A 108,542-nucleotide genomic window follows, 5' to 3' on the forward strand; every position below is an offset into this window, starting at 1 on the left:
CTGCATGTCCACGAGTTCGTCCAGCGGGGCGTCCACGCCGACGTTGTCACAGAGGCGCTTGGTCCGGCGCAGGACCATCCGGGCGAGGTAGCCCGTGGCGACGTTGCTCGGGACGATGCCGTCGCCGAGCATGTAGGCCAGCGTCCGGCAGTGGTCGGCGATGGCGTAGATGTCTTCGAGGGGTTCCAGCAGGTCTTCGAGGCGGGACTTGGAGACGTCGAGTTCGCGGGCGATGTTGTCGCGGGCGGCCTCCATGTCCTCGGCCTCGTCGATGTCCATGTGACCGGCGAGTTTCGAGGCGCGGTGGACGAGTTTCTCCTCCTCCTCGGAATGCTCGATACCGGCGTTGTCCTTGAGGAAGGCAATCATCTCGGGGTAGACCGCCTCGTAGACGGTCGGCGTGCCCTGAGAGACCCACGTCCAGCGTTCGAGGCCGTAGCCGGTGTCCACGATGTAGGTGTCCATCTTCGAATACCGGTTGCCGTCCTTCATCTCGTAGTCGCCGTCGGGGTCCGCCTCCATCGACATGAAGACCAGCGTGGCGAGTTCCGCGCCCTTGTAGATGACCTCGATTGCGGGTCCGGCGTTGCCGCCGCCGACCCACGGGTCCTCGATGTAGGTGATGTCTTCCAAGTCGGCCCCCATCGACTCGAAGAACCGGTCGCAGTACTCGACGGTCTCGTCCTTCCAGTAGACCTCGCCGGAGTAGGCGTACTCGTCGCCGACCTCCTCGCGGGCGTTGAAGGCGTGGTGGGCCATCATCTCGAAGGCCATCGTGTGCCGTCCGGTCTTGCCCACGTTGTCGATGTCCTGCATCCGGATGCAGGGCTGGCTGATGGTCAGCGGGTTGGCGGGCGGCGGGGTCTGGCCCGACGTGACCAGCGGCTGGAAGTCGTAGATGGACGCCTGCGTGAGCAGGACGTCGTCGCGCCAGCGGTTCGCCGCGACCGGGTAGGGTTCGATTCGCTCGTGGTCGTTCTCCTCGAAGAACGAGAGGAAGGCCTCCCGCATCTCTTCGAGGGTGTACTCGTCGGGGAATCCGGGGTCGTCGATGAACTGGTAGTTCTCGCAGGGCGGTTCGCCGCAGGTCTCTCGGCCGGTGTCGCGCGTCCAGAAGAAGTCCCCGCAGTCGGTACACTCCTTCCTGACGAATCCTTCCTCCTCGAAATAATCGAGGCGGTACTCCTCCTCGAGCTCGCTCATATTATGCGTAATTCGCCAACGAACGGGTAAAACAGTTCCGCAAGTCAGCCACGGCGTCGGTTACGGCAAGACCTCGGTGAGAGTGCTACTCAAAGCCGCTACTTATTTGTCTTGGGAACGTTAGCTTAGTATCATAACGGAGCAACCGCCAATCCCCAAATCGACTATCGTCCCTCTCACCCTGCTCTACACCCAACACCGGTCGAGTGTCGATGGGGCGACGCGGTTCCAAAAACTCGTTTTCCTCGCACAGCTGGAGACGGACCTTCCGGAGACGTACACCTACCATGCGGACCAGTTCGGTCCATTCTCACCGCAGTTACACTCGGACTTAGACGAACTCGCACAGCGGGGATTTCTCGAACGAAACGAACAGACGAACGAGGTCGGTAACACGAAATACGTCTATTCGATTACTCCTGATGGAATGGCAGTCGTTCGAGGATTGTTGGACCGGAGAGACGGAATATCGAAGGTTTTCGAGAAGCTACAGGATGTCAAGAAGCAATACAACGACGAGCCGTTGCAGGAGCTACTTCGATACGTGTATCGGAGGTATCCGTCGTACGCGACCGAGACAGAACTCGACACGGACCGTCTGTTCGACCCGGACACACACTCCCAGTTTCTCGACCCCGATTCTGACGACCAGTACGTCGGGACAGCACCGGGAGAGTGGAAAGAAGTGAACTCATCGGCAGAGGATATTTTCTCGATTTGAGGATGGGAGGCATAGGTAACGAACGGCGGCCGCCCGAAGATCGCCTTTGGGGGCCGACCGCGCCATCCTCTACCTCGAAGCTCCGGTCATGACGTTAGCTGACCTCGATGGGTCACGTGAGCAGGATTTCCGCAGCGAAGCCCGGAAGTTCCTCGATTCCCCGGCGGCGGCGTTCGACAAGCATCCTGACGACTACGTCGGTCACATCCGAGAACTAGGGTCGAAGACGCGAGGTTTCGCAACGTGGTGCCAGAGTCCAGAGATGAATCGAGAACTCTGCGTCGTCCACGAAATCTACCGAAAGGAGAACGAGAGTGATTTCTGGCCGGACCTCGAAGACTACAATGCAGAAGGTCAAACGTTCGCAACGAAGTTTGACGAGTTGGAGTCGGACAGCTATGGCGAGTGGATCGACTCCCTGCGGTCGCGTTCTGGTGTGGAAGTCGTCACCAACGAGTAACGACTCTTACGAACGAAATTGTCAGCGCAACGAATAGTCCGTCTCAGTTCAGCGCGTACCCCTCGAACAGCGTCCTCTTTCGACGGCTTCTGAGAATACGACACCGAACGCTCCTCTCTCCGTCTCCGCGACTACCACGAAGCTACAAGAGAGAAATAAAAATATGCCTTTCAGTACACTTTTTATTGTCTAAAAAACGAGTTACATGTCTTTCGTCACTCAGTCCACCGTGAACTCCTCGAACGCTCGCGTCGCGTACCGGAAGGCGACGACAGGCCCGACGACGCCGACCAGCACCCCGAGTCCGGCCCCGAGTACCGTCACGGCCACCTGTGAGAGTCCGACCAGCGCGGCGACGAATCCCGCAATCGGCGGAACCAAGCCGACCACCGCGCCGACCGCCCCGCCCAGCAGCGCGATGGAGTAGGCCGCGAACGCGCCCTTGCTCGGCATCGTAATCTCCCGGCTACGGAACACCTCGACCGTGCCGAACCGCGGGAAGAGGACGCCGATGCCGACCGCCAGCATCGCACCGACGACCACGAGGAGCGCGCTCACGAGAGTCAGCGTGACCCACCGCACGGGGTCGAGTGGACTCAGCACGCCCGCCAGCGCCACCGTCGCGGTCACGACCGGGACGCCCACCAGCGCGGCAGACAGGACGTGGCCGACGACGAACTGTCTGCCCGAGACGCCCGACAGCAGGGTCGCGGGCAGGACCGCGCCCTCGTCGCCGAGGGGGTTCAAAACCATCGCGCCGACCGCCCACGCGCCGTAGAGCGCGACCATCGCGGGCAGAGTGGTCGGCACGCCGCTCTCGAAGGCCGACCGGAGCGGCGCGTAGAGGAAAAACAGGGGGTAGGCCACGTAGAGGAGTCGAATCGGCGCGCGCTTGGCCCGCCGCCACGCCGCCAGCGTGACGGTTCGCGTGGGTCGGGAGAGCGCGCCGCCGAACGCCGAGAGCGCGCGCTCGCCGAGGCTCGCGCCCGCTCCGCCGGATTTGGGTGGGGTCGGGGTACTGTCGGCTGTCGAACCGGGCGCACCCCCACCGGTCATCCCACCGGGCGCGGCCCCCTCCGCGCTATCTGCGCGTGCTTGCGTCTCCGATTCGTCGTCCTCCTCGGCCTGCGCACGGTCGGCGTACCACAGCGTCGTCGCCGAGCGAATCCCGACCGCCGCGAACGCCGGGAGCAAAACTGCGGCCAGCGCCACCGCGCCGAGCGCGTGGAGTGGGACCGCCTCGACGCCCGGCAGGCCCAGCAGGGCGGCGTCGCCGAACCACGCCAGCGGCGTGCCCCGGAGCGCGCGCTGGAGGAAGGCGACCACGTCGTTGAACGCTTGGGACGTGACCGCGAGGAAGTAGAGGCCGAACGCGACCACCAGCAGGGCGGTCTTGTGGCGAGCCAGCCACGGCGACCGGAGCGTGACCCACTTGACGCCGACCCCGACCGGAAAGCCGATGGAGAGCGCCACGGCCAGCAAAATTCCGGCGGTCGCGGGAATGGCGACCAGCGGCGTAACTGCGCCCGAACCGACCGCGAGCGCGGTCCCAATCGTGAACGCCGGAATCGCAGTCACCATCGCCATCCGGGCGTACTCCGCCAGCAGGAGGCCGAGCGCGGCGTCTCTGGCGGGCACGGTGGTCAGAATCCCCGCCGGCGAGTCGAGTTCGCTCTTGCCGCCCGCCGAGCGCGCCGCCGCCAGCGCCGCGACGCCGACCCACCCGACCGCGGTCCCGCCCCGGACCAAATCGAGGAGCGGGAACTCGAAGGGAATCGTCGGGAGCGACCGACCGAGGCGGAAGGCCAGATAGCCGCCGCCGACCGTCGGCAGGGCGACCCAGAACAGAAGCACGATTCCGAACGCGAGGGTCTTGGAGCCGGTCGAGCGGACCGTCCGGACGCTCCGACGGACCTCGACGCGGGCGATTCGAGTCGCGTGCGAGAGGTCGGGGAGCCTCATCGCGGGCGCTCCGACTGCCCCCCGGCGTTCGCCCGCTCGCCGAACTCGGTCGTCTCGCCCGGACGCTCGCTGGTCACTTCGAGGAAGACCTCTTCGAGCGTGGACTCCTCGCCCGACTCGGCGCGGTGGGTCAGCGACTCGGGCGACCCCTCGGCGACGAGTCGCCCGTCGTGAAGCACCCCGACGCGGTCGGCCAGTTCCTCGACCACGGGGAGGATGTGCGTCGAGAGGAAGACGGTCATCCCCTCCTCGCGGAGTTCCGAAATCAGGTTCCGGACGGTCCGGGCCGCGCGGGGGTCCAGCCCCGAAGTCGGTTCGTCCAGAAACAGCACGTCGGGGTCGTGCAACACCGCTTGAATCAGCGCGGTCTTCTGCTTCATTCCCTTCGAGTACGTCGAGATGCGGTCGTCGGCGTCCCCCGCGAGGTCGAATCTCGCCAGCAGGTCCCGGATGCGCCCGTCGGCCTCGCTCTCGGGCAAGTCACGGAGTCCCGCGACGTACTCCAACTGCTCGCGCCCGGTGAGTTCGTCGTAAATCGGCGGCTCCTCTGGCAGGTAGCCCAGATGGCCGACCACCGCGTCCCGGTCGGTGATGGACTCTCCGGCGACCCACGCTTCCCCCGACGAAGGCCGGGTCAGCGTCGTCAGCATCTGCATCGTCGTGGTCTTGCCCGCGCCGTTCGGCCCGAGGAAGCCGAAGACCTCGCCCCGAGCGACCGAAAACGAGAGGTCCCGAACCGCCGCCTCGTCGCCGTACCGCTTGGTCAGCGACTCGGTTCGGATGGGCGACTCGGCTCGGGTGGGCGACTCGGCAGCATCGGGAGCGTTCGGCCCGTGGCTCATACGCTCTCCTTCGCCGACGAGCGACAAAAAACTGGTTCGCGCCAGCGTCGTCGGCCGCGGTTTCAGCCGACCGCAGTTTCGGTCGGCCGCAATCGTTCGTCAGTCGTCCGCGACGGACGCGGCGTCGTCCATCGCAGACGCTGGCGAGTCCGACCGAGCGCTGAGCGGTTCGGACCCGCAGTTCACGCAGGCGTAGCTGTCATCGACGGTTTTGACGACGGGCGCGTTGCACTCGATACACTTGAGCTTCGCGTCCCGTACCTGTCGCGGATAGCGTCCCATGATGTACTCTCAGACGGGTACGGCGGTCCGGAGTATAAGCCAGACGGCCGTTCGAAACAGTTTCTCGGGATAATGCGGCGTTTCCCGACGCGAGCGAACGTTTCGACTCGCCGGAAAACGCCGAGACCGACGAAACGGCCGATTGTTATCGGGTCAGCCTCGCGCTAACGGTCCCACGGGCGGTCAGCACGGGGCAGTCAGTGGTCTTCGAGCGAGAGCGACGCCAGCAGGGCCTCCAACTGGACGCGCTCGTTGGCACCCTCGCTGATTCGGTAATCGACCTCGCCGACGCGGTCCATCAGGCGGACGGTCGCCTCGTCGTCCAAGTCGAACTCCCAGACCGACCGGTGGAGTTGGTCGATGATGTCGCCACCGGCCATCCCCTTCTCGGTCAGCATCTCGTCCAACTTGTTGCGAGCCTTGCTGAACTCGCCGTCGATGGCGTGGCGGACCATCGTCTCGATTTCCTCGGGCCGGGCGGTGCTGGTGATGGAGAAGACGGCCTCCTCGTCCACGACCTCGCCCATCACGGCCGCGGCCTGCAGCGCGTTGATGGCCTTGCGCATGTCGCCGTCGGCGGCGTAGACCAGCGCGTCCACGCCCTCCTCGGTGGTCTCGATGCCCTCCTGCTCGGCGATCTTCCGGACCTGCGAGGCGACCCCCGAGTCCTCGATGGGACCGAACCGGAAGGTGGCGCACCGCGACTGGATGGGGTCGATGATCTTGCTGGAGTAGTTACACGAGAGGATGAACCGAGTGTTGTTCGAGAACTGCTCCATCGTCCGGCGCAGGGCCGACTGGGCGTCAGACGTGAGGCTGTCTGCCTCGTCAAGAAAGATGATGCGGTAGTTGTACCCGCCGAACGACGACCGCGCGAAGTTCTTGATGCGGTCCCGGACCACGTCGATGCCGCGCTGGTCGGAGGCGTTGAGTTCGAGGAAGTTGCTCTCCCAGTCGTCGCCGTAGAGTTCCTTGGCGATAGCGACCGCCGAGGTGGTATTATGCATCACCGTCGGAACAGTTCCTGCCACGTAGTTTCGGGTTTCTGGGACGGTAAGGTCGTAAACCCGACGTTCATCAGTAACCGACTTGACCGACTCGACGGTATCGTAGTAGAGGTTAGCAGTCGCTATCGTATTTAGGGCGTGAATATTTTCGAGGACAGATTCTGAGAGCATCTCCGATGCCACATCTTGAACTCGGTCGGTAATCGTCGAGAAGCGAGAGAGCGAGGTCAGGTCGTGGCCTTCGTTTTCGAGAAGGTTGATGACATCTGTACCGCGTAATTGAGTTCCGTCTGCGAGATGCTCGTACGGAACGTTTAGTTCCTCGACAGCAGTCGTTAATTCGTTCTGTAGCCGTTCGACTGGGGGTTCGGTTTCGAGTGACTCTACCTCCACCAGCAACTGGCCGGTCCGCTCTGCGGTCGGCGTCCGACGGCCGTCGGCGTATTCTAAGAGGTAATCAGAACGAATCCCCGTCTCGGATTCGACTTCTTTCCGCGTTTCAAGTGGTTCGAGTTGCTCTCTTTCGCCGACCCACGTTGCAGGCGTTTTAGCGACTGCATCGACCTGCGACGAAACCTCGTCGAGTCGCTGTAGTACCTCCTGTGCAGTTTCGAGCTTCGTCGCCGCCGCGTCCAGTACACGGTTGAGGTCCTCCAGATAGTTCTCGCGCCCCGGGCTCTCGGGATTCAGCGTTTCCGTGAGTAACGCTCCCTTCTCCAAGTAAAGTTGTTCTGAGAGCTCGTCCACGGTGTCTTGGACGACCATCGTGTCATGATTCGGGTTTCGGCTTTTCGCCACAGCGGAACGTAACCGAGACGCCTTCTCGTCCATCGTGAATCCGACGGCTTCCTCGAACCGAGCGAGGTTTCGCCCACCAGAGACGTAGAGGGTGTGGTACTCACTTCGGGAGTCACTGCCGTTCGTCGCTCGCTTCTCGTCGGTTTTCCGACGGCTGGGAATGCCAAAGCTAGCGAGTAGATACGATAGAAGCGTTATCAACTGCTCGTCTTTCTGTGTGAGTTCGATAATGCCGTTCTTCGTGACGTGTGCTTCCGAGTCGAAAACCGACTGGAGGAAGGCCGCTCGACTCTCTTCGTCGGCAGTAACGAGTGAAGACCCGATTCCCTCTGTGTCACTTTCGGACGAGAACACGTCGAAGCACGAGTCCAACAGATGTGTCACGGTGCGAGTGTTGACCTCTCTATACGGAACGCCTTTTTGAGTTCCCTCCGTTACGTCGGTGTCGAACACGTCGGTTGCTGAGCGTTCGAATTGCCGGAGCAGTTCTTCGTCGGAGTTGTAGAACTTTATTCGGCCGTTCTCTATCCTCGCCTCACTAACTGCGAGTCCGACAAATCGCGCCAACTCCGGAGTGGCGGACCAAGGCGGATTAGCTGGCGGAGAGCGTTGGTTGTATCGCGTGACGTACTGGACTTTCCGGACGTGTTTCTGTAGTTCGCCGAACGAACAATCGAGTTCACGGAGGAACGAAAGCGAGCAGATCGTCTCTGTGGCATCCAGATCGATATCCTCGGCTTCCCGTCGATACGCCTGAACGGTCTTTCGCGGTATATCTACGTTGTCCGCTATCGTTTCGACACTCTCTCCTCGCCGAAGCCTGCGGAATACACGCTTTTTCGTTCCGACCCAGTTCTCTTCGGCCGGGATTTCGTGTTCGGCGGCGAACTCCTCGGTGACATGAACGAGCGTTCGTTCGCCGTTCATCTCCTGTAGCCAATCGAGATTCTCTCCCGGCTCTGGGGTCGGGATACGAAGCGGCCGAGCAATACGGTCTCCTTCCTGCAAGTTCTCTGCCTGTTTCCATTCCAGACCGTTCTCGGTGAGAACTGACAGCCGATGCTCCGGCGTTACCGTCATCTCAGACCCATCGCGGGTGTCGATTTCCATCAATTCGGCTGTCTGCTTGCCGAAGACGTGAGATGGTTCCGTGTACTCGAAGCCGTTTTCTTCGTCGAATGTCAGTACCTCGAGTCCATCGTCGGGTTCGTCGAACCCTTCTGCATCACCGACTACGGATTCCATCTGCTCGACGCCATGACCCGTCAATACCGGCGTCTCTCCCGTTACACATTTCCCCACGCCAGCAGGCCCCGAGAACAGCAGATTCGGCAGGTCGTCGCGCTCGACGTAGCGACTCAGGCGTGCGGTGATATCGTCGTGGCCCGCCACCTCCTCCAGTCGTTGGGGCCGGTACTTCTCGATCCAGATTTCGTCCCGGCCGGCGTCGGGGGCCGCCTCGGGGTCGGCCTGTTCGTCGGCCGCGGCCGCCTCCGACTCGGCCGTCTCCTCGACTTCGGCCGCCTCGTCGGCCTCGTTCTCGACCTCGCTCATGTGAGACACGAGGAGCTAGCCGGTCTTAAACTCCCCGAGGTTCGGGCAGGGCGAAATCTCGATTACGCCGGGAGTGTCGGGGGTGAATCGGCAATCGGTTGGTCAGGGTCGGTCGGCGGTCGGGCAGCGGTAGGAGCGGCTTAACCCGCGAGCGAAGCGCAAATCGGGCAATTACTATCTGTCGGGGGACAGACAGAGATTGCATGGACAAGCGACTCGTAGCGGTGTTCGCGGCGCTCGTGGTCCTCGCCGCGGTCCCCGCGCCCGTCGCCGCCGAGGAGACGCGGTCGGGCGGCACCGTCGTGGTCGAGGAGGGCGAGACAGTTGACGACGACCTGACCGCGTTCGCCGGGACGGTCATCGTCAGGGGCACAGTCAACGGCGACCTGACAGCCTTCGCTGGCGACGTCCTCGTCGAGGGGCAGGTCAACGGCGACGTGACCGGATTCGCGGGCAACGTCAGAATCGAAGGCGACGTGACCGGCGGCGTGGATGCGGTCGCTGGCAACGTCATCGTCGGCGAGGAGGCCAGCGTCGGCGGACAACTGGAGGCCGCGGCGGGCAACGTTGTCGTCGACGGCGAGGTTCGGCAGGACGTTCGGGTCGGCGCGGGCACCATCAACGTCGGGCCGAGCGCGGTCGTCGGCGGCGACTTCGTCTACGACGGCGACCTGAATCGCGCCGAGGGTGCCCAGATTGCGGGCGAGGTCCGCCAAGAACCGAACGTCGGCCTCGACCTCGGGTTCACCGGGCCGCTGGTGCCCAACTGGGTCGGGTGGATATACGGCTTCCTCGTCAACCTCGCCCTCGGGGCGGTGGCCCTGCTGGTGTTCCCGCGGTTCTCCTCGGGCATCGCCGACCGGGCGACCGCCGACCCCCTGCGCTCGACCGGGGTCGGACTGCTGGTGTTCGTCGGCGTGCCGATACTCGTCGCGCTGCTGTTCATCTCGCTGGTCGGGATTCCCCTCGGCCTCCTCGGGATGTTGCTCTACGCGCTGTTGCTGTGGCTCGGGTACGTCTACGGCGCGCTCGCGGTCGGCGTGTGGATAATTCGCAAGGCCGACACGGGCGACCGCTGGCTGGCGCTGTTCGTCGGCCTCCTGCTGGCCGCACTCGTCGGCCTCGTGCCGATTCTCGGTGGTCTCGTCCAGTTTTTGGTCCTTCTGCTCGGACTGGGCGCGCTCGGCCTCGGCGGCCGGAGTCGGTACCAGCGACGGCGCGACCGCGAGTCGGACGAGGAGTTCGGCTCTGAGTCGATTTAGGCGGGTGTGAGAGACCGGATTTCGATTCGCAGTTGCGATTTCAAATTTCTGTTCTCGCGCTGACTCGACAAACCACTCTCGGCGCGCGCTGGCGCGGCGTCTCGTCGTCCTGCTGAGCGTAGCGAAGCAGGGCTCGGAAGACGCGAGTTGTCTTCCGGTGCCGCGCCATCGGCGTGCGAGGGAGTCGGCCGCTTCTGGCGGCCGACGAGGTTGGGGAGGCGTGAGGCCCGCGGTTGCGGTGTCTGCGCGAGCGAAGCGAGCGCAGGCTCGGAAGTCGCATGCCCGCGCAGGGAGTGAAGCGACCGAGCAGGACCGTCTTCCGGTGCGGGGCGGTGCTGTGCGGGGCGGTGCTGTGCGGTAACGCCTCGGCTTCGGCAATAGCTAGCTTCCTCTCGCTTTCGTCCTCCGCGCTCCGAGGACTCATTCTCACCTCGACTCCTCCTGAACGCCACTCCGCAACACCCGAACCCAAATCCTCACCGAGAAACCCCGACACGCTTACCACCTGCGCCGCGAAAACCCTATTCCATGAACGTGACAGTCGAGGTCGTCGGCGAGGAGAGCCACGACTTCGAAGTCGAGGACGCGACCTACGCCGACCTGCTGGCCGAGGTGGACCTCAGTCCGCACGAGGTCTCGGTGATGGTGGACGGTCGCCCGGTGCCAGAGGACCAACCCGTCGAGACCGACCACGTGAAGGTCCTGCGACTCATCAAGGGCGGGAGCGCGCCCGGGAACGACGACGGAAACCGAACCGAGGCCGAAGTCGGAACCATCTCGGACGAGGCCGAGGCCGGACCCGTCTCGGAACTCGACCGCGAACGCGATGATTTGGGCGTCTCGGACCTCGACTTCGAGTTGCCCAACGCCGGGGCGGGACCCGACCCGCTCGTCCTCTCGGACCTCGCCGAGAGCGGGGGCGACCGGACTGTCGCGCGGAGTCCGCGAAGCCCCGCGACGGGGTCGAACGACGTCGTGGTCCTCTACTTCCAGCGCGACTACCACTGCCGGAAGTGCCGCGAGCAAGTGCAGAGCGTCGCGGACCGCTACGACGAGTTCCGCGACCGGCGCGCGGTGGCCGTCTCGGTCCTCCCCGAGTCGAAGGAGAAAGCCGAGAAGTGGCAGAAGAAGCTCCACCTACCCTTCCCGTTGGTCGCCGACGAGGAGAAGACCGCGGGCGAGCAGTACGGCCAGCCCACTCGATTCGGCAAGTTGGGTAGTCTCTCGGACCTCGTGGGGCGGATGCCCGAGGTGGCGATACTCGACGCCCGCGGCGGACAACTGCGGCTTCACGCCGTCCACCGCGGCGACAACCCGACCGACCGGCCCTCGGTGGACGACGTGCTGGCGATGGTAGACCGGCTGCTCGCCGACGAGCGCGAGTGAAAATGTCCGTGAGCGTCCGCGAAGCGACCGCCGAGGACCAACTCGACGTGCGCCGAGTCCTCGACGCCGCGATGCTGGACGTTCGGGACGACCTCGGCGAGCGCATCGAGGCCGGGGACGTGCTGGTGGCGAGCGACGGCGACCGCGATTCGATGCTGGGCGCGCTCGTTCTCGTCCCCCGCGACTCCGGCGCGCACATCGACGCCGTGGCGGTCCGGCGAGCGCGCCGGGCGCAGGGCGTCGGGAGCGCGCTGGTCCGGGCCGCCGCCGAGCGCCGCACGCCGCTGACCGCCGCGTTCGACCCCGGCGTGCGCCCGTTCTACGAGTCGCTCGGCTTCGAGATTTCGCCGGTCGAGGGCGAGGACGAACGGTTTCGAGGGCGGTACGACGGAAATGGGGAGTGACGCGGGCGAATTTTCCTTTCTGACCGGCGCGTGCGAGCGAGACGCCGTAGTGCGTCTCGCCGCGCGCGAGGGACGAGCATCGCAGGGAGAAGCGACCGGAGGGAGCGACGACCGAGACGCGCAGGAGGGTGGGGAGGACGAGGTGCGGTCGCGGGAGACGGCTTGGCTCACGCCTGAAGCTAGCTCCTTCTGCTTTCCCGCTGGTGTTCGTCACTTGCTGGTCCGTCTCTCGTTCAGTCTCCTGCTGTCCCTGCCGAATGACGACGAGGAGGGTCCGAGAGAAATATAAACAATCACTAAAGAAATAATTAGAAGTTGTAGAAAGGCATATACAATGCTTTCGGCCGTCGCTCGTTCGGCTCGGACCTCCTCCAACACCGAGTCACGCCGACGCCGAATCCCGCCGATGTCGAACCTCCGAGAACCAAAATCCAACAGAGCCAACTGTCCGGACTCCCCTCTCGTCGGCATGGACGAGACGCGACGCCGACGACTGGCGCTCATCTGGACCGCGTTCGCCGTCGTGATGGCCTACGTCACGCTGGCGGACGGGGTCGAGATGGGGACGAGCGACCTCCTCGGCGCGGTCGCGGTGGCGATGGGCCTCGGGTTAGCGTACCTCTACTACGCGAACCCGCGTGGGATGTTGGACTTCGGGAACGGCGAGTAGAAACCGGTGTAGAGCAACGCCCCGGGACGGACGAACATTTATCCCCGATAACGGGCCTACGTACTGATAGAATGGCTAGCGCGACCAAAAACGGCCCCTCAGAGGGAGTCGAGTTCATCTACGAAGACGACGGGAGCGTTACCGCCAAGGATATCGAATCTGGTCTGGCGCGCGGGAAAGGTTCGGACGACGTTCTCCGGTCGAGAGATTCTCTCAGTCCTGACTGATTTCGGCTACGTTCCCCAATCCCACAGAGGGAGCCACGTCCGGGTCCGATACGAGCATCCGGAAACCGGAACCGTTCGGAACGTAGACCTGGCGCTCCACGACGAGGTCAAAATTGGCACGCTCGAATCGATTGCCGACCAATGCGGAGCAGACGACGTCCGCGAGTGGTGTCGGTGGGTGGACGAACACTGCTGAGACAGTATGGAGTGAAAGATAGACCAGTCAACGATTAGCTCTCACTAATCCGCGAGCGTCCCAAATTATTTGAGAGAAAAAGTCCAACTTTCTGCCGAGAGGTGAACGACGTGAACTCGTGGAAAGACGAACTCAGCGCCCGAGACCGGATTCGAGAGGTCGCTACGACGGTCTCGCGCCCGCGGTCGGTGAACTGGGTCCGACAGGAGGCCGACGTGTCGTGGCAGACGGCGAAAGACGAACTCGACAGACTGGTCGAACACGACCAACTTCGTCGCGTCTTCCCCGACGACCGAAAAGAGTCGGCCGAGGACCCCCGATACGTGCCGGATTACAAGACGCAGTATCTCTCGCGTATCCGAGAGCTAACCGACGACTACACGCGCGAGGAGTTACGCGAGGAAATCGCGGCGATTCAGGACGAGATTCACGGTTGGAAGGCCGAGTTCGACGTCGAGAGTCGCCGCGAACTCGAATCCACGCTCACCGACGAGGACCTGCTGGGCGACGAAGTCCGAGAGCGCAATCGCGTCCTCCGGCGGTGGGAGCGCAACGAGGAGACGAAGACGCTCCTCCAGCACGGTCTCGACCTGTACGACGACCTCGCCGACCTCGAAACCGACTCGTCGGCAACATCTCCCGCCTGAGTCGCATGCCGCCGTTTCCACTCTTGCTCGCCAATCGAGCGCGACTCACGCAAGAAACCGTCCACGAGTCCATCCACGAGTGGCTCACCGGCCACGCCGGTTTTCATGACGTTCGATATGCGCCCTCTCGCATCCGTCGGGAAGAGGTCCACGCCGAAGTCGACCCCGACGTGATGCTGGAAGCCGACTACGACACATTGAGCGCGCGACTCGAAGTCCAGTTCGAGTTCCCGCAAAGTGCTGGGTACGACTACTACCGGATTCAGTGGGTCGAACCGGACCGCGACTGGTCGGTCGGGTGGCATCAGGACGACCACCGGAACGACCTCGGCGAGTGTCACCTCCAACTCGACCACGAGACGGAAGTCGCGGACGTTCGCTCTGCGGACTTTCTGGATTCCCATCCCCTCAACGTCCTCGAAACTCGGTTGACGCAACTGCCGGACGTACTCGGCTGGATTTCGTGGGACGAGGGAAAGCCGCACTTCGATTCGTGACTACACCAGCGGTTCGACTAACTCACGACCTGCATCGAGCAACGCCGACACCCTGTCCTCGCTCGCGGCCTCGGCGTACACCCGCATCTTGGGTTCGGTCCCGCTCGGGCGGACCAGTAGCCACGACCCGTCTTCGAGCAGAATCTTGAACCCGTCGGTGTCGTTGACCTCCTCGACGCGTTCGCCAGCGACCTCGTCGGGGAGTTCGGCCCCTAACTCCGACAGCACGGCCTGCTTGCGGTCGTCGGGACAGTCCACGCTGACCTTGCTCTGGTGAATCTCGCCGAACTCGTCCAGCAGGGCGTCCACGCGGTCGTCGTAGGACCGCTCGTTCTCGACAGCGCCAGCGAGCAGGGCCATCAGCACGCCGTCCTTCTCGCGGACGTGGCCCCGAATCGAGAAGCCGCCGGACTCCTCGCCGCCGATGAGGGCGTCGGAGTCGTCCATCGCCTCGGCGACCCACTTGTAGCCGACCGCGGTCTCGACCACGTCTTCGCCGTGGGCCTCGGCCACCCGGTCCACGAGGAAGGTGGTCGAGACGGTCCGGACCGCCGGGCCGGAATCGGATTCGAGGAGGTAGTCGTACGTCGCCGCGAAAAAGAGGTTCTCGTCCAAGAAGCCCCGGTCGGGGGTCACGACGGCGATTCGGTCCGAATCGCCGTCGTTGGCGATGCCGAGGTCTGCGTCCTTCTCGCGGACCGCCTCGACCAAGCCCTGTAGGTTCTCGGCGCTCGGTTCGGGGTTCGTTCCGCCGAACTCGGCGTCCTGCTCGCAGCGCCGCCGGTGGACGGTCGCCCCGGCGCGTTCCAGCAGTTCGTCGGTGAACCCCCGGCCCGACCCGTGCATCGCGTCGTAGACGACTTCGAGGCCCTCCAAATCCGCGTCGGCGTCGGGACCGACGCCCACGAGGTCGAAGACGTGTTCGGCGTAGGGTTCCAGCAGGTCCTCCTCGCGGACGCTCCCCTGTTCGTCCTCGGGGAGCGCGCGGGGTTCCGCGATGCGGGCCATGATTTCGTCGGTGACCTCCGGCAGCGCGGGCGCGGCGTCGTGAGGGAAGTACTTCACGCCGTTGTAGTTGGGCGGGTTGTGCGAGGCCGAGACGACCAGCGCGCCCGCCAAGTCCCGGTCCGCGATGGTCCAGACCGCCAGCGGCGTCGGGCAGTCACGCGGCGGAATCAGCGCGTCGAAGCCGTTTGCGGCCAGCACGCGGCACAACTCCTCGGCGAATCCGCGCGACGTCTCGCGGGCGTCGTAGCCGACAGCGACGGTTCCCTCGTCGCGGTCCTCGACCTCGCGCAGGTAGTCGGCGACCGCCTGCCCGACCATCCTGACCCGAGGAGCGGTGAACTCGTCCAGCGTCGCTCGCCAGCCGTCGGTTCCGAACGAAATCGGCGTCTCCATACCCGGAAGGACTGGGGCCGCGCCGAAAAAACCACCGCGTGGCTCTGTCCCGCGAACCAATCGGCATTCGAACAGATTTCGAACCTCCCCACGACCGGCAAATCAGCCCCGCTGCGGATTGGTACGCGTTTTTACAAAAACGAGATTCTGGAAACTGTTTTCCCTCTCAGTCTCCTTCCTTCGAACAAGATGAACGAGAACCCTGTCGTCGTCGCGCTGGCCGGAAGCATGCGCGACGGGAGCTACACCCGGACCGCCCTGAAACACGCCCTCGCGGCCGCCGAGGAGCGCGGTGCCGAGACCGAACTGCTGGACGTCCGCGAGTACGACCTCCCCGTCTTCGACCCCGACGAGGACGAACCGCCGGAGGCGACCGAACTCAAGCGCAAGATTCGGGAGGCCGACACCGTCCTCTGGGGAAGCCCGGTCTACCACGGGTCGTACTCCTCGGCCTTCCGGAACGTCCACGACTACTGCGGGTTCGACGAGTACGAGGACACCACGGTCGGCCTGCTGACCTGCGCCGGAGGCGGGTCGTTCGCCAGCACCCTCGACCACATGCGGGTCACGGCCCGGGGAGTCCACGCGTGGGTTCTGCCCCATCAGGTCGGCATCCGGAGCGCCCGCGACAAAATCGAGGACGGCGAAATCGTAGACGAGTCCATCGAGGAGCGCGTCGAGAAACTCGGCGAGCAGGCCGTCGAGTACGCCTACATCCACCCCGACGTGACCGCGCCCGACGCTGGCGTGGACGCCGAGGGCCAGCAGACCGCCGAGGCCGACGATTAAATCCGACCGACTCGTAGCTGGGGTCGAACCATGAGCGAGGTCGTCCTCCTGACGGGCGGGACCAGCGGAATCGGCCGCGAGGCCGCCGAGATACTCGCAGCGCAGGGCGCAATCGTCCTCTTCACGGGGCGGGACCGCGAGGCCGGACGAGAAGTCCTCTTGGCGGTTCGGAGCGCCCATCCGGAGAGCGCGGGCGAGTTCTACCGCGTCGATTTCGCGGACTTCGAGGCGGTCCGCGAGTTGGCGCGCGAGATTCGGGCGGACTACGACCGCCTCGACGCGCTGGTCAACAACGCCGGGACCTCCCAGAGCCAGCGCCGGACGACCGAGGAGGGCGTCGAGTTCACCTTCGCGGTCAACCACCTCGCGCCCTTCCTGCTGACGAATCTCCTCGTGCCGCGCCTGCGCGAGAGCGCCCCCGCACGAATCATCAATACGACGAGCGCACTCCACGAGAACGGCTCGCTGTCGGACTTGGAGGCGGTCGTCCGCGGCGAGGAGGCGGACGGGAGCGGAGCGTTCGACGGACTCGACGCCTACGCCGACTCGAAACTGGCGAACGTCCTCTTCACGGTGGAGTTGGCCGAGCGACTCGCGGGGACCGGCGTGACTGCCAACTGCGTGCATCCGGGGTGGATTCCACAGACCGGCCTCGTCCGGAACTCGACCGGCTTCGCTCGGGCGTTCACCGGCGCGGCCGCGCTCGTCGCCAGCGTCGCCCCGGTCGGCCCCTTCGAGAGCGTCGAGGGGGCCGCCGACGCGCTGGTGTATCTGACCACGAGCGACGAGGTGGCCGACGTGTCTGGCGCGTACTTCGACCGAAGAGAGCGGGCTTCTCCCGCGAAAGTCGTCGGGGACGAGGAGCTACGGCGTCGGCTCTGGCGGCGGAGCGCGGAGTTGGTCGGGCTTCCGGCGTCGGTGCCCGAGGGCGATCCGCTGGCGTGAAGAGCTATCCGCCCTCACCTTCGACCAACCGTTCCTTCTCGGCGCGCGTGAGCTGTTTAATCTCGTACTCGCGGGACATCGCCGCCGACTGTGACTCGAACCGCTCTTTGTGGACGAGTTCGACCGGCGTTCGCCCGCGGGTGTACTTCGCGCCCTCTCCTCGGTCGTGTTCGCGGACGCGCCGCTTGACGTCGGTGGTATAGCCGGTGTAAAAACTGCCGTCGGCGCATTCGATAACGTAGACCCAGTGGACCGACACGCCTTACAGGCTTCGCGTGGTGGTTCTTAGCTTTTCGATTCCCGCCCGTTCGACGGGCTATACGTTCGCCTCTCTGGCGCGTTGGCGCGCAACTTCTGCAATCCCGGCGTTCGCCGAACACGAGACGCACGCTCGAACTGCGCCGTTCTCGTCGGCGAATACTCGAGCGAAACGTTCCGAGACGTGCGCGCCGCAGTGGTCACACTTTGGCATTGGGTGTCATCTGGCAGGGTCGCTGCCAGCAACCAAATCTTTGTCCCGAGACACCAAAAACCCTTCCCATACCCAAACCTCTTTTTCGGAAACGCAAACAACGTTTTCGTGAATTGTGTTCCACCGAGTCGGACGTAACAGAGATACGCCGATTGTAACAGCCCGTTGTATCGGGGTAAGACGACGTGTCGGTCCGGGCTACTCCGGCGCGGTGTTTTCACCCTCGTCGTCCGCATCCCCACCATCGACCGCTCTGGCGACGAGTCCGGCCTGTGCGCCCGCGACGAACCCGGCATCGATGTTCACGACGGAGATGACCGAGCAGGACTGGAGCATCCCGGCGAGTGCGGCCTCGCCCTCGCCGCCGTAGCCGTACCCCGTCGAGACCGGGAGACCGATGACGGGTGTATCGACGAGTCCGGCGACCACGGTCGGGAGCGCGCCCTCCCGGCCCGCGGCGACGACCAGCACGTCGGCCGCGCGCAGGCGGTCGAGTTGGTCCACGATGCGGGTGAGCGCGGCGACGCCCACGTCCTCGATGCGCTCGACGCTCGCGCCCATCTCCTCGGCGAGGACCGCGGCCTCGCCCGCGGGAATCGCGTCGCTCGTGCCCCCGGTGACGACTGTCACGGTCGCGTCGAGGTCCGGGCGTTCGAACTCCGGCGCGTGGGCGACGACGACGCCCGAGCGACTGTGGACCGTCACCTCGGCGTCGGGGTGGTCGTCGGCGAGGAGTTGCCGGATGGCCCGGCGCTGGTCGCCGTCGGTCCGCGTCACGATTGCGCGCCCGGTGGTCTCGACCGCCGTCTCGGCGAGCGAAGCGGTCTCCTCGGGCGTCTTGCCATCGCCCAGAATCGCCTCGGGGACTCCTCTGCGGGTCTCTCGCGCCGCGTCGAACCGCCCGGCCTCGTCGGTTGCGTAGCCCGAGAGCCGGGCCTCTGCCTCGGCGGGACTCACCTCACCGGCGGCGACCGCGTCGAGTAATTCGCGCATATCCGACTCTGGGCGCTCTAGGTACTCCTACCCTCCGACCTGCCGAAGCGAGGGCACACAACTCGCTAGTATTTATAGGTTTCGGCCCCTGTGACAGATGACCGGGAAATCAGCTACATGGGCCTGTTAGCCCGAAAATTTGAGAAGCTTTATTAGGGGTGGCAGGAAAGAAAAGGGCGTATGGCAGACCTCATCGTCAAAGCCGCTGTCAAGGACGCACTGGACGACAAGAACGTGGCGTCGGACTTCTACGACGCCCTCGACGAGCGCGTCGACGAACTCCTCGACGAGGCTGCCCGCCGCGCCGAGGCCAACGACCGAAAGACGGTCCAGCCCCGCGACCTGTAAATCGGGAGCCTAACCACGTTTCTTTTATCGGCGTTAACGGTATAGAGCTATGCTTGTCGTTGTTTGAGCAATAATTATGATTGTTAGAGTAGTGTATATGTGGGTCTGAAACCGTTATCTATTCGCTTCAATCCGGTCTGACTGCAACCTCTAACCGGAGAATCGTGGCTATGAACACTTTTTGAAGCCCCCGCCCGCTCGCGGTCGCTCTGCGGGATATTTCCGCGCTCTCCGCACCGCCCGCGCGGAAATAGTGGCCCGCAGAGACGACCACGGGCCTGACGGCCCGCGACCGGGCGGCCCCTTCATCCCGCCCGAATCGGTTGATTCGCCGAGTGCGCGCCCCGCCGGTTGGTCCACCGCGCGCTTTCCGGTGGTCTGTCTCACCGAGTGGACGCCGTGGCCCATCGCACCGAGCGCGTCCGCGGCGGCCGCCGCGGGCGCGTTCAGAACGTCTTGACGTTTACGCCGTCCTCGCGGCCGACGTGGATTTCGTCGGCCATCCCGACGAACAGGCCGTGTTCGACCGCGCCGGGGATTTCCGCGAGTTCGGCCGCGAGTTCGGCCGGGTTGGGGATGGTGCCGAAATCGCAGTCGAGCAGGAGATTCCCGTTGTCGGTCACGACCGGGCCGTCCTTGCGCTCGGCCGAGCGGAGCGAGGAGGACCCCCCGAGCGCGCGGATTCTACCCGCCGCGGTGGTTCTGGCGTCGGGCAGGACCTCGACCGGGACCGAGTGGTCGAGTTGCGCGGCGGCCTTGCTCGGGTCGGCGACCACCAGCAGGCGGTCGGCCGCGGCGTCCACGATTTTCTCGCGGGCGTGGGCACCGCCGCCGCCCTTCACGAGGTGCGGGCCGGAGAACTGGTCGGCCCCGTCGATGGCGAGGTGGACCTGCTGGACTTGGTCGAGGTCCGCGAGCGGCACGCTGACCTTCTTGGCGAGTTCCCGAGACTGGAAAGACGTCGGGACGCCTCGGATGTCGAGGCCGCTGTCTACCTTCCGGCCGAGCGCCCGAATCGCGTGGGCCGCGGTCGAACCCGTGCCGAGTCCGACGACCATGCCGTCTTCGACCGCCTCGGCTGCGCTCTCGCCCGCCGCGCGCTTCTCCTCGTCGCTTCCGCCGGTCGTCTTCATGCCCGGAGTTGCGGCGTCCCCGCTAAAAAGTGTGACCGAACGCCGAAGCGGACGACGAGGCGAATCCAGACGCCACGGGGCGACGAGGCGACCGAGCCGAGACGGGACGCCGACAACGGGACGTTTCCCGGCGGAACGGGCGCTAGTGTTTTAGCCGTTCCTCACGAAGTATGCGAGACGATGGCTGCCAGCGACTCGGACGCCGAGTCCGACGTGGAGACCGGGCAGGGGGACGCGAAGGGGGACCACGAAGGGGCAGCGGTATCGCTCCGCGACGTGCGCAAGACCTACTACCTCGGCGAACCCGTCCACGCGCTCGACGGCGTCGACGTCACGATTCCGCGGGGGTCCTACACCGCCGTGATGGGACCGAGCGGGTCGGGCAAGAGTACCCTACTCAATCTCATCGGGTGTCTCGACACGCCGACCGAGGGCGAGGTCTGGGTCAACGAGCGCGAGGTGTCGGCGATTTCCCAGCGCGAGCGCACCAAGGTTCGGGGCCAAGAGGTCGGCTTCGTCTTCCAGACGTTCAACCTCATGCCGAAACTCACCGCCGCCGAGAACGTCGCGCTCCCGCTCGTCTTCCAAGGAATCGACAAGAGCGAGCGCATCGACCGCGCGAACGAACTGCTGGAGGACGTGGGACTCGCCGACCGGGGCGACCACCGACCCAACGAACTCTCGGGCGGCCAGCGCCAGCGCGTCGCCATCGCCCGGGCGCTCTCGGCCAGTCCGGCGATTATCCTCGCCGACGAGCCGACCGGTAATCTGGACCAGGAGACCGGCAAGCAGATTATGGGTCTCTTCCAGCGACTCCACGACGAGGGCAACACGATTCTGATGGTGACCCACGAGCGACCCATCGCCGAACACGCCCAGCGCGTGATTCACGTCCTCGACGGGACCATCGAGAGAGTCGAAGAGATAGAATCGCCGCGCCGCGTCGAGACGGACCTGCCCTGATGGAGTTCGCAGAGAGCCTGCGGCTCAGTTGGCGAGCCATCCGGAGTCACAAGCTACGCTCGATACTGACCACGCTCGGCGTCGTCATCGGCGTCGCCGCGGTCATCACCTTCGTCACGCTCGGGACCAGCCTCCGGGCCGACGTGCTGGGGCAGGTCGGGGCCGACCGAACGCCGAACGTCTACGTCTGGGCCAGTCCCGCGGGACAGGAAGGCGGCGGGCCGGGTGCGGGCGCACAGCCAGTCTTCACGGCCAGTGACGTCGACGCGATTCGGAACCTCTCCGGCGTCGAGTCGGTCGTCGCGCGGGGGGTGGTACCCACCGCGGCGGTCTCGGCGGGCGGCCAGACCGTCGCCCAGCGACAGGTCATCGCCACCTCGCCGAGCTACTTCGATTCCGGCGGGTTCGCCGAGGGCCGGGCGTTCAGAGAGGGGTCACGCGAAGTCGTGCTGAACGAGCAGGCCGCCGGGCTGTTCAGCCCCAGCGTCGAGGTCGGCGACAACGTCACGCTCAGGTTAGCCACCGGGAACTCGGTCGAGGCCGAAGTCGTCGGCCTCCTCAACGGCTCCTCGGGCGGCGGCGCTTTCGAGGGACTGGGCCAATCTCAACCCCTCGTCTTCGTGCCGACCGACCCCTTCTACCGGACCACGCTCGAAGTGCCCGGAAGCGGCGAGAGCCAGCGCGTCTACCCCACGCTGACGGTCGTCGCCGAGGACTTCGCGGCGGTCCCCGAGACCAAGGCCAGCGTGCAGGCGTACCTCGAAAACGAGTCCGACGCGGCCAAGCTCGTGCCCGGCAACTACGAGTTCTCGGCCGAGACGGACCAGGACCTCGTGGACCAAATCAAGGAACTGCTCAACACCCTCACGAACTTCGTGACCGGCATCGCGGTCATCTCGCTGGTCGTCGGCTCCATCGGCATCGCCAACATCATGCTCGTGTCGGTCACCGAGCGCACCAAGGAAATCGGCATCATGAAAGCCGTCGGCGCGCAGAACCGCGACGTCCTCCAGTTGTTCCTGCTGGAGGCGGCCATGCTCGGACTGTTCGGCTCGGTGCTGGGCACGCCGGTCGGGGTGCTCGGGGCCTACGCCGCCGCACAGTACATCGGGCTGAGTCTGGTCCTGCCCTACGAGTGGTTCGCCATCGCGGTCGCAGTGGGTATCCTCGTGGGGATTCTCGCGGGGCTGTATCCGGCGTGGAACGCCGCGAAGACCGACCCCATCGACGCGCTGAGATACGAGTAATCCGATTCAGACACTCTCGACCACGGCGAGGAGGCCCGGCACGGAAGCCTCGCGCGTCTCGAACGCCACGTCTCGCATCTCGCGGACCGACCACTCCTCGCCCGCGAACGCCCCGGTCACGTCGGCTCGACTGAAGGGATTCGGTCCCCAGTCTTCGGGTGCGCCTTCGCGGAAGCCGACGAGCCAGACCTGTCCGCCCGAGGAGACCACGCCCGCGAGTTCGTCTGCGTACTCCTCGCGCTGGTCCGTCTCGAAGGCGTGGAAGAGGCCGCTGTCCAGCACCGTGTCGAACGGGCCGAAGTCGTCGGGCAAGTCGAGCGCGTCTGCGACCCGGAAGGTCGCGTCGAGACCTCGGTCGGCGGCCGTCTCTCTGGCGCGCTCGACGGCTCGCTCCGAGAGGTCCGAACCGACGGCCGGGTGCCCGCGTTCGGCGGCCCAGCAGGCGTGGGTGCCGGTGCCGCATCCGATGTCGAGGACGCGACCCGAGAGGTCCTCCTCGTCGGCGAGATTCACGAACGCTGGCTGCGGCTCGCCGGTATCCCACGGCACAGAGTCGTCGCTGTCGTACACTTCGTCCCACCACTCCGCGGGGTCGTCCTCGGCGTCGGTGTCTTCGGACATGGAATGCGGACTTGTCACGTTTCCGTATAAATAGTTTCGCGTCTCCGAGCAGTTCGGCGCGCTCCCGGCAGCTGGGCGCGTTCTCGGCGGCGACCGGACGGGCGGACGACTCACTCCACGCTCAGTTCGTCGCCGCCTCGCGGTTCGGTGAACTCGACTTCGACTTCCAGTTCGGCCTCGCGCCCGCCGGAGAACTCCACTTCGACCTCGACCGGTTCGCGGTACTCGAAGGGAATCTCCCACTCCTGCGAGGAGAGCGTGAGGGTCGTGTCGTTCTCGATTTGGTCCGCCAGTTCTCGCAGAAACGAGGCGGTCGCCTCCCGCGAGAGGTGGATTTCGCGCTCGAAGAAGCCGTCGGTCACGGTAGTTCGTTGCTGGTCGCTGTCGTCCGGCAGGTTGACCCGGTCCCCCATGCCCGGGATTTCGACTCGCGGACTCTAATAACGCCCGGCCTGCCCAGTCGCTTTTGGAGTGTGAAACCGTACCAGAGATACCGTGTCGCTCATCGACCTCCTCGGAAGCAAATCGCGGATCGAAATCGTTCGGGAACTCTCGCGCGAACCCCGGTACGTCTCCGAACTCGCCGAATCGGTCGGCGTGGACGGCAAGTCGGCGGTACACCACCTCTCGAAGATGGAGGACGCGGGGCTGGTCGGCCACTACGAGCGAGGCAATCGGAAGTACTACTACCTCGCCAAGACCGTCGAGTTGCGGGCCGCACCGCCGCCGGAGCGGACGTTCGTCCTCCGGACCGGCGAGCGGCGCGACGACCCGACCGAAATCGAATCCGCGCCCGAGGAGTGAAAAGCGGCGAGTGAACCATCGAGACATCCGTCGAGCGGCGTAGCTCTCGCCGACGTGACCACTCACGGCGTCCCTAACGACAGTCTCCCGACCGTAACAGCCACTTATCGACTGCACGCAACGGTCAGCCGAACAGCGCGCTCGTCGGCGTCTCGCTCCGTATTTTGGCCGTTATAGACAGAGAAAACAGGGCTTAATTCGATGAACGGTTCAAACGGTATCTCCTATTTATCGCAGTTACTGGATTAGCTCCCCGCGTGAGAGACATGAAACGGCGTCAGTTTGGCGCGATGCTCGCAACCGCAACGGTCTCGCTCGGCGGACTCGGGAGCGCTACGGCCGGAGCATCCGCGGAGTCGGCAGAACCGCTGGAGCTACAAGACGTGTCGGTGGAACTCGGCAGCGTGACCGCGTCGATTTCCCGAGCCGCCTTCGAGTACCAAGAGAGCGCGATGGAGTTGCAGTTGGAAGGCTGGTCGATGGAGGGCGACGGTCGCTCGCTGGCGATAGACGAGACGAGCGTGACCGTCGAAGACGTGGACGAGGAGACCTACGCGGCCGTGCGCTCGGCGCTGGTCGAGACCTACACCGAGCGCTCGGTCTCGTCCCTGCTGACCGTGATTTCGGACGGGACCGTCCCCGAAGGCTCGCCGGTCGAGGTGTCCGCCGGACCGATAGAGAAGGACGGCCAGACCGTGGCCGACCACGTGACCGCCACCGGAACCGCCGGTGAGGTCGTTCCCGAAGGCACGGAGTCGCTGGCCGAGGAGGGTCTGTCGCTCGGCGGCGTCACCGGTCTCGGCTCCTCGACGTGGAGCCAACTGACCGTCGAGCGAGGCGACTCGCAACTCGCGCTCGAAGACGTGGTGATGGAGCGCGACGGCACGTCGCTCGTCGTCTCCGCGTCTGAAGGGGAGGCAGCACTCCCGGACCGGACGCTCGACTTGTCGGAAGTCGAGATGAATACCATGCCGCCGGAGACGATTCCCGAGGAACACGTCGCGTTCGCCTCGGAACTCCGCCAGTTGGCGTCGGAGGGGTCGGTGAGTCTCTCCGACGTCGAGTCGGCCGCGGCCGAATCCGGCGTGACGGTCTCGAACACGGCGGACGCGGCCGAGAACGCCCAGTTCGTCCTCTCGGTCGGCGAGGCGTCGGAGGGCGGCGAGACGCTGGTCTCGGACTTCCAGACCAGCGGGACGCTCGCGGAACTCATGCAGGTTCTCCAGACGCGACTGTAAATCGGCACTCGAACTCGCGTTTTTTCTTCGTTCGACGTACTCCTCGGAGGATTACGGATTCCCCTGTAGCCAGTCGAGACAGTCCTGCGTGAAACCGAGAAAGTAGTTCTGATGAAACTCTGCGACGTACTGAAGCGGTCTGGCCATCCGCTCGGCACGCCCGTACTGGACGAAACTTCGTGGATGGTTGACTGCCCCGTTCTCGAACTTCATTTGGTCGAACGTCACTTCCCAGAACTCGAATCCCTTCGTCGCATCGACGGGTTGGAAGTCGAGAGAGCGATAATCGCCGTGTTGCATGCTGTGACGGAGTCCACGGAGGAATGCGAGTTTTTCCACGTACTCACAAGGCGGCGACTCGCCACGATGCGATTTGCTGTCGGTCCGCCAGTCTCCGTTCCGAGCAACGTCTCGACTTGGTTCACGGCAATTGTGATTGCCGGTGCTATCGAGATGAAATTTGTGGAAAGTAGTCACGATAGTCAATCGTCCGCTGAGTCAATATCTGCGAAGTACGCGGCAGCTTCGTCCCCAGATTCGACTATTTCTACGGCGACACCTGCGGCCTCGGCGAGTTCTTCGGCAGATCTAACTTCGGGCATCCTTGCTTCGAAAGGTATCGGTTGTGACACCTAAAACTTCGGGTCGCGCTCACGACCGAGGGAAGGCTAACTGTCTTCCAACCGATTCAGCACGGCCTCGGGGTCGTAGCGCAGGGAGAGTTGGCGCGAGCGGCCGCGGCCCTCCACGTTGGTGTAGGTCGCGTCGATGATGTCGAGTTGGTCGAGTTTGTTGATAATCTCCGAGTAGCGCGTGTAGCCCAGACCGGTCTGGTCGTGGAAGGCGTCGTAGACGTCGCCAGCGCGCTCGCCGTCGTTCTCGGCGATGACCTCCAACAACTCGATTTCGCTGTCCGAAAGGGCTTGGAGGCTGTGGCTGAGGTGGACGTACTTGGACTTCTCGTAGGCCTGTTCTACGTCTTCGAGATTGACCGTCCGGCTGGCGCGCATCTCGGCGTTGAGGCCCGCGCGCCGCAGTAAGTCGATGCCGACCCGCAGGTCGCCGCTCTCGGCGGTGAGTTCGGCCACCCTGTCGAGGACGTCCGTCGAGATGACGCCCTCGTGGAAGCCCCTATCGACGCGTTCCTGAAGGATGTCCGCGATTTCCTCGCGGTCGTACACCGGGAAGTAGACCTCCTCGGGGCGGAAGACGCTCTGGACGCGCCCGTCCAAGTCCTCGATGACGTCGAGGTTCAGGTCCGAGGAGACGACGATGACGCCGATTTTCGCGCCCGAGTGGGCCTCGTGCGCCCTGAGGAGCGAGTAGAGCGTGTCGGAGGCCTCGCCCTCGTAGAAGAGGTAGTTCACGTCGTCGAGCGCGACGACCAGCACCTCGTCCTCCTCGACCAGTTTCTCGGTAATCTGGCGGAAGAGCTTCTTGAACGAGATTCCCGACGAGGGAGGTTCGTACTCGAAGATGCCCTCGAAGACGCGCGAGAACACCGAGTAGCGGGTCGAATCGACCTGACAGTTGACCCGGACGGTCCGCACGTCGGTCTGAGCACCCAACTCGCCGAACACCTTCTGGACGGCGGTGGTCTTGCCGGTGCCGGGCGGACCGCGGGCGATGACGTTCAGGGGCCGGGAACCACGAGCGGCGGGGCGGAGCGCGTATTTGAGGCTCCGCATCTCGCTTTCGCGGTGGGCGAACGTCTCGGGGACGTAGTCGATTTCGAATACGTGTTCGTCCCGGAACACGGACTCGTCCCACGAGAGCATCCCCTCCTCGGGGTCGTCTGCCATCACTTTCACCTCGCTGTCCCAGCTACTTAACCTTTCGGCAGGCAAAAATATTAAAGCGAAGAGAGGTCCAGCGTGGCGTTTCAGCGACCGGGAGCGGGTTGGAAGCGACTTGCGGGGATTGGGGTCAATCGGCTGACATCTGCGGTTGACTGGTGGGTTCTGACTTGCTAGTTTGATTCCGATTGACCTTGTGACCGGCGCGCGGGGATGCGCGCAGAACTGCGCGCATCCCTCGTGCGAGGGACGAGTGAGCGACTGAAAGGAGCGAACGAGGAGGTTGGGGAGGGTGTGGCCTGTGGTTGCGGTACGGTGCTGTGCGGTAACGCCTAGGCTTCGGGAGTAGCTAGCTTCCTCGTTCTCCCGACAGCACCCCACCACGAGACGACTGCAACAATTCAAGCCAGAACTAACGTCTTTCAGTTCCGTCAATAGAGCAATAAATACCTATATTTAGAGATTGTTCTTATATACTAGGAACAACAAAATATTTCTCTAGAACTTCTCTAGCAGTCTGTCGTAGAACTGGCCGTTCGAATCCCCCGCCAGTTTCTCGACGATCAACTCCGGCGTCGAGCGCGCGAGGTGGTTCTTCACGGGCGAGCGATTGACGACCAACTCGCCGTCCTCCAGTCCCTTGGCCTCGATGCCGTCCACCGGCACGTCGTAGTCGGCCATCTCACGAATCTCCGCGGCGAGGTGCGAGACGAACACGCCGGTCACGTCCCGACCGCGCAACTCCTCTAAGATTCCGGCGATAATCTTGGCGCTCGCGCCGGGTTCGGTGATGCTCTCTAACTCGTCCACGAGGACCAACCTGTCCGCCCTCCCCTCGGTCAGCCCCGCGAACTCTCGGAGCGTGGACTCGAAGGCCCCGGCGTCCAGCGTCCCCTGCGTCTTGGCGTGGTAGTGGAGTTCGCCGAAGCGTTCGATGCGGACCTCCTCGGCGGGCACCGGCAGGCCCATGTGGGCCAGAATCGTGACCAGCGCGACCAAATCCAGCGTCGAGGTCTTCCCGCCGCTGTTGACCCCAGAGAGGAGCGCCACGCCCGAGACGTCGTAATCGACCGGTTCGACCGCCTCGAACTCCACGTCCAGCAGGGGCGAGCGTCCGCCCTCGATTTCGAATCCAGATTCCGACAGCTCCGCAGACTCCGCCCCGACGAACTCGGGCATCACGCAGTCGAAGTCCCGAGCGAAGCGCGAGACCGCCAGCTCCACGTCCAACTCCAGCGCGGTCCGGACCAGCTCCTCGGCGTCGCCGCGGCGGTCCGCGAGGTCCGCGGCGAGTTCGCGCTTCCGACTGGCGGCCCGGCGGTCCTTGGCGGCCTGCAAGTCCTCTCGCAACCGGGAGACGACCTCCTCGTCGCGCTCGACAGGGAAACTCGGCTCCTCGGGGAAGGCCCGCCGAGCCACCTCGGCCTCGCCGGGAGACAGGTCCAGCGAGTCGATTAGCTCCTCGCGGGCCTGTCCGACCGCGGCGGCGTACTCGTCGCTCAACTCCCGCGACAGAAGCGAATCGACGCCAGCGCCCTGTTCGACCAGCGAGAGGAGGTCCGACCCCTCGACGGTCACGTCCTGCTCCTCGATGGCGTCCCGAAGCGCGTCGTTGGCGACGCTCTCGGCGGTCGAGACCGCCGCGTCCAAGTCGTCGATGGCCCGCGAGAGCCGGTCCAACTCGTCGTCGCCGACGACAGTCCCATCCGAGTCAACCCGGTCGAGCGCCGCCTCCAGCGCGTCGATGTCCAGCGGCGGGTCGATGCCCGCGGCGCGGTGGACCCGCGCGGCGGCCTGCAAGCACTCGCGGTTCGCGGCGTAGAACGCCAGCACGCGCTCGGGGACGATTTCGGCGGGGCGCTCCAGCGCGTCCGGTTCGACCCGCACGTCGCCCTCGACGGTCACGCCAGCGAACTCCTCGTCCAGCGCGACCACCGTCGAGTAGCCCCGCGCGAGGTCCGCCAAGTCGCGGGCGTCCTCGACCACTTCGACGGTCAACTCGGGAATCGTCTGCTGGGCCTCGCTGTAGCGCTCGGCGTCGGCGGTCGCCAGACACCGGTCGCGGACCGTCACGTCCCGCGGCGCGGAGAGCGGTTCCACGTCTTCGAGCGCGTCCAGTACCTCCGTGTCGGGAGCGCGCTCCAGCGCCCCCGCGGCGAACTCCCGTACCTCCTCGATGCGGGACTGGACGCCGCTGGGATAGAGCGTTTCGAGTCGCTTCTCGCCGTAGCTCGTGACCGTCCGGTCTTTCAGCAGGCCGAGCGCGTCCCGGTAAATCTCCTTCGCGCGGTCGGTCGCCAGAAAGCCGCCGGGGTCGCCGTGGCGCTCCCGGATGGCTCCGCGCGCGATGGCCGCCGCCCGGCCCTCGGTGATGCCCGGCGCGCTGGCGATTTCCGCCACGTCGCCCGTCTTCAGCGCGCGCTCCGGGTCGTCCAGCTCCGAGAGCGCCGACGCCGTCTTCGACCCGACGCCCGGTATCGCCTCCAACTCCATTCGGGCAGGAGTACCGACCGCTGGCTTAAAAACGTTCGTGGGCTGGTACGTGCCAGCTCACGCCTTCTTGGTCAAGTTCCCGGGTTCCTTGTCGGGGTAGGGAAGCACGGCTTCCCGAATCGTGGGGTCTGTACCCATCTCTAGCAGGGAGCGCCGGGTCCATTCGGTTTCGTCCGCGCTGTCGTCTTCCACACGAAGTAGAGAAGACCGCACCCGTATAAAATTCCGCCAAGCCATCTCCGTATTTAAGCTGTGAGTCAGCGACGAGCTTTTCACAGGAATCGTGGTAACTGATTGCATGACTGACCGCGTGACGGCTCGCGAGTATCACGAGCGAACGAAGCACTCGCCCGAGAAGTTCCGGCGCTCGGACTTCTCGCTCGACTTCTCGAACAAGCCCACGCCGTACAAGACCTACCGCGACCTGCCTCGCGTCGAACTCGCGCGCCGAGTCCGGCCAGCACAAATCCCTGCGCTCGCCGCCATCGCCACCCGAAATAGCGCTTTCGACCGCACTTCCGACCTCGATTTCGACGCCCTGACGCAACTGTGCTACTACTCGGCGGGCGTCACGAAGGAACTCCAGCGAGGAGACCGCACCGTCCGCTTCCGGGCCGCCGCCTGCACCGGGGCACTCTACCACATCGACCTCTATCTCGTTACGGGGGATTGCGTTGCGCCGACGGCGCAACGAGACGGAGGCGGTGGAACCGCCGACGCCGAACTCGACGCTGGCGTCTACCACTTCGACCCCCGGACGCTCTCGCTCGACGTAATTCGAGAGGGCGACTTTCGGGGCGTCCTCGCGGACGCGACAGGGAAAAAATCGCGGGTCACCGACGCCCCCGTCACGTTCGTCGCCACCTCGACGTGGTGGCGCAACGCCTGGAAGTACCGCGAGCGAACGTATCGCCACGCCTTCTGGGATTCGGGCACGGTGCTGGCGAACCTGCTGGGAGTCGCCCACGCCCTCGACCTCCCGGCGAGCGTGGTCGCCGGATTCGCCGACCAGCAGGTCGCGGACCTCCTCGGCGTGGACCCCGAGCGCGAGGCACCCCTCGAACTCGTTCCGGTGGGGGCAGGAGACAGAGGAGTTGGCGGTGCTGGCGGTGACTCGGATGATTCGTCCCCTCCCGTGCCCGAGGTGGACCCCATCAATCCCGCGACCGAACCCCTCTCGCCCGACGAGAAGCGGTACGACCTGATTCCGGCGGCCTACCGCGGGTCGGCACTCGAAGACGGGCAGGCGGCCCGCGAGTGGCGCGAGCGTTCTGCCTCGGAATCGGGCGCAGGGCCAGAATCCGGCGTCGCCACCCGGCCTGCCGGAGAGGACGACCGCGTCCTCCTCGACCCGGTAGACGACGCCAGCGCCGCCAAGACGCCGCTCTACTGGGCGGTTCAGCGCCGCGGCTCCTGTCGGGAGTACGAGCGCGACGCGCTCAACTTCCGGAAGGTCTCGACCGTGCTGGACCGGGCCGTCAGGGGATTCCCGGCCGACTTCCGGAATCCGGACGGTCCGGCGCTCCAGTTCAACGACTGCTATCTCGCGGTCCACGACGTGTCGGGCGTTCCCTCCGGCGCGTACCACTTCCATCCCGAGGACGGCGAACTCGAACTGCTCCGCGAGGGCGAGTTCCGGAGCGAAGTCGGCCACCTCGCGCTCGACCAGCGACTCGCCGCCGACGCGGGCCTCTGCGCCTTCTTCCTGACCGATTTGGACGCCGTGACGAATCGCCTCGGCGACCGGGGGTACCGCGCGGCCCAACTGGAGGCATCGCTGACGGCGGGCCGGTTGTATCTGGGAGCCTACGCCCACCAAAATCTCGGCGCGACCGGACTGACCTTCTACGACGACCTGGTGACCGAGTTCTTCGAACCGCGCGCCGAGGAGCAGACGCCGACTTTCCTCTGGACGCTCGGTCGTCCCGCATAAAAAGAAGCGAGAGGTGTCACCCTCGGTCTACCGCAACCTGTCGCGGAGCGACCTGTGTCCTCACAGGCAACAGCCGTCCTGCTCCCACGAGCTACAGTCGGTCCCGTCGGTGTACTCACAGCAGTGGCGCTTGAGATAGACGGCCTCGTTGCTCTGGTCGGAACAGGCGTAGTTCGTGCAGTCGTACTCGTAGTAGCAGTGGTCTTCGGTACTCACATCGTCGTCGCCCGCCGCCGAGCGGAGCGTGAACGGCGACTCGTCGCCCGTCGGTTTGACGGACGCACCGCTTTCGGAGTGGTCGGGGAGAACTTCGACCGTGACCTCGTGGGCCGCCGTCTCCTTCGTCGCCACGATTTTCGCGCCGTCGTCGCTCACCGAGAGCGTGGCGTCCGAGAGGTCGAACGCGGCCGCCGACGCGCTCTGGATGACTCCTCGGTCGGCGAGTTCGGACAGGACGGGCGTCGCGTGAGCGTCGAAGGCCTCCTCGACGGCGTCGGCCGCCCCGAACTGGGCGCGCAGTTCGGCGGCGCGAGTGTCGGAGACGCTCGCGCTGGCGACGCCGGACGCGCCGAACGCGAGGCCGGTCGCGCCGATGCTCTTCAGCAGTCGTCGTCGGGTCGTATCGGTCTGGTCTGGTGCCATACCAGATATATGTTAACGATTTACAGTATTAAATCTAGTTAGCTAGCTGAAAGAAAAGATTTGCACCATTACCCGGTGAGACAATTATATCATTTGTAGATATTTAATTTTGTTCTTAGACATAGAATTAGTTGTTTCTGGCAGTGGGATATTCGATAGCAACTCAGGAGAACTTAATCGCGGAGACCCCACGGAAGTTCCCCGCCGTGGCCTTTGATATACTCCTTCGCATCCTCAATACTGGTTAGTCTCACGTTGTCCCGACTTCCCCCGTAGCCTTCGAGCGGTGCTTCAGGGTCACGAATCATATCTCGGATGAGGTCCTCCGCACGACCTTGGTCACTTGTAGCACACCAGTTCTTCACCGTCTCTACCTGTTTCTTATGTCCGCCGACAACTCGATTACGTGCGAGCTTCCGAACAAGTTTAATTCTCAACATCTAATCGCTACTCATTATTATCTATTGGCGACTTTGTAGAGCATTGGGTTATATCTGTTGGTTAATAGCAACAGCTACGCGGTAAATATGTGGTGGGTGTGATGTAAGTACCCCACAAGTATTAAGTAAGTACCGTGCATCCACCTAAGTAGAATGAGTACCCCGAAAAAGAAAGATAAGACTCAGCAAGCGGCCGGGGAAGATACGGTCCTGACTGATGTTCTTGGACCGCATGCTAAAGTCAAAATTATTACAGTATTAATCGGAGAGAGCGACCGCGACCTCAACCCCACCGATATCTCTCGACTCGCTGGCATCGACCGAAGCACCTTCTACGAACACATCGACGACCTCGTTGCCTACGGCGTGGTCGAGGAGACCCGGACCGTCGGCAACAGCCAGATGTACCAAATCAACCGCGACAACCCCGCCGCCGAGGACTTGGCTCAGTTGGAGTGGGACCTGCTGGACTACATTCCCGAGGAGTAACCCGACTTTTGTTCACGGTTCGTCGCCGCGTTCAACGCACTTTTCTCCCGCAGACGCAAAGTCCCGAGACATGGCTACCGTAGCGGAGAAAGCGCAGGCGGTTCGAGACGACCTCGCGGAGCGCGAGGGCGTGCTGGTCGCCTTCTCGGGCGGGGTGGATTCGAGCGTCGTGGCGGCGCTGGCACACGACGCGCTCGGCGACGACGCCGTGGCGTGTACCGCCAAGAGCGAGACCCTGCCGGAGGCCGAACTGGACGACGCCAAGCGAGTCGCCGAGGAAATCGGGATTCGCCACGAAATCGTCTCGTTCTCGGAGTTGGACGACCCCGACTTCGTGGCCAACGACGACGACCGGTGTTATCACTGCCGGACGATGCGCCTCGGCAAGATGTTCGAGGCCGCCGAGGAGTTGGGGATTCCGGTGGTCTGCGACGGCACGAACGCCAGCGACGCCGACAGCGGCCACCGGCCCGGCATGCAGGCAGTCGAGGAGTTAGACGCCTACTCCCCGCTGCTTTCCCACGGCATCGACAAGGACGAGGTCCGGGAAATCGCCGACGAGCGGGGCCTCTCGGTCGCCGACAAGCCCTCGATGGCGTGTCTCTCCTCGCGGATTCCCACCGGTCTCGAAGTCACCGAGCAGAAGCTCTCGCGCGTCGAGCAGGCCGAGACTTTGCTCCGCCAGTGGGGGTTCTCGCAGTTCCGCGTGCGTGACCACGACGGCCTCGCTCGCATCGAAGTCGCAGAGGAGGAACTGGAGACCGCGCTGAACTCCGACTTCGTCGAGGCCGCCCGCGACCACATGACCGACGCGGGCTTCGACCACGTGACGCTCGACCTCCACGGCTATCAGACCGGAAGCGTCAGTCCCGAGGGAAGCGACGACGAGAGCGAATCGGGGTCTGAAACGGAGGACTCGGCGGACGAACCGCTCGTGGAGGATGTCTTTTCTTCGGAGTATCCGACTGCGGAGTAGCGACTCGGAGGACTGGGATTTTCGCGTCGCTCGCCAGTCGGGTCTGAGAAATGGCATGGGCGTTCGCACCCAGGGTGGCAGTTTGCTGGCACGCGAACTGCGATTTGTAGCTGCTGGCACGCGAGCTATAGTTGGCAGGCGCGAACGCTACCAACTTGTTTGGAGTCCGGGCCCTTAGTTATACGCCGATTACGCGACGAGAAACGAGTCGTTGGCGCGGCCGAAACGGAAGCGCGGCGGTCAGTTACCGGTCCACTTCAGGAGCGCCAGCGTCCCCTCGAAGAGGGTAATCATCGTCAGCGTGACGAGGATGGGAGCCATCCCGGTCGGGTCCGGCGTGAACAGGAAGGAGATGCCGAGGAAGGCACCCCAGAACAGCAGGCGACGGTCGGCCAGCCAGCGCCGCGTGGTCAGCCCCATCATGATGGCGAGCATGATGAACAGCGGAATCTGGAACACGACCGCCAGATAGCCCATCAGCATCAGGATGAGGTTGAACGTCTTGGTGAGACCGAACGCGAGCGCGGCGGCGTCCTCGGTGTAGGTGATGAAGTAGGTGAACACCGCGGGGAGGACGAGGAAGTACGCGAAGCTCACGCCGACGAACGCCAGCACGAGGCTGGTCGGCACCGCCGAGAGGTAGTAGCGTCGCTCGTGGGGATACAGCCCGGGGCGCATGAACAGGTACGTCTCGTAGACGAAGACCGGAAGCGCGATGATGACGCCCGCGAGGCTGGCGACCTTGAGTCTGGTCAGCACCAGCGCGAGCGGGTGGTACAACCGCGGTCGGGCCTGCTCGCCCAACTGCTCGAAGGGCATGATGTTGTACCAGAGGAAGTTGATGACTTGCTCGGAGAACGGGAGCGCAATCGCGGTGACGACGCCCGCGATGGCGATGACGATTCCCAGCCGTTTTACCATCTCCTCGATGTGGTCGGCCAGCGGCATCTCCTCGTCTTCAATCGGCTCGTCCGGCGTCGCGGCCGGGTTGTTCAGCGTTTCCGTCTCTCGCGGACCGCCGGGCTCGTCGGCTGGCGAGAGATTGCTGGCCGTCGCCTCCGATTCGTCAGCCATTCAGTCGCTCTAAGCAGTCCTGTCATTATAGGCTTTCTTCTCTTGGAAGGACGAGAAGATTGATAACTAAGACACGGCTACCCTTCCCAAAGAATGTCCGGGACTGGAAGTAGTATCGTCGACGAGGACACCGCACAAGCCGTCAACAGCGGCCGTGAGACCATCGGAGCGATGCTCTCGACCGCTCAGACGCACTTGCAGAAGGTCTTCATCGTCTTCCTCGTCGGCTTCGTCGCTTCTTTCTACGCGCTGCGCTCGGCCGGGTGGCCGTTCCTCAAAGCGGTCACGAAGGCACAGATGCCGCCGTCGCTGGCCGAGGCCGTGACGGTCGTCGCGGTGACGCCGTTCGACGTGATTCTCTTGCAGGCGAAAATCGGGGCCATCGCGGGCGGTATCGTCGCGCTCCCCGTCTTGCTCTACTACTCGCGCGACTCGCTCCGCGAGCGGTCGTGGTACCCCGGTGCGCCCATCGCTCGCTGGAAAATCGCGCTGCTCGTCCTGCTGGCCATCGGCCTGTTCTTCGGCGGCATGGTCTACGGCTACGGCGTGTTCTTCCCGCTGATGTTCAAGTTCCTCGCCGAGAACGCCATCACCGCGGGCTTCGAAACGCGCTACTCAATCGTCAAGTGGACCGAGTTCATCGCCTTCCTCTCGCTGTCGTTCGGCCTCGCCGCGGAACTCCCGCTGGTGATGAGCGGTCTGGGTTACACCGGTATCGTCCCCTACGAGACCTTCCGCGACAAGTGGCGCTACGCCATCATGGGCATCTTCGTGTTCGGCGCGGTCGCGTCGCCCCCGGACCCCTTCACCCAAATCATGTGGGCGACCCCGCTCATCCTGCTCTACGCCTTCAGCCTCTATCTCACGAAAATCGTCGTGACCATCAAGCGCGGGAGCGAGCAGTTGAGCTTCGCTGGCGTCGTCCGCGACAACGCGATACGCATTCTTGGCGCGCCCGTGCTGGCCTTCCTGGTCGTTCGTATGTTCTTCACGCGCGCAGGAGTCGAGGCGGTCAACGCCGAACTCCCCGCGAAGTACGCGCTCCCGGCGGTCGATGCGGTCTTCGGCCTGCCGCGCCAGCAGTCGGTCCTGCTGGCCTCGGGTATCGTCGCGCTCGTCGCGTTCGTGATTGCGTTCCTCTACTACCTCACCCAGGAACTCAACGAGGTCCAGACCGCGGTGCAGGCCGCCGCGCCGACCGCGGGCGACCCGGCAGACATCGACCTCGAAAACCTCGACGCTGGCGCGGTCCGCGCGGCCCCGCCCGAGGTCTTCGTGGAGATGACCGAGGACGAGGCGGTCGGCTACGCCGGGCAGGCGATGGAGGAGGACGACCCCGAGAAGGCCCAAGCCATCCTCGACCGGTTCGACGAACTCCACCCGGACGACGAGGAGGAAGACGCCGCCGAGGCCGCCGCGGGTGCCGCCGCCGAAGAGGCCGCGGAGGGCGGAGAAACGGAGGAAGAGGACCTCAACGAGGCGACCTATCCCCGCGAGCCCGACAGGCCCGAGTCGGCGGGCGACCTGATGGAGAGTACGGCCGCGGGCATGGCCGACGCCTTCACCGAGGACGAGACCACCGAGGACGACATCGGCGGGTGGATTTACGACATCCGGTTCATCTTCGAGAGCCTCACGTCCAAGATGTTCCGCATCGTGGGCGTGTTCATGGCGGTCCTCGCTGGGGTGTTCATGTTCCTCTACCGGGGCGGCATCGGTCTCATCCGCGAGGACTTCCTCTCGCGGCTTCCCGCCGAGGTCCGGCCCGAGACGGGGACGGGCGAGGAGTTCCTGAACATCGTCACCCTCCACCCCGTCGAGGCGCTCGTCTTCGAGGTCAAGATTGCGACCCTGCTCGGAGCCGTCGCAGTCGTCCCGCTGGTGACCTACTACGCGTGGCCCGCGCTGAAGGAGCGCGGCCTCGCCTCCGGCGACCGCAACGTCTTCGGCCTCTGGGCCGGGACCATCGCGGTCGGCCTCCTCGCCGGGAGCGCGCTCGGCTACATGGTCGTCGCGCCGAGCGTCATCTCGTGGCTGGTCGCCGACGCGGTCCGCGCCGAGATGATAATCTCCTACCGGGTCAGCAACTTCTTCTGGCTGGTGTTCTTCACCACGGCCGGAATCGGACTGCTGGCCGACGTGCCCCTGACGATGTGGCTGTTCGAGCGCGGCGGCATCGCCTCGTTCGACGCGATGAAAGACCGCTGGCGCGAGGTCACCATCGCCGTCTTCGCGGCGGCGGGACTGCTCACGCCCGACAGCCTCTACACGATGTTCCTCATCGCCATCCCGATTTCCATCTCGTATCTCATCGGGTTGGGCGGACTGTGGGTCATCACCCTCGGCGGGCGGCGGTCGTAGACGTTCGGTCGCGGGTTCGGCTGTTTTTCGAGCTTTGAAATTTTTCGAGTGCTGAAGTGCATCACCGATTGTCTCTTCTCCCGACGGCGCGCGAGAAACGCGCGAGGTCTTCGGCTTCGCCGAAGGCTCGGAGGACGCGGTTTGTCCTCCGGTGGACGAGCATCGCAGGAAGGAGCGTAGCGACGACCGAGAAGCGCAGGAGGTTGGGGAGGTGTGAGGCTGTCGCGGGGCGGTTGCGGTTCTCATAGGCTTCGGCAGTAGCTAGCTTCTCGCCGGTTGCCACGCTTGTCTCGCGCGACCGAACGAATCCCGATTTGAGCGGCAGACGGATTCCACGTCGTCTTCGCCCGCGAAGCTAAGCACAACTACACAATTCTTTCAAAAATATATACAATTTCTAAACACATATATTGTTGTCCTAAATACAACCCAACCACTTTCCGTCGAAATCTCGAACACTTTAACACACCGAGCGATAATACTCCAGTATGACCAAGATAAGCGTCGAAGTGCCCGACGAACTCCTCGATGACCTCGATTCCCACGTCGGCGAGGAGGGCAAGTTCGTCAACCGGAGCGAGGCCATCCGGGCCTCGGTGCGGAAGATGCTGGACGTGCTGGACGAAATCGACGAGCGCCACGGCCGACTCGAAGACGACTGAGAGGACACGATGACCGACCACTACCGCGACACCCAACCCCTTCCCACCGGTCGCATCGCGCTGGTCGCGCTGTTCGTCACCGCGCTGGTGACCGCCCAGCTCACGGCGTCGAAGCTCCTCGGGTTCTCGATTCCGTTCTCGCTCCCGTTCACCGAGAGCCTGCTGGTGATGCCCGGCGCGGCGCTGGCCTACGCGCTAACGTTCTTCGCGTCGGACTGCTACTCGGAACTCTACGGTCCCGACGAGGCCCACAAAGTGGTCAACGTCGGCTTCGCCATGAACTTCGTCCTGCTGGCGCTGGTGTACTCGACCATCTTCGCGCCCGCCGCGCCGTTCAGCCCCGTCGACCCCGCGACGTTCGAGAGCGTCCTCGGCGCGAGCCTCAACATCGTGGTGGCGAGCCTGCTGGCGTACCTCGTGAGCCAGCACTGGGACGTTCGCGTCTTCCACGCCATCCGCGAGGCGACCGACGGCGACCACCTCTGGATTCGCAACGTGGGTTCGACCGCGACCAGCCAACTGCTCGACACGCTCGTCTTCGTCTCCGTCGGGTTCGCAATCGTGCCCGCGCTCCGCGGCGGCGACGTCCAGACCGTCCAACAGCTTCTGGGCCTCGCGCTCGGCCAGTACCTGCTCAAACTCGCCATCGCGCTGGCGGACACCCCCTTCGTCTACGCCGTGGTCGGCTACCTCCGGTCGAGAGGAGTCGCCGCGCCCGCGGCGCGGACCGCCGACTGACGAGATTCTGACGCTAATCGACACCGCCACTCCTTTCACTCTGCCCTCGAACCATCGACCGATGCGACGCAGAGCCCTCCAGTTGGTAGCAGTCTGTTGTCTCGTAGCGCTCGCGGGGTGTTCCGGCGCGCTCACGGGCGGCGGAAACACGACGAACCCGACCAGCGCCGCGAACGCGACGAACGCCACCGACGCCGGAAGCGGCCCGACCCTCGACGACGTGTCGAACCCGCCGGGCGTCTCCGCGAACGGAACCGACCTCGCCGAACTGTCGAGCGCCCACGCCGCGGCGCTGAACGGGAGCAGTTTCACGCTCGCGTTCGACGTGTCCCAGAACAGTTCGGCGTCGAACCGCTCGATGGGCGCGACCGCCGCGGTCGGTCCCGACCGCCGGAACGTCCACGTCACCGTCTCTGGCGCGAACCAGTCGATGGAGACCTACGCGACCGCCGAGAAGCGCTACCTCCGCGTCGCCACCGGCGACCGGGTGGACTACCGAGCGGCCAACCGCACGAACGACAAGCCGAAGCTCCTCTCCTCGACGTACACCGGGACGACGTATCTCGACCGGTTCGCCGGACAGGTCAGCGCGAACTTCACGCCGACTGGCGTTCGGCAGGTCGATGGCGAGACGCTGGTCGTCCTCCGCGCCAACGGAAGCGACGTGTCGGCACCCGGCGAGACCAACGTCACCGACTACAACGCGACCATCCTCGTGGACGAGCAGGGCGTCGTACACCGATTCGAGGCCTCGGCCCGGACCGAGCGCGGCGACAAGTGGGTCCGAAACGCGGCCACGATGACGATTTCGGACGTGAACGAGACCACGGTCGGCGAACCCGCGTGGCTCGACGAGGCCCGGAATCAGACGAATAGCTGACCAGTCCATACCCGAGCCGAAATTTAGCTTCTTTCGACATTTCCGTTCGGCCGAAAACGTTTCTTAGGTGCAGTAGAGTGAGCCACACGGATATGCGAAAATTACTCGGTGGGTTCACCGCCCTGTTCGGTCTCGCGGTAACGCTGTTCGGCGGGTGGATGCTGGTCCGGGGACCGTTCTTCGGCGGCCCGGCGCTCGAAGCGGTCCCGATGGTCGCGGCCCTGACCGCGTTTCTGGTCGGCGTCGTCATCTTCTTCCGCGGACTGGTTCGGTGGGCGGGCGTCGGAGCGCGGATTTAAACGGGCGTTCGAGCCCAGCTTAAAGCAGGGAGAGAACCGTTCGCACGCCGAATTTCTGACCGCCCACCCGGCTTTTCCGCCTCCGCCCCGATTGGCTCGACATGGGCAGCGACGGTCTCATCGAACTCGACGAGTCGTGCTGGTCGGCGCTGGCGAAGTACAACCTCGTGCTGGCGACGGTGTTCGCGGCGCTACTGCTGATGGTCCGGCAACTCGACCCGGCGCAGGCACAGTTGTTTCTGCTGATAGAGAACGGGATACTCGCGCTCGTGTTCGGCGGGATTCAGACCTACTGCTGGATTTCGAGGTAGAAGTACTGTTACCAACATCTCTTGAGAAGAAATCAAATATAGTATTAAGTATGAAGGGATAGTATTAATTAATGGCTGAGCTAAGAGAAGATAAAAAACGTAAAATACTGGATTTTTTGGAGGAAAATGCAGAGGCGAACGAAAGTCTAGTAGCGTTAGAAGTAGATCAAGTAATTGAGGAATTTGCAGACGAGACGTTTGACGAGGAAACTATTGAAGACCTAGTAGATGAACTAGAGGAAGATGATTTGATTAAACAAAAGACAGCAAAACTGGATATCGTCTACCCAAGTGGTTATAAAGAATCTATCGAAGAAGAGTTCGACCACCTCTTTGATTCTTCCCCGATTTTTGCTAGTTATTTTATCGGAACAGCCATTTCTCTGTTTATGTTTGACAGTTCTGGACCAGCATTCCAATATATCTTCGGTGATGCAGTTGGCAACCCAACAACTATCGCTATTCGAGGAATTCTCTTTGGAGTCCTTGGAGCCTACGGGATTGGAAGGGTCATCATCCGAGGCTACAACGTTGCTCAGGAAAATCTTAAAATCTTACAGGACCAGAAGCAGCTAATAGTCCCGATAGTTACAATTGGTTCGATTGCCGGTGCAATTGCAGTCGCATTTACAACATACACATCTCAACCATTAACAACAAGTCATCTAATCCAGATAATCTCAATTAGCGTTGCCGGGGGTGTTGCAATTAGTAAATTCCTAACTGACGACGGGTAACATTACTTTTCTACGACTTCACCGAACCCGAATCGCGGCTTGACCTCGGTAATCTCGACTTCGACCACGTCACCCTCGTCGCCGCCGGGGACGAAGACGGTGTAGTTGTCGACTTTCGCCACGCCGTCGCCCTCCGAGCCTTCGTCTACGATTTCGACCTCGACCACGTCGCCCTCCTCGACCGGCGCGGTCATCCGACCCTTGGCGATTAGATAGACCTCCGAGGAGGACTCCCGGGAGGCGTCGGGGCTGAGCGTTCGGACGTACTGGAACTCCTCGTCCATCTCCTCGCGCAGGTCGTCCAAGTCCCGGCCCTCGAAGACCTTCACCGCGAAGTCGCCGCCGGTGTCCAGCACGTCGAGGGCAGTCTCGAACGCCTGCCGGGCGAGGTGGACAGACCGGGCGTGGTCCACGCTGTACTCGCCGGTCATGTTCGGGGCCATGTCCGAGAGGACCACGTCCACCGCGTCGCCCGCAATCGCCCGGACCTCGTCCTTGGTGGACTCCTCGGTCATGTCGCCCCGGACGGTCTCGACGCCGTCGATGTCCTTGATTCGCTGGAGGTCCACGCCGACGACGGTACCCGTCTCGCCGACCTCCTCGGCGGCGACCTGTAGCCACCCGCCGGGCGCGGCCCCGAGGTCCACGACGGTCTTGCCCTCGTGGAGCAGGTTCTCGGCTCGGTCGAGTTGCTTGAGTTTGTAGGCGGCCCGAGAGCGGTAGCCCTCCTGCTTAGACTTGTTGTAGTAGTGGTCTTTGTGACTCATTTGATTGTGAGAAGGTAGTTCGGCGAGGGGTTTACGCGCTTCGTTCGAGTCGCTCAGAACGTCAGCCGTTCCAGCAGCCGCCGGAAGCGACTCGGCCGGTTTCGGTCGTGGAGGTGGACCGTGAGGACCGGCTCAGTTCGGTCGTCGTCGAGCGGGTCGTCGGCGCTCACGAGAGTGAGGTCGGGAGCGGTGACGCGCCCGCCGTCGGGACGCGCGACCAGCGTCTTCCCCGGACTCTCGACCACGTCGCGGATGTCGCCGTGGTAGGCGTCGATGGCGTCCGCGCGGCGGTCGGTCGTGTGACGGCCGACGCGGTACTCCAGATGCATGCGGGCGTCGTTGACGCTGGCGAGCGCGTCGCCCAGCGCCAGCTTGACGGGGTCGTACGGTCCGCTGTCGGTGACGACGCAGATGTCCGCCACGTCGCCGAGTTCACCGTCCGAGCGCGCTCCGCTATCGTCAGCGAGCGCCCTCCCATCGTCGGAGAGCGTCCCGACGTCGCACGGGGCGTGGTCGCGGACCCACTGAACGTCGTCTCGCAGCGGCCCGCCTTCGAGGCCCGAGCCGTCCTCGGACAGCAAGAGGAGGTCGGCGTCGTGTTCGTCGGCGACGTTGACGACCGCGTGGGCGGCGTCGTGAGTGACGACTTCCCCGAAACTCACCGGCACGTCTACCTCGTCGGCCAGTTGTGCGGTGAACTCCTCGAAGGCCTCGTCGCCGGGCGACTGGACCTCGGCGGCGTACGAGAGCGGCACTTGGTCGGGTTCGACGTCGAAGCGGACGACCGAGACCCCGCCGTCGTGTGCCCGCGCGGCGTCGGCGGCGACGCGAACCAGTTTGCGTTCTCGCTCCGGGGGCGTCTGTTCGCCGACGCCGACCAGCACCTCGTAGCCGGGTTGCGAGAGCGCCTCGCGGGTCTCCTCGAGGAGGTCTTGGCCGACTCGTCGGCGGACCTCCTCGATGGCGGCCCCCTCGCGCTCGACCTGCTGGCGGGCGTAGCCGAGGTACCACGCCAGTCCGACGGCGATGATAGCCGCCGCGCCGACCAGCGGGACTGTCCCCATCTGGGTCAGCAGGACCAGTCCCGTCACGACGCCGAACACCTGCGTCCACGGGTAGAGCGGCGCTCGGAAGCTCGGCTCGTACTCGGCGTGGCCCTCGCGGAACGCGACGACTGCGGCGTTGACGAGGACGAACACGAGAATCTGGAAGGCGCTGGCGAGCTTCGCTATCTCCATGATGGGCACGAACGCGATGAACACGAGCAGGACGCCGCCCGTGAGCGAGATGGCAGGCACGGGCGTGCCGAGGTTGGCGTGGACGGCCCCGAGACTCGCGGGCACGAGTCGGTCCCGCGCCATTGCGAAGGGGTAGCGCGAGGACGAGAGGATGCCCGCGTTGGCCGTCGAGACCAGCGCGAGGACGGCCGCGACGACGACCGCGCCGACGCCGAGCGGGCCGAGAGTGACGGCGGCGACGTCCGCCATCGGCGTGAGCGTCTGCCCGATGGTCGAGAGGTCGGCGACGCCGACCATCACGGCGACGATGAGGACGTACAGCAAGGTGGTGAATGCTAACGACCCGAGAATCCCCAGCGGGATGTTCCGGTCGGGGTTCTCGATCTCCTCGGCGACGCTGGCGACCTTCGTGACGCCAGCGTACGAGACGAACACGAGGCCCGTCGCGGCGACGAGACCGCCCGGACCCTCGGCGAAGAATCCGGCGAAGTTGGCGCTCTGCACGTCGATAGCGCCGCCGCCGACGAACCAGACCATCACCGCGAGCATGACGGCGACGATGGCCACCTGAAGCCGACCGGTGAGTTTGGCACCGACTAAGTTGACGACCACCAAGGCGGCGGCCAACCCGAGCGTCAGCGGGAGTATCCACGCGTCGGGCACCGAGACGAGCAACAGGAGGTAGGGCACGCCGCCGACGAGCGCGAGTGCGCCCTTGAACGACAGCGAGAACCACGTCCCGAGTCCGGCGATAGTGCCGAGTAGCGGACCCATCCCGCGCTCGATGTAGACGTACGAACCGCCGGACTCCGGCATGGCCGTCGCCATCTCCGCCTTCGAGAGCGCCGCGGGAAGGACGAGAATCCCGGCGACGAGATAGGCGAGGACGACCGCCGGACCGGCGATGCCGACCGCCAGCGCGGGCAGGATGAAGATACCGCTCCCGACCATCGCACCGATGCTGATGGCGACGACGCTGGCGAGTCCGAGGTCGCGCTCTAATCCTTTCGCCATTATTCTCTGAGCCTCACTCGGTCGTCGGCCTCGGCTGTTCGGTCTGCGGCGGTCGGCTCCTCGGGGGTGACGAAATCGGTCGTCGTCCGCGCGACGGCCCCCGAGACGCATATCGTCTCGATGCCAGCGTCGTCGAACGCCGCCCGTCTCTCCGGGTCGTTGACGAGGGCGATTACCCTGTCGGCGTCGAACGCGTGCGGGGCGGCCGTCGCTAGCAGCAGGTTCCGTGCGTCGGACGATGTCGCCACGACGACGGTCACTGCGGAACAGTCGATGGACGGCTTCGCGGTCTCCAGCGTCGATTCGTGAGTAGTCAGTCCGGCCTCGCGTGCGCGGTTCGCCGACGGTTCGGCGTCGGCGAACGCGACAGACCGGTTCTGTACAGCTAGTTCGGTCGCAATCTCGAGGCCGGTCGGTCCGCCCCCGAGTACGAGTGTTTCATGGGTCATACGATATGGCCCCGAGCCACCCCTCCGAGGGCGACGACCGGTGGCTACTCTCACGTAATCTCCCGAACGTGATAAAGACTCCGGTAAAATTAGACAACTTCAAATTATATTCGTGAAGAATCCTTAAGTTGGGAAAATCACGCCCATAATTAGATATTGTCCGCTATTGCTGAGTCGGAGAAGCGCCTCTCGTCGCTTCAGATGGGTGCGAACGGGCGATACGAGGAGGGTTCGACAAGTGGCCGAACTGGCAGAGAAGTGCCAAGGGTGGTCCGCACGACCCGGTCGAGTGTCCGGAAGATTTCTACGCTTCGGTCGGTGTCCGGCAGAGAGTCGGATTGTAGAACGGATATTATTTCTTTAGAGATTCTATTTCCACCCCTAATCAATACTTATAATTCCCACGGTCGGCGCGCGCTGGCGTCTCACCGAGCGTATTCGAAAATCTCCGATTTTCGGGCCTCGAATTCGATTTCCACCCGGTTCGTCTTCCGCGGCGATTCGGGACTCTCGGTGGGCGTCAGTAGTGTCGGTCCTCGACGCGGGCGTCGAACGCTTCGACCAACTCGTCGGTTATCGGTCCGACCTCGTACTCGGTCTCGCCGACCCGCGAGACCGGCCGGACCTCCCACGTCGAGTTCGTCAGGAAGACCTCGTCCCCTTGCCGGAGGTCCTCGGGCGCGTAGCTCCCGGTTTCGACCGGAATCCCCGACTCCTCGGCCAGTTCGAGGAGGACCGCTCGCGTGATGCCGGGCAGAATCGGACCCTCCAGCGAGGGCGTCTTGAGCGTGCCATCGACGCAGAAGAAGAGGTTGCTCGTCGCGCCCTCGGTCAGCAGTCCCTCGGAATCGACCATCAGGGCCTCGTCGGCGTCGGTCTCTCCTCGGGCCAAGATTCCCTGCAGGTAGTTGTGGGTCTTGGCGGCCGCAGGGAGCGACTCGTCGGGGATGCGAACGCGCTCGACCACCTCGGCGCTGGCCGGGGCGTCCCAGACCTCGGTCCCGCCGAGGCCGCCGCGGGGTAACTCCGAGACGATGACGACCACGGTCGGGTCTGGGTCTGCGGGCGGTGCCAACTTCCCGCCGTGGCTTCCCCGCGTGACCGAGAGTCTGACGTAGGCCTCCGAGAAGTCGTTGGCGGCGAGGGTGTCGTCCACGATGGCCCGGAGTTCGGAGCGCTCGAATCCGTGGTCGAACCCGAGGCACTCGCAAGTCCGGGTGAGTCGTTCGAAGTGGCGGTCCCACGCGAAGGGGTCGCCGCCGTAGGCCCGGAGCGTCTCGAACGCGGCGTCTCCGTACTTGAACCCGCGGTCGCGCACCGAGACGGTCGCCTCGCTGGCGGGGCGAAGGTCGCCGTCCACGTAGAAAACCGGGTCGTCCATGCAGTCGAGTTGGGGCCGGTCGCCCAAAACTGTGGTACCTCTCGGCCTGCGCGAGTCTGTGGTACCTCTCGACTTGCTGGAATTTCTTATCGCTCGACTTCCACCAACCGTTCGACCGGAGGCAGTTCGTGGTCGGTGTCGGTGATGGTCTCCATCCGGTGGTCGAACTTCTCGCTGGCGTAGTCCACGAGCGCGTCGGCCTCGAACAGGAGTTCGAAGCCCTCGAAGATGTCGTACACGTCGGGCAGGAGGTCGGTCATCGTCTCGTGGATGACGGCCTCGTCCACGCCGTCTTCGAGGAGTTGCTGGATTTTGAACATCCCGAACCCGACGTGGCGGCCCTCGTCGGACCGGACGTAGGCGGTGCCCTCGATGAGGCCTTCGAGGTCGGGGTACTCGCGGGCGGAGATGTCGTCGGCCCGAGGACTGAACGCCGACTCGAAGCCGTAGTAGGCGGTCTGGGCCACCACGCCCTCGACGGTCAGGTGGTAGTGACAGTAGGCCTCGGCCCGGTTTTCGGGCGTGTCTTCCTCGTGGAGTTTCTCCATCGCGGCCTCGTTCTTGTCGAACAGCGAGACGTAGCCGTCCATGAAGAACCGCTGGTCGGTGGGGTAGACCTTCTCGAAGCCGAGTTCCTCGGCGACCGGGAAGACGACCTCGCGCCAGTAGCGGTCGAAGAACTGGGTGTGCTTTGCCTCCTCGTAAATCTGCGAGGAGATGTACATCTGGTCGTTTACGTCTTCCAGCACCGCCATCAGCGGCGCGAGGTCCTCGGTGACGGCCTCCTCGCCAGCGCCGAACAGCGCCAGCGCGTTCATGAACTCCTCGAACTCGTCGCGGGTCAGGCCGTGGTCGACGAGTTTCTCGCGGTCGTCGACGAGCAGTTGTTGGGGGACGTCCTCGTAGGGGTCCCAGTGATTATAGACTGCGTGCTTGAAGAACTTCTGCGGTTGATACTCTTGGTCGAGTCGGAAGTCTCTGCTAGTATCGTTTATTTGAGTCATATTTACTATTAATTTATTTAAATATAGTCTATTTATAACCTTTGCTTGCCATGTGGTACTTGCGTACCGTTTCGACGCCGTCGATGAAGTCCTTTAAGTCCACGGAGTCGGCGTCGGGCACCTCCGACCGGAGGGTCGAGTACTTCAAATCCCACTGGTCTAAGAGTTCGCTCTCCAGTCCGTGTTGCTTGAATCGAGAGGCGAACAGTTCGGGGTCGAGACTGTCTTCGCCCTCCCGAAGCCCTTCGAGTTCTTCCATCGAGAGCAGACCGCGGGCGATAGCTTTGGTGAAGATGGCGGAGGTGAAGTCGCCTTCCGCGATTTCTCGCTCCCACGTGGAAGTCCAATTACTTATGCGAACGAGTTGCTGGCCCCGGTAGACCGACTCGCGGATCTGGGAGAGTTCGTCGCGGTCCACCGACGGGGAGTTCATCAGGTCGATGTCGGCCGCCGCCAGCATCACCATGTTGTGGGGCGTGTACTGCATCATCTCCGCGGTGTTCATCATCTCGGGGTTGTCGTTGGCCAGTCGCTCGTAGTCCATCGCGTTCAGCGACTGGCGGAGGTCGAACTCGAAGAAGGGCCTGAACTCGGACTCGCGCTCGGTCGCTTCGAGCAGCGATTCGGTGGTGTCCCAGACCTCTTGGAGAAACTTCAGGTAGTCGGTCCGCACGTCGTCGCGCTCGAAATCGGCGTACTCCTGCTCGAAAGGGATTTTGCTCGCCTCTCGAAACGATTCGGCGTCTCGAAAGTTGTCGGCGAGGTCGTCGACGAGCGTGACGTACATCGAGAGAATCGTCTTGTGAGTGCAGACGTGGTCGACTCGCTCGTCGGGCACGCTATCGAGCGTGACGAACGGAAAACTTCTCGCCAGCCACTTCCAGAGGTACTCGTCGCGTATGCCGATGCGGTCGTTGTACTCCTCGACGAGTCGGTCGAGCGGCGGGTCGAGCGTCTGGTTCTGAACTTCGGTAACAATCCGTTGAGAATCGAGGGCCATCTCCTGATTGTTGGCCATTATGCAATCTAATCATACTGAGAGAGCTTAATACTTTTCCAAGAATAAGCAGTTAAATAAACTATCAGAGAAATTATCTGTCGACTTCGCCCATAATCACGTCGAGGCTTCCGAGCGACGCGATGAGGTCGGGGACAGTCCCACCCTCGGCCATCTCGGGGAGCGCCTGCAGGTTCGAGAAGCACGGCGAGCGAATCTTGAACCGACCGGGCTTGTCGGTGCCGTCGGACCGGATGTAGATGCCGAGTTCGCCCTTCGCACCCTCGACGGCGCGGTAGATTTCGGCGTCTTCCTCGGGCTTGAGCGTCCGCGGGACGTTCGCCTGAATGTTGCGCTCGTCCTCGGGCCAGTCTTCGAGCAGGTCCACGCACTGGCTGATGATTTTCGCGGACTCCTCGACTTCCCGCATCCGAACGAGCAGACGCGAGAAGTTGTCGCACCCGTCCTCGGTGACGACTTCCCAATCGAGTTCGTCGTAGTAGCCGTAGGGGTCGTCGCGCCGGAGGTCGTAGTCGATACCGGAGCCACGAGCGACCGGCCCGGTCACGCCGTAGTTTTTGGCGGTTTCGGGGTCGAGGACGCCCGTGTCGATGGTCCGAACCTGAAGAATCTCGTTGCCCGTGACGAGGTCGTGGTACTCCTCGAGCGACTCCGGAATGTCGTTCAGCAGGTCCCGGGTCTTCTCGAAGAACTCCTCGCGGGGTTCGGGCAGGTCCCAGACCACGCCGCCCAGACGGAAGTAGTTGAACATCAGGCGCTGGCCCGTGAGGTCTTCGAGGATGTTGAGAATCTTCTCACGGTCGCGCATCGCGTACATGAAGATGGCGGTGAAGTCGCCGTAAACGTCGAGCGCGTAGGTTCCGAGCGCCAGCAGGTGCGACGCGATACGACAGAGTTCCGCGCCCATCGTCCGGATGATTTGGGCGTACTCGGGCACCTCGATGTCGTTCAGGTCCTCGGCGGCGCGGGCGTAGGACCACTCGTTGAGGAGACCCGACGAGGCGTAGTCCCACCGGTCGGGGTAGGGCATAATCTGGTGGCGGTACGTGCCCTGCTGGGCCATCTGCTCCTCGCAGCGGTGGAGATAGCCGATGTCGGGGTCCACGTCCGCGACCTGCTCGCCGTCCAGCACCGTCTTGAGGTGCAGGACGCCGTGGGTCGCCGGGTGGTTGGGACCGATGTTGAGGAGCATCGTGTCCGACTCCTCGTCGTGGAAGTCCTCGGCGACGGGGTTCTCGTGCGCGGCGAACGAGACGACTTGCGGCTGTTCCTGGTTGTAGTCCTTCGACATGGGGTGGCCCTGCCACGTCTCGGGAAGGAGGATGCGCCGCGGGTCCGGGTGGTCCTCGTACTCGATGCCGATGAGGTCGTAGGCCTCCCGCTCGTGCCAGTCCGCGGTTCGGTAGACCGCGTTCGCGGACTCGCTGGTCGGGTTGTCGGGCGTCGTCGGGACGACGACGCTGACCTCTTGGGTCGGGTCGTCGTACTTCTTGAGGTGGTAAATCGTCTCGTACCGGTCGTCGTACTCCTGGGCGGTGACGTTCGAGAGGTGGTCGAAGCCAGCCTCGTTCCGAAGTTTCTCGAGGGTGGCGACCACTTCGTCTGGTCGAACGACGAATCCCGGCGCGTTGAGGTGGTCGTCGCGTTCGATGACGTGTTCGCTCAACAGGTCCGCGATCTCCTCGGTGGTCTGTACTGGCGCGGAACCGCTGTCCGGTTGGAGTTTTTCGCTGCTCATTGGCTTTCAGTCCAGTCGTACCGCATGACGAGGTCGTCTTGGTCGATCTGGTCGGCGAGACTGTCGACGAGTTCGTCGCGTTCGAGGTCGCTGAACTGTTCGAGTTCGTAGGGCTTGACCGTGACGCGGGTACTCTCGCCGTTGGCGATGCGCTCCTGAAGCTTCACGATACCGTACAGGAGTGCCTCGGGGCGCGGCGGGCAACCGGGGACGTGGATGTCCACCGGGAGAATCTGCTCTGCGCCCTTGATGACGTTGTAGCCCTCTTGGAAGGGGCCGCCAGAAATCGTACACGAACCCATGCTGACGACGAACTTGGGCTCGGGCATCTGGTCGTAGAGGCGCTTGAGGCGCGGGCCGAGTTTAGAGACGATAGTGCCCGGGATGACCATCAGGTCCGCCTGTCGCGGGGAGGCACGAGGCACACCGGAACCGAACCGGTCGAGGTCGTGCTTGGTTGCGAACGTGTGCATCATCTCGATGCTGCAACACGCGATACCGAACTGGAAGAGGAACATCGACGACCCCCGTACCCAGTTCATGAACTTGTTGAACTTGGTGAGGATGAACGGCGTCGAGCCGAACATCTCGGTGAGTTTCGAGTTGAACCGGGCGTCCTGGCCCGTGCTCCGTCGGTCCTCCCACGTGTCGCTCCGTCCGGCCGTTGCTCGGGGTGAGTTCGGTGGTGTGTTTTTACTCATGTGGTGAACTCCTGCGTCGTGTGTCTGTCACGCTGTGCGTAAAGGCTTCGTGACCCGGTATGGTCGGGCGCTACGCGGTCGTCGGAATCGAGGTGTGACCCGGTAGCGACGATGCCCGATACCTCCGGTTCCATACTCTCGCTAGCACCATCTACGTAGCCAGCGAGGTATATACTTACTGTTCTCCGGGGGAGTTTTCCATAATTAAAAATATACAATCCGAATTGGCCGACGAGACGGCGCGTCCCCCGATTATTTTCCGCATTCATCCACTAATCGAAATATCGTTTCGGGAAGATATATTTCGTTCATAGGCATATTTTTGTATCTCGAATCGGGAGGGAGCGTATGGACTTCGCCTTATCTGAAGAGCAAAAGCAACTCAAGGGCGAGATTCGCCGGTTCGCCGAGGAGGAAATCGAGCCGGTCGCTACCGAGTACGACACCGAGGAGAAGTATCCGTGGGATGTCGTCGAGACGGCCGCCGATATGGGACTGCTGGCCCCGCAGGTCCCGATGGAGTACGGCGGGGCCGGGTACGGCGCGACCGAGATGGCGCTCATCATCGAGGAGTTGTTCGCGGCCGACGCCGGAATCGGGGGGAGCGTCATCTCGACTTCTTACGGGAGCGAGGCGCTGGTCCGGTTCGGCACCGAGGAGCAATGCGAGAAGTACCTCCCCGACATCGCCTCCGGCGACTCGATTTGCGGCATCGCTATCTCGGAACCCCACGCTGGCTCGGACGTCTCCGCTATCTCCACCCGCGCCGAGAAGGACGGCGACGAGTGGGTCATTAATGGAAACAAGATGTGGATTTCCAACGGGACGGTCGGGGACTTCTTCGTCATGCTCTGCAAGACCGACCCCGAGGCGGAGGGCCGATACAATGGCTTCTCCCAGATTATCGTGGAGTCCGACCGCGAGGGCTTCGAGGCCGAGAAGATTACCGGCAAGATGGGGGTCCGGGCGGGCGACACCGCCGAACTGATATTAGACGACGTGCGCGTCCCCGAGGAGAATTTGGTGGGCACGCGAGGCATGGGCTTCCTCCAACAGATGCAGTTCTTCGACGAGCTCAGGGTCGGCGGCGCGGCGCAGGGTCTCGGCATCGCCAAGGGCGCGGCAGACCGGGCGCTGGAGTACGCCCAAGAGCGCGAGCAGTTCGACCGACCCATCTCGGAGTTCCAAGCGATTCAGCACAAAATCGCGGAGATGTACACCCGAATCGAGGCCGCCCGGAGTCTGACCTACAAGGCCGCGTGGGCGGTGGACAACGAGAAATCGGAGAACACCAAACTCGTCTCGATGGCCAAGGAGTTCGCCTCCCGCGTGGCGGTGGACGTGACCCAAGAGGCGGTCCAAATCTTCGGGGGCGCTGGCTACGTCAACGACTTCGACGTGGAACGGTTCTACCGCGACGCCAAGATTACCCAGATTTACGAGGGCACCACCGAGATTCAGAAGAACATCATCGCCCGCGAGTTGCTCGACAAGGGCTTCTGATTACGTCCCCTCGTACATCGCCCCGATCTTCTCGGCGAATCGCTCCTCGATTTCGGACTGGCGCTTCTTCAGCGTCGGCGTGAGTTCGCCCTTCTCGACGCTGAACTCCCGTGAGATAAGTCGGAAGTCACCAACCGTCTCGGACTCGGCGAGAGACTCGTTGGCCTCCTCGATTTCCTCCTCGTAGAGATTCCGGACCGCTCCGTCCTGAAGGAGGTCCTCCGAGACCGCGACCGGGGTGCCCTCGTCGTCTCTCGTCGGGTCGGCGTCGAGACCCTGCTCGTCGGCGAAGTCCGCGAGCGCCTCGAAGTTCGGCTGGACCAGCGCGGTCACGAACTTCCGGCCGTCGGCGACCGCCATCGCGTCGCCGATGTATCTGCTCCGGGTCAGCACCGACTCGATGCGAGTCGGCGCAACCGTCTTGCCGGTGTCGAGGACCGCGATGCGCTTCTTGCGGTCCACGATTTGCAGGAACTCCTCGTCGTCGAACTCGCCGATGTCGCCGGTGTGGTACCACCCGTCGGTCAGCGATTCCGCGGTCGCTTGCTCGTCGCCCCAGTAGCGGTCCATCACGTTCGGGCCGCGGTAGAGGATTTCGCCGTCGTCGGCGAGTCGGACCTCGCCGTCGCCGATGGGTTGGCCGACCGTCCCGGCCCGGAAGTGGTCGGGGTAGTTCGAGGCGACCGGGCCAGTCGTTTCGGTCGCGCCGTAGACCTCGCAGAGCGGGACGCCCATCCCCCAGAAGAAGTGGAGTAGGTCGGCGTCGATGCTCGCCGCGCCGGTGATGGCGTGGCGGACGTTGGTCAGGCCGAGTTCGGACCGGAGCTTCGAGAAGACCAGTCTGTCCGCGAGGGCGTGCTTGACCCGGAGGAGAGGCCCGGGCGTGCCGCCACCACTTAGCTCCTCGCCGTACTCGTGGGCCACGCCGTCGGCCCAGTCCAGAAGGCGGCGCTTCGCGCCGGACATGCCAGCGATGCGGTTCTGGAGTCGGTCGTAGATGCGCCGGTAGACCCGCGGGACCGTGATGAGGACCGAGGGTTCGACCGCGCGGAGTTCCGACTTGATGTCGTCGGGGTGCATGTAGGCCGCGCTCGCCCCGGCGTCCCAGAAGAGGTAGGTGCCGACGCGCTGGAAGACGTGCGAGAGCGGCAGGAAGCAGGTGCCCACGTCCGAGGCCTCGACCGGCAGGCGAGTGGCTATCATCTCGGTTCCGGCGAGCAGGTTCCGGTGCGTGATGGCGCATCCTTTCGGGTCGCCCGTGGTTCCGCTGGTGTAGATGATGGTCGCCACGTCGTCGGGAGCGGCGTTCAGGTCCGGCAGGTCGTCGGGATTTCCTCGGGGGAGGTCGTCCAAGCGGTAGACCGCATCGACCGCATCGGCCACCTGCCGAGCGGGGTCGTCCTCTACGAACAGGGCGTCGATTCCGGCGTCCTCGACGACGTAAGTCGCTTGGTCGGGGCTGAAGTCGGGGAACACCGGGACCAGCACGACGCCAGCGAGGTAGGCGGCGACGTCCACGACCGACCACTCGTAGCACGTGTCGGCGCGAATCCCGACGCGGTCGCCCGGTTCGACGCCCGACGACGAGAGCGCCGACGCGACTTCGGCGGCGCGCTCGTAGTGGTCGCCGAAGGTGCGCTCCTCGAAGGCGACCTCGTCTCCGGCGTCGCGGCGGACCAGCGCCAGCGTGCGGTCGGCGTACTCGTCGGCGACGCCGGTGAACCACTCGTCCATCGTCTGCTTCTCGACCGCTGTCGTCTCGTCCGCTGTTCTCTTGTCCGCTGTCGTCCCGGCGTCGCTCTCCTCGGCCGTCGCTACGTCTTCGTCCCTCTCGTCGCCTGTCGTCGCGTCTCTCCGAGCAGATTCAGACATGTGACTCACCCGTGGAATCCGATTGCGGACGAGCGCGCCGTCTCGAACCCGCGAGGACGGACCCTCTGGCGTTCGCACCGCGTTCAAAATCCGAGAACGGGAAAGCCAAATCGCCGTCGAACGCTCGGTTTCCACCCATATTACGTCATAAACCCTCAGATAAGATATTTAAGTTTTTATCATTCCTATACCGGCAGTTAGTGGAACTGGCGAGGCGGCAGGGAAAGGTAGGGAGGGAAAAAGGAGGGAAAGATGGGGAGGGAAAAAAGCAGGGAAAAGGCAGGGCGGAAAAAGCGGGCCGGAAAAAGCGGGCGAGGAAAATCGAGCAGGGAAAAGCGGGCGGCGAGACGGACGACTACGCCTGCAGAATCAGCGTGTAGACGCTCAGGAGTTCGTCCTCGTCCACGGCGTCGGGGTCCGCTCGGAAGCGCTCGGTCCGTTCGCGCCACGCTTCGAGTTCCTCGGCGTAGTCGAAGAAGTCCATGAAGTAGGTGATCGCGGCGGGGTTGCAGGCCAGCGAATCGGTCTCGACGACTTCGAATCCGGCCTCGCGGCAGAAGCGCTCGACGGTGTCGGGTTCGAGGGTGTACTGGCTGAGGACGAGCGATTCGTCGCCCTCCTCGGGGGTCGCGTAGAGTCGCTGTTCGATGAGTTCGTCGCCGTAGTGGACCTCGCCGCGGACGGAGCCGAGGTCGTTGACCAGATGGTCGTCGTACTCGGTCACTTCCGCGTGGTCGTAGTTGTACGCGGGGTCTACAAACAGGTTCTCGGTCCCCGTGGTCGGAGCAGTGATGATAGCCTCGCCGCCCTCGCCGACGGTCTCGTGAATCTCCGCGATGACCTCGGCGGGGTCGGGCGTGTCCTGGACCATGTTGATGGCGTAGACGAGGTCCGCGTCGTGGACTTCGGGGTCGAGGTACGCCTCCTCGACCGTCGCGTTGTCGAGGTCGGCGATTTTCTCCTCGGCCACCTCGATGTCCTCGGCGATGGGGTCGACGCCGTGGACCTCGATGTCGGGGTAACGCTCGGCGAGGGCGGCCGTCAGCGTCCCGTCACCGCACCCCGCGTCGATAACTCTGTCCACGTCGTCTCTGCCGTCGGGATAGGAGAGGAGCCATTCGAGCGAGGAGTCGACGCCGAGCGGACTAATCCACGAGAAGTCGCCGTCGCGTTCTGCTTGGAAACCAGTGTCGAAGTCTGGCATTGACCCCCGTTTCACACCCGCCCATCATTAGTTCACAGGTTCCGCGAGATACCAAAATGATTTTGTTCCTTTCAGCGTATCCACACAGTGATTTTATTTGGGCGCGCCGTCTCCTCGAACTTCCGCCGTTCGCCGGTGGGCGTTTCCCCACGAGGGGGAAGCATTCCCGACCATTTGTCGTCAGTCCGTTAGAAATCAATAATAATATAAAGATTAATGGTATTTGAATATTGATTCGTTTCCGATGAGTTCACACAGCGGTTCCGGCGATTTTTGGCGGTTTCGCGGACCGAAACGCTCGCTGACGCCGACGAGCGCGACGAGTGGAAGCCGACCACCGCTGCAATCCTCTAGAAATTAAAAACAATGCTCTCGACAGTATTTGGAATGCCGACCGCGACGGCGGCCGCGTTCGGCGTGACGGCGCTGGCTGGCTGTGCCGCCGCCATCCACTATCTGGTCGTTCACATCCTGCTGGGCAAGCCGATTCGGGAGGAGCCCCGATGACGATGAACACGTTCTACACCGGCGCGTTCGCGGTCTATCTCCTCGGCGTGCTGGCGCTCGGCGCGTGGGGGAACAAACAGAGCGAGTCGCTGGAGGACTTCTGGCTCTACGGTCGGGACCTCGGGCCGACGCTGGCGACGTGGTCGCTGGTCGCCAACTTCGTCAGCACCGTCGCCATCATCGGTCTCGTCGGCGCGATTTACACCGACGGCTACTCCGTCATGCTCAACATCCAGTTCGGTCTGATGCTCGGCCTCAGCGGGATGTACTTCGTCGCCCACAAGGTCCGGAGCTTCGACTACACGACCCTGCCCGACATCATCGTGGACGTGACCGGCTACGAGGGCGCGAAGCCGATCTCCGCCGTCGTCCTGCTTCTGAACGGCTGGCTCTACGTCCTGATGCAGTTGGTCGGCGCGAGCCTGCTCGTGACGACGATCACCGGCATCGAGTACAAGTACATCGTCTGGGTCGTCGCCGTCGTCTTCATCGCCTACACCGTGATGGGCGGCCTCGTCAGCGTGGCGTGGACCGACCTCGTGCAGGGGACCATCATGGTCGCGTCCGTCTTCTTCGTCTCGGTCTACCTCGTCACCGACCTCGGCGGCCTCGCGTCGGTCAACACCCAACTGGCGAACATCGACCCCGAACTGATTACGCCGCTGAAGCCCGACCAGACGATTATCGGAGTCCTCGGCACCGCGACGGCGTTCTTCGGCACGCTGTTCACCAGCCAGAGCGCCATCATCCACCTGAACGCGACCCGCGACCTCAAGACCGCCAAGTCCCACATCGCGGTCAGCGGCGTCATCCTGACGGCGTTCTCCTTTGCGATGGTCTTCCTCGGCGGGGCCGCAGTCGTCGCGCTCGACAACGCCGGAATCCCGGTGGACAACCCCGACGCCGCCTTCCCGCTGCTGCTCACCGAGTACCTGCCGACCGAAATCGGCGCGCTCCTGATTCTGGCGGCGATGGGCGCGATTCTCTCGACCACCGACACGATGCTCCACGGAACCGGCGTCACCGCCGCCCACGACATCTTCTCGTACTTCCGGCCCGACGCCGCCGACGAGACGAAACTCCGCGTGTTCCGGTTCTCGGCCATCGCCGCGGGACTCGCGGCCGCCGGGGTCGCCATCGACCCGCCGGGGACCATCATCGTCATCTACTACCTGCGAGCGGTCCTGCTGACCTGCGCCTTCCTCGTGCCGGTGTACGCCGCGCTCCGGTGGAACTGGCTGTCGGGCCGCCCGGTGCTGGCGGGCATCGTCGTCGGCGTCGTCTCGGGGGTCGGCTGGACCATCGCCGGACCGCGAGCCGTCGTCCCCGGCACCTTCGTCGGCATCGGAGCCTCGGGCGCGACGATGCTCCTCACGACGCTGGCCGCGAAGTGGACGCCCGACTCGCTGGCGAGCGAAGTCAACGACTAAATACCGCCGCTCGGATTGTTTTCCCACGATAACCCATGACAGAAAGTGCAGGTTCGGGAGCCGACGCCGTCCGGAGCGTGATGGATTTGACCTACGGTCTCTGGCGAAGCCAGACCCTCTACGCCGGGGTCGAGTTGGGCGTCTTCGACGCGGTGGGCGAGGAGCCGACCCCCGCCAGCGACATCGCCGAGGACCTCGATTTGGACCCCGACCAGTCGTACAGGCTCCTCCGGGCGCTGGACTCGCTCGACTTGCTGGACGAGCGCGAAGGGAGAGAATTTACGCTGACTCCGGAAGGAACCCTCCTGCGCTCGGACCACCCGGCCTCGCTGAGCGGCGTGGTCGAAATCGTCAACTCGCCGGACTTCGTCACGCCGTGGAACCAGATTCCCGACTTCGTTCGGGAAGGAGGCCCGACTCCCTTCGAGCGCGAACACGGCGAGGGTCTGTTCGAGCGCACCAGCGAGGACCCCGAGTTCGCCGAGTTGTTCAACAGCGGGATGAGCAGTCTCACGCAGGTCCAGTCCGAGGCCATCCTGCAGGTCCTCGCGGACTACGACTTCGAGTCGGTCTCGCACGTCTGCGACGTGGCTGGCGGCCGGGGCTACATGCTCTGTAAACTCCTCGCTGAGTTCCCGCACCTCGAAGGCACCGTCCTCGACCTGCCGAGTACCGAGGGCCTCGTGGCCCCGAAACTGGGCGTCGAGGACCGATGCACCCTCGTCGGCGGCGACATGTTCGAGTCGGTGCCCGAGGCCGACCGCTACACCCTCAAGCACGTCCTGCACGACTGGGGCGACGACGAGTACGTCCAGATTCTCTCGACCGTCCGCGAGAGCGCCCCGGACGACGCCCGCGTCCTCATCATCGAGCCGGTCGTGGGACCCAACGGCGGCGACTTCCCGAAGCTCTACGACATGTACATGATGAGCAGCGTCGAGGGCCGCGTCCGGACCGACGACGAACACGCCGACCTGCTGGCGGAAGCCGGATGGGAGCGCGTCTCGACCCGCGCCGACGACAGCGGGATGGTGACGGTCATCGAAGTCGAGAAGGCCCGAGAAGAATAACAACTGGGTACTAACGACTGGCGTGCGAATCCATCGCATGTTTTTCTCACGCGTGCGCGCCCGAACGGGTGTTTTTTTATGCCGGGGGTTCGTACCACTTGCCAAGATGTTTAAGGCTATCGTGAGCGCCGACACGCTCAAGGATACTATCGACTCTGTGAGCGTGCTGGTGGACGAGTGTAAAATCCACCTCGAAGAGGACGGTCTGGCTATTCGCGCGGTAGACCCCGCCAACGTGGGGATGGTGGACCTCGAACTCGACGCCTCTGCCTTCGAGTCCTACGAGGCCGACGGCGGCATCATCGGCGTCAACCTCGACCGACTCGAAGACATCGCGGGCATGGCCAGCGGCGACCAGCCGGTTCACCTCGAACTCGACGAGGAGACCCGCAAGCTCCACATCCAAATCGACGGCCTCGAATACACCCTCGCGCTCATCGACCCCGACTCGATTCGGCAGGAACCCGACATTCCGGACCTCGACCTCCCCGCCGAAATCGTCGTCGAGGGCAAGGACATCGACCGCTCGGTCACGGCCGCCGACATGGTCAGCGACCACATCGCGCTGGCGGTTGACGCCGACGAGGAGACCTTCATCGTGGAGGCCGAGGGCGACACCGACGACGTGCGCCTCGAACTCGACCGCGAGGACCTCGTGGACCTGCAGGCCGGTCCCGCCCGGTCGCTGTTCAGCCTCGACTACCTCAAGGACATGAACAAGGCCATTCCGAGCGACGCCGAGGTCCGCGTGGAGCTGGGCGAGGAGTTCCCGGTCAAGATGCACTTCGACATCGCCGAGGGCAAGGGCAACGTGACGTTTATGCTTGCTCCTCGGATTCAGAGCGACTGAATCCGGATTCCCGACAGCTCCGTTTTCTCCCTCAAATCCATACCTGAAGAAGCACTACGTCCTCGTATGTCGCTAGATTCACGCGGCGGGTCCGACGACGCGGAACTCGCCACAATCGTCGGACGCTACGCGCTCGGAGAGTTGACGCTCGGGGAGGCCGCCGAGCGCGCCGACGTGTCCAAAATTCGGATGCAAGAGATTCTGAACGAGGCAGGTGTGGAGTTGCGACTCGGGCCGGAGACGAGTGAGGACGCGCGGAGCGAGGTAGATGTTGCCCGACGAGCAAACGAGTGAGGGACCGACGCCAATCGTCTTCGACACGACTGTCCTCTCGAACTTCGCTCGAAGTCGTTCGGTTAGCTGGTTAGTCAGCGCGACTGCGATTCCGGTTACCGTTCCCGCCGTCGAGCGAGAACTCCGACGACGACGAGACGAGGGGGTACGATTATCTTCAACCGGCACTCGATTGGCTACGGCACGGTGAATCAGCACCGGATGACTCCGTGGACGAGATGACTGTAGAAGCGGCCGACAAGTGGCTCGAAGCGTGGGAGCGAGCAGGCTATCGCTCGCCGGTCGAGAGCGTCGCGGAACTGACCGATTAGAGACTCCGGTCGATGACCGACTTGGCGGCCTCGGCCTTCTCCTTCCACCCGTATCCCGACTCGTAGACGTGGCGCTTCTTGTTCACGAGTTCCTCAGGCGAAGCCTCCTCGAAGCCCCCGCGAGTCCACGTCCCCGTGTTGCGGAGCCAATCCACCACGCGCTCGCGGGTCTCCTCCCACGAGAGGCCGACCATCTCGTACCACGCTATCATGGCGAAGACGGCGTTGTCGTGGGCACCCGGCACCGACCCCTTCCGGGCGACGGTCTTGATGGGTTCGATGGTCGGCTCGGTGACGTGTTCCTTGTACTCCTCGGCGGTGAGGAGTTCGAGGTGCCCCTGCTCGTCCTCCACGACGCGCTGTTCGCGCTGGAGGCGGTCCAACGCGGCCTGATGGAGGTTGCTCCACCGGCCGTGGACCGCGTTCCGGAGCGCGTCGTCGGGGAGCGGGTCGCCCGACAGCACCGCCACGATGTCGGTGTAGGCCTTCTCGATGTCGGACCACGTCGCGCCCTCGAACTCGCAGTCCGGGCCGTGGAGGTTGCTCGTCGTCCGGCAGTCTGGGCAGGGGTAGTCGAACCGCGGCACGACTCGGACTGTTGCTTTGGGGGTACAAAATTGGTCTGATTCCGTTCTGCTCGGTGTCGATGGTGCTTGGACGCGTCCAGACCGTTTCTCAACGGAAACTGATGGCTCGACGGAAGGCTGACGATTCTGGACCAGAGCGAGACGAAGTGGCCGAGTCGAAGAAGCTAGCTACTGCCGACTCACAGGAGTCACCGCGGCCGCACCGCAACCGCAAGCCTCACGCCTCCCCAACCTCGTCGGCCGCCAACGGCGGCCGACTCCCTCGCACGCGAGGCGCGACGCCGAGGCGTCGTGCCCACGTGCGCCGAGGTTCGAACCTCACAGAACGCAACCAACCAGCTTCAGACACATGTACCAATGTTAAGACAGCATATAGGATTTTCAGGACGATAATATATTTCTTGGTGCCGAGCCACGTTCCCGTCACCGAAGTTTAAGCCCCGTCGTTCCGAGACCCGACTATGGACGGAACCGGAGCAGTCGAAGCAATCCACCTCGCGCCCGAGTCGGGCGCGGACACCGAGGAGGCCGAATCGGTCGAGGCAGTCGCTGGCGAGGGCCTGCGCGAGGACCGTCACTTCGGGACCGACGGGGCCGACCTGACGCTCATCGAGGCCGAGGCGCTCGACGCCGCCGCGGGCGAGGACGGAGACGACGGAGACGGTATCGACCTCCGAGACGGGAAACACCGCCGGAACCTCACGACCAGCGACGCCGCGCTCAACCACCTCGTCGGCGAGCGATTCCGGGTCGGCGAGGTCGTCTGCGAGGGCACCGCGCTCTGCGAACCCTGCGGTCACCTCGAATCGCTGACCGACGAGGGTGCGATTTCGGCGCTGGTCCACCGCGGCGGCCTCGAAGCCGACATCGTGGAGTCGGGTGAAATTTCGGTCGGCGACGAAATCGAACCGCGCTGAAACGGACCGACCGCGGCCCCGTCAGTTCCACGCCGCGTCGTCGGGGTCCACGAGACGCTCGCGCTCCTCGATGGCGTCGATGCGGGCGACCTCCTCGTCGGAGAGCGTCGGAGCCTCGAAGTTGGCCCGGAGGTGGTCCTCGCCGGTTGCCTTCGGAATCGGGACCACGCCGTCGCGCTGGTCGAGCCACGCGAGACTGACGGCCTCCGGGGTCGTGTCGTGGGACCCGGCGATTTCGACCAGTTCGTCCACGTCGCCCGCCTCGCCCTGCATCAGCGGCGAGTAGGCGACCACCGTGATGTCGCGCTCCCGGCAGTAGGAGAGCAAGTCGTCTTGGGGGAGCAGGGGGTGCATCTCGACCTGATTCGCCAGAATCGGACTGTCGAGAATCTCGCGGGCCTCGTCGAGCAACTCGGTCGTGAAGTTGCTGACCGCGACGTTCTCGGTCTTCCCGGCCGCTCGCAACTCGTCGAAGACGGGGAGGGTCTCCTCGGCGTCGTAGGCCCGCATGGGCCAGTGGACGTACAGCAGGTCCACGTAGTCCACGCCGAGTCGGTCGAGGCTCTCGTCGGTGGTCTCGCGCACGTCCTCCGGCGCGAGGTTCGCGGGCAGGACCTTCGTTGCGATGAAGACCTCCTCGCGCGGGACCTCGCTGGCCGCGATGCCGTCTCCGACCGCGGCCTCGTTCTCGTACATCTGGGCCGTGTCCACGTGCCGATAGCCGATTTCGAGAGCCTTTCGGACGGTCTCGGCGCAGGTCTCGGGGTCGTCGTTGCCGGACGTGCCGAGGCCCGGACTGGGAATGGTCGTCATAGTCGGTGGGTGTTCGGCCGGAGGGAAAAAGCTACGCGCGGCGGCAACACCGAACGAACAAAAGAGCGAAGGGATAGCACCGGGAAGAGTGGGTATGGCCGAACGTACTCCGTGGGGACTCCTCGGCATCGGCGGACTGGCGAGTCTCTGCTGTATCGGAACCTCGGCGGTCGGCGGGGCCGCGCTGGCGACCGGCGCAATCGCTGGCGGACTCGGCGCTGACCTGGTGCAGGTGCTGGTGACGGTGCTGACCGTCGGCGTGCTGGGGCTGGCGTGGACCCGCTTCGGGCCGGACCCCAAGTGCGAGCGCGAATGAGACCTACCGAATTCGCAACAGCGGATTAATACGAGCCAACAGCCAGATTCTCTATTTCGTCAATTTCTGTGACTTCCAGAATCATTTCCTCTGTTCCGCCATTGATAAAATCTCGTGGGTTCACAGTAGCGAACTCGGTATGAATATCGTTACAGCAAGCTAAGTCGTGAGCCTCGATACAGATTCGACGGTCATCGATTGGAACCATACTAAGTGAGGCCTCAATTCCGTCGTGGCTATTTTCACATTCCCACAGCGTGAGCCTCGAATCTAGCTTTTGCTTTTGTTCAAGTGGGAAGGATTCAATTTCGCGGGCCAGTGTTCGGAGTCGGTCGCATAGCTCGTCTTTCTGTATGAAATTCCCTACTCCTTCACCGTAAAAATCGTACAGAAACTGGTGTGCGTCGTTGGTCCGACTCAGAACCCGGTTCTGTAGTCGGTCCAACTCCATCGGGCCGAGATTATCGTCACAGTCTGCCCGCTTTATGTCTCGGACGTGTTCTCGTACAGCATTCGCAAGTCGCCGACTCACTTTCTGTTTCGCGTTTTGGTACTCGCTTTCGACGGTATCGCTGATGAACAACTTGGCCTCTGTATTCTCCTCAAGATACTCTCGACAGTTACGATGATGGTCGTCAAGTAAGATGCAGTAGCCGATTACGACCCCGGTATCGAGAAATGAAGCCCAGCACATGAGTTAAAACATATCTCGGACGGTTTCGGAGTAGGATTCTGCGACATCGTTTAGTACATCGCTTTGGCATCGGTTGGTGAGCCTCTCGTTTCGTATTTCGGCGAGTCTTTCTCTAAACTCGCGTTTCGCGTTCTCACGTTGCTCAACCCATCGCATCTTCTGCTCTTGAGGAGTATTTTGTTCGTGTTGGAGTCGGAGTTCGACTTTGCTGAACGTTTCCCAGAAGTCACGTAGAAGTCCTTCCGCTTCGTCAAAGGCAGTTTCTTGCTCGATGAGGAGTCGCATCGTGTCTTCCCATTCGAGGAAAACATCGTACATCTCCTCGTATTGATCTTCGGGGTACGAAATCAAAGCATCGTCTAGTAGCTCTAAGGCCTCGGATTCAGGGGAATAAGACGACTTACCCGAGACGAAACTATCCAGTGTCGTGCTTTGTCGGTCGGTTTCGGTAATGAAACTCCGGAAATCATCGAAGGCGATGATGAATTTCGTTGGCGCATGCTCCCGGTACTGGTATTCTTTCAGCTCGTCCGTTCGCTCGTTAGCAAAGTTGCTCGCTAGCCTGCGAGCGACTTCGTGGATGTCGCGTCGTACATTCTCCTCGACTGAGAAGGTATCAGAAGATATTCCGGGCGAGAGTTCAATCGCCTTGCCGTCCCACGGAGCGTCTGTAGTCGTATAGAAGCCATCGTTCAAGGGCGTCTCGTTCAAGACCTCCCCATACATGTACCAGTATCGGGGGAGTCCGATATCTCGGTCGTACTCTTCGGAGAGGATTCGGTCGGCGATTGGGGAAATTTTGAGAAATTGAGTACGAGTAATACTTCGCCCGTCGTGCTGAGCTTCGTCAAGTTCCACGAGGAGCTGATAGCACAGGAAATCGCGCGCACCGTACTCTGTTTGCTCCTCGCTACTCATCAGTTCTATCGTAAATAGACTATCAAACGCTAAAATACTTATTGATAGCTGATTCTCGTAGCAATCGCAGATACGTGGAATTTATCGCTTCTTCTGCCGATGACACGGTATACTAACTCACTCGAACCGGCCCGTCTCCGCACCGCACTCCTCGCAAATCGTCACGAGACCCGCGCCCTCGTCGGCGCGCTGGACGGTGTTGGAGGTTCGGTCGCCGCAGTCCGAGCACTCTCGGCGCAAGTCGAGGTCACCACTCTCCTGCGGGGCACCGAGTGCCAGCGCGACGGCGCGCGAGTCGTTTTCTGCTTCGTTGACGCCGCGCTGGTACTCGCCGGGCGCGAACCGCACGAGTTCGCCGGAGGAGACTTCGACCTGACCCTCCTCGGTCTCGAACGTGACCGTTCCCGACTGGACGTAGAAGACCTCCTCTTGGTCGGAGTGGGCGTGATAGCCGAACGCGAAGCTATCGCCGGGCGCGAGTTCGAAGTAGTTGACCGCGAGGTCTGTCGCGCCGAGTGCGGTCGTGAGCGGTCGCTTCACGTCGGCGGGACCGGCGCGGGACTCGACCTCCTCGACTCGGACCTTCTCCATGGCGAGGAGTCGCGCTTCATAGTATATAAATCATTGCGGCGAGTCGTCAGAAGGTGGTCGGGGAACCCGCCACGTATAGCGGTTTTAGCCCAGCCTAAACCGGAATCGACTCGATACATTTAACCAGAGGGAGTTGATTTAAGTACCTTCCCGCTGTGGCTAGGGGTAGGTGAACGGTAATGGCCATTGACCCGCAATTCCACGAAAACCGCGAGAAGGTAGACGACCACGAGGGCCACGACGTGTGGGGTCCCGTAGACGAACCGGAGAAACTGGGCATCCACGGCACCCACGTCGCCGTGGACTTCGACCTCTGCATCGCCGACGGCGCGTGTCTGGAGGACTGCCCGGTGGACGTCTTCGAGTGGGTCGACACGCCGGACCACCCCGAGAGCGAGCGCAAGGCCGACCCCGCCAACGAGGCCCAGTGCATCGACTGCATGCTCTGCGTGGACGTCTGTCCGGTAGACGCCATCGACGTGGACGCGGGCCGGGCCTAATCGGGCATTTTTCTTTCGGAGAACGAGCGTTTCGGAGTCGCTACTCTGGCCTGTCCACGTCCAACTCTTGGCGGAGATACGCCAGCGCGTCGGTGTCCGCGAGGTACTCGAACTGCTCGCGGAAGTGCGTGTCGCAGAGGCCGACCTGCACGCCGTTCAGTTCGGGGGCGAACGACGCTTCCCGGTCGCAGTAGTGACACCGCATATCATGGACTACTTCCTCACGGAATTTAACCCCTGTGTTTAGTCTGCCGAGGGTGTCCGATTTCGGAGAGAAACCGGCCGGTACCTCGCGTCAGCCGGTTTGATTTGCCGTTTCGTGAATTGTCTCAGTCCACGGGACGCGCTCGAGATTCCAGTCCACGGGACGCGCTGGAGGACAAACCGCGTCCTCCAAGCCCTGCCTCACTTCGTTCGGCAGGACGCCGCCCTCGCGCAGAACTGTGCGAGGGCGGCGGGGGGTCCGTGGCGCGGAGCGGTAGCGGTGCGGTTCCGCTCGCTCCCTCAACCCAGCATATAATATACAATGTTAAAGCAATAAAAACGAGTTCTAAAGCAATCTATAGATTGACCGAGGAGCGGAAGTGGCGATACTCCGGTTTCGACAATCCGGCCTTACCGAGTTCGTGGTCGTGGGCGTCGCTCCCGCCGGTCGGAATCAAGTCGTGTTCGGCGATGGCGCGCTCGACGGGCCGAGCGTCCACGTCCTCGCCGTAGGGGTAGTATCGCTCCACGGCGTCCAACTCGCGGGTCAACTCCAGCGCGGCCTCGGGGTCGTCGTAGCGATACGGGTGGGCCAGTCCGACCAGTCCGCAGGCGTCTTTCAGGAGTTCCGCGCCGCGCTCGAAGGAGGTCACGTCGCGGGCGACGAAGCAGGGGCCGTCGTTGCCGATGAGGTCGTCGAACACCGCGCTCGGTTCGTCGTAGCCGGTCTCGGGGTGGTCCACGACGGCGCGGGCGACGTGAGGCCGACCCAATCCCTCGCGCGCTTCGAGGCCGAGGTCCACGCCGAGGTGCTCCTCGACGTTGGCGATTATCTTCCGGCCGCGCTCCTTGCGGTCGGTCTGGATGCGTTCGAGTTCGTCCACGAGGTCCGGCGTGGGCGTGACGCCGTAGCCCAGCAGGTCCACGCGCTCGCCGCCGTCGGGTTCGACGCGCAGTTCGATACCGTGGACCACCGTCACGCCCTCGAACGCCGTGACGGGCGTCGGCAGTTCCGGGTGGAGTCGGTCGTGGTCGGTTATCGCCACGACCGAGACGCCCGCGTCACGGGCGGCCTCGGGCACCTCCGACAGTCGCATCTCGCCGTCGGAGTTGGTCGTGTGGACGTGAAGGTCCGCGAAGACGCTCATACCCCCAGATTGATTCCGGCCTCCGAAAACGCTTCGCTATCCCGAGGAGGACCTTAGTTTCCTTAAATTCCTCATTACTCATACGCAGCAAGGTTTATCATTAACTTTGATGTAGATGTTGTCGATGACGTTGCAACAGGCGTCCGAACTGCTCCGCCAACACGAATATCCCGCGACGACCGACCAACTCACCGAGACCTACGGCGACTACGAACTCGAACTGGCGAACGGGACCGAGACCATCGGCGAGGTATTCGCCCGCGTCGAGTCCGAGACCTGCGGCACCTCGACTGAAGCCGAAGAACTCCTCTACTCGGCAGTCAGCGGCAAGGCCATCGGTCGCAAGGGGTACAGCGACCGCGACCCGACGACGCTCGGGACGATGGGTCCGGGGCAGGTCTCCTTCTAAACGACCTTTTTATTGCGAGAGCAGTCGCCTGTGGCGACTGCTCTCGATAAAAAGCTCGACCAAAAACACCGGAAGACAAACCGCGTCTTCCGAGCAGTCGGTCGCTTCGCTCCCGACGACACGGCGTCACCCCCTCACGAGCGCCGAAGGCGCTCGTTCGAGGGATTCCTTGGTCCGCTCGCTCACGTTCGTTCGCTCGCGGTAGAATCGCTGGCGGGCGACAGCACCGCTACCGCACCGCCACTGCACCGCGCCGCAACCGCTACCGCGCCGCAACCGCTACCGCGTCGCAACCGCTACCGCGCCGCAACCGCTAGCGACCAGTTCTATCTCTCACACCCAGTCGATAGCGCCGCCGAGGTCCAGCGGGAGCGCCCCCTCGCGGTAGCCCTCGATTCGGCCCGAGGGGCGAGCGCGGAAGACGACCGCGGGCCGATGGCGGACGCTCGGTTGCTCGCCCCGGACCGCGGCCCACTCGTCGTCGCGGAAGCCCGAGCAGTCCACGAACAGGACCGCGCCGCCGCCGTGCTTCTGGAGCTGACCCGAGGTCTTGGTCTCGGCCGTCTCGCGCACCGCCGCAGTCGGCGTGTCGGCGTGGCGTCGGGTCGGCGGTCTGGGGCGCGTAATCTCGACCAGCGGGGCTTCGCTGCCATTTCCCTCCTCGGGAGTAGCCTGAAAGTCGAGCGAGTGGCCGGTCGTGACCTCGATTTCGGGCGTGACCTCGTATCCGGCGTCGGTGAGGACCTTCGCCCCGGTGAACTCGCTCATCGCCGAGGCCATCCGCACGGGGTCCACCTGCGGACTCGTCCCGAGTTTCGACGCCATCTCGTACCGGTGGTCGTCCAAGACCCCGGTGGAGAGGAACCGGTCGTAGAACGACAGCGCCTCGTCGCGGGCCGCGTCGGGGAACCCCATCGCGTGTTCCCGGAAGAACTTCCGGGAGGAGTCGCTCCCGTCCTTCGAGAACAGAACCGGGAGGAAGAACCACGAGAGGTGGTCGTACTCGGCCAGCCACGGGTCCTCGACTTGGAGGTCGGCCAGCAGTTCGCGCTGTGCCCACCGGGCCACTTGGTAGGGTATCTCGTCGAAGGTGTACTTCTCGGTGCGCCAGAGCGCGGAGGGCGTCTCGGTGTTGCCGAGCCAAAATGCTTCGTCGTCCGACCACGCGAACAGCGCGAGGTCGCCGTTGCCCATCTCGATACGGCGCGTCCGGTAGCCCGACGGCCCGACGTAGTGGGGCGTCAGCAGTTGCGCGCCGAACTTCCCGTCCAGCGGTTCGTAGATGTCGCGTTCGATTCTATCGTCAGTCCACCGCTCCGTGGAGCGGCGAAAGCGGAGCGGACTCGCCACGTTCGACAGTAGTCACGCGAGGAATTTACCTCTTGTGTCGACGAGAGTCGGTCGTCCCGCGACCGGCCGCGACCAGCCACGACGTGACTCACCCAGCCGTCGCTATCTTGACCTGTTTTCGAGGAGCGAAAAGAACGTAATTGTCCGTTACATTCATTACTAACCCACGCCAACCTATGAGTGTGGTTACCATGTCAATGGGTGCCTATGACGAAGACGAACACGAACGCCGTGAGCGCAAGAACAACACCGTCGATGTCAGCGAGGACGACGACCGGACGACCTATCACGGCTCCGTAGAGTACGATTCGGGCGACTCCGCCGAAGCGCTCATCGACCAGTTCGAGGAGATCAAGTCGGGTAAATAGCGCATTACTGATTCTACTGCGTGCTAACGCGGTGTATCGACCGTCGTAATTTCCAGCTTGTCGATAGATTTACTCGCCCCAACCGGGAGTCCCGGGAGCGCCGCGCTCGTTCTCGACTCGCTCGGCTAGTGTAGGGTCCGGAGCCGCCGAACCAACCTCGCCAGCGCGCTCCTCCCAGTCGGCGATGGCGCGTCCGACCCACGAATCGGCCTCGCGGGCCTCGGCGAGCGCCGAGTCGAATTTCTCCTCGGCAATCGTCGTCGTGCCGGGCGCGGACGACACCGCCGCCGCGGTGAACAGCGCGCGGTCCTCGGCGGTGAGTTCGCCGGACTCGGCGCGTGCGACGACGCCCTCCAGTCGCTCGGGGTCGGGGAAGACGAACACCTTCTGTCCGACGACCTGCGGGCCGAACAGGAACCCCGAGAGGTCCTCGGGCGGTTCGCCGTCGAGCAGACGGTCGCCCCCGAAGGAGTTCTCGACGCGCTCGCACTCGGTCTCGTGTTCCAGTTCGAGGTTGTGACCGGGGTACTCGGCGCACTCCGTGGGATAGGTCTCGTCGCCGTGAATCCGACACTGGAGCGTCGTCGGGTCGAGGAGGGCGCAGGTCGGGAGCCACGTCGGGTCGGTTTCGAAGGGACCGACCGGCTTGCGAGGCTTCCGGAGACCGAGGAAGAACGCGGGCTTGCCGTCGATGGCCGACAGCGACACGCCGTCGATTTCGACGCCCTCCTCGTCGCGCCAGAGCCGCGGCGTCAGCGCGTCGGCCAGTCCCGCGTCGAGGAGCGCCCGAGCGTCGTCCCGCGTCAGCGGCACGAGGTTGTACGTGTCGTCGAGCGGCTCTCGCGGCCCCCTGCGCTCGTGGTCGCTCGGTTCGGGCGCGATGGCTCGCCAGTCGATGCAACAGCCAGCGCACTCCTCGCAGTTCACGTCCATGACTGTCAGAAGTATGGTTCGTGTTGGCATAAGTCGTCGGGCGCACCGTTATCTTCCGCGAGCGAGTACGGTAGCGTATGGAAACCGAAACCACCGCGGACGGGCGGACCGACGAGACGACCCGGGTCTGGCTGGTCGAGCGCACCTACTCGGACGACGAGCAGAACATCGTCATCCTCGTCTACGCGACTCCGGACGGCGAGCAGTACCTCCGGAAGGAGCGCGCGCTGACCAGTTTCGGCGACAGTCGCCCGACGACCGCCGCGGTCGAGGCCGCGCCCGGCAGTCTCGGCACCGTGGACGACCCCGAGACGCGGCGGCGCTACGCCGAAGAGGCGACTCGCGTGGCCGAGGAACACGAACCCGACGACCGGCTGTAGGCGGACCGGGTTCTAAGAAATCAAATTATCTCCTTTAGAAACGCAGATATCGCTTAAAAGATGGCGCGGTTAGGTCATCGGTCGCACGAAGACGTGGCCGTTGGCGTGGACGTCCACGGCGAACTTGTCGATGGAGAACGAGACGCGGCCGTCGTCCCGCATCGAGCCGCTGCGCGTCGGTTCGAAGAGGTCGTTGAGCGCGTCCGGGTCGATGGCGTCGTAGAGGCGAACGCTCATCTCGGTGGCTGGACAGTCCGACGCCGACTCCAGCGTCTCCAAGATAGTCTGGGCCAGCGTGCCGCCGTCCGCCGGGTCGCAGTAACCGTGGAATACGTTCGGCGAGCTGTTCCCGAGGTCCACCGCAGTCGCAACTAGTGATTCTGGGTCGTACATCCTCTCGTCCCCTCGTCGGCCCCGCGCCGACTCTGATACTCGCTCTCACGACGAACTCCAATATATACGATTCGGAATCCGTCGGCAAGGTTTTGTCGCTCGGGCGACGAGTTCGGGCATGGCCAAAGACACCTGTGACGGGTGCGGCGAGCAGGTCAAAATCGCGGGCGGCATCGCCAATCTCTGGACGCTCGACAGCGACTCGACCGGCGGGATGACCCTGAAGTTCGACGCCGACGGGACCGAACACTTCCTCTGTTTCGAGTGCATCGAGCGACTGCCCGACGACCCGAGTGAGGAGGACGTGGCGGCGCTTCGGAACGAGTGACAAAAGCGGGGAAACGCTATTTCTGCGGCAGTTTCGTATGCCAAACGTTTTTAATACTCGCGTCCGTTAGTTTTAGACGAGGATGCGGCGTTGGCGGTTAGCGTAACGCGCCGCTGCGCCGACGAGGGTAGTGAGGTAGTAGCTCACGACCTGATGACATCCGGTTTTCAGAACTCGTCAAGCAAGTAGCGGCCCACGTTCGAATCAGATATTTGTTCGACCTGCTCTACAAATGGATCGTAACCCGTCGGTTCCGGTTCGGGTGGTGTTCCTCGTCCCAGTAACCAACACAGAACGCGAGTCCGAAGTTTCTGCTCACGAATAGGGCGGAGAGATTCGAGTTCGTAAAGTGGTGTCGGCGTTCCTGCGCTCCGGACCCACGAAGGGTCAAGTCTGTAAACGCTTTCGTGTTGCACCTCTTCGACGGGTACATCATCGACGAGGAGAGAGCGAAGATATCCAGCGATATAATCTGCCGCGTTCGATTGAGGGTACGTTCGGTCCGCGTCTTGAAGGAACACGGGATACACCGGACAGATATTCTGTTGAAAGCTGGGGTCGAAATCCATTGCAAGCTGTTTTCGCAGAGATTCGTCGTACGAACTGTAGCTATCTCGCTTTCCGTCGTGTAGAAGGACGGCAGGGTCGTTTTCACCCGAGAATATTCCGTGGTCGATAGCCGTAGTAATCGCCTTCTTGACAGAAACACTTACCGAGGCCGCTCTCTTGGAGTGGTCGAGTCCGTCTGTGCAGACGATTGCGGCCCACGTAATCGAGGTCGTCGCAAGGTCTTCGAGAAACGAACAGACTCGTTGCCTGCGTTCGACTGGACTGACTGGCCCGTGCCGGACAATAGTAGAAGACTTATATCGGAACGGTTCGAGACCGTTTTCGACCATTTTCCGAACCAACGTCGTGTCGGTCCGTCGGTGAGTTCGGACGGCTACGGTGACGCAAACACCATCGTTCGAGGCTTCGTTTCCGGATTCGTCTACTCCGACGAGATGCCTCGCACGAACACAGTGATCAGACCCATCAGTAACCGAGACTGGGCGGAGAGGTGACGACATCCAACTATCAGATGCTAAATCAGTAAGTCTTCTTTAGTAGCTCGAAATCGCCTCGATAATCGAACCGCCGAGACCGACAGGCTTTATCCGGAATCCCGCCGTGAATTAGAACAGTGAACCCCGACCGGATATTCGAGGAGTTCCCCGCGCCCTCCTATCGGGGCAACCAGCGCGACGCCCTCGAAGACATCAAATCCGCCTTCGCCGAGGGCAACGACGTGGTCCTCGTCCGCGCGCCGACCGGGAGCGGCAAGTCCCTGCTGGCGCGTTCCATCGCCGGGTGCGCCCGGCAACCAGACGAGGCAGCCCCGAGCGACGCGACCGGCGCGTACTACACCACGCCGCAGGTCTCCCAACTGGACGACGTGGCCGAGGACGATTTGTTGGACGACCTGAAGATTATCCGCGGCAAGCGCAACTACAACTGCATCTTACCGGGCGAGACCGACACCCCGGTTGACAGGGCACCCTGCGCCCGGGAGAAGGGCTACGACTGCTCGGTCAAGCACCGGTGTCCGTACTTCTCGGACCGAGCGATTGCGAGCAACCGCGAAATCGCAGCCATGACCCTCGCGTACTTCATGCGGACCGCGGGGTCGGAGGTGTTCCGCAAGCGAGACGCGGTGGTCATCGACGAGGCTCACGGACTCGCAGAGTGGGCCGAGATGTACGCCGCCATCGACCTCGACCCCCGGACGGTGCCCATCTGGGACGACCTCAAGATTCCCGACTTGGAGAGCGCCGGGGTGGACCGGGCGGTCGAGTACGCCGACAGAGTCCAGAACGCCTGCGAGCGCCGAAAGGACGAGCTAATTGCGAAGCAGGAGCTGACGCCCGAGGAGGCCGCCGAGCGCGACCGATTGCAGGAACTCATCGGCGAGTTGGACTGGTTCGTGGAGGACTACCGGGACACCCAGAGCGCGACGACGTGGGTCGTGGACCAACCCGACGGGGCGGGCGGAGCCATCACCATCAAGCCGATGAACCCCGAGCGGTACCTGAGCCACACCGTCTGGGAGCGGGGCAACAAGTTCGCGCTGCTGTCGGCGACGATTCTGAACAAGCAGGCGTTCTGTCGGCAGGTCGGCCTCGACCCCGAGAACGTCGCGCTGGTGGACGTGGGCCACACCTTCCCGGTCGAAAACCGGCCGCTCTACGACGTGACGCAGGGGAAGATGACCTACGAACACCGCGACGAGACTCTGCCAGCCATCGCCCGGACCGTGGTGCAGGTGATGCAGGAACACCGCGGCGAAAAAGGAATAATTCACGCCCACTCTTACGCGATTCAGGAGCGACTCGCCGAGCGACTCGACCAGATGGGCGTCGGCGACCGCATCCGAACTCACGACAAGGAGAACCGGGACGCGGAACTCGAATCGTGGAAGGCCACCGACGGCGAGGAGGTCTTCCTCTCGGTCAAGATGGAGGAGGCCCTCGACCTGAAGGGCGACCTCGCGCGCTGGCAGGTCATCTGCAAGGCCCCGTTTCTCAACACCAACGATTCGAGAGTCGCCCACCGCCTCGAAGAGGGCCAGTGGGCGTGGTACTACCGGGCCGCGCTCCGGACCGTGATTCAGGCCTGCGGTCGGGTGGTCCGGTCGCCAGACGACTACGGCGCGACCTACCTCGCGGATTCGAGCCTCCTGCAAGTGTTCGACCGCGCCGAGGGAGACACCCCCGACTGGTTCCGCGAGCAAGTCGAGCGCACGAGTCGCCCCGACCTGCCGGAGTTCGACCCCCAGAGCGCGAGCGAGTCGGCGGCGGGGGCCAGCGCGAACGCCGGAGCGAGGAGTCGAGGCCGAGGTCAGTCCCGAGGGTCCGGCACTCGAAATCGGTCACGGTCCTCCGGCGGACAGTCCTCGGGCGGCCAGTCGGCGAGCGAGCAGTCGGGTGGGTCCTCCTCGGGCGGGGCCTCCTCGGGCGGAACCCGCGAGCGCAAGAGTCCGATGGCGGATGTCTGGGACGACAGCGTGTAGCAGATTCCGAGCGACAGACCGGCTGAATCGCTCTCTCGCCCGCGCAGAACTGCGCGGGCGAGAGAGCGCCTTCGAAGGCGGACGACCGTCGGCCTCCCGTAGGGGTGTGGCGTAGCTTTAACCCGCCCGACGCCGAATATCGGTCGGCTATGGGGGATTCCGGACGCGAGACGACCGAGAGAGACGAATCGACCGTCGACGGAGGGCAATTCTCGCCGACCGCGAGACGCCGGAGCGTCCTGCGGGCGCTCGGCGGAGCAGGCGCGCTCGCCGCACTTGGAACTGCGAGTTCGGCGGGCGCGACCGACGCGACAGACGACGCGCCGACGCCCGAGGAGGTCCGCGACCGCTCGCGCCAGCAGGAGACGGTGGACCCGGTCTGGGGCTTCCCGGCGCTGTCCGAGGAGGCCAGCGCGCCGACGAGTCCGCAGGTCGAAGTCGAGTTGCAGATTCGGCCCCGAGACGCGCCGATTCCGGAGTTCGTCTTCGAGCCGACCGGCGTCTACATCGAATCGGGCGACACGGTGCGGTTCAGCTACGAGTCGCCCCACCACACGGTGACGGCCTACCACCCTGCGTTCGGCTATCAACAGCGGGTGCCCGACGAGGTGCCGCCGTTCTCCTCGCCAGCGCTCCCGCAGGGCGGCTACTGGCTCTACACCTTCGACCGGCCGGGGGTGTACGACATCCACTGCGCGCCCCACGAGATATTCGGCCACGCGATGCGAATCGTCGTGGGGTCGCCGAGCGGACCGGGCAGTGACCCCCTGCCGGACCTCTGCGCCGGGCAGGAGGAAGGGGCAACTGCGACCGAGACCGCGGTGACGACGGTGCCGGAGGGCGGCGGAGAAGAAGGCGGTGACGGCGGCGGACAGGAAGGAGGAGAGGGCGGCGAACAGGAAGGCGGCGAGGAGGAACTCAGCTTCCCGCGGGTCGGGGCCTACAGCGTCCTCTCGGACCCGGCGCTCGACCCGGACAACATCGTGGACGAGCGCCGGGTGTCGTGGGACGACCTCGCGCCCGAAAGCAAGCAGTTGTTCGTCCGGATTCGGGGCTTCCCGCCGTGCTGACCCGCCGTGAGGTCTGACGGCTACGGCTCCGAAAGCGGCGCTACGACGCGCTCACAACGGCGGACCTCGGTCGAGCGAATCGACCGACTCCTTCAGATGAGCGAAATCGTGTAGACGATGCCCGAACTGAGCATCAGCAACACCAAGAATATCGAAATCAGCTTCTGGCGCGTGTCGTCGTCCATACGAGACGGAAGTGATTCGAGCGAAATAATTTTTTGGTTCGATAGATTCTGTACGGAGAAGTGACTCTACAACCAGTATAGAAATCAAAACAATTCTTTAGAACACTATTACCAACTCTTAACCATTGTATAGTTGTCCGAACCCCGAGCGGGGCGAGCTATCCCCGACCATCCACAGTTCCCAGCACCGCGTCGCACGCGGGGCACAGCACCATCCAGTACTGCTGGCCGGTCGTGGCGGTGACGGTCACGCCGTCGCGGTCGGCTTTGGGTTCGACGCGCTGTTTCCGGTAGTTCGGGTCGGCGGCGTCACCGCCGCAGGACGGGCACTTGGGCATACGCCGACGTGAGAGCGAGGACGCATAAATATGCTGTCGAGACGAGATTCGGGGACGTTCGACTCCTCGAACGAAGCCGTTTCACTGCGACCGCAACCGCCCCGCACAGCACCGCCACCACTCCGCACAGCATCGCAACCGCCCCGCACAGCACCGCCACCACTCCGCACAGCATCGCAACCGCCCCGCACAGCACCGCCACCGCTCCGCACAGCACCGCGCCCCGTGCCTCCCCCGCCGTCCGTGCGCAGAACTGCGCACGGACGGCGGCCTGCCGAACGAAGTGAAGCAGGGCTTGGAGGACGCGGTTTGTCCTCCAGCGCGTCCCGCCGAATCACTCCACTCGCGCGTCGACGACCACGTGCCAGACGCCTTCGCTGTGGCTCTTGACTTTCCGGCGGTCGAGAATCTCGACCTCGCGGCCGACCGCCTCGGCGGCGTCCCGAAGGCGCGAAACCGGGCGGTCCCAGAGCAACTCCTCGGGCGTCGCCTCGTGCATGTGGACCACGCCGCCCGGTTTCAGCGCCGCCAGCGCCGAGTCGAGGTAGTCGGCGGCCTCGTAGTACCCCATCACCACGCGGTCTGCTCGGGGGTCTATCTCCACGTCCCGGCAGTCCGCGCGGAAGGCCGAGACGCGGTCGGACACGTCGTTGAGCATCGCGTTCTCCACGAGGAACCGAAACGACGCCGGGTTCTTCTCGACCGCAGTCACCTCGGCCCCGGCGCGGGCCATCGGCAGGGTGAAGTAGCCGATTCCCGCGAACATGTCGAAGACGCGCTCGTCCGGTTCGACCGCCTCGCCCATCCGAGCGCGCTCGGCCTTGTTGCCCGGCGAGAACATGACTTCCGAGAGGTCCAGCGCGTATCGCGTCCCGTGTTCGGTGTGGACCGTCTCGGTGTCGCCCGCGCCCGCCACGACCGAGACCGACGGTTCGCGGTGTTCGCCCGAGACGCCCTCGTGGGCCAGCACCGTGTCGGCCTCGCCGTGGAGCGAGAGGAGGGCCTCGCCGACCTCCTCGCGGTCGATTCCGCCCTCCTCGTCAGTCTCGGCTTCCTCGTCGCGGTCGTCTCCGTCGCCGAAGGTGACGAGGACGATGCTCCCGACGACTGCCCACGACCCCGGTGCGCGAGCGATTTCCGCCTCGGACCACCCCATCTCTCGGAGGTGCGAGTCGAGGTCCGGCAGTCTGCGCTCGGGATTCACTTGCTCCACCACGTCCAGCACGTCGGTCTCGCTCGGCGGGTCGGTGACGGGCAGTTCCACGAACTCCTCGTCGTGTTCGCGGACCTTCCGGGTCACGTCGTAGACGCCCTCGTCCTGCAACGCCGCGATGGTGGCTTCGCTCTCGGGCTTGCGGACCAGCGCGGCGAGAGTGGTTTCGTCGTCGCGCTCGGTCATCCGTCCTCGCCGTCTCCGCGCTCGTCCGGCACGACGTGGAGGCCCGCGCGGCTCTTCAGCACCGGGACCTCGTCGGCGTCCGGGTCCATGTAGTCGGGGCGCGCGATGGTCTCGGTCCGGTAGGTCTCGGGGTCCAGCACCTGCACCGCGCGCTCGTCTTCGACCGCCACGAGCGTCGTCGTCTCGGCGTCGTCGAGGTCGCCGAGTCGCCGGGCCTCGGGGGCGTCGCCCTCCTCGAAGGTGGCCTCGTAGTCCTCGCCGGTCGTGAGTCGCGTCCCCTTCAGATTGCCGCGGACGCTCCGGACGAGGACCGGACCGTCGTCGTCCTTCGGGTCGATTATCTCGCCGGGCGAGTACGGCGGGAGGCGCACCGCGTAGGTGACGCGATAGACCTCTTCGCCGTCCTCGTCCTCGGTGACGAGGGTCTCAGCGTCCGAGAAACTCCCGCCGAACTCCTCGACCACCTTGGCGGAAATCTTCTTGCCGATGTTGGTGGTCGAGACCTTGATGTTCACGCCGTCGTCGGTCTCGCCGACCTCGGTGACGAAGGCGTTGCGGTCGCCGGTCTCCTCCATCTCGGCGACGATTTCGTGGGCGATCTCCTCAGCGCGCTCGATTTCCTCGCTGGTCGGCGTGCGCTCCTCGGCGCGAATCTGGACCGTGCTGGCGTAGTAGTCCCCGGCGATGCGACCGCACCGCGTGCAGGTCTGGCGCGATATCTTGACCGGGACGACGACTTCCTCCTCGACGAACGTCTCGCGCACGATGCCCGAGAAGTGACAGTGCATCCGGATGGTGTTCTGGTCCACCTGCTCGGGGTCGACCTGCCACGACACGTCGTAGGCGTCGAGGTGGACGCCCAGCGCCTCGCTGACCTCCTCGATTGCCACGTCGGTGTAGTCGCGGGCGTCGACGTCCACCCAGCGCTTGCCGCGGTGGACCGCCCCGCACTGCGAGCAGACCAGCACCTCGATGCGGTCGGGCGCGTCCACGAGGTCGAACCGGTCGAAGTAACACGAATCGCAGAGCTTCTGCTCCTTGCCGCGCTTTCCGGCGGCCTCGGGGAGGGGCGTCCGCTCCGCGGGGTCTACTTCGATGGGGTCCCCGCAGTTCGGACAGAACTCGCGGGCTTCGGTAGTCATGGAAGAGCGTAGGGGATTGGAGGGTTTAAGTCTGAAGAACCCGCGAGGAAGGGCATTACTTGTCTGTTGATTCAGTAGTCGGTACTTCCGAGAGACCGACGAACTTCCGAACCCGATTCGGTGCCAGAAGTGAAGTGATAGCTACCAGCAGCGAAAGCAATGCGACCATCCAGTTCCAATTATTGCCGAACCAGCTGCGTATGTCGTCCACGATACGTTGCACTCGACAGGAGAACTGACAGGGAGTCGGTTCAATATCGACCGACGCGACCGCGGACTCCCGGGTCAAATTCCACCCTTGGAAATAGACCGTCGTCGCGTTCAGTTCGTGACTACCTGCTCCAGACCCCCTGTGTACGTGGATAGGGAAGACGCGCTTTCCGCCCGGCGATAGATTAAATTCGAGATGTCGACCGACAACGTCTCGATACCGAACGTTTGGCGATTGCGCCGCAATGGTAACGTTGGGTGGATCACTTCGATCCTCGTATCCTGCGTACAAAAATCCGGAAAGCGACTCGTTGCTCGTGGAGGGGTTCAGAAGCATCAAATGGAAGACCCTCGATTCGTTCTGATAGAGCGTTTCTTTGCTAGGCGTAATGTTTACCCGAAGTGGGTTCTCTCGCGGCGATAATTGCTCCGACTGGCCTCGATGGATATCTGTCCCGCTAGTTTGTCCGGGCAGGAGAATAAACAACGAAGATGCAATAAGCATTGCTACGACGATAGCTACCCATTTCGTGTCCGTCCTTGGCATTTGTTATCAACCGAATGGCGTATACTTCATTAAAGATAATTAACTTTTCGGGCGGTGAAGCAGTTATATCGCTATGCGGAAGGTTTAGCACGACCGACGCGAAACGAACTCGGCAGTTAGGATGCAGCAAGACGATTTCGGGGCAATAAATAAAAAGCGGCGGCTACTGTTCGTAAGGTCACTTCCTATTTTTTTGATGGCCGGTTGTCTTGGGCAGTTAGACCGAGACGACACGGTGGAGGTGTCGAACGAGAGCGACCAGACGCACACGCTGACGGTTCGGTTCACGGACGAGAACACGGGGAGTGTCGTGTCCGAGCGAACGCTGACCCTGAAATCGGGCGCGGAGAGACGCTACGAGGTCACCCTTCCCGACGCGGGAGACGAATCGAGTCACTACGCGCTGACGGTCACCACCGAGTCGGGACTTCGGAAGATTCACGACTTGGGCGAGGGCGTGTTCTACGTCCTCTACGTGACGGTCGACTCCGACGGACTGCGGGTCCTGCAAACGACGCGGTGACCATCCAAACAGACTTCGGCTATCGTTCGAGAACCAGAATCCCCGCCCCGAGAATCAGCAGACTCGCGCCGACCCAGTGTGGATTGAACGCCTGCGTGCCGTGGACCGCGTCGTGGATGTTCAGCAGGTAGTGGTCCACTACGCCGTCGAAGACGTTGAACAGTCCGGCACCCACGAAGAGACCCCCGACCACTCGCACCGCGGAGTGGGCTTCCGACGAGCGATTCAGCGCCCGCCAGATCAGGCCCGCGCCGACCAGCGTGATGCCGATCATCGACAGCGAGAACAGGCCGTCCCAGTAGACGTTCGCCTGCAAGCCGTCGAGTGTCGAGGTCGTAATCCAGTCCGAGACGAGGTGGTGCCACTAGAGAATCATGTGAAAGACCACCACATCGAGGAGCGCGCCGAATCCGAAGCCGAGCGTGCCGCTACCGAGCAGGAGTCGGCGCTGGCGGTCGGGTCGAGAACTCACGTGCGAAGTTGGGAATCCACGGCGAAAACCTCCGTGGCCGATGCTCAGACGAAGTAGTCACATCTCCGTTCAGGAAACAGTTGTCGAAAGGATGCGTTCTGATTCGGACTCCCCACTACGGTTTGTAGTGAGTCGCCCCTGCCAGCCCCGGCAGTTCATTATCCCTCGTCAAAATACAAATTAGTGTCGATATAGACGATACGTAATCGGGAGTTGCTATCTCTTCACTTCCTGACCAACTCCGGTCTCTCGACATCCTCGTCCACAGCATCGCGCCACGAGTGGTCGGGTTCCCAGTCCAGCACCTCGTCGGCCTTCGCCACCGAGAGCGCCGAGTCGTCGCCCGAGACGTTGCAGTCGTCGGGCACCTCGCCGAAGAACTCTTCGAGCGCGTCCTCGATTGGCGTCTCCAGATAGTTGTCCGCCGCCGCGACGTGGAAGGGTTCGTGGCCCGAGAAGTCGGCGTCGAGCGCGGCCGCGACGAGGCCCGCCACGTCGCGGACGTCCACGTAGGACCAGAAGTTGCCCGCGCCGTTGGCGAGGTCCTCGCGCGCCTCGACGCAGTTGTACTCGCCGGGGTACTGAATCCACGATGGGCGAATCGAGGCCACGGGCACGTCGAAGCGCCGGGTCACCATCTTGGCGACCTCCTCGCCGACGACCTTCGAGGTCCCGTAGGGGTCCTCGGGCCGGAGCGCATTGGCCTCCCGAATCGGCAGGCGCTCGGGGAGGCGTCTCTCCTCGGCGAAGGCGAACCCGTAGGCGCTCTCGCTGGAGGCCCACGCGACCTGCGCTCCGGCCCGGCCCGCGCCGACGAGGACGTTGTAGGTCGCCAGCACGTTCGTCTCGAAGACTCGACCCCCGGCGTGGCGCGTCGGCGACGGGAGCGCGGCCCAGTGGACCACGGCGTCGGGGTCGAGGTCGGCCAGCAAATCGAGCGCCTCGCCCCGGTCCGTGAGGTCCGCGGCGCGGAAATCGATGTTCTCGCGGGCGTCGATTTCCCACCCCGGATGGGTGGTATCGACGCAGACGACCCGCCACTCCTCGGCGGCGAGGAGGTCGGCTATCCAGCGCCCGGAGCGTCCGAGACCGCCCGTGACGACGACTGTTCTGGTCTGTGGCATGGACCGGGATACGACGATGTCGGGGTAAATGGTTGGGGCGGTCGGCGAAGCGGAGCGCGTCGGCGATTAGCTGACTCCAGCAACTAATACCTATTTTAGAAACAACCTTCTATTACTTTATGAATTGTTTTTATTTCTTTGCTGGTAGATAAGCGAAAACGTGGGCCGCAAATCGAGATGCTATCCCTCGGGTCGCTGGCCGTCGCTGACGGCGTCAGCCTCCGGCGGTTCGCTATCGGCGGTTCCGGCGTCCGGTCGCTCGCCAGTTTCGACTTCGACCTCCTCTTCATGCTCTCGCGGTAGCCCGAGCGCGTCCCAGATTTGTTTCCGGCCGAAGAAAGCGATGAGGAGGCCGAGGAGCGTGAGGAGAGACCCGATATTCTCGCCGACCCACTGGACCATCAATTCGGCGTGGCACTCGGCAGGACATCTGATTCCAAAGGTGAACTCGGCCGTGGGCATCACCGGAACGTCCCGCGAAATGTACGTAGCTTCGACAGTCGAACTGCTCTGCGGGAGCTTCTTCTCTGGTGAGATTGTCACAGGAATGTACTCCTCTCTATCGGCGCTTCTTTCAGGGATATACGCAACAGCATCAAAGTTCGGATACAGCCACGAAATAGAGATTACCTCCACATCCGGATTGTGAAATTCGAAGGTCGTCGGTGTCTCAGAGTGAACCCGAAGACCAAGTAGAATATCGCCGCCGTCGGAAACGACCCGAACGGCGAAATTCATCGGTTGATTTCTCAAGATACGATTCTTCTCGGGCATAATCTCTACACTCACCGACCCGGTCTCACCGGTCTGGGCCGCGATTTGCGCCGACGACTCCGCCGCGTCCCGAGACACGTCCCCGAGCGCGAACGAGGCCGAACTACCGACGAGTACGACAAGCACGCAAACCGCGGCGAACGCCCTGATGCGGTTCATAACTCTCTGCCGGGACCGTCCCCGACTAGTTAACAAACTGCAACCTCAGAGAGCATTAAGACTCTGTAGCCCGGTAGACAGGTTTCGATCCCGAGGCGATTCGGAGGTCCACCTTCGGACCGATTCCAACTGCGAATCGGCTTCGAATCAGCTCAGTCGAACACCTCACCGATTACCTCGTTCAGCACTCTCACGCCCTCCCGAATGTCGTCCTCGGTGGCACAGAGCGGCGGCGCGACGATGGTCTGGAAGTTGGGACGCCCGCCACCGACCAGCACGCCCTTCTCCGCGGCGGCCTCGACCACCTCCACGACCGGGTTCTCGCCCTCGTCGCCCGCCCACGGGTCCACGAAGGTCTCGCCCGAGTCGGGGTCGGCGAACTCGACGGCCCAGAGGAATCCGCGACCGCGCACGTCGGTCACGGCGTCGCGGGCGTCGGCCATCTCGCGGAGTTCGGATTCCAGCGTCGGCGCGAGATTGCGGACGTTGTCGAGGAGGTCCTCGTCGTAAGCGTCCATCGCGGCGACCCCCGCGGCGCAGGCGACCGGGTGCCCGGCGAAGGTCTGGCCCACGTCGATGCCCTCCTCGCGGAGGCTTTCGCCCAACTCCGCGTTGACCAGCACGCCCGCCAGCGGTGCGTAGGCGCTCGTCACCCCCTTGGCGAAGGTGACGATGTCCGGTTCGACGTCCTCGCGTTGAATCCCGAACCAGTCGCCGCACCGCCCGAATCCGGCGATGACCTCGTCGGAAATCAGCAGGATGTCGTACTCGTCGCAGAGGTCCCGGACGCGCTCGAAGTACCCCGGCGGCGCGGGGAAGGCACCGCTGGTCCCGCCGACCGGTTCGGTCAGAATCGCCGCGATGGAGTCCGGTCCCTCGTTGCGGATGACGAATTCGAGGTGGTCCGCGGCCTGCTCGGCCAACTCCTCGCCGGTCGCGCCGTCGAACGCCCGCGGAATCGGCGGCAGGAACTTCGTGGACCCCGAGGTCGCGGCGTACCGCTCGACGGTGGCGCGAGTCGAGGGGTCGCCCGTCAGCGCGGCCGCGCCGTAGGTCCCGCCGTGGTACGACCGCCAGCGCGTCAGCACCTTCGGGGCGTCCTGCTGAGCGCGAGCGAACTGGACCGCCGCCTCGTTGGCCTCGCTTCCCGAGACCGCGAAGTACACGTCCGACAGGCCGTCTGGCGCGACCTCGGCGAGTCGCCCGGCAAGTTCCGAGCGCGCGTCGTTGTGCTTCGACGAGGAGACGTAGGGAATCGCGCTCGCCTGTTCGGTCATCGCCTCGACGATGCGCTCGTCGCTGTGGCCCGCGTTGACGCAGTAGAGTTGCGAGGCGAAGTCGAGGTACTCGGTGTCCTCGTCGTCGTAGACCCGCACGCCCTCGCCGCGGACGAGCGTCGGCACGTCGTCGTCAGGGTCCGACCAGTGAGGTAGCGGTCCGCTCCGCGGAGTCGCGTCGGGAGAAGCGGGTGGGTGACCGTCTGCCATGGTCGAACCACGACTCGCCGCGTGATAAGGGTACACGCCCGAACAGTCGCGTCTGGCAGATACCTCGATTCGGCTGACAGCACTCAGAACGCCATCGCCCCGCTCTCGTTCATCGCGCCCGACGACAGCGTCACGTACGCGATTCCGAACAACAGCGCGTCGTACAGGCCGTGGACCAGAATCGGCACGACCAGATTGTCGGTCCAGACGAAGAGATAGCCCAGCAGAATCGAGAGACCGAACAGAATCGCCAGCGTCACCGTCACCGCGAGCGCGTCGGGCGTGGCGACCCACGTCGTCGGCAGGTGGACCAGCGCGAACAGGACGCTAGTGAGAACCACCGCAGGCGCGCGCGAGAAGGCCCCGTCGAGGTACGACTGGATGACCCCCCGGAAGAGCAACTCCTCGGCCGGACCGATGACCAGAATCGAGAGCGGGACGAGCAACAGGAGCGAGGTCAGCACGCCCTCCTCGGCGAGTTGCGTCACCGAGTTGCCCGCCAGCGGGAGTCCGGCCTGCTGGGCCGCGACGATGGCGGCGAGCCGGTAGGCGAACAGCACGAACGTCCCGGCGAGGACGATGCCGAGCGCGCGACTGTCCGGCATTCGAAGCCGGAGGTAGTCCAGACCGTTGCCGGTCGCCCGGAGGAAGACGAGCGCCGCCGCGACGAACCCCAGCTCCGAGAGGATGAGCGCGACCACGAACTGTGCAGTGACACCCAGCGAGACGACGAGTACCGGAATCGACAGCAGGACGCTGAGGACGACTCCGAGGACGGTGAGGCCGGTGGCGACGCCGACGCGGACGACCGGGTTCGACGACTGGTCGGGGTTGGCCGACTGGTGAGACATTGCGAGTAGCTGACAACGGGAAGCACCAAGTAGGTTTGCCGGAACCGAAATCGCTCGCGGGTGTCGGCGCGAGTCGGCGGACCGGCGTCCGACCAACGTTTAAAAACGGTGAAACCCTAGGGGCCCACATGAAGTGGAAAGCAGACTGGGGACTTCGCGGGCGAATGGCCCTGACGATGTTCCTACTGTTCGCGCTGTACATCGTCTTCATCGGCGTCCTCTCCCGATATGCGAGCCTATTCGGAATCGTGTTGGTAATGGGTAGTTTCTCACTCGCCCAGTTCTTCTTCAGCGACAAGCTGACGCTGTGGAGCATGGGGGCGAAGGAGGTCAGCGAAGACGAGTATCCGGAACTCCATCGGATGCTCGGCAGACTCTCTCAGCAGGCCGACCTGCCGAAACCGAAGGTCGCGGTCGTGGACAGTCGCGTCCCGAACGCCTTCGCCACCGGGCGCTCGCAGAACAGCGCCGCGGTCGCGGTCACGACCGGGCTGCTGAAGACCCTCGACAAAGACGAGTTGGAGGGGGTGCTGGCCCACGAACTCGCCCACGTCAAGAACCGCGACATGATGGTGATGACCGTCGCGTCGTTCCTCTCGACCATCGCCTTCCTCGTGGTGCGGTGGGGCTGGTGGTTCGGCGGCGGCGACGAAGACAGCCCGCAGGTCTGGGTCGCCATCCTCGCCTCGCTGGTGGTCTGGATAGTGAGCTTCCTGCTGATTCGCGCCCTCTCGCGGTACCGCGAGTTCGCGGCCGACCGGGGCGGCGCGACCATCACGGGCAAGCCCTCGGCGCTGGCCTCGGCGCTGATGACCATCGACAGCGGGATGAGCAAGGTTCCGAAGAAGGACGTCCGCGAGCAGTCCGAGATGAACGCCTTCTTCATCATCCCCCTCAAGGGAGACTTCATCGGGAAGGTGTTCAGCACCCACCCGAGTACCGAGGCCCGCGTCGAGCGACTTCGGCAACTCGAAAAGGAAATGTAGTCGGTCGCAGGACCATACTCGAATTTTCGTCTGCGCTCACGGCACCTTGATGTAGGCGTACCCCTCGTCCTGCCGTTTCACGAGTTCGCCGACGCCAGCGGGGACCGTCTCGACGCCCGCCAGCAGGTCGTCTTCGGTCAGCCCCTTGGCTTGGAGGCTGTTCTCGCACGCGAGGAGCGAGACGCCCTCCTCGGCGAGCGCCGCCACGCCCTTCTGTCGATTCGAGTCGGCCGTCAGCAGTAGGACGCCGTCGCCGTTGGCGACCAGCGCGACAGATTCTATCGGCGTCGTCTCGTCGGCGAGGAGGTTCTTGGCGTTCGCTACCGCGTGGCTCTGCTGGTTCTCGTTGCCGCTGAAATGGAGGATTGCGTTCATGGCTGAGGATTTCGTCGTAGTTTCGGTCGTTTCCGTCGTCTCGGGGGTCGAATCGGTCGTGGTCTGGTCCGTCGTCTGGGTCGTGCCGCCGTCGCCGGTGCATCCCGCGAGCGCGACGACAGTCCCCGTCCCGGCGGCGCGGAGGAACCGCCGTCTGGTTCCGGTTCGGTTCGTCATCGACAGGGCGTTCGGCCTCTCGGCGTTTTCTTACGCGGGCGCTAAGGTCAGCGGCCGGACACGAGCGAGGAAACTACCACCGACGGGTTCGACCGGGGAGACGCCCTCAGTCCTGGCGGACTGAAAGGGCGACCGCGAACCGCGTGAGGGCTTTCGAGGCCCACGTTACTGCTTCGCTGGCGTATCCAAACACTACCCGAGGTAGGAGACACGGCTTTTTGTCGGGGAGTCCGTAGACGGGGGCATGGGACTGTTCGACGGACTGCGCGAAGTGCTGGGCATCCGGGCAGAGGCCGACGCCACCCGGAAGGCCGACCCCGAGGACCTGTTCGGGATGAGTACGGCCTACATCACGATGGAGGCCGAACTGGGCTACGAGGTGGTCGGCGAGGCGGCGCTGTGCTTCTCGGAGGTCGACAGCGCCGACTTCTCCGACGCGGTCGAGGAGGTCCACGAGATTCTGGAGGTCGGCGCGGAGGAGACCGGCACCGAGACGGAGGCCCGCACCGACGACTACGGCTACTCGTGGGTAATCCTGCGGGACTCGGACTTCGAGGACCTCGTGACCAGCCTCAACTTCGCGGCGGACACGCTGATGGAGCGGGGATACGGGTCGAGACTCCTCGCCGCACTCTTCGCCTTCGAGAATGACGGACAGTACGCTTACTGGGTCTACTCCTTCCGGCGGGGTGCGTACTACCCACTCGTGCCGAAGGGGACCAACGACCGGGATTCGAGCGCCGAGTTCAAACTGGAGAGCAACCTCGACGGCGAGTTAGACGTAGAGGAGAACAAAGAGTACTGGTACGCGCTCCTGCCGAGTAGCCCCGGCAAGCACCCGTGGGAGTAGACCGCCTCTAAGTTTCTCACTTTAAACTCCGTCAGACGTGCGTCATCCCCCCGACGCATGCTTGCATTTTCACTTCCAGTATGGTGTTAACGGGGGTTTATATGAAGTGGGGCACAAGGCAGGGATACGATGGCAGCAGACGTAGACCTCGAAGAACTTCCGGGCGTCGGCCCGGCGACGGCAGAAAAGCTCCGAGACGCAGGCTTCGACTCTTACGAGGGCCTCGCAGTAGCCAGCCCCAGCGAACTCTCGAACACCGCCGACGTGGGCGACTCGACCGCCTCCGACATCGTTCAGGCGGCCCGCGAGGCCGCCGACGTGGGCGGGTTCGAGACCGGCGCGGCCGTGCTGGAGCGCCGCGAGAAGATCGGCAAGCTCAAGTGGAAAATCGACGAGGTCGACGACTTGCTGGGCGGCGGCGTCGAAACCCAGTCGATTACGGAAGTCTACGGCGAGTTCGGTGCGGGTAAGTCGCAGGTCACCCACCAGCTCGCGGTCAACGTCCAGCTCCCCCGCGAACACGGCGGCCTCGGCGGCAGCGCCATGTTCGTGGACAGCGAGGACACCTTCCGCCCCGAGCGTATCGACGACATGGTCCGGGGCCTGCCGGACGAGGCCATTCAGGCCGCGATGGACGAGCGCGAAATCGAGGGCACGCCCGACGACGACGAGGCGATGGAGAGTCTGGTCGAGGACTTCCTCGACAAGATTCACGTCGCCAAGGCGTTCAACTCCAACCACCAGATGCTGCTGGCGGAGAAGGCCCAAGAACTCGCCAACGAGACCCAAGACGACGAGTATCCCGTGCGCCTCCTCTGCGTGGACTCGCTGACGGCCCACTTCCGCGCCGAATACGTCGGCCGCGGCGAACTCGCCGAGCGCCAGCAGAAGCTCAACAAGCACCTCCACGACCTCGACAAGGTCGGCAACCTCCACAACACCGCGGTCGTCGTGACGAACCAGGTCGCTTCGAACCCCGACTCGTTCTTCGGCGACCCGACCCAGCCCATCGGTGGCAACATCCTCGGCCACAAGTCCACCTTCCGCATCTACCTCCGCAAGTCCAAGGGCGACAAGCGCATCGTCCGCCTCGTTGACGCGCCGAACCTCGCCGACGGCGAGGCCGTCATGCGCGTCGAGGACGCCGGTCTGAAACCCGAGTAAGTCGGCTATTTTCGTTCTCCGCTTCGTTTTTGCCGTGCGATAGCGGCGATACTCCCAGCACGCAAGGGAGACTCAGAGCAATAACCACCATTATTTAGAAAATAAATAGCTATTTTTAGGAATCGTATAAATATGTCTATCGGCTTGGAGTGACGGCTCGGAGATAGAACGACGCGAGCAGCGAGGTAACGGCAGGAGCGTCGAGGCGGGACGCGGCCGCCACCGACCGAATCGGCCGCGTGGATTTTAGGCCGGGATACCCTCTAGTTCGACACATGAAAGCGCGGACCGCGTTCGCGGCCATTCTGGTCGGTGTTCTCGCAATCCTGTCGTTCCTCGTCGTCAGGCCCTTCCTCAACTACCTCCTCGCGGCGATTCTCCTCGCGTTCGTCCTCACGCCCTTCCAGCGGCGACTCGCGCCCGAGGTCGGCCCCCGCGTCGCCGCGTTCGCGCTCGTGACGCTGACTGTCCTGCTGTTCGTCGGCCCGATCGGTCTCTTTCTACAGGTCGCACTCGGCGACGTCGGCGATTTGCCGACCGAGGTGAGCGAACTACCGACGTATCAATCGGTCGAGCGAGTGGTCGAGCGGGTCATCGGCGTCCAAATCGGCGCGCGATTCGACCAGATTCTGAGCAACTTCACCACCGCGCTCGCCGAGCGGAGTTCCGGACTGGCGAGCGCGGGCGTCCACTTCACTCTCGGTATCCTTCTGCTCCTGTTCCTGCTCTACTATCTGCTCAAGGACGGCGACACGCTGGTCCGGTGGGCCAAGCGCGTCACCCCGCTCCCGAGACCGGTGCAGGACAACCTCTACGCCGAGGCCGAGGAGGCCACGTGGGCGGTCCTGAAAGGTCACGTCTTCGTCGCCACCGTGCAGGGGTTCGTCTCGGGCCTCGGCCTGTTCGCGCTCGGGATTCCGAACGCGGCGTTCTGGACCGTCGTGATGATGTTTCTGGCGATGGTACCCATCGTCGGCGTCTCGCCGGTCCTCGGCGGCGCGACCATCTTCCTCGTCGTGAACGGCCGCGTCTTCGAGGCCGCCCTCCTCGTCGTCCACGGGATGACGGTCGTGGCGGTCACCGACGACTACCTCCGCGCGCTGGTCATCGACAAGGAGTCGTCGCTCCACTCGGGGGTCATCCTGCTGGGGGTCTTCGGCGCGGCCTACTTCCTCGGAGCCATCGGCATCTTCGTCGGCCCCATCATCCTCGCGCTGTTCAAGGAGACGGTCGAGGTGTTCAGCGACTACTACGATTTGGTCTGAGTCGGCGGATTTCGGTCGATGGGGCAGACCGCCAGAATGCGCTCGGTGGAACAATCCACCAGCAAACGCCCGGCGAATCAGCCGATAGGGCGGGATGAAGGGGCCGCCCGGTCGCGTCCGAAGGACATGGTCGTCTGAACAGGCAACTATTCGGGGCGCGGGCGGTGTCTCGCCGAAGTGAGGCGAGGCTCGGAAGACGCGGTTTGTCTTCCGGCGCGGAGAGCGCCCCGAATATCCTGTTCAGCGACCGCGACCGGGCGGGGGCTTCAAGAAAACAATACTACCGCCCTCTTGCGACTCATGCTCGCGGTCACGTCAAATTAGGAACGACTACCGACTTCCGGGCAAAGAAAACCAGAAAAACTCGATACCGACGAACCTAGTCGTCTTCTTCGGTCGTCGTCTTCTCCAACTCCTTCTCGCCCTCGTAAATCTCCGCGCCGTCCTGCACGACTTTCTCGGCGAGGACGGCGCACTTGACCCGCATCGGGCTGATGTCCACGCCGAGGAGGTCGATGACGTCGTCGCGGTCCAACTCCTGCATCTCCTCGACGGTCATGCCCGTCAGTTCCTTGCTCAGCATGCTCGCGCTGGCCTGGCTGATGGCACAACCGTCGCCGCGGAAGGCGACGCGCTCGATGACCTCCTCGTCTTCGTCTAGCTGTACGTCTATCGTGATTTCGTCGCCGCACATCGGGTTCTCGCCAGCGTGGGAGAAGGTGGCCTCCTCCAGTTCCCCGTAGTTGCGGGGGTTCTTGTAGTGGTCGAGAATCTGCTGGCGGTACATGTCCGAGCCCATGCCCATTGTTGGAAACAGGTAGGGTAGTGTCGCGTAAAAGCGTTGCGCAGACGCAATTTGCCGGTTTCAGACCACGTAGCCGATGAGCGCGGCGTCGATGACCAGCAGCGTGGCGACCAGCGAGTTCGTCCGGAAGGACATCTTGAGACGCGTCGGGAGTTCGCGGGCACCCTCCTCGCGGGCGGTCTTGGTCTCGTACCACGACCAGATGCTCGTCAGCGCGAAGACGCCGTAGAGGGTCATCATGGCGATGAGCGCGGTGCCACGAACCCCCTCGGGCAGTTCGTTGTTGTAGAGGAACCACAGCGCCGCCCCGCCGGAGGCACCCATCACCACGATGCCGCCGAACGCGAACCACTTCAGCGAGTCCAGCACGTCCAGCGCGAACTCGGGCGAGCCGTTTCGCTTCGCCGCCGGGAGGACCAGCATCCCCGTCACGAGGTAGCCGCCGGTCCAGAGGACGGCCATCAGTACGTGAATCGCCATCACGGCCGCAATCGTCCAGTCTACCATGTCCGGAGGGTGTGACGGAACCGCCAAAAAGCGGCCGGTTCGAATCTAACGAGGAGTTCACACCTCGCCGCGGGCCTCGCGCTCGAATCGCTCGGCGAACGCGGCGACGTAATCGCCTCGCTCGGCCGCGATTTCCCGCCCGGCATCGGTGTACATCCGGTCGGGGAGCGCGAGGAGCTTCTTGTGGAGGTGGTTGAACTGCGTCCGGCCCGCCGTCGAGTCGTCCTCCTCGGGCGGCAGGTCGGGGTCGTGCATCGGACTGCCCAGCTCCCCGCCGTAGCAGAAACACCGGGCGACGCCGACCGCGCCGAGCGCGTCGAGGTTGTCGGCGTCGCAGAGGAGTTCGGCCTCGCGGCTCTCGGGTTCCACGTCGTTCGAGTAGCGGTGCGCTCGGATGCAGTGCTGGACCGCCGCGACGGTGTCGGAGTCGGCGTCGAGGTCTCGGAGAATCTCGCCAGCCTCGACCGCGCCCCACTCGGCGTGGTCCTCGATTTCACCGCGGTCCTCCCTCGCTCGGCCGATGTCGTGGAGCCAGACCCCCGCGAACAGCACTCGCTCGTCTACGTCGTACTCTGCGGCGAGCGTCTCGGCGAGTCTGGCGACTCGCCGGACGTGGTGCCAGTCGTGAGCGGGCGACACGCCCTCGAAGTAGGTTCTGGCGCGCTCGCGGACCTCGTCAATCATGGCCGAATCGACAGAGCAACGAGTCAAAAGAGTAACGGAAGCTACGGAAAAGCGGAGACGGGCTTACGCGAACAACTGCCGGGCGTCGTCCACGGCTTCGATTAGCTTGTCGATTTCCTCGGGCGTGTTGTAGACGTAGAACGACGCTCGCGCCGACGCCGCCACGCCGAGTTTGTCGTGGAGGGGTTGCGTGCAGTGGTCGCCCGCCCGGATGGCGACCGCAGAGTCGTTCAGGATAGAGGTCAGGTCGTGAGCGTGGACGTTGTCGAGGTTGAACGAGACCAGTCCGCTCCGGTCGGTCGGGTCGGTCGGGCCGTAGACCTCGATGTCGTCGAACTCGGCCATCCGGTCTAAGGCGTACTCAGCGAGGGCCTCCTCGTGGCGACGAATCTTGTCCATCCCGAGGTCTTCGAGGTACTCGACCGCCTCGGCGAAGCCGACGCCCTGCGCGATGAGCGGCGTCCCGGCTTCGAACTTCCAGGGCACGTCGTGCCAGGTGGTCTCGTCGAACGAGACCTTCCGAATCATGCCGCCGCCGTACTGGAAGGGTTCCAACTCCGCCAGCAGGTCGGCCTTGCCGTAGAGGCCGCCGATGCCGGTCGGGCCGAGCATCTTGTGGGCCGAGAAGGCGTAGAAGTCGGCGTCGATGTCCTTGACGTCCACCGGGCGGTTGGGCACGGCCTGCGCGCCGTCCACGAAGATGTACGAGTCGTGGTCGTGGGCGATGTCGGCCAGTTCCGCGACGGGGTTGACGGTCCCGAGCGTGTTCGAGACGTGGAGGACGCTGACCATCTCGGTGTCGTCGGTGATCAGCTCGGCGGCGGCGTCCATGTCGAGGTAGCCCTCGTCGGTCACGGGGATGTACTTCACGTCGGCACCGGTCCGCTCGCCGATTTGCTGCCACGTGACCAGCGAGGCGTGGTGTTCCATCTCAGTCAGGACGATTTCGTCGCCCGGCCCGAGTTCGTTCAGGCCCCACGCGTAGGCCACGAGGTTCTCGGCCTCGGTTGTGTTCTTGGTGAAGACCATCTCCTCGCGGCCCTCGGCACCGACGAACTCGGCCACCGTGTCGTGGGCCTCCTCGTAGGCCTCGGAGGCCTCTTGGCTCAACTGGTGGATGCCCCGGTGGACGTTGGCGTTGTAGTTGCGGTAGTAGTCAGCGATGGCGTCGATGACCTGATTCGGCGTCTGACTCGTCGCGCCGTTGTCGAGGTAGACGACCTGCTCCCCGTCGAACTCCCGCTGTAGGATGGGGAAGTCCTCCCGTATGCGCTCCGGACTGAGCGCGTCCGATTTTTGCAGTCCCATTGGTCACAGGTAGGGTTTCGAGAAAGAACATTCCTTCGGTCCCGCGGGCGTCCTGTAACCGAAATCGGTTTCGCACGGCCCCAGACGTTCCTCGAGAAGCCCGACACCGAAACCGGACGAGACCGACACCGGAGACCGACAGGGACGGGATTAAGACCCTGCGACCCTATGCCATCGTATGGTCTCGAAACGACGGCTCGGTGCCAGCCTGCTCCTGCTGGGTCTGGCGTTCGTCGGCGCATTTCACGCTGTCGCGGCCATCGCGTTCGACACCGGACTGGCCTCGGTGGGCGCGGGACTGGCCGGAATCTCCGTCCTGTCGCTGATGGTGGTCAACCTCCCGGCGCTCGGCGAAGGGAGTGGAGATGAAGGAGCAGACACCGATGCCGACGCCAACGCCGCGGACGACTGACTCTCGATACCGGTGGCACTCGGGATTCCGCTCTTGTTCTGGACTGCCGACGACGAGGATAGCGACGACGAAGACAGCGGCGACGAATACGACGAGGATGATGAGGACGACGCCGACCGAGACAGCGACGAGGAGGCAGGGAGAATTAAATATATAGCTTTTAGCAATATTTAGAAGATTTTAGGAAACATGAATACAACTCCAGCAAGTAGGGATACGTCTCGAACCGAGACAGCGACGACGCTTGCGGCGAATGCGGCGCAGACCACCCAATCCGGCGCGGACAAGCGAGACGGAGAGGTCTACCGGTCGTGGAAGCGCGAAAAGTGGCCGGAGAGCGAGAACGACAGGAGCGTACCTACGTCCGCAGGAACGGGGCGTGGCAAGTCGTCTCGGAGATACATCTCTGAATCTGTCGACCGAACGTCGAAAGAACGGGGCGAAGGAACGGACCCTTTCGAGTCCGTGGGGAGTAGTTCAACGACGAGGGGTGGTAGCGTAGTACCTGGTCCTACGGACTCGGAATAAAATGCCCTATCCGTAGTATCATCCCAGCTCGCCAGAGGAGCAGTGCGACGATAATCAAGCCAGCGAGAACGATGAGCGACCGGATTAGCTCCCGGATTTCGTTCCCGCGTTCGTCGAGAAGCCGGTTGGCCTTTGTAAACAAGCCGTCCGACCCGGAGCTGAACTCGACTTGGTCTGCGTCCAGACGCTCGATTATCACCACACTACGCTCGCTCTTTCGATTCTCTCGTTCCGAGAGAGATACGGTGCCCTCCTCGTCGCGGTGCACATCGTCTCGTGTGCCGTCAGGGGAGTTTCCCGAATTCACGTTGGGGCACCTGAATATCCATACCTTAGCTACCAACTAAAATGTTCCGACCAATTCGGTTGGGACCAACCGATTCGTTCTTGACCAAATCTTTATTTTGCTAGAGCATGTAAGTCTAGATGGCCATGCCACTAGACCAGCAGAAGAAGGCCTCGCCCAAACAATCAACTACACTTGGCCGAGACTTGATTTTTCGAATACTCGTGAACCAACGGAGGCGATTTGCCCTACAGTATCTTCGCCTTTGCTCGGGTTCGAGAGCGCTCTTGGATTGTTTGAGGGGTATCGTGAATTGGGGTTCCGATTTCGGAGATTGTTTTGTTGATTCTGATTCTGACGGTGACAGACTTGACACGGGCAGAGCTGTCGTGACTGATGGTGGTAAGCACAGTCCCGAATCGTTGAACGAGCGTTTCAGCGACGAAGACGAAGAGAAAATACGTCTAATAGTTCAGGAGACGAGACTGAACCTCATACAGGATATTTTGGCACATCCGTGGATGTCCCCCTCGTTGCAGGAGTTCGACGATTACAACCCCAGTCGGAGCAAAGGAACGCTTTCTGGCCATTTGAAAAAGCTCGTCGAGGGGGGAATACTGCTACGGGTGACACTTCCGCAGGGGGAACAAAAGCGCGACCGACCGAGTACGTTCTACACGCTTTCTGACGCTGGCTACGAACTACTCGACCGTCACGAACTGCTTCTTCCGCGGCAGGAGGAGCTTCGAGCGGAACTCGCTCGAACGGAGAAGACCCAAGAGCTTGTCGAACTGGAAAACGCCCCTCGGCCGACCATCGACGTCGAATACGACCACCCGCTGCAAGGAGATGAAGGGGCGGTCGTGAACCCTGCTGAAATTACTGAAGGGCAGGACGGAACCACCTACGACACCGACGATGGTGACAGCAATGACAACGGAAAAACCAACCGAGATGGGTCAAATCCGGTTTGAAGTACTCGTAGCTCTTTCTTTGACTACTTTTTCCTAATCGGCGTCTCGGAAGACGGTCGAGAGCGGTAGCGACACACTCTGTGAAACCTGTGAGAGACGTGAATGCTCGCCGCGTCGCTACATCCGCAAGAACTGGGCGTGACGAGTCGTCTCGACGTCCAGAACGTTGGCCTCGTCCACGAACCCCTCCCGAATCGCCAACTCGACCGCCTCGGTCCCGACGATGTTGGCGACCGAGGCGCGAGCGAGGCTGTCCACGACGGCCTGCTCGTCGGCCTCGTCGCCGCCGTAGAACTCCTCGGTAACGGTCAGCGAGACGCCGTCGTCCTCGAAGGTCTCGCCCAGCACGTCGTCGTCGCAGACCGCCACGAGGAGTCCCTCGTCAGTCTCGCGCTCCTTGAGAATCATCGTTGTTCTTGCTGTTCCTGCCGTTCCTCGATGAGTTCCTGCTCGGCCTGCTCGCGCATCTCTTCCGCTTCCTCGGCGATTTCCTCGGCCTCGTCGTACTGGCCGAGTTCTTCGAGCGCCCGGGCCTTCTCGTCCAGCACCTGCGAGTTCCGGAGGCCGAGGCGGATGGCGTTCTCGATGCTGTTGAGCGCGTCCTCGGCGAGGCCGCGTTCCAGCAGGAAGAACCCGCGGTTGAACCACGCTTCGGCGAAGCGCTCGTCGATTTCGACCGCCTTCTCGGCGTGTTCGAGCGCCTGCTCGCTCCGGCCCGACTCCCAGAGCGCGTAGGCCAGATTCGTCTCGGCGGTGGCGGCGTGTTCGCTGTCCTCGTCGATGCGGAGGGCCTCTCGGTAGTCACCGATGGCGGCGTCCCACTCTTCGAGTTCGGCGTGGGCCGCGCCCTTGTTGGTCCACGCCTCCTGTTCGAGTTTGCTGTCGTCGGGCGCGAACTGGGCGGCGCGCTCGAAGGTGTCGGCAGCCTGCTCGAACCGATTGATGTTCATGTAGTTCAGGCCGACGTCGATGAGTTCCTCGACGTCCACCTCGTCGGTCGGCACGTTCTGGTCGTCCAGCAGGTCCGCGACGACGCGCGAGTCCACCGGGTCCACCTTGTCGGGGTCGACGTCGAGTTCGGGCGGGTCGAGGTCGAACTCCTCGTAAGGGTCGTCGAATCCGTCGCCCTCGGAGAAGTCGTGGTCCTCTGGGTCGGTCATGTCTCGGGGGTTGGCGTTCGGCGGGGTTAAGAACTACGCTATCGAAATTTACCACCCACCTTCAAGCCCGCGTCCGACGAAAACCCAGAGCGATGAGACTCTTCGTCAGTATCGACCTGCCCGACGAGTTCGCCGACGCGGTCGAGGCGGTCCAAGACGAGTTCGCCGACGCCTCGGGGCTGAGCTTCACCGACCCCGGGCAGGCCCACGTCACGCTCAAGTTCCTCGGCGACGTGAGCCGGGGAGAACTCCCGCGGGTGAAAAACGCAGTCCGGCGCGCGGTCGATTCGGCCGAGGTCGAACCCTTCGAGGCGACTTACGAGGGACTCGGCGTCTTCCCCGACATCGGCTACATTCAGGTTCTCTGGCTCGGCGTCGGGAACGGCGGCGAGGAGATGACGACCCTCCACGAGGCCATCGAGAGCGAGGTGACGAAACTCGGGTTCGACCCGGAGGACCACGACTTCACGCCCCACGTCACCCTCGCCCGGATGGAACACGCTGGCGGCAAGGAGTTGGTCCAAGAGAACGTCGAGGAGCTATCGCCGACCGTCGGCACGACCGAGGTCACGGAGATTCGCCTGACAGAGAGCGAACTAACCGACGAGGGGCCGGAGTACTCGACGGTCGAGTCGTTCGCGCTGGAGTGAGTCGAAGCGACTGTCCCGCGGGCCGCACGCAAAGCAACACGATTTTAAGCCACGGTAGGGAAGTACGTGGTAGCATGAGTAAGAAGTCGAAGGCGAAGAAAAAGCGCCTGTCCAAGCTCGACCGCCAGAACAGCCGCGTTCCGGCGTGGGTCATCATGAAGACGAACCGCGAGACGATGCAGAACCCCAAGCGCCGTAACTGGCGGCGACAGGACACCGACGAATAATGAGCGCGAGTGACTTCGAGGAGCGCGTCATCACCGTACCGCTCCGCGACGCCAAGGCAGAAGCGAAGCACAAGCGCGCCGACAAGGCGATGACCATCGTCCGCGAACACCTCGCCCAGCACCTCAAGGTCGAGGAGGACGAGGTCCGTCTGGACCCCTCCATCAACGAGGCCGTCTGGTCGCGCGGTCGCAAGAAGCCCCCGAGCAAGCTTCGCGTTCGCGCCGCCCGATTCGAGGAAGAGGGCGAGACCATCGTCGAAGCGGAACACGCAGAGTAGAGCTTTGCTCCGCGCCGCCTTTTTCGGGTCGTCGTACGTCGGTGTCTTCGCTCGCGCGACTGACGAGTATCTGCTGGCCCGCCCGGACCTCGAAGACGACGTCGTCGCCGACGTGAGCGACGAACTCGGCGTCGAGGTAGTCCGGACCAACATCGGTGGCTCCTCGACCGTCGGCGCGCTCGCCGTCGGCAACGAGAACGGCCTGCTGGTCAGCAGTCGGGTCACCGACCGCGAGCGCGACCGCATCGAGGACGCCGTGGACGCCGAGGTCACGGAACTCCCCGGCAAAATCAACGCCGCGGGGAACGTCGTCCTCGCCAACGACAGCGGGGCCTACGTCCACCCGGACCTCCCGCGCGAGGCGGTTCAGGCGGTCAGCGACGGGCTCGGGGTAGACGTCGAGCGCGGCGAACTCGCCGACGTGCGGACCGTCGGCACCGCCGCCGTCGCCACCAACGAGGGCGTCCTCTGTCACCCCAAGACCACCGACGCGCAACTCGACCGACTCGAAGACGTACTCGACGTGCCCGCCGACATCGGCACCATCAACTACGGTGCGCCGCTGGTCGGGTCGGGACTGCTCGCCAACGAGAACGGCTACGTCGTCGGACAGGAGACGACCGGCCCCGAGTTGGGACGTATCGACCAGGCGCTCGGCTACATCGAGTAGCGTTCTCGGTCGGTGTGTCTACGGAGGTCACTCCCACCGGTCCAGACTTTCCGTAGCGTAACCCGTGAGAGAATTGCCGGTCACGAGAACGGTCTTGCTTTTCTGGCAGTTGGATTGCCACAACAAGAATTATGGCAACGGACACGATAGTCTCGTGTAGATGAAACAGTCGAAAGACATCCCGACTGCCGAGGATGTTGCAACAGCGGCTGGCGGGGACGTCGATACTGCCAAGGAAGCACTGCGTGCAGTGAAGTTCAACGACGAGTAGAGATATTTGACGCTGATTCTGAGTTGGCCCAGATAGAATGAGTTCGTACGAGTACGAAATACAAACACTCTACGGAGCAGACGTCGTCCCATCGAGTTCGCTTTCTCGGTCGGCAACGACGCGACTTACTGCCGCGAAGCGCGTACTCGACCAGAATTACTACGAAATCGAGCAGTACATCGACGGTGAACTCGAAACCAACCCCGTGTATATCTGTCCGGAGGACTCACGGGAAGACGCAGGGTTCGAGGTGCTACGTCTGCTCCATAACTATCTCTCGTCGCTCTACTCGTTCAACGAGACGATTCGGGTGATTTTCAATCAGAACACAGAGCAGGGCGTAGAGCTTACGAGCGGTTCGTTCACTCCCGCCAGTGGTGGAACCCGAAGTTCGTTCTACGGTCGGAAGTTGAGTTTCCTGAGAGGGCTCCGAACTGATTTTCAGCACGGCGGTTTTTCCTGTCTCTCGTTCGAAAAAGTGGGTGAACTGGGCACCTTCGCAGGATACCACGTCGAGTTCGACAGTGAGACGTTCGTTCAGAACAGTGGTCTCCACGATCCCGAGCGATTTCTAAGATACACAAACGATAACGAGCAGAAGTATCCATTGTGCTTTATTGAGCAATTTCATACTGGTCCGTTGCAAGGATTCTACGGCGAGGTCGAAGAGTGGTTCGAGTAGCTGTTTCTACGGAAGACAATCACTGCGTGTTCTCCGTGTCTTTTTTGGCGTTTGATTAGCTCCTCGTCGGAAATCGTCGTGTCGGGATAGATTCTGCGACGATGAATTGAGACCGAATGTTTATCTGAACACCTGTGCAAACGTTCTTCTGATGGCTCAAGCCGACGACCACCTCCGGCGACTCCTCGCCGACGAACTCGGGGAGTGCTGCGAGGACGACGTGGAAGCCCGACTCGACGACCTGCACGAACTCGACGCCGCGACGGCGGAGAGCAAAGTCGCCGAGCGCGTCCGAGTGCTGTCCGCGCTCGCCAACGACACCCGGTATCGCATCGTCCAACTGCTCGCGGCGGCCGAGGAGGACCGCTGCGTCTGCGAGCTCTCGCCGCTCGTGGACGTGAGCGACAGCGCGATTAGCCACGCGCTCTCGGAGCTGACCGACGCGGGACTGGTCGCCCGCCGAAAGGAGGGCAAGTGGCGCTACTACCGGACGACCGACCGGGCCGAGCGACTCCTCGGGGCGCTGGCGGCGGAAGATAGTCAGGAGGAAGGACGATGAGTGACGGCGCACGAGTCGGTTTCGTCTGCGTCCAGAACGCAGGCCGAAGTCAGATGGCGACCGCCTTCGCGGAGCGCGAGGCCCGCGAGCGAGGTCTGGAGTGGCTCGAAGTCCTCACCGGCGGCACCGACCCCGCCGACCACGTCCACGAGGAGGTGGTCGAGGTCATGGCCGAGCGCGACTTCGACCTCTCCGGGCGGACGCCCCGCGAGGTCACGCCCCAAGAACTGCAGGACTGCGACTACGTCATCACGATGGGGTGTTCGGCCAAAGACGTCTGTCCGGCGACGTGGTCGGGCGAGAACCGCGACTGGGGACTGGACGACCCCGACGGGCGGGACCTCGACGCGGTGCGCGAGATTCGAGACGAAATCGAGACGCGCGTGGGCGAGTTGTTCGAGGAACTGGAGCGCGAGCGCCAGAGCTAACAAATCAATTCTTTAAAAATTAATTTTCAATGTTTAGAAACGATAATTGTTTCTTTGCGGCGAGAGCCACGCCCGACGGTCGCCGCAGAATTGCCACCACCGTCTTCCGGAACCACCGCTCAACCAGCCCCACCACCGCCCGACCAGACTCCATCACCGCCGGGGACCGACCCCGCGACTGGGTTGGATTTCTCCGTCCCCGAGTAGGAAGATTCTTCCCTTCGCGCGTCCCAGATTCCCCCATGAGTGAGTTTACTGTTCGCGGCAAGTTCCAAGCCCGAGACGGCTGGCAGGAGTTCGAGACGAGCATCGACGCAGACAACGAGACGGTAGCCGAGGAGCGGACCTACACCAACTTCGGCAGTTACCACGGCGTCAAGCGCACGCAGATCGAAGTCGAAGAGGTCGAAGGACAATGATGGGCGGCGGAAATCCTGAGCTTCAGGAACTGTCCCAGCAGCTGCAGGAACTCGAAGAACAGCAGGAAGCCCTCGAAGACGAAATCGAGGAGCTCCGCGACGAGAAGAGCGACATCGACGAGGCCATCGAGACCATCGGCGCGCTCGAAACCGGTTCGACCGTGCAGGTTCCCCTCGGCGGCGGCGCACACGTCCGCGCAGAGGTCCAGGACCTCGACGAAATCGTCGTGGAACTCGGCGGCGGCTACGCCGCGGAGCGCGACGAGGAGAACGCGGTCGAGACCCTCGAAAACAAGCAGGACACCCTCGACGAGCGCATCTCGGAACTCGAAGACGAGGTCAGCGACGTCGAAGAAGAGAGCCAGCAGTTGGAGCAGAAGGCCCAGCAACTCCAGCAGCAGCAGATGCAACAGCAGATGCAGCAGATGCAGGGCCAGCAGGAAGAAGACGAGGACGAGTAATCGGCGATGTTCGATAGCCTGAAGGACAAACTCGGGAGTTTCCGCAAGGACGTCGAGGAGACGACCGAGGAGAAGGCCGAAGAGGCCGAGGCAGAGGCGGAAGCCGAAGCCGAGGCCGACGCCGGGGCGCAACCGGCGGAGACCGCCGAGCAGTCGGACGCGAGCGCGGACGACGAATCCGAGGAGGAAGACTCCTCGTCCAGCCGCGGGTTCGCGCAGAAGGCCAAGTCGTTCGCCAAGGGCGAAATCGTCATCGAGGAACAGGACGTCGAGGACCCGCTCTGGGAGTTGGAGATGGCGCTGTTGGAGAGCGACGTGGAGATGAACGTCGCCAACGAGATTCTGGAGAACATCCGCGAGGACCTCGTGGGTGCGACCCGGTCGTTCAACAGCGAGACCGCCGACGTGGTCGAGGAGGCACTCGCCGACTCGCTGCTGAAGGTCATCTCGGTCGGCCAGTTCGACTTCGACCAGCGAATCGCCGAGGCCGACAAGCCCGTCACCATCATCTTCACGGGCGTCAACGGCGTCGGCAAGACGACCACCATCGCCAAGTTGGCCAAGTACTTCGAGGACCGCGGCCTCTCGACGGTGCTGGCCAACGGCGACACCTACCGCGCGGGAGCCAACGAGCAGATTCGAGAACACGCCGACAACCTCGACAAGAAGCTCATCGCCCACGAGCAGGGCGGCGACCCCGCGGCAGTCATCTACGACGCCGTGGAGTACGCCGACTCCCACGACATCGACGTGGTACTGGGCGACACCGCCGGTCGGCTACACACCGACGAGGGCCTGATGGACCAGTTGGAGAAGATCAACCGCGTCGTCGGCCCCGACATGACCCTCTTCGTGGACGAGGCCGTGGCCGGACAGGACGCGGTCCAGCGCGCCAAGCAGTTCAACGAGGCCGCAGAAATCGACGGTGCCATCCTGACGAAGGCAGACGCCGACTCGCAGGGCGGCGCGGCCATCTCCATCGCCCACGTCACCGGCAAGCCGATTCTCTTCCTCGGCGTCGGACAGGGCTACGACCACATCGAGAAGTTCGACCCCGAAAACCTGGTCGAGCGCCTCCTCGGCGACGAGGAGTAGCCCGACAACCGTTTTTTATTAGAACGCGCGGTCTCAGAGCGCGTCGTCTCAGAACGCGCTATCTCGGAGCGCGCCGTCTCAGAACGCGCTATCTCGGAGCGCGCCGTCTCAGAACGCGCCGTCTTCCAGCGTCACGTCCGCGCGCAGCGACGGTTCCAGCGAGTTGTTGACGTGGCAGTAGTCCTCGGCCGCGTCGAGGACCTCCTGCGGGTCGTCCAGCTCCGCCTCGACCGAGAGCGTGAACGAGATGCCTTCGAGGCCGTCGTCGCTCTGCTCGGCGACGGCGTCCACGTCGATGCGCCCAACCTCGCGGACGCCGTTGCGCTTGGCCGCCATCCGGAAGGCGGCGAGGAAACACGACGTGTAGGACGTGACGAGCATCTCGACGGGCGAGGGAGCGTCCGCACCGCCCGCGTCGACCGTGACCTCGTGGTCGCCCACGGTGGATTCGGCTTTGTACCCCTCCTCGGCAGTCGTCTCGACTTCGATGTCGGACATAGTTGTTCGTACTTCGCACTATACTACCCATAACTCTGTTCATCGTGTCGCGTCGTGCGCCGACGTGTCACGGGAGGAGTCGGCAGGAAAAGCCGGAATATGACTCGTTGTGATCGTTTGGGCCACGCGACCGGACAGGGACAGTATTGTAGTACTTTGCGCGCGTGCCCGCGCAAGCGTCAGCAACCGTCGTCCAGACTGCAACCGTCGTCCAGACTGTCGATACAACCGTCGGCTCGATTATCGGTACCGGCGTTCGAGCTGGTCCAGACTGGCCCAAACTGGTCCGGCCAGTCTGGCCTGACCGTCCCGAACCCCGTCTGGACTCATCCGGCCCAACCCCGGACCGCGACCACGACGTTGACTGCGATGAGCGCCGTGGCCACGAGTCCGAGCGTGAACAGTTCGACCGGGAGATTTCGGAACAACACCCAGTACGCGACCGAGAGAAAGCCGAGCGCGGCGACGATATTGTAGGCGTCGGCCGCGAGTTCGCCTGCCAATCCGGTCGTCCCGCCGGTCGAGTCGCCGGCCACCTCCGCGCGTTCGCCGTTCGTTCCGACCGAGTTATCGCGTGCCTTGTTTAAATCGCGTGCCATGCATTGAAGGTATGCGAGAGCAGGTTTCTGACGGGAGAATATAAGCGTATCGGCCGAATACACAAATCAAACTCGTCGTCAAGCGGTTTCACAACGGAGTACGAGAGAACGAATTCAAAGTCGGAACTGATCAGCAGTTCTGATAGAGAAACCGGCGCGGTGCTAGGACACCGCGCAACTAGGCTGCTGCCGTTTCTACTCTTGACTGCAATAGCTGAGTCGGACTCAGCCTCCGGCTACGTGCTATTCTTACGGAGTAAGTTACTTATGTGTTTTGATGAAGACAGTTCGGCTCTAGCCAGCGTCTTCTTTTGTAATATTTAAGAGGTGAAGGCAGGAACCGTCCCATGCGCGGCGCTAGGACGCCGCGCGTGAGAAACAATATGTTGTTGCCAATTCTACTCTTGACCGCGATGGTTGTAGTCGTTCTTCTCAGTCTTCGGCTCGTGCCGAAGCGTTGGAACAGCGTTGACCTGAAGGTCAGGCCGTGGGGTCTGACCGTGTCGGCGGACAGCGACCCCGATAACCCCGAGTAGGGCGAGGGGTCCCCGCCTTGGTCGGGTTCTGAAGTCGAGGTATCTGAACTCCGACGGGACGAGGCGCAGGCTAGAAAAAGCCTTTAACGGCCACGCGGCCTATCGGTAGGTAACAATGGTACTCGACGACCTCGGAAGCTCTCTCCGTGACTCTCTCGGGAAGCTCAGCGGGCAGTCCCGCGTGACCGAGGAGGACATCGAAGAGATCGTCAAAGAGATTCAGCGGTCGCTCCTGCAGGCCGACGTCGAAGTCAGCCTCGTGATGGACCTCTCGGACTCCATCAAGGAGCGCGCCCTCGAAGAAGAACCGCCGGGCGGCACCTCGGCGCGCGACCACGTCCTCAGCATCGTCTACGAGGAGATGGTGGACCTCGTGGGCGAGAGCACCGACATCCCGCTCGAAGAGCAGACCATCCTGCTCGCGGGCCTGCAGGGGTCCGGGAAGACCACCACCGCGGCCAAGATGGCGTGGTGGTTCTCGAAGAAGGGGCTTCGGCCCGCAATCGTCCAGACCGACACCTTCCGGCCTGGCGCGTACGACCAGGCCAAGGAGATGGCCGGGCGCGCCGAGGTCGATTTCTACGGCGACCCCGACGAGGAGGACCCCGTCAAAATCGCCCGCAAGGGTCTCGAAGCCACCAGCGACGCCGACGTTCACATCGTGGACACCGCGGGTCGCCACGCGCTCGAAGACGACCTCATCGACGAAATCGAGGAGATCGAGCGCGCGGTCGACCCCGACCGGAACCTGCTCGTCCTCGACGCCGCAATCGGGCAGGGCGCGAAGGACCAAGCCCGCCAGTTCGACGACTCTATCGGCATCGAGGGCGTCATCGTCACGAAACTCGACGGTACCGCGAAAGGTGGTGGAGCGCTGACCGCCGTCAACGAGACCGACTCGTCCATCGCCTTCCTCGGGTCCGGTGAGACGATTCAGGACATCGAGCGATTCGAGCCGTCGGGCTTCATCTCCCGACTCCTCGGGATGGGCGACCTCAAACAGCTCACCGAGCGCGTCGAGCGCGCGATGCAGGAGACCCAGGAGGACGAGGAAGACTGGGACCCCGAGGACATGCTCAAGGGCGAGTTCACCCTCAAGGACATGCGTCGCCAGATGCAGGCGATGAACAACATGGGGCCGCTCGACCAGGTCATGGACATGATTCCGGGCATGGGCGGCGGACTGATGGACGAACTCCCCGACGACGCGATGGACGTGACCCAAGACCGGATGCGGAGCTTCGAGGTCATCATGGACTCGATGACCGAGGCGGAACTCGAGAACCCCCGCGCCATCGGCGCGAGTCAGGTCGAGCGCATCGCCCGCGGGAGCGGGAAAGACGAGGAGCGCGTCCAGGAACTCCTCGAACAGCACAAGATGATGTCCCAGACGCTCAAGCAGTTCCAGGGCATGGGACAGGGCAACATGGAGCGCATGATGAAGAAGATGCAGGGCGGTGGCGGCGGAGGCGGCGGTGGCGGTATGGGCGGTCTGGGTCCGTTCGGCGACTGAATTCCGACGCACCGCTTTTTTGTTCGGCCAGCGTGAGAGTGGGATAGATGTCCGTCCGCGAAGTCGCCGCGCAGGCGTATCGAGAGGCCCTCCCCGCGCTGTCGGCCAGCGTCGTCGGCGGCCTGTTCGCCGGGGTCGTCCTCGGCGGGATGCGCGCGGAGTTGCGGGCCGTGCCGGGCCTGCTCGTCCTCGTGCCCGCCCTGCTGGCGACTCGCGGGAACGTCTACGGGTCGCTCGGCGCGCGACTCTCGACCGGCCTGCATCAGGGGTTGGTCGAACCCGCGTTCGAGTTCGACGACCGAGTGGCCGCGGCGGTGGCCGCCGCGCTCGGCAACGGAATTCTGGCGAGCCTGTTCGCGTCGGTCGTGGCGTTTCTGGTCCTCGAACTCCTCGCCGCGTCGGTCGCGCCCCTGTCAACTCTGCTTGCCATCGCGCTCGTCGCGGGTCTGCTCTCGGGAATCGCGCTGACCGTCGCAGTCGTCTCGGTCGTGTTCGTCGGGTTCCGCCGGGGCTACAACCCGGACACGCTGGTCGGACCGCTGGTGACGACGACCGGCGACGTGTTCGGCATCTCGTTTCTCCTGCTCGCGGTCAGACTCGTCCTCGCGCTGGGAGGGATGTAGGTGCAGACAGAGTGGAGCGTTCGGGCGATTACCCGGGCGACCCTGCCGGTCCTCCTCGTGCTGACGGTGGTCGAAATCGGGAGCGGCCTCGTGCTGGGGTCGTTCGAGGCGACCCTGCTGACCTACCCCTCGCTGTTGACGCTCGTGCCCGTCACCATCGGGACTGCCGGGAACCTCGGGAGCGTGCTGGCCGCGCGACTCTCGACGGCCTTCCACCTCGGGACGCTCTCGTTCGACCCCGGCGACGACCAACTCGCGGGCAACGCGGTGGCGACCATCGCCCTCGCGCTCACCATCTTCCCGGTCGTCGGAGCGGGCGCGTGGCTCCTCTCGCTGGCGCTCGGGAACGCCAGACTCCCCCTGCTCACGGTCGTCGGGGTCGCGCTGGCCAGCGGCGCGGCGCTCGCGGTGGTCGCCATCGCGGTGACGCTGGTGGCGACCTACGCGGCGTATCGGTTCGAGTTGGACCCCGACGACGTGGTGATTCCGGTCGTGACGAACGCCTGTGACGTTCTGGGCGTGGTGGTGCTGTTCGCGGTGGTGCAGGTGTTGGTCTGAGGTAGTCGTGTCGTCAGCACAAGAGGTTTACCGAACCGAGGAGCAGTCTCGGCCATGCGACGTCGAACCGCCCTGAAAGCCCTCGCCAGCGCGTCGGTCGGCCTGTCGGTCGCCGGATGCCTCGGTGCCGAGGAGGAACCCGGAACAGCGACGAGTCGCACGTCTGTGACGGCGACTCGGACGACCGAGACCTCTCCCGCAACCGAGATGGGGGAAATCAACATGACTGAAACGGCGGAGGCTACGACCGACGACGCGCCGGAGCAGACCCAGACGACGACCCGCGAGTGCCCGCCGAAAGACCAGCCAGCGCCGACCTGCGGCGACGAGTGGGAGCGCGTGAACGCCGCGACTTCTGGTGAGGTTTCTCAAGGGACCGCTGGCGGCTTCGAGGTGACCGCCGACCCGACGACCCTCTCGCCGGGCGACTGCGTGACGTTCAGGCTCACGAACACGGGCGACGAAAGTCGGGTGACTGGAACCAAGCAGAAGTACGGCATCCACCGCAAGACCGCCGACGGCTGGCGGTCGGTGCTGTTCACGAACCGTCGTGGCTACAACTCTCTCGGAATACGCCACGAGCCGAGCGAAGGATTCGTCTGGAAGCGACGATTCTCGCAAGCAGGGCTGTCGAGAGACAGCGAGTACCGTGGAATCCGGGCCTGCGAACCGCTCGAACCCGGCACCTACCGGTTCGTCTACTGGGGCGGCGCGGGGCACTTCGACGCAATCGCCACCGAGTTCGAGGTCACGAAGTAGTCGAGAGAGCTACGTCACGCCGCCGCCGCGCGTCTCGAACTGCTCGTACTCCCGATTCTCGACCACTTGCCGCAACTGCTCGATTACTTCCCACACGTCCTCGTAGCTCGTGTACAGCGGCGCGGGACAGATTCGGACCACGTTCGGCGGTCGGAAGTCCACGACCACCCCGCGCTCCTTGAGGGCCTCGCTGACTCGGTAGGCCTCGGGATGCTCGACGGCGACGTGGCCGCCGCGACGGTCGGGGTTCCGAGGAGTGCCGACGTCGCACTCGTCGAGTCGCTCGTCCACGAGGAACATGAGGTAGTCGGTGAGCGCGAGGGACTTTTCGCGGACCGCCTCGATAGAGGTCTCCTCGAAAATCTCCAGCGACCCCGCCAGCGGCGCGGACGAGAGAATCGGAATCGTGCCGATTTGGTAGGCTCCGGCGTCGTCTGCGGGCGTGTAGGTCGGGTTCATCTCGAACTGGGTCTCCTTGTCGTGGCCCCACCAGCCAGCGAGGGCCGGTCTGACGTCGAAGTGGTCCTCGTTGACGTAGAGGCCCGCGATGGCCCCCGGCCCGGCGTTGAGGTACTTGTAGCTACACCAGACCGCGAAATCGACGCCGATTTCCGAGAGGTCGTGGGGCACGACGCCGACCGAGTGCGCGAGGTCGAAGCCAGCGAGGATTCCCCGTTCGTGGGCGGCCTCGGTGATTCGCTCGATGTCGAGGAGTTGCCCGCTCCGGTAGAGGACCGAGGGCAGGAAGACAATCGCCGTGTCGTCGTCCATCGCCGCGATGACGTCCTCGGTCTCGATGGTCCGGCCGTCTCGGCTCTCGACCACGGTGAGCGCCTCGTCGGGATTGAGGCCGCGCTGGCGCAACTGGGCGCGGACGGCGTAGTGGTCGGTCGGGAAGTCGAGTTCGTCCACGACGATGTTCGCCCGCTCGGCGTCCCGCTCTCGGACCCGGTCGTAGAACGTGCCGACCAGCGTGTGGATGTTGACCGTCGTGGAGTTGGCGACGACGACTTCGGACTCGTCCGCGCCGACCAGCGGCGCGAGGCGGTCGCCCAACTGCTCGCCGTAGTAGAACCACGGCGGGTCGGCGTCGGTCCACCCGCGGATGGCGAGATTCTTCCACTCGTCCACGGCCCGGTCGAGGGCCTCCTCGGCGTCCTCCGACAGCAAGCCCAGCGAGTTGCCGTCCACGTACCACTCGTCCTCGGGGTCGTAGAACCGGTCGGCGAGGTGGGAAAGCGGGTCGGATTCGTCGCGCTCGGCGGCGTGGTCCGCCCCGAGTTCGAAATCCTGGGCGGACTCGTCCCCGGACTCCTCGTCAGCGTTCATGCCGGGAGAGAGCGGCGGAGTCGGGTTAGTAGTTTGGTCTCTGGCGCGGTGTTTGGTCCATCGAAGGTACTTGTGGGAATAGAGGAAGTGCGACGAGTGCGAACCGCGGAATTAGCGTGATGAACGTTTTCTGAAGCCCCCGCCCGCTCGCGGTCGCTCGCCGGGATATTTCCGCGCCTCACCGCAACGCACCGGAAGACAAACCGCGTCTTCCGGGCCGCTGCTCGCTTCGCTCGCAGAGACACCGCAACGGCGCGGAAATAGTCGCCCGCCGAGACGACCACGGGCCTGACGGCCACCGGCGGACAAACCGCGTCCGCCGAGCAGTCGTTCGCTTCGCTCACGACGACCGCGACCGGGCGGCCCCTTCATCCCACCCACGGCGGCCGATACACCGAGCGCATCCGTAGCGGTTGATTCGCCGAGCGCCCGCCGCAGCGGGCGCTCGACCGTTCGCCTGAAAGCATTCCATGCTTATTTTTAGCATCATATTACAATTCTTAAAGAACGAATTTCAATTCTCTTGTCCCGCTCGACTACTCCGCGGGCCAGTACTCCACGCCGGAAATCGTCGCGCGCCAGTAGGGCAGGTCGCCGTCCGGCAGGTTCCACTCGACTTCGCCCTCGGTCGGCACGAGGAGGCCGCCTCGCTCCCGATAGTTCCACAGGTGGCCGGTCCACGTGGCCCGCTCGAACCCGCCGTCGTCGGTCTCGCGGGGGCGCTCGGCCACCACGCGCTCGACCTCGTCGTTGTCGGTGAAGTGGAAGACTGCCGAGACGGTCGTGTCGTCGTGTTCGAGCGTGGCCCGCGCGGAATCGTCGTCTATCTCCTCCCACTCGACGCCCTCGCCGGGCACGAGCGCGGTCGGGAACCAGACCGCCTCGACGAGGTACCGGACGAGTTCGCCCTCGTCGAGGTCCGGACTCGGAACCATGTCGGCGACCGGGAGCGCCCCGAGGAGCGCGGCCCGGAGGACGCCGCTCCCGCCGACGTAGGCGTCCACGACGCGGACCGGCAGGAACGGAGCCATCTCGATGGTCGCGTCCCAGACGAACCCCGGCGGGCGAACCGTGACCCGCTGGGTCGCTTCGAGGGGCTTCCACGCCGATTCCGGGCCGCCGAGTCGGAACTCGCCGCGCTGTTCGAGTCGCGCCGACCGAACGTAGGACCGCCCGTCCCGAATCGCGTTGTCGAGGTAGTCCCGAACCGGGTCGGGCAGGCCCGTCAAGTCGTCGTCGGTGACCGTCCGGTCGGTGTCGGTGACGATTCGGTCGGCGGGCGCGTCCGCTCGGTCTCTGCGTCCTTCGCCAGCGATGGCTCGCTCGGGCCGAGCGTCGGCCTCCGCGAGGAGTTCGTCGGCGAGGTCGGCGCTCGCCCGGTCGAATCGACTGCGCCCGACCGCGACGGCCGCGCCGAGACCGACCGCGGCGACGCCGAGTCCCTTCAGGGCGGTTGTGACTCGCATACGCTGT

The 108,542-nt window shown here is 63.7% G+C and carries 122 protein-coding genes and 3 pseudogenes (1 of these 125 running past the window's edge); 66 read left to right on the plus strand and 59 right to left on the minus strand.

The features are described from left to right. Window positions 1-1,203, minus strand: the beginning of a protein-coding gene (alaS, locus tag EPL01_RS00810; protein ID WP_135823365.1) for an alanine--tRNA ligase. It extends 1,590 nt beyond the left edge of the window; only the first 1,203 of its 2,793 coding nucleotides appear in the window; it begins with the start codon at window positions 1,201-1,203; the stop codon falls past the left edge of the window. A 448-nt stretch (window positions 1,204-1,651) separates the two neighbouring features. Here alaS and EPL01_RS21930 point away from each other — a divergent pair, with 448 nt between their 5' ends. Together EPL01_RS21930 and EPL01_RS00820 are read left to right on the plus strand one after the other, a co-directional pair. Beyond that, on the plus strand, window positions 1,652-1,924 hold the full coding sequence (locus EPL01_RS21930; protein WP_210424029.1) for a hypothetical protein: 273 nt from the start codon (window positions 1,652-1,654) through the stop codon (window positions 1,922-1,924). Between the two features lie 46 nt (window positions 1,925-1,970). Then, the gene (locus EPL01_RS00820; protein WP_135823366.1) at window positions 1,971-2,384 is read left to right on the plus strand and encodes a hypothetical protein; all 414 of its coding nucleotides are present in this window, start codon (window positions 1,971-1,973) and stop codon (window positions 2,382-2,384) included. 219 nt (window positions 2,385-2,603) lie between these two features. Here EPL01_RS00820 and EPL01_RS00825 read toward each other — a convergent pair whose 3' ends face one another. From EPL01_RS00825 to EPL01_RS22145, 4 genes are all read right to left on the minus strand, one after another. Continuing rightward, window positions 2,604-4,346, minus strand: a complete 1,743-nt coding sequence (locus EPL01_RS00825; protein ID WP_135823367.1) for a hypothetical protein — start codon at window positions 4,344-4,346, stop codon at window positions 2,604-2,606. Further along, window positions 4,343-5,188, minus strand: a complete 846-nt coding sequence (locus EPL01_RS00830) for an ABC transporter ATP-binding protein (RefSeq protein ID WP_135823368.1) — start codon at window positions 5,186-5,188, stop codon at window positions 4,343-4,345. The genes EPL01_RS00825 and EPL01_RS00830 overlap by 4 nt, the downstream gene beginning before the upstream one ends. A 99-nt stretch (window positions 5,189-5,287) precedes the next feature. Further along, window positions 5,288-5,470: a hypothetical protein gene (locus EPL01_RS00835; protein ID WP_135823369.1), complete on the minus strand. Its 183-nt coding sequence runs from the start codon at window positions 5,468-5,470 to the stop codon at window positions 5,288-5,290. Window positions 5,471-5,667: 197 nt separating this feature from the next. Continuing rightward, complete coding sequence (locus EPL01_RS22145) at window positions 5,668-8,829, minus strand: replication factor C small subunit (protein ID WP_135823370.1); 3,162 nt, start codon at window positions 8,827-8,829, stop codon at window positions 5,668-5,670. A gap of 203 nt (window positions 8,830-9,032) precedes the next feature. Between EPL01_RS22145 and EPL01_RS00845 the strand changes: the two genes are divergently transcribed. From EPL01_RS00845 to EPL01_RS00875, 9 genes and pseudogenes are all read left to right on the plus strand, one after another. Further along, window positions 9,033-10,091 carry a bactofilin family protein gene (locus EPL01_RS00845; RefSeq protein ID WP_135823371.1) on the plus strand — a complete coding sequence of 353 codons (1,059 nt, stop codon included), beginning with the start codon at window positions 9,033-9,035 and terminating at the stop codon, window positions 10,089-10,091. A 528-nt stretch (window positions 10,092-10,619) separates the two neighbouring features. Further along, window positions 10,620-10,814, plus strand: a pseudogene (gene samp2 / locus EPL01_RS21935) (ubiquitin-like small modifier protein SAMP2); the annotation flags it as partial. Between the two features lie 51 nt (window positions 10,815-10,865). Continuing rightward, complete coding sequence (locus EPL01_RS00850; RefSeq protein WP_368278967.1) at window positions 10,866-11,477, plus strand: peroxiredoxin family protein; 612 nt, start codon at window positions 10,866-10,868, stop codon at window positions 11,475-11,477. A gap of 2 nt (window positions 11,478-11,479) precedes the next feature. Next, complete coding sequence (locus EPL01_RS00855; protein WP_135823372.1) at window positions 11,480-11,881, plus strand: GNAT family N-acetyltransferase; 402 nt, start codon at window positions 11,480-11,482, stop codon at window positions 11,879-11,881. A gap of 469 nt (window positions 11,882-12,350) precedes the next feature. After that, window positions 12,351-12,551, plus strand: a complete 201-nt coding sequence (locus EPL01_RS00860; RefSeq protein WP_135823373.1) for a hypothetical protein — start codon at window positions 12,351-12,353, stop codon at window positions 12,549-12,551. Between the two features lie 71 nt (window positions 12,552-12,622). Next, window positions 12,623-12,727: pseudogene (locus tag EPL01_RS21330) on the plus strand (type II toxin-antitoxin system HicB family antitoxin); the annotation flags it as partial. After that, on the plus strand, window positions 12,711-12,974 hold the full coding sequence (locus EPL01_RS00865) for a type II toxin-antitoxin system HicA family toxin (protein ID WP_135823627.1): 264 nt from the start codon (window positions 12,711-12,713) through the stop codon (window positions 12,972-12,974). The pseudogene EPL01_RS21330 and the gene EPL01_RS00865, both read left to right, overlap by 17 nt. Window positions 12,975-13,075: 101 nt before the next feature. Beyond that, the gene (locus EPL01_RS00870; protein ID WP_210424030.1) at window positions 13,076-13,621 is read left to right on the plus strand and encodes a DUF7342 family protein; all 546 of its coding nucleotides are present in this window, start codon (window positions 13,076-13,078) and stop codon (window positions 13,619-13,621) included. 5 nt (window positions 13,622-13,626) lie between these two features. Beyond that, window positions 13,627-14,118, plus strand: a complete 492-nt coding sequence (locus EPL01_RS00875; RefSeq protein ID WP_135823374.1) for a hypothetical protein — start codon at window positions 13,627-13,629, stop codon at window positions 14,116-14,118. Here EPL01_RS00875 and EPL01_RS00880 read toward each other — a convergent pair whose 3' ends face one another. Next, a complete protein-coding gene (locus EPL01_RS00880; protein ID WP_135823375.1) occupies window positions 14,119-15,519 on the minus strand; it encodes a phosphoglucomutase/phosphomannomutase family protein in 1,401 nt (466 codons plus the stop codon). It abuts the gene before it with no gap. Between the two features lie 189 nt (window positions 15,520-15,708). On the opposite strand from EPL01_RS00880, the gene EPL01_RS00885 reads away from it, so the two are divergent. After that, window positions 15,709-16,308, plus strand: coding sequence for an NADPH-dependent FMN reductase (locus tag EPL01_RS00885; protein ID WP_135823376.1), 600 nt, complete (start codon window positions 15,709-15,711; stop codon window positions 16,306-16,308). Window positions 16,309-16,338: 30 nt separating this feature from the next. Then, the gene (locus EPL01_RS00890; RefSeq protein WP_135823377.1) at window positions 16,339-17,253 is read left to right on the plus strand and encodes an SDR family NAD(P)-dependent oxidoreductase; all 915 of its coding nucleotides are present in this window, start codon (window positions 16,339-16,341) and stop codon (window positions 17,251-17,253) included. Between the two features lie 4 nt (window positions 17,254-17,257). Here EPL01_RS00890 and EPL01_RS00895 read toward each other — a convergent pair whose 3' ends face one another. The 3 genes from EPL01_RS00895 to larB form a co-directional block, all read right to left on the minus strand. Further along, complete coding sequence (locus EPL01_RS00895; RefSeq protein ID WP_135823378.1) at window positions 17,258-17,512, minus strand: GIY-YIG nuclease family protein; 255 nt, start codon at window positions 17,510-17,512, stop codon at window positions 17,258-17,260. A gap of 57 nt (window positions 17,513-17,569) precedes the next feature. Beyond that, window positions 17,570-17,725 carry a DUF7563 family protein gene (locus EPL01_RS22705; RefSeq protein WP_449272267.1) on the minus strand — a complete coding sequence of 52 codons (156 nt, stop codon included), beginning with the start codon at window positions 17,723-17,725 and terminating at the stop codon, window positions 17,570-17,572. A 198-nt stretch (window positions 17,726-17,923) separates the two neighbouring features. Continuing rightward, window positions 17,924-18,718, minus strand: a complete 795-nt coding sequence (gene larB / locus EPL01_RS00900; protein ID WP_135823379.1) for a nickel pincer cofactor biosynthesis protein LarB — start codon at window positions 18,716-18,718, stop codon at window positions 17,924-17,926. A 180-nt stretch (window positions 18,719-18,898) separates the two neighbouring features. Here larB and EPL01_RS00905 point away from each other — a divergent pair, with 180 nt between their 5' ends. Both EPL01_RS00905 and EPL01_RS21335 read left to right on the plus strand, forming a co-directional pair. Next, on the plus strand, window positions 18,899-19,066 hold the full coding sequence (locus EPL01_RS00905) for a DUF1931 family protein (RefSeq protein ID WP_135823380.1): 168 nt from the start codon (window positions 18,899-18,901) through the stop codon (window positions 19,064-19,066). Window positions 19,067-19,319: 253 nt separating this feature from the next. Continuing rightward, entirely contained in the window at window positions 19,320-19,526 is a 207-nt protein-coding gene (locus tag EPL01_RS21335; RefSeq protein ID WP_168215774.1) for a hypothetical protein, read from the plus strand. Here the strand turns inward: EPL01_RS21335 and rpiA are convergent. Next, window positions 19,513-20,199: a ribose-5-phosphate isomerase RpiA gene (rpiA, locus tag EPL01_RS00910; protein WP_135823381.1), complete on the minus strand. Its 687-nt coding sequence runs from the start codon at window positions 20,197-20,199 to the stop codon at window positions 19,513-19,515. The genes EPL01_RS21335 and rpiA overlap by 14 nt on opposite strands. Before the next feature lie 180 nt (window positions 20,200-20,379). Here rpiA and EPL01_RS00915 point away from each other — a divergent pair, with 180 nt between their 5' ends. Both EPL01_RS00915 and EPL01_RS00920 read left to right on the plus strand, forming a co-directional pair. Then, complete coding sequence (locus EPL01_RS00915) at window positions 20,380-21,162, plus strand: ABC transporter ATP-binding protein (protein WP_135823382.1); 783 nt, start codon at window positions 20,380-20,382, stop codon at window positions 21,160-21,162. Further along, the gene (locus EPL01_RS00920; protein WP_135823383.1) at window positions 21,162-22,409 is read left to right on the plus strand and encodes an ABC transporter permease; all 1,248 of its coding nucleotides are present in this window, start codon (window positions 21,162-21,164) and stop codon (window positions 22,407-22,409) included. Before EPL01_RS00915 ends, EPL01_RS00920 begins: the two co-directional genes overlap by 1 nt. Before the next feature lie 6 nt (window positions 22,410-22,415). Here EPL01_RS00920 and EPL01_RS00925 read toward each other — a convergent pair whose 3' ends face one another. Both EPL01_RS00925 and EPL01_RS00930 read right to left on the minus strand, forming a co-directional pair. Next, window positions 22,416-23,030: a class I SAM-dependent methyltransferase gene (locus EPL01_RS00925; RefSeq protein ID WP_135823384.1), complete on the minus strand. Its 615-nt coding sequence runs from the start codon at window positions 23,028-23,030 to the stop codon at window positions 22,416-22,418. Between the two features lie 110 nt (window positions 23,031-23,140). Continuing rightward, on the minus strand, window positions 23,141-23,443 hold the full coding sequence (locus tag EPL01_RS00930; protein WP_135823385.1) for an amphi-Trp domain-containing protein: 303 nt from the start codon (window positions 23,441-23,443) through the stop codon (window positions 23,141-23,143). Window positions 23,444-23,525: 82 nt separating this feature from the next. On the opposite strand from EPL01_RS00930, the gene EPL01_RS00935 reads away from it, so the two are divergent. Together EPL01_RS00935 and EPL01_RS00940 are read left to right on the plus strand one after the other, a co-directional pair. Beyond that, window positions 23,526-23,834, plus strand: coding sequence for an ArsR/SmtB family transcription factor (locus EPL01_RS00935; RefSeq protein ID WP_135823386.1), 309 nt, complete (start codon window positions 23,526-23,528; stop codon window positions 23,832-23,834). A 266-nt stretch (window positions 23,835-24,100) separates the two neighbouring features. Further along, window positions 24,101-25,072 (plus strand): hypothetical protein, encoded by a 972-nt coding sequence (locus EPL01_RS00940; protein WP_168215775.1) that lies wholly within the window; start codon window positions 24,101-24,103, stop codon window positions 25,070-25,072. Between the two features lie 51 nt (window positions 25,073-25,123). Here the strand turns inward: EPL01_RS00940 and EPL01_RS00945 are convergent, their stop codons facing one another. The 4 genes from EPL01_RS00945 to EPL01_RS22330 all read right to left on the minus strand — a co-directional run bounded on the left by EPL01_RS00945 (window position 25,124) and on the right by EPL01_RS22330 (window position 29,553). Further along, window positions 25,124-25,372 carry a hypothetical protein gene (locus tag EPL01_RS00945; protein ID WP_135823388.1) on the minus strand — a complete coding sequence of 83 codons (249 nt, stop codon included), beginning with the start codon at window positions 25,370-25,372 and terminating at the stop codon, window positions 25,124-25,126. Between the two features lie 368 nt (window positions 25,373-25,740). Further along, window positions 25,741-26,874 carry an ORC1-type DNA replication protein gene (locus EPL01_RS00950; RefSeq protein WP_135823389.1) on the minus strand — a complete coding sequence of 378 codons (1,134 nt, stop codon included), beginning with the start codon at window positions 26,872-26,874 and terminating at the stop codon, window positions 25,741-25,743. Window positions 26,875-27,366: 492 nt separating this feature from the next. Then, the gene (locus EPL01_RS00955) at window positions 27,367-29,361 is read right to left on the minus strand and encodes a MutS-related protein (protein WP_135823390.1); all 1,995 of its coding nucleotides are present in this window, start codon (window positions 29,359-29,361) and stop codon (window positions 27,367-27,369) included. 57 nt (window positions 29,362-29,418) lie between these two features. Then, a complete protein-coding gene (locus tag EPL01_RS22330) occupies window positions 29,419-29,553 on the minus strand; it encodes a hypothetical protein (protein ID WP_281275320.1) in 135 nt (44 codons plus the stop codon). 106 nt (window positions 29,554-29,659) lie between these two features. Between EPL01_RS22330 and EPL01_RS00960 the strand changes: the two genes are divergently transcribed. Then, on the plus strand, window positions 29,660-31,294 hold the full coding sequence (locus tag EPL01_RS00960) for a SagB/ThcOx family dehydrogenase (protein ID WP_210424031.1): 1,635 nt from the start codon (window positions 29,660-29,662) through the stop codon (window positions 31,292-31,294). 60 nt (window positions 31,295-31,354) lie between these two features. Here EPL01_RS00960 and EPL01_RS00965 read toward each other — a convergent pair whose 3' ends face one another. Then, window positions 31,355-31,936, minus strand: coding sequence for a hypothetical protein (locus tag EPL01_RS00965; RefSeq protein ID WP_135823391.1), 582 nt, complete (start codon window positions 31,934-31,936; stop codon window positions 31,355-31,357). Between the two features lie 593 nt (window positions 31,937-32,529). On the opposite strand from EPL01_RS00965, the gene EPL01_RS00970 reads away from it, so the two are divergent. Then, a complete protein-coding gene (locus EPL01_RS00970; protein WP_135823392.1) occupies window positions 32,530-32,865 on the plus strand; it encodes a winged helix-turn-helix domain-containing protein in 336 nt (111 codons plus the stop codon). A gap of 70 nt (window positions 32,866-32,935) precedes the next feature. After that, entirely contained in the window at window positions 32,936-33,841 is a 906-nt protein-coding gene (gene larE, locus EPL01_RS00975) for an ATP-dependent sacrificial sulfur transferase LarE (RefSeq protein ID WP_135823393.1), read from the plus strand. 240 nt (window positions 33,842-34,081) lie between these two features. On the opposite strand, the gene tatC is transcribed toward larE, so the two are convergent. Continuing rightward, window positions 34,082-34,915 carry a twin-arginine translocase subunit TatC gene (tatC, locus tag EPL01_RS00980; protein WP_135823394.1) on the minus strand — a complete coding sequence of 278 codons (834 nt, stop codon included), beginning with the start codon at window positions 34,913-34,915 and terminating at the stop codon, window positions 34,082-34,084. A gap of 93 nt (window positions 34,916-35,008) precedes the next feature. Between tatC and EPL01_RS00985 the strand changes: the two genes are divergently transcribed. After that, the gene (locus EPL01_RS00985; RefSeq protein ID WP_135823395.1) at window positions 35,009-37,276 is read left to right on the plus strand and encodes a twin-arginine translocase subunit TatC; all 2,268 of its coding nucleotides are present in this window, start codon (window positions 35,009-35,011) and stop codon (window positions 37,274-37,276) included. A 61-nt stretch (window positions 37,277-37,337) separates the two neighbouring features. Here EPL01_RS00985 and EPL01_RS00990 read toward each other — a convergent pair whose 3' ends face one another. Beyond that, window positions 37,338-37,559, minus strand: coding sequence for a hypothetical protein (locus EPL01_RS00990; RefSeq protein ID WP_135823396.1), 222 nt, complete (start codon window positions 37,557-37,559; stop codon window positions 37,338-37,340). Window positions 37,560-37,764: 205 nt separating this feature from the next. Between EPL01_RS00990 and EPL01_RS00995 the strand changes: the two genes are divergently transcribed. The 6 genes from EPL01_RS00995 to EPL01_RS01020 all read left to right on the plus strand — a co-directional run bounded on the left by EPL01_RS00995 (window position 37,765) and on the right by EPL01_RS01020 (window position 40,903). After that, window positions 37,765-37,938 carry a ribbon-helix-helix domain-containing protein gene (locus tag EPL01_RS00995; protein ID WP_135823397.1) on the plus strand — a complete coding sequence of 58 codons (174 nt, stop codon included), beginning with the start codon at window positions 37,765-37,767 and terminating at the stop codon, window positions 37,936-37,938. 9 nt (window positions 37,939-37,947) lie between these two features. After that, on the plus strand, window positions 37,948-38,676 hold the full coding sequence (locus EPL01_RS01000; RefSeq protein ID WP_210424032.1) for a queuosine precursor transporter: 729 nt from the start codon (window positions 37,948-37,950) through the stop codon (window positions 38,674-38,676). Window positions 38,677-38,737: 61 nt separating this feature from the next. Further along, complete coding sequence (locus EPL01_RS01005) at window positions 38,738-39,556, plus strand: DUF7537 family lipoprotein (RefSeq protein WP_135823398.1); 819 nt, start codon at window positions 38,738-38,740, stop codon at window positions 39,554-39,556. 92 nt (window positions 39,557-39,648) lie between these two features. Further along, window positions 39,649-39,855, plus strand: a complete 207-nt coding sequence (locus EPL01_RS01010) for a DUF8132 family protein (RefSeq protein WP_135823399.1) — start codon at window positions 39,649-39,651, stop codon at window positions 39,853-39,855. Between the two features lie 101 nt (window positions 39,856-39,956). After that, a complete protein-coding gene (locus tag EPL01_RS01015) occupies window positions 39,957-40,166 on the plus strand; it encodes a hypothetical protein (RefSeq protein WP_135823400.1) in 210 nt (69 codons plus the stop codon). A 71-nt stretch (window positions 40,167-40,237) separates the two neighbouring features. Next, window positions 40,238-40,903, plus strand: a complete 666-nt coding sequence (locus EPL01_RS01020) for a Rossmann-fold NAD(P)-binding domain-containing protein (protein ID WP_135823401.1) — start codon at window positions 40,238-40,240, stop codon at window positions 40,901-40,903. A 2-nt stretch (window positions 40,904-40,905) separates the two neighbouring features. On the opposite strand, the gene EPL01_RS01025 is transcribed toward EPL01_RS01020, so the two are convergent. The 8 genes from EPL01_RS01025 to EPL01_RS01060 form a co-directional block, all read right to left on the minus strand. Further along, window positions 40,906-41,670 (minus strand): 23S rRNA (uridine(2552)-2'-O)-methyltransferase, encoded by a 765-nt coding sequence (locus EPL01_RS01025; protein ID WP_135823402.1) that lies wholly within the window; start codon window positions 41,668-41,670, stop codon window positions 40,906-40,908. 53 nt (window positions 41,671-41,723) lie between these two features. Next, window positions 41,724-43,922 (minus strand): APC family permease, encoded by a 2,199-nt coding sequence (locus tag EPL01_RS01030; RefSeq protein ID WP_135823403.1) that lies wholly within the window; start codon window positions 43,920-43,922, stop codon window positions 41,724-41,726. Continuing rightward, the gene (locus EPL01_RS01035; protein WP_135823404.1) at window positions 43,922-44,371 is read right to left on the minus strand and encodes an NAD-binding protein; all 450 of its coding nucleotides are present in this window, start codon (window positions 44,369-44,371) and stop codon (window positions 43,922-43,924) included. The genes EPL01_RS01030 and EPL01_RS01035 overlap by 1 nt, the downstream gene beginning before the upstream one ends. 520 nt (window positions 44,372-44,891) lie before the next feature. Beyond that, entirely contained in the window at window positions 44,892-45,752 is an 861-nt protein-coding gene (locus tag EPL01_RS01040; RefSeq protein WP_135823405.1) for an aminotransferase class IV, read from the minus strand. A gap of 86 nt (window positions 45,753-45,838) precedes the next feature. Continuing rightward, window positions 45,839-46,756, minus strand: coding sequence for a ferritin family protein (locus EPL01_RS01045; protein WP_135823406.1), 918 nt, complete (start codon window positions 46,754-46,756; stop codon window positions 45,839-45,841). A gap of 28 nt (window positions 46,757-46,784) precedes the next feature. Next, a complete protein-coding gene (locus EPL01_RS01050) occupies window positions 46,785-47,774 on the minus strand; it encodes a hypothetical protein (RefSeq protein ID WP_135823407.1) in 990 nt (329 codons plus the stop codon). Between the two features lie 73 nt (window positions 47,775-47,847). After that, window positions 47,848-49,512, minus strand: a complete 1,665-nt coding sequence (locus EPL01_RS01055) for an NADH-quinone oxidoreductase subunit D (RefSeq protein ID WP_135823408.1) — start codon at window positions 49,510-49,512, stop codon at window positions 47,848-47,850. Then, the gene (locus EPL01_RS01060; RefSeq protein ID WP_135823409.1) at window positions 49,509-50,213 is read right to left on the minus strand and encodes an NADH-quinone oxidoreductase subunit B; all 705 of its coding nucleotides are present in this window, start codon (window positions 50,211-50,213) and stop codon (window positions 49,509-49,511) included. The genes EPL01_RS01055 and EPL01_RS01060 overlap by 4 nt, the downstream gene beginning before the upstream one ends. A 348-nt stretch (window positions 50,214-50,561) precedes the next feature. Here EPL01_RS01060 and EPL01_RS01065 point away from each other — a divergent pair, with 348 nt between their 5' ends. After that, a complete protein-coding gene (locus EPL01_RS01065) occupies window positions 50,562-51,716 on the plus strand; it encodes an acyl-CoA dehydrogenase family protein (RefSeq protein WP_135823410.1) in 1,155 nt (384 codons plus the stop codon). On the opposite strand, the gene EPL01_RS01070 is transcribed toward EPL01_RS01065, so the two are convergent. Then, on the minus strand, window positions 51,717-53,588 hold the full coding sequence (locus EPL01_RS01070) for an AMP-dependent synthetase/ligase (RefSeq protein WP_135823411.1): 1,872 nt from the start codon (window positions 53,586-53,588) through the stop codon (window positions 51,717-51,719). A gap of 200 nt (window positions 53,589-53,788) precedes the next feature. Here EPL01_RS01070 and EPL01_RS01075 point away from each other — a divergent pair, with 200 nt between their 5' ends. Continuing rightward, complete coding sequence (locus EPL01_RS01075) at window positions 53,789-53,968, plus strand: hypothetical protein (RefSeq protein WP_135823412.1); 180 nt, start codon at window positions 53,789-53,791, stop codon at window positions 53,966-53,968. On the opposite strand, the gene EPL01_RS01080 is transcribed toward EPL01_RS01075, so the two are convergent. Further along, window positions 53,944-54,792, minus strand: coding sequence for a class I SAM-dependent methyltransferase (locus EPL01_RS01080; protein WP_135823413.1), 849 nt, complete (start codon window positions 54,790-54,792; stop codon window positions 53,944-53,946). The two genes, EPL01_RS01075 and EPL01_RS01080, sit on opposite strands and share 25 nt — an antisense overlap. Before the next feature lie 503 nt (window positions 54,793-55,295). Here EPL01_RS01080 and EPL01_RS01090 point away from each other — a divergent pair. The 4 genes from EPL01_RS01090 (at window position 55,296) to EPL01_RS01105 (ending at window position 58,943) form a co-directional block, all read left to right on the plus strand. Further along, entirely contained in the window at window positions 55,296-56,729 is a 1,434-nt protein-coding gene (locus tag EPL01_RS01090; protein WP_135823414.1) for a sodium:solute symporter family protein, read from the plus strand. 35 nt (window positions 56,730-56,764) lie between these two features. Next, on the plus strand, window positions 56,765-57,799 hold the full coding sequence (locus tag EPL01_RS01095) for a methyltransferase (protein WP_135823415.1): 1,035 nt from the start codon (window positions 56,765-56,767) through the stop codon (window positions 57,797-57,799). A gap of 106 nt (window positions 57,800-57,905) precedes the next feature. Then, window positions 57,906-58,649 carry a DNA polymerase sliding clamp gene (locus EPL01_RS01100; RefSeq protein WP_135823416.1) on the plus strand — a complete coding sequence of 248 codons (744 nt, stop codon included), beginning with the start codon at window positions 57,906-57,908 and terminating at the stop codon, window positions 58,647-58,649. 66 nt (window positions 58,650-58,715) lie between these two features. Further along, entirely contained in the window at window positions 58,716-58,943 is a 228-nt protein-coding gene (locus EPL01_RS01105; RefSeq protein ID WP_135823417.1) for a UPF0175 family protein, read from the plus strand. 307 nt (window positions 58,944-59,250) lie between these two features. On the opposite strand, the gene EPL01_RS01110 is transcribed toward EPL01_RS01105, so the two are convergent. Beyond that, a complete protein-coding gene (locus EPL01_RS01110) occupies window positions 59,251-59,841 on the minus strand; it encodes a DUF7474 family protein (protein WP_135823418.1) in 591 nt (196 codons plus the stop codon). A gap of 461 nt (window positions 59,842-60,302) precedes the next feature. On the opposite strand from EPL01_RS01110, the gene EPL01_RS01115 reads away from it, so the two are divergent. Continuing rightward, window positions 60,303-60,758: an MOSC domain-containing protein gene (locus EPL01_RS01115; RefSeq protein WP_135823419.1), complete on the plus strand. Its 456-nt coding sequence runs from the start codon at window positions 60,303-60,305 to the stop codon at window positions 60,756-60,758. A gap of 21 nt (window positions 60,759-60,779) precedes the next feature. Here the strand turns inward: EPL01_RS01115 and EPL01_RS01120 are convergent, their stop codons facing one another. Then, window positions 60,780-61,571 (minus strand): aldo/keto reductase, encoded by a 792-nt coding sequence (locus EPL01_RS01120; protein ID WP_135823420.1) that lies wholly within the window; start codon window positions 61,569-61,571, stop codon window positions 60,780-60,782. A 94-nt stretch (window positions 61,572-61,665) separates the two neighbouring features. On the opposite strand from EPL01_RS01120, the gene EPL01_RS01125 reads away from it, so the two are divergent. Then, window positions 61,666-61,887: a hypothetical protein gene (locus EPL01_RS01125; RefSeq protein WP_135823421.1), complete on the plus strand. Its 222-nt coding sequence runs from the start codon at window positions 61,666-61,668 to the stop codon at window positions 61,885-61,887. A gap of 697 nt (window positions 61,888-62,584) precedes the next feature. Here EPL01_RS01125 and EPL01_RS01130 read toward each other — a convergent pair. Further along, complete coding sequence (locus EPL01_RS01130; RefSeq protein ID WP_135823422.1) at window positions 62,585-63,499, minus strand: hypothetical protein; 915 nt, start codon at window positions 63,497-63,499, stop codon at window positions 62,585-62,587. Between the two features lie 117 nt (window positions 63,500-63,616). Further along, complete coding sequence (locus EPL01_RS01135; protein ID WP_135823423.1) at window positions 63,617-64,090, minus strand: cupin domain-containing protein; 474 nt, start codon at window positions 64,088-64,090, stop codon at window positions 63,617-63,619. Window positions 64,091-64,269: 179 nt separating this feature from the next. On the opposite strand from EPL01_RS01135, the gene EPL01_RS01140 reads away from it, so the two are divergent. Further along, the gene (locus tag EPL01_RS01140) at window positions 64,270-64,590 is read left to right on the plus strand and encodes a 4Fe-4S dicluster domain-containing protein (protein WP_135823424.1); all 321 of its coding nucleotides are present in this window, start codon (window positions 64,270-64,272) and stop codon (window positions 64,588-64,590) included. Window positions 64,591-64,630: 40 nt separating this feature from the next. Here EPL01_RS01140 and EPL01_RS21340 read toward each other — a convergent pair whose 3' ends face one another. Both EPL01_RS21340 and EPL01_RS01145 read right to left on the minus strand, forming a co-directional pair. Beyond that, a complete protein-coding gene (locus EPL01_RS21340) occupies window positions 64,631-64,795 on the minus strand; it encodes a DUF6757 family protein (RefSeq protein WP_168215776.1) in 165 nt (54 codons plus the stop codon). Between the two features lie 355 nt (window positions 64,796-65,150). After that, window positions 65,151-65,942: a PHP domain-containing protein gene (locus EPL01_RS01145; protein ID WP_135823425.1), complete on the minus strand. Its 792-nt coding sequence runs from the start codon at window positions 65,940-65,942 to the stop codon at window positions 65,151-65,153. A gap of 124 nt (window positions 65,943-66,066) precedes the next feature. On the opposite strand from EPL01_RS01145, the gene EPL01_RS01150 reads away from it, so the two are divergent. Next, the gene (locus EPL01_RS01150) at window positions 66,067-66,351 is read left to right on the plus strand and encodes a DUF5789 family protein (protein ID WP_135823426.1); all 285 of its coding nucleotides are present in this window, start codon (window positions 66,067-66,069) and stop codon (window positions 66,349-66,351) included. 333 nt (window positions 66,352-66,684) lie between these two features. On the opposite strand, the gene EPL01_RS01155 is transcribed toward EPL01_RS01150, so the two are convergent. Further along, window positions 66,685-67,701 (minus strand): DUF5784 family protein, encoded by a 1,017-nt coding sequence (locus EPL01_RS01155; protein WP_135823427.1) that lies wholly within the window; start codon window positions 67,699-67,701, stop codon window positions 66,685-66,687. Window positions 67,702-67,892: 191 nt separating this feature from the next. Between EPL01_RS01155 and EPL01_RS01160 the strand changes: the two genes are divergently transcribed. Continuing rightward, window positions 67,893-68,069, plus strand: coding sequence for a DUF5786 family protein (locus tag EPL01_RS01160; protein WP_246045609.1), 177 nt, complete (start codon window positions 67,893-67,895; stop codon window positions 68,067-68,069). 69 nt (window positions 68,070-68,138) lie between these two features. Here the strand turns inward: EPL01_RS01160 and EPL01_RS01165 are convergent, their stop codons facing one another. Then, window positions 68,139-69,002, minus strand: coding sequence for a YkgJ family cysteine cluster protein (locus EPL01_RS01165; protein ID WP_135823632.1), 864 nt, complete (start codon window positions 69,000-69,002; stop codon window positions 68,139-68,141). A 77-nt stretch (window positions 69,003-69,079) separates the two neighbouring features. Between EPL01_RS01165 and EPL01_RS01170 the strand changes: the two genes are divergently transcribed. Next, window positions 69,080-69,382: a DUF7967 family protein gene (locus EPL01_RS01170; protein WP_135823429.1), complete on the plus strand. Its 303-nt coding sequence runs from the start codon at window positions 69,080-69,082 to the stop codon at window positions 69,380-69,382. 69 nt (window positions 69,383-69,451) lie between these two features. Here the strand turns inward: EPL01_RS01170 and EPL01_RS01175 are convergent, their stop codons facing one another. Then, window positions 69,452-69,775: a HalOD1 output domain-containing protein gene (locus tag EPL01_RS01175; RefSeq protein WP_135823430.1), complete on the minus strand. Its 324-nt coding sequence runs from the start codon at window positions 69,773-69,775 to the stop codon at window positions 69,452-69,454. 118 nt (window positions 69,776-69,893) lie between these two features. Here EPL01_RS01175 and EPL01_RS01180 point away from each other — a divergent pair, with 118 nt between their 5' ends. Next, the gene (locus tag EPL01_RS01180; RefSeq protein ID WP_135823431.1) at window positions 69,894-70,103 is read left to right on the plus strand and encodes a DUF7561 family protein; all 210 of its coding nucleotides are present in this window, start codon (window positions 69,894-69,896) and stop codon (window positions 70,101-70,103) included. Between the two features lie 167 nt (window positions 70,104-70,270). Here EPL01_RS01180 and EPL01_RS01185 read toward each other — a convergent pair whose 3' ends face one another. After that, window positions 70,271-71,002, minus strand: a complete 732-nt coding sequence (locus EPL01_RS01185; RefSeq protein WP_135823432.1) for a hypothetical protein — start codon at window positions 71,000-71,002, stop codon at window positions 70,271-70,273. Between the two features lie 284 nt (window positions 71,003-71,286). On the opposite strand from EPL01_RS01185, the gene EPL01_RS01190 reads away from it, so the two are divergent. Next, complete coding sequence (locus EPL01_RS01190; RefSeq protein WP_135823433.1) at window positions 71,287-73,152, plus strand: helicase C-terminal domain-containing protein; 1,866 nt, start codon at window positions 71,287-71,289, stop codon at window positions 73,150-73,152. 149 nt (window positions 73,153-73,301) lie between these two features. Then, the gene (locus EPL01_RS01195) at window positions 73,302-74,222 is read left to right on the plus strand and encodes a cupredoxin domain-containing protein (protein WP_210424033.1); all 921 of its coding nucleotides are present in this window, start codon (window positions 73,302-73,304) and stop codon (window positions 74,220-74,222) included. Window positions 74,223-74,565: 343 nt separating this feature from the next. On the opposite strand, the gene EPL01_RS01200 is transcribed toward EPL01_RS01195, so the two are convergent. From EPL01_RS01200 to EPL01_RS01210, 3 genes are all read right to left on the minus strand, one after another. Beyond that, entirely contained in the window at window positions 74,566-74,745 is a 180-nt protein-coding gene (locus EPL01_RS01200; RefSeq protein ID WP_135823434.1) for a hypothetical protein, read from the minus strand. Window positions 74,746-75,079: 334 nt separating this feature from the next. After that, entirely contained in the window at window positions 75,080-76,144 is a 1,065-nt protein-coding gene (locus tag EPL01_RS01205) for a class I SAM-dependent methyltransferase (RefSeq protein ID WP_135823435.1), read from the minus strand. Further along, window positions 76,141-77,286, minus strand: coding sequence for a 60S ribosomal export protein NMD3 (locus EPL01_RS01210; RefSeq protein WP_135823436.1), 1,146 nt, complete (start codon window positions 77,284-77,286; stop codon window positions 76,141-76,143). Before EPL01_RS01210 ends, EPL01_RS01205 begins: the two co-directional genes overlap by 4 nt. 953 nt (window positions 77,287-78,239) lie before the next feature. Between EPL01_RS01210 and EPL01_RS01215 the strand changes: the two genes are divergently transcribed. Then, window positions 78,240-78,566: a hypothetical protein gene (locus EPL01_RS01215; RefSeq protein ID WP_135823437.1), complete on the plus strand. Its 327-nt coding sequence runs from the start codon at window positions 78,240-78,242 to the stop codon at window positions 78,564-78,566. A gap of 19 nt (window positions 78,567-78,585) precedes the next feature. Here the strand turns inward: EPL01_RS01215 and EPL01_RS01220 are convergent. The 5 genes and pseudogenes from EPL01_RS01220 to EPL01_RS01240 all read right to left on the minus strand — a co-directional run. Then, window positions 78,586-78,918, minus strand: a pseudogene (locus EPL01_RS01220) (DUF2243 domain-containing protein); the annotation flags it as partial. Window positions 78,919-79,262: 344 nt separating this feature from the next. Beyond that, window positions 79,263-80,162, minus strand: a complete 900-nt coding sequence (locus EPL01_RS01225; protein WP_135823438.1) for an NAD-dependent epimerase/dehydratase family protein — start codon at window positions 80,160-80,162, stop codon at window positions 79,263-79,265. Window positions 80,163-80,342: 180 nt separating this feature from the next. Next, the gene (locus tag EPL01_RS01230) at window positions 80,343-81,095 is read right to left on the minus strand and encodes a hypothetical protein (protein WP_135823439.1); all 753 of its coding nucleotides are present in this window, start codon (window positions 81,093-81,095) and stop codon (window positions 80,343-80,345) included. Window positions 81,096-81,247: 152 nt separating this feature from the next. Continuing rightward, complete coding sequence (locus EPL01_RS01235; protein ID WP_135823440.1) at window positions 81,248-82,582, minus strand: aminotransferase family protein; 1,335 nt, start codon at window positions 82,580-82,582, stop codon at window positions 81,248-81,250. Between the two features lie 83 nt (window positions 82,583-82,665). Continuing rightward, window positions 82,666-83,433 carry a CPBP family intramembrane glutamic endopeptidase gene (locus EPL01_RS01240; RefSeq protein ID WP_135823441.1) on the minus strand — a complete coding sequence of 256 codons (768 nt, stop codon included), beginning with the start codon at window positions 83,431-83,433 and terminating at the stop codon, window positions 82,666-82,668. 128 nt (window positions 83,434-83,561) lie between these two features. On the opposite strand from EPL01_RS01240, the gene htpX reads away from it, so the two are divergent. Beyond that, the gene (gene htpX, locus EPL01_RS01245; RefSeq protein ID WP_135823442.1) at window positions 83,562-84,419 is read left to right on the plus strand and encodes a zinc metalloprotease HtpX; all 858 of its coding nucleotides are present in this window, start codon (window positions 83,562-83,564) and stop codon (window positions 84,417-84,419) included. Window positions 84,420-84,455: 36 nt separating this feature from the next. Here the strand turns inward: htpX and EPL01_RS01250 are convergent, their stop codons facing one another. Then, on the minus strand, window positions 84,456-84,971 hold the full coding sequence (locus EPL01_RS01250; RefSeq protein ID WP_135823443.1) for a DsrE family protein: 516 nt from the start codon (window positions 84,969-84,971) through the stop codon (window positions 84,456-84,458). A 244-nt stretch (window positions 84,972-85,215) separates the two neighbouring features. Here EPL01_RS01250 and pspAB point away from each other — a divergent pair, with 244 nt between their 5' ends. The 3 genes from pspAB (at window position 85,216) to EPL01_RS01265 (ending at window position 88,250) form a co-directional block, all read left to right on the plus strand. Further along, window positions 85,216-85,821, plus strand: coding sequence for a PspA-associated protein PspAB (gene pspAB, locus EPL01_RS01255; protein WP_135823444.1), 606 nt, complete (start codon window positions 85,216-85,218; stop codon window positions 85,819-85,821). A 129-nt stretch (window positions 85,822-85,950) separates the two neighbouring features. Beyond that, window positions 85,951-86,985, plus strand: coding sequence for a DNA repair and recombination protein RadA (gene radA / locus EPL01_RS01260; RefSeq protein WP_135823445.1), 1,035 nt, complete (start codon window positions 85,951-85,953; stop codon window positions 86,983-86,985). Window positions 86,986-87,260: 275 nt separating this feature from the next. Next, window positions 87,261-88,250, plus strand: a complete 990-nt coding sequence (locus tag EPL01_RS01265; protein WP_135823446.1) for an AI-2E family transporter — start codon at window positions 87,261-87,263, stop codon at window positions 88,248-88,250. Between the two features lie 379 nt (window positions 88,251-88,629). On the opposite strand, the gene sufU is transcribed toward EPL01_RS01265, so the two are convergent. The 4 genes from sufU to EPL01_RS01285 form a co-directional block, all read right to left on the minus strand. After that, the gene (gene sufU / locus EPL01_RS01270) at window positions 88,630-89,055 is read right to left on the minus strand and encodes a Fe-S cluster assembly sulfur transfer protein SufU (protein WP_135823447.1); all 426 of its coding nucleotides are present in this window, start codon (window positions 89,053-89,055) and stop codon (window positions 88,630-88,632) included. A 60-nt stretch (window positions 89,056-89,115) separates the two neighbouring features. Next, window positions 89,116-89,562 carry a hypothetical protein gene (locus EPL01_RS01275; RefSeq protein WP_135823448.1) on the minus strand — a complete coding sequence of 149 codons (447 nt, stop codon included), beginning with the start codon at window positions 89,560-89,562 and terminating at the stop codon, window positions 89,116-89,118. A gap of 57 nt (window positions 89,563-89,619) precedes the next feature. Next, window positions 89,620-90,246 (minus strand): HD domain-containing protein, encoded by a 627-nt coding sequence (locus tag EPL01_RS01280; RefSeq protein ID WP_135823449.1) that lies wholly within the window; start codon window positions 90,244-90,246, stop codon window positions 89,620-89,622. 63 nt (window positions 90,247-90,309) lie between these two features. Further along, window positions 90,310-91,554, minus strand: a complete 1,245-nt coding sequence (locus EPL01_RS01285; protein ID WP_135823450.1) for an aminotransferase class V-fold PLP-dependent enzyme — start codon at window positions 91,552-91,554, stop codon at window positions 90,310-90,312. 178 nt (window positions 91,555-91,732) lie between these two features. On the opposite strand from EPL01_RS01285, the gene EPL01_RS01290 reads away from it, so the two are divergent. Both EPL01_RS01290 and EPL01_RS21345 read left to right on the plus strand, forming a co-directional pair. Continuing rightward, window positions 91,733-91,966, plus strand: a complete 234-nt coding sequence (locus EPL01_RS01290) for a hypothetical protein (protein WP_135823451.1) — start codon at window positions 91,733-91,735, stop codon at window positions 91,964-91,966. Window positions 91,967-91,978: 12 nt separating this feature from the next. Continuing rightward, window positions 91,979-92,140, plus strand: a complete 162-nt coding sequence (locus EPL01_RS21345) for a hypothetical protein (protein ID WP_168215765.1) — start codon at window positions 91,979-91,981, stop codon at window positions 92,138-92,140. A 337-nt stretch (window positions 92,141-92,477) separates the two neighbouring features. On the opposite strand, the gene EPL01_RS01295 is transcribed toward EPL01_RS21345, so the two are convergent. Further along, the gene (locus tag EPL01_RS01295; protein ID WP_135823452.1) at window positions 92,478-92,762 is read right to left on the minus strand and encodes a hypothetical protein; all 285 of its coding nucleotides are present in this window, start codon (window positions 92,760-92,762) and stop codon (window positions 92,478-92,480) included. A 326-nt stretch (window positions 92,763-93,088) separates the two neighbouring features. Between EPL01_RS01295 and EPL01_RS01300 the strand changes: the two genes are divergently transcribed. After that, window positions 93,089-93,754 (plus strand): helix-turn-helix domain-containing protein, encoded by a 666-nt coding sequence (locus EPL01_RS01300; RefSeq protein ID WP_135823453.1) that lies wholly within the window; start codon window positions 93,089-93,091, stop codon window positions 93,752-93,754. Window positions 93,755-93,871: 117 nt separating this feature from the next. Here EPL01_RS01300 and EPL01_RS01305 read toward each other — a convergent pair whose 3' ends face one another. Both EPL01_RS01305 and EPL01_RS01310 read right to left on the minus strand, forming a co-directional pair. Beyond that, the gene (locus tag EPL01_RS01305; protein WP_135823454.1) at window positions 93,872-94,162 is read right to left on the minus strand and encodes a DUF424 domain-containing protein; all 291 of its coding nucleotides are present in this window, start codon (window positions 94,160-94,162) and stop codon (window positions 93,872-93,874) included. Further along, on the minus strand, window positions 94,159-94,914 hold the full coding sequence (locus EPL01_RS01310; RefSeq protein ID WP_135823455.1) for a tetratricopeptide repeat protein: 756 nt from the start codon (window positions 94,912-94,914) through the stop codon (window positions 94,159-94,161). The genes EPL01_RS01305 and EPL01_RS01310 overlap by 4 nt, the downstream gene beginning before the upstream one ends. Window positions 94,915-95,006: 92 nt before the next feature. On the opposite strand from EPL01_RS01310, the gene thpR reads away from it, so the two are divergent. The 10 genes from thpR to ftsY all read left to right on the plus strand — a co-directional run bounded on the left by thpR (window position 95,007) and on the right by ftsY (window position 100,654). Further along, complete coding sequence (gene thpR / locus EPL01_RS01315) at window positions 95,007-95,564, plus strand: RNA 2',3'-cyclic phosphodiesterase (RefSeq protein ID WP_135823456.1); 558 nt, start codon at window positions 95,007-95,009, stop codon at window positions 95,562-95,564. 74 nt (window positions 95,565-95,638) lie between these two features. Beyond that, the gene (locus EPL01_RS01320; protein WP_135823457.1) at window positions 95,639-95,791 is read left to right on the plus strand and encodes a 50S ribosomal protein L39e; all 153 of its coding nucleotides are present in this window, start codon (window positions 95,639-95,641) and stop codon (window positions 95,789-95,791) included. Then, the gene (locus EPL01_RS01325) at window positions 95,791-96,069 is read left to right on the plus strand and encodes a 50S ribosomal protein L31e (RefSeq protein WP_135823458.1); all 279 of its coding nucleotides are present in this window, start codon (window positions 95,791-95,793) and stop codon (window positions 96,067-96,069) included. The genes EPL01_RS01320 and EPL01_RS01325 overlap by 1 nt, the downstream gene beginning before the upstream one ends. Before the next feature lie 4 nt (window positions 96,070-96,073). Next, a complete protein-coding gene (locus EPL01_RS01330; RefSeq protein WP_135823459.1) occupies window positions 96,074-96,739 on the plus strand; it encodes a translation initiation factor IF-6 in 666 nt (221 codons plus the stop codon). A 308-nt stretch (window positions 96,740-97,047) separates the two neighbouring features. Continuing rightward, the gene (locus tag EPL01_RS01335) at window positions 97,048-97,692 is read left to right on the plus strand and encodes a hypothetical protein (protein WP_135823460.1); all 645 of its coding nucleotides are present in this window, start codon (window positions 97,048-97,050) and stop codon (window positions 97,690-97,692) included. Between the two features lie 151 nt (window positions 97,693-97,843). Further along, window positions 97,844-98,251: an ArsR/SmtB family transcription factor gene (locus EPL01_RS01340; RefSeq protein ID WP_135823461.1), complete on the plus strand. Its 408-nt coding sequence runs from the start codon at window positions 97,844-97,846 to the stop codon at window positions 98,249-98,251. Beyond that, entirely contained in the window at window positions 98,248-98,679 is a 432-nt protein-coding gene (locus EPL01_RS01345; protein ID WP_135823462.1) for an arsenate reductase/protein-tyrosine-phosphatase family protein, read from the plus strand. The genes EPL01_RS01340 and EPL01_RS01345 overlap by 4 nt, the downstream gene beginning before the upstream one ends. Window positions 98,680-98,921: 242 nt before the next feature. Continuing rightward, window positions 98,922-99,098 (plus strand): 50S ribosomal protein L18Ae, encoded by a 177-nt coding sequence (rpl18a, locus tag EPL01_RS01350; RefSeq protein ID WP_135823463.1) that lies wholly within the window; start codon window positions 98,922-98,924, stop codon window positions 99,096-99,098. Continuing rightward, complete coding sequence (gene pfdA, locus EPL01_RS01355; protein WP_135823634.1) at window positions 99,098-99,559, plus strand: prefoldin subunit alpha; 462 nt, start codon at window positions 99,098-99,100, stop codon at window positions 99,557-99,559. The genes rpl18a and pfdA overlap by 1 nt, the downstream gene beginning before the upstream one ends. 6 nt (window positions 99,560-99,565) lie before the next feature. Then, window positions 99,566-100,654 (plus strand): signal recognition particle-docking protein FtsY, encoded by a 1,089-nt coding sequence (gene ftsY / locus EPL01_RS01360; RefSeq protein ID WP_135823464.1) that lies wholly within the window; start codon window positions 99,566-99,568, stop codon window positions 100,652-100,654. A 108-nt stretch (window positions 100,655-100,762) separates the two neighbouring features. Here ftsY and EPL01_RS01365 read toward each other — a convergent pair whose 3' ends face one another. Both EPL01_RS01365 and EPL01_RS01370 read right to left on the minus strand, forming a co-directional pair. Then, window positions 100,763-101,152 carry an OsmC family protein gene (locus EPL01_RS01365; protein ID WP_135823465.1) on the minus strand — a complete coding sequence of 130 codons (390 nt, stop codon included), beginning with the start codon at window positions 101,150-101,152 and terminating at the stop codon, window positions 100,763-100,765. A gap of 326 nt (window positions 101,153-101,478) precedes the next feature. After that, window positions 101,479-101,751, minus strand: a complete 273-nt coding sequence (locus tag EPL01_RS01370; protein WP_135823466.1) for a hypothetical protein — start codon at window positions 101,749-101,751, stop codon at window positions 101,479-101,481. Between the two features lie 651 nt (window positions 101,752-102,402). On the opposite strand from EPL01_RS01370, the gene EPL01_RS01375 reads away from it, so the two are divergent. Genes EPL01_RS01375 through EPL01_RS01390 form a run of 4 tightly spaced genes read left to right on the plus strand, consistent with a single transcriptional unit; the run spans window position 102,403 to window position 105,740 of the window. Then, window positions 102,403-103,800, plus strand: coding sequence for a signal recognition particle protein Srp54 (locus EPL01_RS01375; RefSeq protein WP_135823467.1), 1,398 nt, complete (start codon window positions 102,403-102,405; stop codon window positions 103,798-103,800). A gap of 47 nt (window positions 103,801-103,847) precedes the next feature. Next, on the plus strand, window positions 103,848-104,423 hold the full coding sequence (locus tag EPL01_RS01380; RefSeq protein WP_135823468.1) for a magnesium transporter: 576 nt from the start codon (window positions 103,848-103,850) through the stop codon (window positions 104,421-104,423). Beyond that, window positions 104,424-104,981, plus strand: coding sequence for a magnesium transporter (locus EPL01_RS01385; RefSeq protein WP_135823469.1), 558 nt, complete (start codon window positions 104,424-104,426; stop codon window positions 104,979-104,981). A gap of 54 nt (window positions 104,982-105,035) precedes the next feature. Beyond that, a complete protein-coding gene (locus tag EPL01_RS01390) occupies window positions 105,036-105,740 on the plus strand; it encodes a hypothetical protein (protein WP_135823470.1) in 705 nt (234 codons plus the stop codon). Between the two features lie 9 nt (window positions 105,741-105,749). Here EPL01_RS01390 and kynU read toward each other — a convergent pair whose 3' ends face one another. Both kynU and EPL01_RS01400 read right to left on the minus strand, forming a co-directional pair. Then, a complete protein-coding gene (gene kynU / locus EPL01_RS01395) occupies window positions 105,750-107,069 on the minus strand; it encodes a kynureninase (RefSeq protein WP_135823471.1) in 1,320 nt (439 codons plus the stop codon). A gap of 536 nt (window positions 107,070-107,605) precedes the next feature. Further along, the gene (locus tag EPL01_RS01400) at window positions 107,606-108,535 is read right to left on the minus strand and encodes a DUF6544 family protein (RefSeq protein ID WP_135823472.1); all 930 of its coding nucleotides are present in this window, start codon (window positions 108,533-108,535) and stop codon (window positions 107,606-107,608) included. Window positions 108,536-108,542: the final 7 nt, after the last annotated feature.

Origin of the sequence: Halorussus ruber, assembly GCF_004765785.1 — an archaeon.
Taxonomy (GTDB): domain Archaea; phylum Halobacteriota; class Halobacteria; order Halobacteriales; family Haladaptataceae; genus Halorussus; species Halorussus ruber.

Excerpts from the sequence above, each read along its gene's own strand:
- EPL01_RS00860 (WP_135823373.1), top strand. The coding sequence starts at position 12,351 with ATGGACGAGACGCGACGCCGACGACTGGCGCTCATCTGGACCGCGTTC.
- EPL01_RS01205 (WP_135823435.1), bottom strand. The coding sequence starts at position 76,144 with ATGACCGAGCGCGACGACGAAACCACTCTCGCCGCGCTGGTCCGCAAG.
- EPL01_RS01230 (WP_135823439.1), bottom strand. The coding sequence starts at position 81,095 with ATGAACCGCATCAGGGCGTTCGCCGCGGTTTGCGTGCTTGTCGTACTC.
- EPL01_RS01030 (WP_135823403.1), bottom strand. The coding sequence starts at position 43,922 with ATGGCGAAAGGATTAGAGCGCGACCTCGGACTCGCCAGCGTCGTCGCC.
- EPL01_RS01390 (WP_135823470.1), top strand. The coding sequence starts at position 105,036 with ATGCGACGTCGAACCGCCCTGAAAGCCCTCGCCAGCGCGTCGGTCGGC.
- EPL01_RS01050 (WP_135823407.1), bottom strand. The coding sequence starts at position 47,774 with ATGGCCAACAATCAGGAGATGGCCCTCGATTCTCAACGGATTGTTACC.
- EPL01_RS01200 (WP_135823434.1), bottom strand. The coding sequence starts at position 74,745 with ATGCCCAAGTGCCCGTCCTGCGGCGGTGACGCCGCCGACCCGAACTAC.
- larE (WP_135823393.1), top strand. The coding sequence starts at position 32,936 with ATGGCTACCGTAGCGGAGAAAGCGCAGGCGGTTCGAGACGACCTCGCG.
- EPL01_RS01250 (WP_135823443.1), bottom strand. The coding sequence starts at position 84,971 with ATGACGAACCGAACCGGAACCAGACGGCGGTTCCTCCGCGCCGCCGGG.
- EPL01_RS01150 (WP_135823426.1), top strand. The coding sequence starts at position 66,067 with ATGACGTTGCAACAGGCGTCCGAACTGCTCCGCCAACACGAATATCCC.
- sufU (WP_135823447.1), bottom strand. The coding sequence starts at position 89,055 with ATGGGCATGGGCTCGGACATGTACCGCCAGCAGATTCTCGACCACTAC.
- EPL01_RS01285 (WP_135823450.1), bottom strand. The coding sequence starts at position 91,554 with ATGGGACTGCAAAAATCGGACGCGCTCAGTCCGGAGCGCATACGGGAG.
- EPL01_RS01340 (WP_135823461.1), top strand. The coding sequence starts at position 97,844 with ATGGCTCAAGCCGACGACCACCTCCGGCGACTCCTCGCCGACGAACTC.
- EPL01_RS00885 (WP_135823376.1), top strand. The coding sequence starts at position 15,709 with ATGAACGAGAACCCTGTCGTCGTCGCGCTGGCCGGAAGCATGCGCGAC.
- EPL01_RS00920 (WP_135823383.1), top strand. The coding sequence starts at position 21,162 with ATGGAGTTCGCAGAGAGCCTGCGGCTCAGTTGGCGAGCCATCCGGAGT.
- EPL01_RS01265 (WP_135823446.1), top strand. The coding sequence starts at position 87,261 with ATGAAAGCGCGGACCGCGTTCGCGGCCATTCTGGTCGGTGTTCTCGCA.
- EPL01_RS01225 (WP_135823438.1), bottom strand. The coding sequence starts at position 80,162 with ATGCCACAGACCAGAACAGTCGTCGTCACGGGCGGTCTCGGACGCTCC.
- EPL01_RS00845 (WP_135823371.1), top strand. The coding sequence starts at position 9,033 with ATGGACAAGCGACTCGTAGCGGTGTTCGCGGCGCTCGTGGTCCTCGCC.
- EPL01_RS01125 (WP_135823421.1), top strand. The coding sequence starts at position 61,666 with ATGGCCGAACGTACTCCGTGGGGACTCCTCGGCATCGGCGGACTGGCG.
- larB (WP_135823379.1), bottom strand. The coding sequence starts at position 18,718 with ATGCGCGAATTACTCGACGCGGTCGCCGCCGGTGAGGTGAGTCCCGCC.
- EPL01_RS01280 (WP_135823449.1), bottom strand. The coding sequence starts at position 90,246 with ATGATTGACGAGGTCCGCGAGCGCGCCAGAACCTACTTCGAGGGCGTG.
- EPL01_RS01115 (WP_135823419.1), top strand. The coding sequence starts at position 60,303 with ATGGACGGAACCGGAGCAGTCGAAGCAATCCACCTCGCGCCCGAGTCG.
- EPL01_RS01015 (WP_135823400.1), top strand. The coding sequence starts at position 39,957 with ATGGGCAGCGACGGTCTCATCGAACTCGACGAGTCGTGCTGGTCGGCG.
- EPL01_RS00905 (WP_135823380.1), top strand. The coding sequence starts at position 18,899 with ATGGCAGACCTCATCGTCAAAGCCGCTGTCAAGGACGCACTGGACGAC.
- EPL01_RS00960 (WP_210424031.1), top strand. The coding sequence starts at position 29,660 with ATGACTGACCGCGTGACGGCTCGCGAGTATCACGAGCGAACGAAGCAC.
- pfdA (WP_135823634.1), top strand. The coding sequence starts at position 99,098 with ATGGGCGGCGGAAATCCTGAGCTTCAGGAACTGTCCCAGCAGCTGCAG.
- EPL01_RS00985 (WP_135823395.1), top strand. The coding sequence starts at position 35,009 with ATGTCCGGGACTGGAAGTAGTATCGTCGACGAGGACACCGCACAAGCC.
- EPL01_RS01005 (WP_135823398.1), top strand. The coding sequence starts at position 38,738 with ATGCGACGCAGAGCCCTCCAGTTGGTAGCAGTCTGTTGTCTCGTAGCG.
- EPL01_RS22705 (WP_449272267.1), bottom strand. The coding sequence starts at position 17,725 with ATGCCAAAGTGTGACCACTGCGGCGCGCACGTCTCGGAACGTTTCGCT.
- EPL01_RS00940 (WP_168215775.1), top strand. The coding sequence starts at position 24,101 with ATGAAACGGCGTCAGTTTGGCGCGATGCTCGCAACCGCAACGGTCTCG.
- EPL01_RS01195 (WP_210424033.1), top strand. The coding sequence starts at position 73,302 with ATGGGGGATTCCGGACGCGAGACGACCGAGAGAGACGAATCGACCGTC.
- EPL01_RS22145 (WP_135823370.1), bottom strand. The coding sequence starts at position 8,829 with ATGAGCGAGGTCGAGAACGAGGCCGACGAGGCGGCCGAAGTCGAGGAG.
- EPL01_RS01180 (WP_135823431.1), top strand. The coding sequence starts at position 69,894 with ATGGCCAAAGACACCTGTGACGGGTGCGGCGAGCAGGTCAAAATCGCG.
- EPL01_RS01055 (WP_135823408.1), bottom strand. The coding sequence starts at position 49,512 with ATGAGCAGCGAAAAACTCCAACCGGACAGCGGTTCCGCGCCAGTACAG.
- EPL01_RS01240 (WP_135823441.1), bottom strand. The coding sequence starts at position 83,433 with ATGTCTCACCAGTCGGCCAACCCCGACCAGTCGTCGAACCCGGTCGTC.
- EPL01_RS01215 (WP_135823437.1), top strand. The coding sequence starts at position 78,240 with ATGGCCGGTTGTCTTGGGCAGTTAGACCGAGACGACACGGTGGAGGTG.
- EPL01_RS00945 (WP_135823388.1), bottom strand. The coding sequence starts at position 25,372 with ATGCAACACGGCGATTATCGCTCTCTCGACTTCCAACCCGTCGATGCG.
- ftsY (WP_135823464.1), top strand. The coding sequence starts at position 99,566 with ATGTTCGATAGCCTGAAGGACAAACTCGGGAGTTTCCGCAAGGACGTC.
- EPL01_RS00880 (WP_135823375.1), bottom strand. The coding sequence starts at position 15,519 with ATGGAGACGCCGATTTCGTTCGGAACCGACGGCTGGCGAGCGACGCTG.
- tatC (WP_135823394.1), bottom strand. The coding sequence starts at position 34,915 with ATGGCTGACGAATCGGAGGCGACGGCCAGCAATCTCTCGCCAGCCGAC.
- EPL01_RS00830 (WP_135823368.1), bottom strand. The coding sequence starts at position 5,188 with ATGAGCCACGGGCCGAACGCTCCCGATGCTGCCGAGTCGCCCACCCGA.
- EPL01_RS01025 (WP_135823402.1), bottom strand. The coding sequence starts at position 41,670 with ATGAGTCACAAAGACCACTACTACAACAAGTCTAAGCAGGAGGGCTAC.
- radA (WP_135823445.1), top strand. The coding sequence starts at position 85,951 with ATGGCAGCAGACGTAGACCTCGAAGAACTTCCGGGCGTCGGCCCGGCG.
- EPL01_RS01140 (WP_135823424.1), top strand. The coding sequence starts at position 64,270 with ATGGCCATTGACCCGCAATTCCACGAAAACCGCGAGAAGGTAGACGAC.
- EPL01_RS00970 (WP_135823392.1), top strand. The coding sequence starts at position 32,530 with ATGAGTACCCCGAAAAAGAAAGATAAGACTCAGCAAGCGGCCGGGGAA.
- EPL01_RS01165 (WP_135823632.1), bottom strand. The coding sequence starts at position 69,002 with ATGGACGTGAACTGCGAGGAGTGCGCTGGCTGTTGCATCGACTGGCGA.
- EPL01_RS00995 (WP_135823397.1), top strand. The coding sequence starts at position 37,765 with ATGACCAAGATAAGCGTCGAAGTGCCCGACGAACTCCTCGATGACCTC.
- htpX (WP_135823442.1), top strand. The coding sequence starts at position 83,562 with ATGAAGTGGAAAGCAGACTGGGGACTTCGCGGGCGAATGGCCCTGACG.
- EPL01_RS00925 (WP_135823384.1), bottom strand. The coding sequence starts at position 23,030 with ATGTCCGAAGACACCGACGCCGAGGACGACCCCGCGGAGTGGTGGGAC.
- EPL01_RS01235 (WP_135823440.1), bottom strand. The coding sequence starts at position 82,582 with ATGGCAGACGGTCACCCACCCGCTTCTCCCGACGCGACTCCGCGGAGC.
- EPL01_RS01095 (WP_135823415.1), top strand. The coding sequence starts at position 56,765 with ATGACAGAAAGTGCAGGTTCGGGAGCCGACGCCGTCCGGAGCGTGATG.
- EPL01_RS01065 (WP_135823410.1), top strand. The coding sequence starts at position 50,562 with ATGGACTTCGCCTTATCTGAAGAGCAAAAGCAACTCAAGGGCGAGATT.
- rpiA (WP_135823381.1), bottom strand. The coding sequence starts at position 20,199 with ATGAAGACGACCGGCGGAAGCGACGAGGAGAAGCGCGCGGCGGGCGAG.
- EPL01_RS01290 (WP_135823451.1), top strand. The coding sequence starts at position 91,733 with ATGGTCTCGAAACGACGGCTCGGTGCCAGCCTGCTCCTGCTGGGTCTG.
- EPL01_RS00835 (WP_135823369.1), bottom strand. The coding sequence starts at position 5,470 with ATGGGACGCTATCCGCGACAGGTACGGGACGCGAAGCTCAAGTGTATC.
- EPL01_RS01000 (WP_210424032.1), top strand. The coding sequence starts at position 37,948 with ATGACCGACCACTACCGCGACACCCAACCCCTTCCCACCGGTCGCATC.
- EPL01_RS00965 (WP_135823391.1), bottom strand. The coding sequence starts at position 31,936 with ATGGCACCAGACCAGACCGATACGACCCGACGACGACTGCTGAAGAGC.
- EPL01_RS01120 (WP_135823420.1), bottom strand. The coding sequence starts at position 61,571 with ATGACGACCATTCCCAGTCCGGGCCTCGGCACGTCCGGCAACGACGAC.
- EPL01_RS01070 (WP_135823411.1), bottom strand. The coding sequence starts at position 53,588 with ATGTCTGAATCTGCTCGGAGAGACGCGACGACAGGCGACGAGAGGGAC.
- EPL01_RS01400 (WP_135823472.1), bottom strand. The coding sequence starts at position 108,535 with ATGCGAGTCACAACCGCCCTGAAGGGACTCGGCGTCGCCGCGGTCGGT.
- EPL01_RS01175 (WP_135823430.1), bottom strand. The coding sequence starts at position 69,775 with ATGTACGACCCAGAATCACTAGTTGCGACTGCGGTGGACCTCGGGAAC.
- EPL01_RS00855 (WP_135823372.1), top strand. The coding sequence starts at position 11,480 with ATGTCCGTGAGCGTCCGCGAAGCGACCGCCGAGGACCAACTCGACGTG.
- EPL01_RS01345 (WP_135823462.1), top strand. The coding sequence starts at position 98,248 with ATGAGTGACGGCGCACGAGTCGGTTTCGTCTGCGTCCAGAACGCAGGC.
- EPL01_RS01105 (WP_135823417.1), top strand. The coding sequence starts at position 58,716 with ATGTCGCTAGATTCACGCGGCGGGTCCGACGACGCGGAACTCGCCACA.
- EPL01_RS00890 (WP_135823377.1), top strand. The coding sequence starts at position 16,339 with ATGAGCGAGGTCGTCCTCCTGACGGGCGGGACCAGCGGAATCGGCCGC.
- EPL01_RS00950 (WP_135823389.1), bottom strand. The coding sequence starts at position 26,874 with ATGGCAGACGACCCCGAGGAGGGGATGCTCTCGTGGGACGAGTCCGTG.
- EPL01_RS01035 (WP_135823404.1), bottom strand. The coding sequence starts at position 44,371 with ATGACCCATGAAACACTCGTACTCGGGGGCGGACCGACCGGCCTCGAG.
- EPL01_RS01380 (WP_135823468.1), top strand. The coding sequence starts at position 103,848 with ATGTCCGTCCGCGAAGTCGCCGCGCAGGCGTATCGAGAGGCCCTCCCC.
- EPL01_RS01100 (WP_135823416.1), top strand. The coding sequence starts at position 57,906 with ATGTTTAAGGCTATCGTGAGCGCCGACACGCTCAAGGATACTATCGAC.
- EPL01_RS01375 (WP_135823467.1), top strand. The coding sequence starts at position 102,403 with ATGGTACTCGACGACCTCGGAAGCTCTCTCCGTGACTCTCTCGGGAAG.
- EPL01_RS01305 (WP_135823454.1), bottom strand. The coding sequence starts at position 94,162 with ATGATTCTCAAGGAGCGCGAGACTGACGAGGGACTCCTCGTGGCGGTC.
- EPL01_RS01135 (WP_135823423.1), bottom strand. The coding sequence starts at position 64,090 with ATGGAGAAGGTCCGAGTCGAGGAGGTCGAGTCCCGCGCCGGTCCCGCC.
- EPL01_RS01160 (WP_246045609.1), top strand. The coding sequence starts at position 67,893 with ATGTCAATGGGTGCCTATGACGAAGACGAACACGAACGCCGTGAGCGC.
- EPL01_RS01080 (WP_135823413.1), bottom strand. The coding sequence starts at position 54,792 with ATGCCAGACTTCGACACTGGTTTCCAAGCAGAACGCGACGGCGACTTC.
- EPL01_RS00825 (WP_135823367.1), bottom strand. The coding sequence starts at position 4,346 with ATGAGGCTCCCCGACCTCTCGCACGCGACTCGAATCGCCCGCGTCGAG.
- EPL01_RS00915 (WP_135823382.1), top strand. The coding sequence starts at position 20,380 with ATGGCTGCCAGCGACTCGGACGCCGAGTCCGACGTGGAGACCGGGCAG.
- EPL01_RS21340 (WP_168215776.1), bottom strand. The coding sequence starts at position 64,795 with ATGCGGTGTCACTACTGCGACCGGGAAGCGTCGTTCGCCCCCGAACTG.
- EPL01_RS00930 (WP_135823385.1), bottom strand. The coding sequence starts at position 23,443 with ATGGGGGACCGGGTCAACCTGCCGGACGACAGCGACCAGCAACGAACT.
- EPL01_RS01320 (WP_135823457.1), top strand. The coding sequence starts at position 95,639 with ATGAGTAAGAAGTCGAAGGCGAAGAAAAAGCGCCTGTCCAAGCTCGAC.
- EPL01_RS01090 (WP_135823414.1), top strand. The coding sequence starts at position 55,296 with ATGACGATGAACACGTTCTACACCGGCGCGTTCGCGGTCTATCTCCTC.
- EPL01_RS01185 (WP_135823432.1), bottom strand. The coding sequence starts at position 71,002 with ATGGTCGAAAACGGTCTCGAACCGTTCCGATATAAGTCTTCTACTATT.
- EPL01_RS01170 (WP_135823429.1), top strand. The coding sequence starts at position 69,080 with ATGGAAACCGAAACCACCGCGGACGGGCGGACCGACGAGACGACCCGG.
- EPL01_RS01370 (WP_135823466.1), bottom strand. The coding sequence starts at position 101,751 with ATGGCACGCGATTTAAACAAGGCACGCGATAACTCGGTCGGAACGAAC.
- EPL01_RS00955 (WP_135823390.1), bottom strand. The coding sequence starts at position 29,361 with ATGGAGTTGGAGGCGATACCGGGCGTCGGGTCGAAGACGGCGTCGGCG.
- EPL01_RS01310 (WP_135823455.1), bottom strand. The coding sequence starts at position 94,914 with ATGACCGACCCAGAGGACCACGACTTCTCCGAGGGCGACGGATTCGAC.
- EPL01_RS01325 (WP_135823458.1), top strand. The coding sequence starts at position 95,791 with ATGAGCGCGAGTGACTTCGAGGAGCGCGTCATCACCGTACCGCTCCGC.
- EPL01_RS01020 (WP_135823401.1), top strand. The coding sequence starts at position 40,238 with ATGGCTGAGCTAAGAGAAGATAAAAAACGTAAAATACTGGATTTTTTG.
- EPL01_RS01335 (WP_135823460.1), top strand. The coding sequence starts at position 97,048 with ATGAGTTCGTACGAGTACGAAATACAAACACTCTACGGAGCAGACGTC.
- EPL01_RS01010 (WP_135823399.1), top strand. The coding sequence starts at position 39,649 with ATGCGAAAATTACTCGGTGGGTTCACCGCCCTGTTCGGTCTCGCGGTA.
- EPL01_RS01040 (WP_135823405.1), bottom strand. The coding sequence starts at position 45,752 with ATGGACGACCCGGTTTTCTACGTGGACGGCGACCTTCGCCCCGCCAGC.
- EPL01_RS00875 (WP_135823374.1), top strand. The coding sequence starts at position 13,627 with ATGCCGCCGTTTCCACTCTTGCTCGCCAATCGAGCGCGACTCACGCAA.
- rpl18a (WP_135823463.1), top strand. The coding sequence starts at position 98,922 with ATGAGTGAGTTTACTGTTCGCGGCAAGTTCCAAGCCCGAGACGGCTGG.
- EPL01_RS01130 (WP_135823422.1), bottom strand. The coding sequence starts at position 63,499 with ATGAGTAGCGAGGAGCAAACAGAGTACGGTGCGCGCGATTTCCTGTGC.
- EPL01_RS01210 (WP_135823436.1), bottom strand. The coding sequence starts at position 77,286 with ATGACTACCGAAGCCCGCGAGTTCTGTCCGAACTGCGGGGACCCCATC.
- kynU (WP_135823471.1), bottom strand. The coding sequence starts at position 107,069 with ATGAACGCTGACGAGGAGTCCGGGGACGAGTCCGCCCAGGATTTCGAA.
- EPL01_RS01045 (WP_135823406.1), bottom strand. The coding sequence starts at position 46,756 with ATGACTCAAATAAACGATACTAGCAGAGACTTCCGACTCGACCAAGAG.
- thpR (WP_135823456.1), top strand. The coding sequence starts at position 95,007 with ATGAGACTCTTCGTCAGTATCGACCTGCCCGACGAGTTCGCCGACGCG.
- EPL01_RS01060 (WP_135823409.1), bottom strand. The coding sequence starts at position 50,213 with ATGAGTAAAAACACACCACCGAACTCACCCCGAGCAACGGCCGGACGG.
- EPL01_RS01365 (WP_135823465.1), bottom strand. The coding sequence starts at position 101,152 with ATGTCCGACATCGAAGTCGAGACGACTGCCGAGGAGGGGTACAAAGCC.
- pspAB (WP_135823444.1), top strand. The coding sequence starts at position 85,216 with ATGGGACTGTTCGACGGACTGCGCGAAGTGCTGGGCATCCGGGCAGAG.
- EPL01_RS01275 (WP_135823448.1), bottom strand. The coding sequence starts at position 89,562 with ATGGTAGACTGGACGATTGCGGCCGTGATGGCGATTCACGTACTGATG.
- EPL01_RS01145 (WP_135823425.1), bottom strand. The coding sequence starts at position 65,942 with ATGAGCGTCTTCGCGGACCTTCACGTCCACACGACCAACTCCGACGGC.